The sequence below is a fragment of the Agrobacterium sp. 22-209-1 genome (assembly GCF_053522485.1).
Genome location: NZ_JBNWCH010000006.1, coordinates 57672 through 173014 on the forward strand (window position 1 = coordinate 57672; position 115343 = coordinate 173014).

Here is a 115343-nt window from a genome sequence, read left to right on the forward strand (position 1 = left end):
GCATTTCCGCCTGACCATGAACGGTGCCGACAATCGCAAGACCTTCGCCGGCAAATTTCTGGCCGAGGGCTTCGGCACCAGCATCCAGCACATCGCATTTGCCACCGACGATATCTTCGCCACAGCAAAAGCACTGCAGGCGCGCGGGTTCCACGCCCTGCCGATCTCGCGCAATTATTACGACGATCTGGAAGCCCGTTTCGGGCTGGAACCGGAATTTTCCGATGCGCTCAGGGCGGCAAGCATTCTTTATGACCGCGACGACAATGGCGAATATTTCCAGATATACAGCCGCACCTTCGGGGAAGGTTTCTTCTTCGAAATCATCGAAAGGCGCGGAGCCTATGGCGGTTATGGCGCGATGAACGCCCCCTTCCGCATCGCCGCGCAAAGACGGCTTGCGCCACCGGTCGGTATGCCGAAGGAATAAATCCCGGCACCGAAATACGATCGGGGAAATCCGGACAGGTCGCGGACAGCAGGAATGCCGCTGCGGCCTGTTTTCATTCACGCCAATGTCGTTATCTCATAGTCGCGCGGAATGGCGGAGGTCGCCCTGAACCACTCGGACGCCCGCGTCCGCTCCTGAGGAAAATCGAAGGCAGCACGGTCGGCAAAAAGCTCCTCCACCTGCCAGATCAGGGGATCGTCCGTCTCGGACACTTCGAAGGAAAGACAGCCGGGTTCCTCTCTGGTCAGGCGAAGATGTTCGGGAAGACGGCGCCGGACCAGTTCGACATCGTCCTTCGACAAGCACCGTAAAAATCCGCTCAGCCTGACTGCGCCCGCCTGGTCGTTCATGGCCGGGACTCCATTCCTCATCATTCGTCTCAAAGGTTCTATCGACGATCATTTCGAAATACGCGCATCATTGCGAAGCATTCTTCCAGAACCCGCGCTCAAAATCGGTGCAGCTGCGTATTTGTAGAGCAGTACATAAAAATTGTTCAACACTCTGGACATGATTGTTCGGTTTTGTTAGCTTTTTCGGCAAAACAAGGGTGGGGAATTAGAGTTACATGCGCATCGTCGAATCTGCGTCCTACGCAAATCGTCCGGCCAGCGCCGCTGAGGTTGCCTGCGGCGCTTTGGGGGCATCGAATGTGCCGTTTCAGCGGGCGGCGGCCAACCGGCATTTTGCCGGCAAAACGGCCTGAAACATGCGACTTTTCGTTGCCTTCTCTGCCTTCAGTGCGGTGTCGCCCAGCAGGCGTGCCCGAGACATTTCCCCTTGCTCATTTTCATATGGCCACGCCAGCCTTGCCGCGTGCGCCACGCCGGAGACGCTGACATGACTGCCGCACACGCAAACGCCCTCCTCTCGGTCGAAGGCCTGAGCGTCGAATTTGGCAACAGCCGCGTCGTGGACGATATCTCCTTCCGCGTCGAGCCCGGCCGCACGGTCGCGGTCGTCGGCGAATCCGGATCAGGAAAATCGGTCACCTCGCTTTCCACCATGCGACTTGCGGACATGATGGGCGCGACCTACCCCACCGGCAAAATCCTGTTTGAAGGCAAGGACTTGCTGAAGGCGTCGCAGAAAGAAATGCGCTCGATCCGCGGCAAGGAGATCGCCATGATCTTCCAGGAGCCGATGACCTCGCTCAACCCTGTCTTCACCATCGGCGACCAGATATGCGAAGTGCTTGTGCTGCATGAGAAAATGGGCAAGCAGGCGGCGATGGCGCGGGCGCAGGAGCTTCTCGAAATGGTGCGCCTGCCCGATGCGGCAGAACTTCTGAAACGGTATCCACACCAGCTTTCCGGCGGCATGCGCCAGCGCGTGATGATCGCCATGGCGCTCGCCTGCCGGCCGAAGCTTTTGATCGCCGACGAGCCGACGACAGCGCTTGACGTCACCATTCAGGCGCAGATCCTCAACATCATGCGCGACCTGCAAAAGAAGCTCGGCATGGGCATGGTCTTCATCACCCACGATATGGGCGTGGTGGCGGAAATGGCCGATGACGTGGTCGTCATGTGGAAGGGCAAGAAGGTGGAGGAAGGTCCGGTCAAGGATATATTCGCCAATCCGCAGCACCCTTACACGCGCGCCCTGCTTTCCGCCGTTCCGCGTCTCGGCAGCATGGAAGGCGAAGAGTTTCCCAAGCGCCTGCCCCTCACGGTGTTGCAAGATGGCCAGCCGGTCGTGGTTGGTGAAGAGCGCGTGCAAAACACTGCGAAATATGACGCGAAGCCGCTGCTGTCGGTGAAGGACCTGTTCGTGCGTTTCGATATCCGCAAGAACCTGTTCGGCAAGGCGACCCATCGCCTCAGCGCCGTGCAGAAGGTCAGCTTCGATATTCACGCCGGCGAAACGCTGGCACTGGTGGGCGAATCCGGTTCCGGCAAATCCACCATCGGCCGCACCATCCAGCAGCTGCAGACGGCGGTATCGGGCGAAATTGCCTTCAATGGCCGCAGCTATTCTGAAATGTCGGCGGCGGAGCGCTTTCGCATGCGCCAGGAAGTGCAATATATCTTCCAGGATCCCTTCGCCTCGCTCGATCCGCGCAAGACGGTCGGTTTCTCGATTGCCGAACCGATCAACACCCATGGCTTGATCAACGATCAGAAGGCCGTAAAGCGGCGGGTGGATGAATTGCTGGAGCGTGTGGGCCTCTCCTCCGAACATGCCGCGCGTTATCCGCACGAGTTTTCCGGCGGCCAGCGCCAGCGCGTCTGCATTGCCCGCGCACTGGCTTCCGATCCCAAGCTCATCATTGCAGACGAAGCGCTGTCGGCGCTCGACGTCTCCATTCAGGCGCAGATCATCAATTTGTTCATGGATTTGCAGGCCGAGCGTGGTCTCGCCTATCTCTTCATCAGCCATGACATGGCTGTCGTGGAAAAGATGAGCCACCGCGTCGCGGTGCTTTATCTCGGCCAGATCATGGAAATGGGCAGCCGCCGTCAGGTGTTCGAAACGCCGACGCATGATTATACGCGCCGCCTGCTTTCGGCCGTGCCGGTCGCCGATCCGACCATCGAGCGCCGCATCGCCATGATCGAGGGCGAAATCCCCAATCCCGTGCGCCGTGTCGGCGATGAGCCGGCCATTCTCGCCCATGAGGAAATCAATCCGGGCCACTTCATCGCGAAGAGCGCCTGAATAACAACCAGAACCGCAACCATCTGAAGAGGAACAGGTAGATGACAATAATCAAGAAGGGGATGACGACAACGTTCGTCGCGCTTGCCATGGCCGCATCGGCCTTGACCGCCGCACCGGCTCTTGCCGCCGGCAAGATGACCATTTCCAGCCCGCAGGACCCGGGCAGCTGGGATCCGATCGACACTTTCCTCGTGCAATGGGCTGCCGTCGCCACCAACATCTTCGACGGCCTGACCTATCGCGGCCCGGACCTGAAACTCGTGCCCGGCCTTGCCGAATCCTGGGAAGAGCTGGATGAGGGCAAGCGCATCCGCTTCAAGCTGCGCCAGAACGTCAAGTTCCACAATGGCGAGCCCTTCAACGCCGCCGCGGTCAAGTTCACCTTCGAGCGCCTTCTCGGCGAACAGGGTGCCAAGGGCCCGCAGCGCTCCAACTATGTCGCCATCGAAAGCGTCGATGTCATCGATGACTACACGGTGGACATGAAGCTGAAGGCGCCGGATCCGGTGCTGCTGACCAAGCTTGCCGGTTATGGCGGCATGATCGTTCCGCCGAAGTACATTCAGGAAAAGGGCGAGGACAACTTCAACCTCAACCCGGTTGGCACCGGCGCGTTCAAATTCGTTTCCTACGCACCGAAGACCAACATCAAGCTGGAGGCCAACGCCGACTACTGGGGCGGTGCGCCAAAACTTTCCGAACTGGAATATCGCTTCATTTCCGAGCCGGCGACCGCCGTTGCCGAATTGCAGGCCGGCCGCGTCGATCTCGTCATTCCGCCCACCATCCCGATCGGCATGATCCCGGTTATCCAGGGCGATTCCAAGCTGGAGATTGTCAGCGTGCCCGGCCCGACGGTCGATGCGCTGCGTTTCAACACCCGTGATGGCATCACCGCCGATCCGAAGGTGCGCAAGGCCATCATCATGGCCGTCGACCGTGGCACCATCGTCAAGTCGATCCTCGCCGGTCAGGCCTCCGAGATTGCAAGCTTCCAGAGCGCGCTGTCCTTCGGTTACGATCCGGAGCTGAAGCCGCTGCCCTACGATCCGGAAGGTGCAAAGAAGCTTCTTGCGGAAGCCGGCGTCAAGCCCGGTGCGGCGCTCCAGATCGATATCCGTGGCAATGACGCGACGATGAACGAGGTGGCGCAGGTCATTTCCAGCTATCTGTCCATGGTCGGCATCACCGCCACCATCAAGCCCTATGAGACCAACGTTCTCCTGAACGACATCATCCCGCAGGGCAAGACCGGCGCGATGTTCCAGCAGAAATGGGGCGGCTGGACCTTCGATTACGACAACACGGCCTATTCCATGTATCACTCCGGTGAAAAGTGGAACCCTTACGACAAGGACGAGAAGCTGGACAAAATGCTGGAATCCCAGCGTCCGCTGACCGACCGTGCCGAGCGCGAAAAAATCCTCAAGGAAATCGGCAGCTACACCGCCGAACGCGCGCTCGAAATCCCGCTTTACAACACCAATGCCATTTACGGCATCAACAAGCGGGTCAAGGGTTTCGTGGCACCGCCGGATAACCGCCTGAAGCTGACCGACGTCACCGTCGAATAATCAGGCTGGTTTTTCTGATCAACACACCTTGCCCGCCGCAATGCGGGCAAGGTCGGGTCTCTCTTCAAGGTAAAAAACGTGGCCGGTTTCCTCATCAAGCGATTGCTGCAGGCGATTTTTGTCGTCATCGCCATCACCCTTCTCGTTTCCTTCGCCATCCGCCTCACCGGTGACCCCGCCGTCACCATGTTCCAGGGCGGTGGCAGCATGACGGAAGACGATCTGGCGCGCATCCGCGCAGCGCTCGGCACCGACCGGCCATTCTTCGTGCAATATTTCAGCTTCCTGAAGGGTCTCGTGACGCTCGATTTCGGCCGCAGCTTCACCGGCAGCACGCCCGTCTCGCGCCTGATCGCGGATGCCCTACCCGCAACGCTTCTCCTCGCCTTCATCTCCATGGCGGTCTCGATTGCGCTGTCGATCCCGCTCGGCATCAAGGCCGCAACCTCGCGCGGCAAGACGGCCGATCAGGTGATCCGCATCTTCTCGCTCGTCGGCCTTTCCTTCCCGAATTTCTGGCTGGCCACCATGCTGGTGCTCTTGTTCTCCATCACGCTCGGCTGGCTGCCGCCAAGCGGTATGGGCGGTTTTGCCAGCTACATCATGCCCGCCGTCACCATGGGCGTCATCCTGACGGCTACCAATGTGCGGCTGGTGCGCACGGCCATGCTGGATACGCTGCGCTCGCAATATGTCATGGTGGCGCGCGCAAAGGGGCTGAGCGAAAATAAGGTTCTCTACAAGCACGCGCTGCGCAATTGCGCCATTCCGCTCATCACCTATTTTGGCCTGCAATTCGGCGGGCTGCTCGGCGGCATCGTCGTCATTGAGCGCGTCTTCAACTGGCCGGGCCTCGGCACGCTGGCCTTCGACGCCGTCGGCGCGCGTGATTATCCCGTGCTTCAGGCCGTCATCACCGTGCTGTCGCTGATGATCGTCGGCATCAACCTTCTGGTCGATATCGCCTATGGCCTTGTCGATCCGCGCATCCGCACGGAGTAAGTGACGATGGCTGCCAAAACCTCGCGTCTTTCGCGCTTCACCAATCTCGAATTCGTCCTCGGCGCGTCGCTGACGACAATCATCTGCCTTGCCGTCATCTTTTCCGACGTGCTGTTTCCGGGCGGGGCCGACAAGATCGACCTCATGGCGCGCCTTGCCAAGCCGTTTGCCAATGCCGCCCATCCGCTCGGCACCGATCCGCTGGGGCGTGACGTGCTCGCGCGCGTCGTCGCCGGCGGCAAGATCTCGCTGCTGGTCGGCTTCACCTCCGTCATCGGCGCTGTCATCTTCGGCGTCGCGGTCGGACTGGTGGCCGGTTATTATCGCGGCTTCTGGGACATGCTGGTCATGCGCTTTGCCGATATCCAGCTCGCCATGCCCTTCATCCTGCTCGCCATCACCTTCATCGCCATTGTCGGCGGCAGCCTCACCAACACCATCATCCTCCTGATCGTCTCGCAATGGGTGCAATATGCCCGCCTCGTGCGCGGCTCGGTGCTGACGCTTCGGGAGCGGGAATTTATCCTTTCCGCCCGCGCTATCGGCGTGAAGGACTGGCGCATCATTCTCCAGCACCTGCTGCCGAACCTCATCGGCCCTGTCATCGTGCTGATGACGCTCAATGTCGCCAACAACATCCTGCTCGAAAGCAGCCTCACCTTCCTCGGTCTCGGCGTCGATCCGACCATTCCGAGCTGGGGCGGCATGCTGGCGGATGGACGGACCTATCTGCAAACCGCATGGTGGGTCAGCGTCTTCCCGGGTCTTGCTATCCTTCTGACGGTGCTTGGCCTCAACCTTCTCGGTGACTGGCTGCGCGACAGTCTCGACCCCACCGGCAGAACCTCGAGGTAACAGCGATGAGCCAGATTTTCGACCAGACTTTCGAACGCACGCTGGATACGCTTCTTGCCAATGCCGAACCCGGCCAGTCCTTCGAGGCATGGAGCTTCGATGACGCCAAAAGCCGTCGCGAAGCCGAAAACCGGCTGAAGAAAAAAGGGGTCAGCGCCCGCATCCGCAGCGCCTACAAGCCGCTTCTCTTCACCTTTCTGGAAGAGATCAGCCTCGATGGCGTCGACACCATCGAGGTGCGTTACCCGGTGCACGCCAGCGCGCCGGCCAACCGTTTCCGGTTGGAGGCCTATCCCCTGGCGGCGCTGGTGGGCGATACGAAGATCGACTTCATCGCCCGAAAAGACGACGAGTTCCATTATGATGTTACCCTGAGCCGCAACGGCAAGACGGAAACCCTGAAGGTTCTGGCGCCGAACCGGGTTCACACCGATATCGTCGGCGAAACCAACGTCTCTCCCACCGGCTGGTTCCGGCCTGCCGGCAACGCTTCAGGTGAGCGGCTGGAGACGGATTTCGAACGGCTTTTCGAAGCGGCGATCCAAGCCGTCGCCGACCATGGCTGGGGTGACAACGAGCCCTATTTCGAAGAACTGAACATTCGCGTCACGCATCCAGCCGAAGATCTGCCGCTGGCGGTTGGCGACGAAGTCGTCAGCCTGCGCGAAGCCCTGCATGAAGATTTCTATTTCTCGCTCTTGGAGTTCTTCCAGAAAAAATCCGGCCGCCCGCTTGGCGACCGGGGACTGAAGCCCGGCCAGATCGTACCGGAAATCGTCAAAAGCGAGGGCGAAGTCTCCGTCCGCATCGAGGCTCGCAGGCTCACCACCGTCTTTCTCGATGGTCGCGAACAGGAGATCGATACAGCCAGCGAACCGGTTGCGGCAGGCCAGCTCACGAAGCTGCTTGAAGAAATCGGCGGCGAGGGATTCGAGGCGCGCTCTCGTTCCGGCCGTATTCTTGCCGCCCGGTATGTCACCGGCAGCGATGCCGCCGTGATGATCAGCGGCGGTCAGCACCCTAACGAGACCACAGGCATCGTCGGCGCCATCCGGGCCGCCCGCAGGCTCGCCGGACGCAAGGGCGCGCATTTCACCATTTCGCCGCTGGAAAATCCGGATGGTTACGCCCTGCATCAACGGCTGAGAGCCGACAATCCGCGCCACATGCATCACGCAGCGCGTTACACGGCGCTCGGCGACGATCTCGAATACCGCACGCTGGAAAATTCAGGCAGCCATATCAACGAGAAGGAAATCCGCTTCAAGGCGCAGGACATCAGCGGTGCCAGCCTGCATGTGAACCTGCACGGTTATCCATCTCACGAATGGACCCGACCGCTTTCCGGTTATGTACCGCGCAATTTCGCCATGTGGACGCTACCGAAGGGTTTCTTCCTCATCATCCGCCACCATGCGGACTGGGAAAGGCAGGCCGAGGCCCTGCTCGACCGGGTGACCCGCCATCTTGGCGCCATTCCCGGCCTGCTCGACTACAACAACCGACAGATCGCACTTTATGAAATCCACGCCGGTGAAACCGGTTTTCGCATCATCAACGGCTTCCCGTGCCTGTCGTCCGTCGATGACCGCCACACCGTACCGATGACGCTGATCACCGAATATCCAGACGAGACAATCTACGGCAATGATTTCATCACCGGCCATACCGCGCAAATGGAAACGGTTCTCTCGGCCTATGACGCCTGGCAGGAAATCCTGTCACCACAGGTCGCCTGATAGAGCCAGTCGGAGGCGGCGGGAGCAAAAGCGGCGGGAAAAGACGATAACAAGTCAAACCCGATCAAGCAGGAAGCGGAGCGGTTTTGCATGGTAAGGGCGTGAACCACAGGAGACCCCATGCCCGCTCTCGACAAGCTCATCTGGCAGATCGAAACCGATCTGCACAAGGACCTGACATTGACGGTCCTGTCCGATCGCTGCGCAATCAGTACACATCACATGTGCCGGTTGTTCCAGCTTTCCACCGGCCTGTCGATCATGTCCTACGTCCGGGCACGCCGCCTTTCCAGGGCAGCGGAAACCATCGCGCTGTGCGATGGCGACATCCTCACCGCAGCACTTGATGCGGGATACGGGTCCCATGAGGCGTTCACGCGAGCCTTTGCGAATTATTTCAATGCATTACCGAGCACTGTTCGCAAGGCCCGATCAACCTCGTCCCTTGATCTCATGGAGCCATTAAAAATGAAAACCGACATGTTCGTCGAAGTCCAGCCGCCGGAAATGCGCCGTGCCGACGCCTTTATGGTTGTGGGTCTCAGTACCCCGTGCTCACTGGAGAATAACAGCACCATTCCCGCCCTCTGGCAGCGCTTCAATCTGCGCGAAAGCGAGGTCGAGGAGGTGGTATCCGGGGCCGCCTACGGAGTGTGCAGCGCCGCCGATGAAGCCGGCAACTGCACCTATCTCGCCGGCGTCCAGGCGCTGAAAACAACACCGGGCATGGATCATATAGAGTTGCCCGCACAATCCTACGCGGTCTTCACCCATAACGGACACATCTCGGATCTTCCACGAACGGTCTACACGATCTGGAACAAGGCGTTGCCCGATGCCGGACTGAAAACCGCCGACTCTCCCGATTTCGAACGTTATGACCGGCGCTTCAATCCTGAGACCGGGCGGGGAAGCGTGGAAATCTGGATACCCGTCATCGCCTGAAACAATGGCCTGTAAAGACCATATGCTCCAGCCAGCGTTGGGGCATATGCGCATGGGCCGCCGCCCAACCGGAGACGGTCCGCCTATTTTGCCGACGCGGCGGTGGCGAGCTTCTGGTCCCGCTGCTTCTGCAGCAGCTTCTTGCCCTTGCTGAGAATATGCAAGTTGGCGGCATCCAGCTTGTTATAGGCAGCCTGGATGATATCGAGATCGGAGACATGCCCGACCGCTGCGAGTTTGTACATGACGTCTCCGACGGCGACGTCGATGGTCGGCGCAGGCATGGTGGCGGCGTCCCGCGCGGCGGCCTGAACACCCTCCGCCGTTCCGCCCATGCCGAGATAGAGCGTGAGCGCCTTGCGAAGAAACGCCTCGCGGCGTTCGATCTTGTTGTTGAGTATACTTTCGCCGACGCGATTACGCATCAGCTCAACGGCTCTGTTTTGATATTCGCTCATCAGACACCAAATAAAGTTCAGAAATATTCTTCGCGAGGCTACGAACAATCCCCTTAAAACTGGTTAAGGCGTGGCGTTCGCCTTCGCGTGAACACCATTGCGCACCGAGTTTACCCGAAGCTGTTTTCCCGCGTCTGAAACGACCGGCGACAGAACCGGTTTGAAAATCGTTCAGGCGGCGTTATTGTCCTTTCCGGTTTGGGGCGGGGCGCAACAAAGCCGTTATTGATAACCGTCAGGTTATTTATAACCCCCCTTATTTCATTTTACTTTGGCCGCCGCACTCATCAATCTGACAGCCTGGATCGGTGGACGGGAGCCACGGATCAATTGGGAGGAAGTCATGAAAATGCGGATCACCGCCGCCATCGCGGCCATTTGTTTTAGTTCCGTTGCCTATGCCGATACGATCAAGGTGGGTGTAGTCGGTCCGTTCTCCGGCCCCTTCGCGTTGCAGGGCAAGAACTTCAAGGCCGGCATCGACGCCTGGTTCGCCCTTCACGGCAACAAGGTCGGCGACGATACGGTTGAAATCGTCTATCGCGATGTTCCGCAGGCCGATCCGGCGCAGTCCAAGGCGCTGGCGCAGGAGCTGGTGGTCAAGGAAGGCGTGCAATATCTCGCCGGCTTTTATTTCACCCCCGACGCCATGGCGGTTACGCCGCTTCTGAAGCAGGGCAATGTGCCGATGGTCATCATGAATGCCGCCACTTCGGCCATCGTGACCAAGAGCCCCTATGTGGTGCGCACCTCGTTCACCACCTGGCAGACCTCCACCCCCATCGCCAAGGTGGCCTTTGACGGCGGCGTGACGAAGGTCATTTCGCTGGTCAGCGATTACGGCCCGGGCGTCGACGCCGAAAACGCCTTCAAGGCAGCCTTCACCGCCGCCGGCGGCGAAGTGGTGGAAACCATCCGCATGCCGCTTTCCACCAATGATTTCAGCCCGATCATGCAGCGCGTGAAGGATTCCGGCGCTCAAGGCGTCTTCGCCTTCCTGCCGTCGGGCCCGACCACGCTCGGCTTCGTCAAGGCCTTCAACGATAACGGCCTGAAATCTTCAGGCGTCAAACTTTTCGCACCGGGTGATCTGACACAGGAATCCGATCTGCCGGCGCTCGGCGAGGCAGCACTCGGCATGCAGACGACCTTCCATTACGCTGTCTCGCATGATTCCGCTGAGAACAAGACCTTCGTGGAAGCCGCCACCAAGGCGATCGGCAATCCGAAGGAACTGTCCTTCCCTTCCGTTGGCGCCTTTGACGGCATGTACGTCATCAGCAAGATGATCGAGGCCACCGGCGGCAAGCAGGATGCGGAAAAGGCGGTGGACGCGGTAAAGGGTCTTTCCTGGACAAGCCCGCGTGGCCCGGTCAGCATCGATCCGGAAAGCCGCCACATCACGCAGAACATCTATCTGCGCGAAGTGGCCAAGGGCGATGACGGCAATTATTACAACAAGGAAGTCCAGACCTTCGAAAAACAGGGTGATCCGGGCCTCGCCGCCGCGAAGTAAAGAGCAGTTTTGACGACGTTGTCGGGTCGCCAATAGCGGCCCGTCTCCGGCCCGGATGGGCATTGCAGCACCGGGAGGAGCTTTTCAGCATGCAGACGGTCTTCAGCATCCTTGTCGATGCGCTTGCCTATGGCATGGTCCTGTTCATCATCTCCATCGGCCTTTCGGTTACGATGGGGCTGATGCGGGTGGTCAATCTGGCGCATGGCGCTTTCGCCATGATCGGCGGTTACCTCGCCTCCTATGCCGCCCACGGCCTCGGTCTCGGTTACGCCGTGGCGATCCTCGTCGCCATCGTCGGCACCATCGTCATCGCCATTCCGCTCGAACGTTTCCTCTATCGCCGCATCTATGGCGCGCCGGAGCTGACGCAGGTGCTAATGACCATCGGCATCACGTTTTGCATCATCGGCATCGCCAATTTCGTCTTTGGCCCAACGCTGAAGACCATTCCCTTGCCGCAGCAACTAGCCGGCCCCACCGATCTCGGCTTCCGCACCATTGCCACGCACCGCATCTTCGCCATTGCCTGTGGGCTGGCCGTGGCCGGCGCATTGTGGTTCACCTTCGAAAAGACGGCCTTCGGCATCAAGCTGCGCGCAGCCGTCGATAATGCCGCCATGGCGGCCGCACTCGGCGTGCGCACCGAAATCATCTACGCCGTCAGCTTTGCCATCGCCGTCGGCCTTGCCGCCATGGGCGGCGTCATCGGCGCGGAACTTTTGCCGGTCGAACCCTATTATGCGCTGCGCTACATGGTGACCTTCCTGGTGGTGGTCTCGGTTGGTGGCGCAGGCTCCATTCCCGGCGCGCTGATCGCCTGTCTTCTGCTCGGCGCGATCGACACGACCGGGCGGTATCTTGCTCCTGAATATGGCGAATTCTTCTTTTACCTGGCGGTCATCGTGATCATCACGCTGTTCCCGCGCGGCCTTCTTGGAAGGGCGAAATGAGATGGCGGTGCTCATGAACGACGTGACTGAAACGGCAGAGATCCCGAAGGCGCGCTCACCGCTGCGCACGCTTGCGGGACCGCTCCTCATCATTATGGCCGCGATTGCCGGTTATTATCTGTTTCCGGATAATCTGGCGCTTCTGACCCGCATCATCGCCATCGCGCTGCTGGTGCTGTCGATTGATCTTGTTACCGGCTATTGCGGCGTCGCGACACTTGGCCATGCCGCGCTCTTCGGCGCGGGCGCCTATGCCGCCGGCATTGCCGCGGCCCATTTCGAGATCACCGATCCGCTACTGATGACCTTGATCGGCGCAGGCGCGGGCGGCGTGGCCGGGTTGGTCTCCGGTACCGTTCTCTTGCGCGCCCACGGCCTGCCGCAGCTCGTTCTTTCCATCGCCGTCATTCACCTGTTCCACGAGGCCGCCAACAAAGCCTCTGGCTGGACCGGCGGCAGCGACGGGCTATCGGGCGTCTCTCCCGACGCCCTGTTCGGTACTTTCGAATTCGATCTTTTCGGCCGCACCGCCTATATCTATGGCGTCTGTCTGCTGCTCCTCGTGTTCCTCGCCCTCAAGGTTGTGGTCAATTCGCCCTTCGGCATGTTGTGCCGCGGCGTCAAGCAGGACAGCATCCGCATCCAGGCCATGGGCGGTTCGGTCAATGGCACTATTTTGAAGATGTTCGTCATATCGGGCATCGTCGCCGGCATTGGCGGCGCGCTGAACGCCATCTCCACCCAGGTCGTCGGTCTCGACAGCCTCAGCTTCACGCTTTCAGCCGAAGGGCTGGTCATGCTGGTGCTCGGTGGCGCAGGTTCGCTTTACGGGGCGCTGATCGGCACCGTCACATTCATGTGGTTCGAGGATGTGGTTTCCGCCGCCAACCCGTTCCACTGGCTCACCATTGTCGGCCTGCTGCTGATTGCCGTCGTGCTGTTTGCGCCGCGCGGGCTTTATGGCGCGGGTGAAGACATCATTGCGCGCATTCGTGGAGGTCGCAAATGAGCGCCATTTTCGAAGTCTCCGGCCTCAAGAAAAATTTCGGCGGCCTCGTCGTTACCAATAATGTGTCGATGTCGCTTTCGCCGGGAGACCGCACGGTGCTGATCGGCCCCAATGGCGCCGGCAAGACCACCTTCGTCAATCTTGTCACCGGCAATATCAAGCCCTCGGCCGGAACGGTGCGCATCGCCGGCGAGGATGTGACCGGCCTCAGCGCCAGCCAGCGGGTGAAGCGCGGCCTCGTCCGTTCGTTCCAGGTCACAAGGTTGTTTCAGGACATGACGCCGGAGGAACATGTGGCGCTTGCCATTCTCCAGCGCGAAGGCAAGACGGGCCGGATTTTCGGCCGATACCGCGCCATGCCCTCGGTCATGAGCGAAGCCCGCGACATTCTCGGCACGCTCGGCCTTCTGGCGCTTGCCGAAACTCGGGTGCGCGAAATCGCCTATGGCCAGCAGCGTCTGATCGAGATCGCGCTGGCCATGGCGCTTCGCCCGAAAATCCTGCTGCTCGACGAACCCGCCGCCGGCGTGCCTTCCACGGAAACGGCGCGCATCGAACAGGCGCTCGACCGGCTGCCGGCTGATCTCGCCATATTGATGATCGAACACGACATGGATCTGGTTTTCCGGTTTGCCAAACGTGTGGTGGTGCTCGCCGCAGGCGCCGTCATCTTCGACGGCTCGCCGGAAGACGTCACCAGCAATGCGGAAGTCCGCCAAGCCTATCTGGGAAGTTACGCCGATGCCCGCAGCGCCGCTTGAAATCACCAACCTCACCGCCGGTTACGGCCCGACAAGGGTCATCGAGGGCCTGTCGCTTTCCGTGCCGTCGGGCTCGCGTTTTGCCGTGCTCGGCCGCAATGGCGTCGGCAAGACCAGCCTCTTCGCCACACTGGCCGGCCAGACGAAACGCTTCGCCGGCGATATCCGCATCGGTGGGCAGGACATCGCCGCTTTGCCGAGTGCCGCCCGCGCCAAAGCCGGCCTCGGTTACGTGCCGCAGACGCGGGATGTATTCCCGACGCTTACCGTCGAGGAGAACCTGTTTGTCGGCCTCAAGGCTCGGCCAAAATCGGCCATCGAGGAAGCCTACACGCTGTTTCCGCGCCTCAAAGAGCGCCGCCGCAATCTCGGCTCGCAGCTCTCCGGCGGCGAACAGCAGATGCTTTCCACGGCCCGCAGCATTCTTGGCCAGCCGCGCGTGCTGCTGCTCGACGAACCGCTCGAAGGTCTCGCTCCCGTCATCTGCGAGGAGCTGATGGCAGCCTTCTCCAAGCTCGCCCAATCCGGCGAAATGACCATCCTCCTCGTCGAACAGCGCATCCAGATGGCCATCGACTTCGCCGACCACGCCATCATCATGGAACGCGGCCGCATCGTCTGGGAAGGGCCATCCAGCGATCTTGCGGAAAACCCTGATATTATCGATACGCATCTCGGAGTTGGCGGGCTGCACTAATTTGAAACGCAATTCACCCTCAGCCCGTCATTCCGGCTTTGCGTCGGAATGACGGAAGCAATGCCACGCGAGCACCACCCGGCCTCATTTACCGTTTCCTAAAAAACCCAATGGAATAAAAATTCCACTGCAGTTAAAGTGCACACGATTTCAGTCCGCACGAAGGAACGACAATGACGGCAATCGAGGCGCCAGAATCCGTAAAGGCTTTTGAGGAGCGGCTGCTCCAGGTCGCGGAGGGTTTGCCGAAACGATTGCGGCAATGCGCCGATTATGTCGCCTCCAATCAGGATCGCATCGCCGTTTCCACCGTCGCCGAAATGGCGGAAGGGGCGGGCGTACAGCCTTCTGCCTTCATGCGTTTTTGCCAGATCATGGGCTTTTCCGGCTTTTCTGAAATGCAACGGCTGTTCCGTGATTCCTATGTCGGCGGTTGGCCGGATTACGCCACGCGGCTCGACCATCTGCGTGAAAAGGGCGATGAAAGCGCTTCCGGCCTGCTTGCGGAATTCGTGGAGGCCGGCCGTTCCTCGCTGGAAATGCTGCTCAAATCGGTCGACACGAAGCAGCTTGATGAGGCGGTTTCAGCGCTCTCCCAGGCGCGCACCGTGCATATCATCGGTTTGCGCCGCTCCTTCCCCATCGCCAGCTATCTGGCCTATGCGTTCGAGAAGATGAAGGTGCCGGCGGTTCTGCACAGTGCGGTTGGCGGGCTCGGCAACATCAGCGCCATTTCCCGCGACGACGCGCTGATCGCCATCACCTTCTCGCCCTATTCCACTGAGACGCTGGAGCTTGCGGAAAACGCCCGCGCCAACGGTATTCCGGTCGTGGCGCTTTCCGATTCCGCGGTCAATCCGCTCCGGAAATCCGGTGCAACACTTCTGACGGTGACGGAAATCGATTTCGGCGCATTCCGATCGCTTTCGGCCACGCTCTGTCTCGCCATCACGCTGGCGGTTGCTGTGGGAACACGCAGGACCGCCTGAATATTTTTATTGAAAATGGAAAAAATAGAATTTATGATCCAAATCCATGAAACGGGCATTCCACGACTGTCCGTCTCGTGACGGGACAAGTGAGCGGAGGAGGCTCACCCGAGCGGGATGGCGACAACTGGCGGCATGGTTGCCTGATCCGCTCGACACATATGAGGCAGACCGCGCCAGCGTGCGGTGCTAAGGAGGAACCTTTTGAAAAAACTTGATCTTATCACGATCGGGCGCTCGTCTGTCGACCTTTACGGTTCGCAGGTCGGCGGCCGTCTGGAGGACATGGCCTCCTTTGCCAAATATATCGGCGGCTCTCCCACCAACATCGCCGCCGGTGCTGCACGCCTTGGATTGAACAGCGCGGTCATTACGCGTGTGGGTGACGAACATATGGGCCGTTTCATCCGCGAACAGCTGGTGCGCGAAGGCGTCGATGTGCGCGGCGTGAAGACGGACCCGGAGCGGCTGACGGCGCTCGTGCTGCTCGGCATTCGCGACCAGAACCAGTTTCCGCTGATTTTCTATCGTGAGAACTGTGCCGACATGGCGCTCAGCGAAGACGACATCGATCCCGCCTTCATTGCCGAGGCTGGCTGCATCTGCGCCACCGGCACGCATCTGTCGCATCCGAAGACGGAAGCAGCCGTGCTGAAGGCGCTGAAACTCGCCCGCGAAAATGGCGCGAAGACCGCGCTCGATATCGATTACCGGCCCAACCTCTGGGGTGTCGCCGGCCATGGCGATGGCGAAAGCCGCTTTGTGGAATCGCAGAAGGTCACCGCCAAGCTGCAATCCACCCTGCATCTCTTCGATCTGATCGTCGGCACCGAGGAAGAATTCCACATTGCCGGCGGTTCCACCGATACGCTGACCGCACTGAACGCCGTGCGCAAGGTTTCGAATGCGACGCTGGTGTGCAAGCGCGGCCCGATGGGCGCCGTGGTCTTCACCGGCGATATTCCCGCAAGCCTGGACGATGGCGAGACGGGCGAAGGTTTTCCGATCGAGGTCTTTAACGTTCTCGGCGCGGGCGATGGTTTCATGGCCGGGCTGTTCCGCGGCTGGCTGCGCGGCGAGGATTGGCCGACGACGCTGAAATACGCCAATGCCTGCGGCGCCTTTGCCGTTTCCCGCCACGGCTGCACGCCCGCCTATCCGAGCTGGGAAGAGCTGCAATATTTCTTCAAGGCCGGCATTCGCAACAAGGCGCTGCGCAAGGACGAGGCGCTGGAGCAGGTGCACTGGTCGACCAACCGCAAGGGCGACTGGGACACGATGCGCGTCTTCGCCTTCGATCACCGCATGCAACTGGAAGCCATCGCCGACGAGCTTGGCGTGAAGCACGAGCAGATCGGCGCTTTCAAGAAGCTATGCCTTCAGTCCGCGCAGCAGGTTGCCGGCGACAGGCCGGGTTACGGCATTCTCTGCGACGGACGTCTTGGCCGCGACGCCCTGTTTGCCGCCAGCGGCTCCGGCCTGTGGATCGGTCGCCCGGTGGAATGGCCGGGTTCGCGCCCGCTGACGCTGGAACCCGAACTCGGCAAGGATTTCGGCGGTCTTTCCGAATGGCCGCTGGAAAATGTCGTCAAGGTTCTGTGCTTCTATCATCCGGATGATACCGACGAGATGCGTGCCGCGCAGGAGGAGACGGTAATGCGTCTGTTCCAGGCGACCCGCCGCAACCGGTTGGAAATGCTGCTCGAGGTCATTCCCTCCAAGGTCGGCCAGACAGATGATCTGACCGCCGCGCGCATCATCGAACGCTTCTACGAGATCGGCGTTTATCCCGACTGGTGGAAACTGGAGCCAATGAAAACCAGAGCCGCCTGGAAAAATGCCTGCGACGCCGTGCACAGCAACGATCCTTACGTGCGGGGCATCGTCGTTCTCGGCCTTGACGCACCGCAAAGCGAGTTGGAGGAGAGCTTCCGCCTTGCCGCCGGTTTCGATCTGGTCAAGGGTTTCGCCGTTGGCCGCACGATTTTCGCCGACGCCGCGCGGGGTTGGCTCGGTGGCAAGATCACCGATGAGGAAGCGGTGAAGGACATGGCGCAGCGCTATACCAGCCTGTGCCGTATATGGGATGAGGCGCGCGCCAAAAAGGGAGAGGCAGCGTGAAGACAATCAGATTGACGGCTGCGCAGGCTATGGTTCGTTACCTCGCCGCGCAGATGAATGAGCATGGCGAGACCTATATTGCCGGTGTCTGGGCCATCTTCGGCCATGGCAATGTCGCCGGCATCGGCGAGGCACTTTATGGCATCCGCGAGGAACTGCCGACCTATCGCGGCCAGAACGAGCAATCGATGGCCCATGCGGCCATCGCCTATTCCAAGCAGCTGCGCCGCCGGCGCGCCATGGCGGTCACCTCCTCCATCGGCCCCGGCGCTGCCAACATGGTAACGGCAGCAGCGCTTGCGCATGTCAACCGCCTGCCGGTTCTGCTGATCCCCGGCGATGTCTTCGCCAATCGTGGTCCCGACCCCGTTCTGCAGCAGCTGGAAGATTTCGGCGACGGCACGATGACGGTGAATGACTGCTTCCGCCCGGTCAGCCGTTATTTCGACCGTATCATGCGGCCGGAACAATTGCTGACAGCCCTGCCCCGCGCCATGCGCACCATGACGGACCCGGCCGATTGCGGCCCCGTCACGCTCGCGTTCTGCCAAGATGTGCAGGCGGAAGCCTATGATTACCCTGTCAGCTTCTTCGAAAAGCGAGTCTGGCGTCAGCGCCGCCCCGAGCCGGATATGGTGGAATTCGAAGAGGCCGTCGCCGCACTGAGGGCCGCGAAGAACCCTGTCATCGTTGCCGGCGGTGGCGTGCATTTTGCCGGTGCGACCGAAACGCTGAAACGTTTTGCCGAAACCCATTCCATCCCCGTCGTGGAAACACAGGCCGGCAAGTCGGCGCTTGCCTGGGATCACGATCTGAATTTCGGCCCGGTCGGTGTTACCGGCGCGGAAAGCGCCAATATCGTCAGCGAGAAGGCCGATCTGGTCTTTGGCGTCGGCACCCGCTTTCAGGATTTCACGACAGGTTCCTGGGCGCTGTTCAAGAACCCGAACCGCAAGATTCTCGCGCTCAACGTTCAGCCCTATGACAGCGCAAAGCATGACGCCATCAGCCTGACGGCGGATGCGAAGATCGGGCTTGAAAAGCTCTCCGCCGCTCTCGGCAGCCACCGTTACGCGGCGCCGGATGCCGGCCTCAAGGCAGCATGGTTCGCAAAGGCCGATGCCGATACCGCCGCACCGGGCGAGGAGCATGTGAACAGCCTGCCCACCGACATGCAGGTCATCGGCGCCGTGCAGCGCCAGTCGCGCGACAATACCGTCGTCATGTGCGCCGCGGGCACCATGCCGGGCGAGCTGCACCAACTGTGGAAATCCAAGCTGCCGCTTTCCTATCACATGGAATACGGCTTCTCCTGCATGGGTTACGAGGTGGCCGGCGGCCTCGGCATCAAGATGGCGGAACCGGACCGCGATGTGATCGTCATGGTCGGCGATGGCTCCTATATGATGATGAATTCCGAGCTTGCGACATCGGTTGCCATGGGCGTGAAGATCACGCTCGTCATCACCGACAACAGGGGCTACGGCTGCATCAACCGGCTACAGATGGAAACCGGGGGCGCGGAGTTCAACAACCTCTACGCCCACACCAACGTCAATCCCATCGCCATCGATTTTGCCGCCCATGCCGGCTCGATGGGAGCGGATGCGCGCAAGGTTTCCACCATCGCGGAGCTGGAAGACGCGCTCGCAGCCGCGCGCGCCTCCACCCGCACGACTGTCATCGTCATCGATACCGACCCCTATCCGACCCCGCAGGCCGGCGGTCACTGGTGGGATGTCGCGGTGCCCGAAGTCTCCGACCGCGCCGAAATCGGACCGGCGCGCGCGCGCTACGAAAACCATATCAAGGAAAGACAGTAAGATGATCCGTTACGGAACCAACCCGATTGCCTGGTCCAATGACGACGACCGGACGCTGGGTGCGCATATCAGCCTGGAGCAATGCCTCGATGAAACCGCCAAGATCGGTTTCGACGGTATCGAGAAGGGGCACAAATTCCCGACCGACCCGGAAGGCCTGAAGGGCGTGCTTTCGCCGCGCGGCCTCTCCTTCGTCTCCGGCTGGCATTCGCTGAACCTCCTGACCGACGACATCGACTCCGAAAAGAAGGCCATGCAGCCGGCGCTCGATCTCCTGAAGGCCATGGGCTCGAAGGTCATCATCGTCTGCGAAACCTCCAACGCCATCCACGGCGCCGATGACACGGCGCTGGTCGACCGTCCGCGCCTTGCGGCCGAGGACTGGGCAAAGTTCGGCGCAGGTGTCGAGGCGCTGGCCACCTTTGCCGCGGAACAGGGCATCACCCTCGTCTATCATCACCACATGGGCACGGTGGTCGAGAGCGAAGAGGAGATCGATCTCCTGATGAAGCATACCGGTCCGAAGACCCATCTGCTGCTCGATACCGGCCATTGCCTGTTCGGCGGCGGCGACCCCGTCCGCGTCGCGCAGAAATACATGGGCCGCGTCGGCCATATCCACGCCAAGAACGTGCGCCCAGTCATTGCCGAGCAGGTTCGGAACGAGCGGCTTTCCTTCCTCGAAGGCGTTCGCCGCGGCGTATTCACCGTGCCAGGTGACAGCGAGGGCGGCGTGAACTTCTCAGCCGTGCTGAAAATTGCCGCCGAGCACAATTACAGCGGCTGGCTGGTGATCGAGGCCGAACAGGACCCTGATGTGCGCAACCCGTTTGAATATCAGAGCCTTGGGCTGAAATCGCTGAAGGCTTTTGCGCGCGAAGCGGGGCTGGACAAGGCTGAGGCTGCTTGAAGCCTTTTCTCCCTCGTTCCTGTGCTCGTCACCGGGATGAGGGAAACGCGGGAATAGCCGCCCGATGAATTGAACGACTGACCAAAAAAGGAAACACCACCATGACCTCACTTCTGCGCAAGCCGGTCGCGACCAGCGGCAAGGTGCACGATATCACGCCCCAAAGCGCGGATTGGGGTTATGTCGGTTTCGGCCTTTACCGCCTGAAGCCGGGCGAAACGGCGGCGGAAAACACCGGCGATACGGAAGTCATCCTCGTGCTGGTCGAAGGCAAGGCGATGATTTCCGCAGGCGGTAAGGACTTCGGTGAACTCGGCGACCGCATGAATGTATTCGAGCGCAAGCCGCCGCACTGCGTTTATGTTCCCGCCGGCTCCGAATGGTCGCTGACCGCCACGACGGACTGCACAATCGGTGTCTGCACCGCGCCCGGCGAAAAAGGCAACCGCGAGGCGCAGCAGATTGGCCCCAATGGCGTGCAGCTGACCGAGCGCGGCAAGGGCGCCAACACGCGTTACATCTTCCCCATCGCCATGGAAGAGCGCGATGTGGCCGACAGCCTGCTGGTGACGGAAGTTTTCACCCCGTCGGGCAACTGGTCGTCCTATCCGCCGCACCGGCACGATGAGGATAACTACCCCGACATGACCTATCTGGAAGAGACCTATTATCATCGCCTCAATCCGGCCCAGGGTTTCGGCTTCCAGCGCGTCTTCACCGAAGACGGCTCGCTGGACGAGACCATGGCGGTATCGGACGGGGATGTCGTGCTGGTGCCGAAGGGTCACCACCCCTGCGGCGCGCCCTATGGGTACGAGATGTATTATCTGAACGTGATGGCGGGGCCGATGCGCAAATGGCGGTTCAAGAACCATCCCGATCATGACTGGATTTTCAAGCGCGATAATCCCTGACCGCTATTTTCACTTTAAATTTTGGGAGGAATGACCATGGCCGCTCTTGGCGTGGGCCTTATCGGCACCGGTTACATGGGCAAATGCCACGCGCTTGCGTGGAACAACGTCACCAGCGTCTTCGGCGATGTGGAACGCCCCCGCCTCGTGACGCTCGCGGAAGTCAACCCGGAGCTTGCTGCCAAAAAAGCGGCGGAGTTCGGTTTTGTCCGTTCTACGGGCAACTGGCGCGACCTGCTGTCCGATCCTGAAATCGACGTCATCTCTGTCACCACACCGAACGCCTTCCACCCGGAAATGGCGATTGCCGCACTTGAGGCCGGCAAGCACGTCTGGTGCGAAAAGCCGATGGCGCCTGCCTTTACTGACGCGGTGAAGATGCGCGATGCGGCCCGCCGATCCGGCAAGGCAGCGGCGATGGGTTACAACTACATCCAGAACCCCGTCATCCGCCATATCCGCCGCCTGATCGACGAAGGCGCCATCGGCAAGGTCTATCACGTCCGGGCCGAAATGGACGAGGACTTCATGGCCGATGCCACCCAGCCCTTCTACTGGAAGAGCGAGGCATCCTCCGGTTACGGCGCACTGGATGATTTCGCCGTGCATCCGTTGTCACTGCTCTTCGCCCTGTTCGGCCATGCGCAAAGCGCCATCACCGACATGGTCAAACCTTACGAAACCCGCCCGCTTGCCGGCGGTGGCGAACGTGCGGTCGAGACGCATGATCTTGCCAGCGTTATCCTGAAGCTGGAAGGCGGCATTTCAGCCGTGCTCATCGCCAACCGCTCCGCCTGGGGCCGCAAGGGCCGCATCGCCATCCAGATATATGGCTCCGCCGGCTCCATCCTGTTCGATCAGGAGCGAATGAACGAATTCCAGCTCTACACCACGGACGGACGCCCGGAAGAGCAGGGCTTTAGAACCATTCTCACCGCCCCCCACCACAAGCCCTACGACCGCTTCATCCCAGCCCCCGGCCACGGCCTCGGCTTCAACGATCTGAAAGTGATCGAATGCCGGGAACTGATAGCGTCCATAGAAGGCAAGAAGGCCCATATCATCGATTTCGACGAAGGGCTGAAGATCGAGCGCAGCATTCACGCCATGGCCCGGTCATTTGCAGAAGGGCGCTGGGTGGCGACGGAGGAAATTGCGGAATAGGGACAGATAGGGGGTGAGCGCCACGCTCACCTCCTTTGTCATGCTCGGGCCTGTCCCACTGCTGTCCGGTTTAAATTTTCTGTCGAGGTTCATGGTATTGATTTTTTTGGATTTTATCAAGATCGCGAGGGAATTGACACGAAATGAAGCGTAGCGTGGACTGTGGGGTGACAGATCGTGTCAAACCCTCCAACGTCATCCTCGGGCTTGTCCCGAGGATCTGCAACCGATTGATTTTCTTCGACGTGATTAGATCCTCGGCACAGGGCCGAGGATGACGCCGAGGGGGTGTCACCCGTCCCAACCGGCTTAGGCCTCAATCAAAATTTAAACCGGACGGCAGTGGGCCTGTCCCGAGCATCTGCAATCGATCGATCTAACGCGACGTGGTTAGATTTCGGGACAAGCCCGAGGATGACGGAGGAAAGGCCTCAGCCCTTGACCGGCGTCTCCGGCACCGGCGTCAGCACCTTGCGGTCCCTGAACCAGCCGAGAATATTGTCGGCCACCAGATCGGCCATGGCGTTGCGGGTGGGAACCGAGGCGGAGGCGACATGCGGCAGCAGGGAGACATTCGGCAGCGACAGGAAAGCTTCCGGCACCTTCGGCTCGGCATAGAACACGTCGAGACCGGCAGCCCCCAAAGCGCCACTTTTAAGCGCCTCAAGCAGTGCGTCCTCATCGACGCTGGAGCCGCGGCCTACATTGATGAACACGCCCTCAGGCCCGAGCGCGGTCAGCACGTCGGCATTGATCGCCTTGTGTGTCTCTGGTGTGCCCGGCACGATACAGATCAGCGTATCGACGGTCTCTGCCATTTCCTTCAGCGAGCCATAATAGGTGTAGGAGAGTTCGTCGCGCTTGCTGCGGGTGTGATAGCCGATCTCCACCTTGAAGGGTTCAAGCCGCTTGGCGATTTCCTGGCCGATGCGGCCCATGCCGAACAGGCCGACCTTGCGGCCGCGCAGCGAAAACGGCGACAGTGCGAACGGGCCTTCGCCAACCCATTTGCCATCCCGCAGCCAGGTCTCGGCCTGATAAAGACGGCGCACGGTGTTAATCAACAGCGCAATCGTCGTATCGGCCACTTCGTCATTCAGCACATCAGGCGTATTCGTCACCACGACGCCACGGGTGGCGGCGTGTTTGGCGTCGACACCATCATAACCCACGCCGAAATTGGCGATGATCTCGAGCTTCGGCAGCGCATCGATCCACTTTGCGTTGACGGCGCCAGAAACAGCAATCGCATTGACGCGTCCGGCCGCGCCCTCCGGCAAAACCGGCTCGGCACCGGCAGGCACTGCCACAATCTCGACCTTGCCTTCGAGGCGTTCGAGAACGCGAGGGTTTATCTTGCCGGGAACGAGAACGACGGCCTTTTTGTCAGACATGAGCGGATATTCCTCCAGATAACATTCCGATATCAGGAGTGGTCGTCAAGCGAACCGCTTGCCATCCCACTCCTCATGGCGGCGATCTTTTCAAACAACGACCGCCGTGAAAAGGCCAATAAGGGGATGTTGTGGGGGCAGAGGGAGGTTTCATGCCGATTTTTTGGCGGCGCCTCGCACCGTCGTGCCGGGCTGTTTCATCGCTGCAGGGTGTGACCTTCTAAAAAGAGCACACATCACGGCATTGAGCGCGATGGATACAGCTTTTCGCAACGTCACCCTTGGGCTTGTCCAAGGGTCTAACCATACCAACAAAATCAATAGGTTGCGGATCCTCGGGACAGGCCCGAGGATTGACCTCGGCGCGGCTGGCATCGCCAAGACCACTTCCTGCCGTTGGGTCAAGCTCACACCCGCGGCCGCACCGGCCCAGTCGATTGCCGGATGCGCATTTCCGGTTTGATGAGGTGAATACCATCAGGTTCATGGCTGCCCGCCAGCCTGTCCAGCAGCGCGCGGGCCGCCAAGCGCCCCACCTCGGCCTGGCCGTTGGAAACGGTGGTCAGCGCCGGGGTGGCGATGGCAGCTTCCTCCAGATCGTCGTAGCCCGTTACTGAAATATCGACACCCGGCACCAGACCGGCGCGGGAAATGCCGTTCATGAGACCGATGGCGACGAGATCGTTCCAACACACGGCGGCGGTCGGCTTCTGCGGCAGCGAGAGGAAATGCACCGCCGCCTCGAAGCCGCCCTGTTTGGAGCGCGGGCCGGGAATGCGCAGGTTCGGATCGACCTCGATGCCCGCCTTGCGCAGCGCATTGACATAACCCTGATAACGGTCACGCCCCGTCGAGGTCTGGTCGGTACCGCCAACCATGGCGATGGTGCGGTGGCCGAGACTGATGAGGTGGTTGGTGGCGAGCGAAATGCCGTAGCTGTCATCGCCGCGATAGGTTGGCATGTCAACGCCGTCCATGGAGCGGGCCACCAGAATGGCGGGCATGCCGTTTTCTTCGGCGAGCGTCATATCCTCGACCGGCGTGCCGATCGCCGGAGACATGATGATGCCGTCAGAGCCGAGCTGCAGCAGCGTTTCAATGAAGGTGCGCTGTTTTTCCACCGAATCGTAGTGGTTGGACAGGATGAACGTCTGTCGGCTGCGGTCCAGCTCGCTTTCAATGGCTTTCAGGATTTCGCCATAGAAGGGGTTCATCACATCGTGGAACACCACGCCGACAATACCGGAGCGGGAGGTGCGCAGGCTGGCGGCGCGGCGGTTATAGATATAACCCAGCGCCCGCGCCTGTTCCTTGATCTTTTCCCGCGTATCGGCGGCGACCAGCGGGCTATCGCGCAATGCAAGAGAGATGGTGGCGGTCGAAAGTCCGAGGCTTTCGGCAATCGTGGACAATTTGACCTTTTGGGCCACGGCATTCCTCCCCAAACGCACGTCGATGACGGATAGCTCCGTTTAAATTGCAATTAAACAATTTAAACAAAATCCGCAACCCGTTTAAGGAATACCCACAAAACAGATGGCTCTTTTAAAAATTTCAGCAAAAATTATTGAAGATTGGCGTCTATCGCCTTCAAGAGTTTAACGATGTTACGTACATCCTTGGCCGAAAGCCCCTCGACGGCTCTTGCGCCGCAATTGGCGATGGAAACATTGATGTGTTCGACGCTTTTCAGACCCGCTTCCGTCAGCTTCACCAGCGTCACACGGCCATCCTCGTCGTCACCGCTGCGCTCCACGAAGCCTTGGGCTTCCATGCGGCCGATCGTGCGCGTCATGGTGGGCGCCTTGACGCCGAGTTTCTGGGCGATCTGCCCGGGTGTCAGGCTGCCTTCCTGCGCCAGCGCCAGGATAACGCCGTCCTGTCCGGCATAAAGGCCGCTTTCGGCAAGACTGTGGCTCAGCGCCGTGCGCATGGAGCGGGCGGCCTGAGTGATGGATTGCGCCAGTTCCTCGGGGTTGAAATTCTCATCCCTTTTTTTGGCGTCCTTGGCCTTCTTGCCGCCCTTTTCCTTCTTGGCGGTTTTGTCCTTGTTCCCGGATTTGTCCTTGCTCATATGCGAGTGCCTTTTACCCTGTGGCGGAACCGATATATGTTGCTGGAAATCCTTATCGAATGCACGCGCGGACTGCCAGATGCCAAACTCATACACGCATTATCACGACGAAAACGTAACAGAGCCTCATCTTCGCGCAACAGGAGCAATCTCCGTCCTGCCGCTCGGTGCGCACGAGCAGCATGGGCCGCACCTGCCCTTCGAGACCGATACGCTGATTGCCGAAGGCATCGTCACCCGCCTTGCCGCCGCCCTGCCCGCCCACCTGCCCGTCTCCTTCCTGCCCGCGGAACCGGTCGGTTATTCCATCGAACACATGGACGTGCCGGGCACGAAGACACTGCGTTACGATGAAGCCATCGAGCGCTGGCTCGGCATCGCCGAGGCGGAATATAAAAAGGGCGTGCGCAAATTCGTGATGCTGAACGCTCATGGCGGCAATTCACCGCTGATGACCGTCGTCGCCACCGAGGCCCGCGTCCGTTTCGGTATGCTGGCGGTCGCCACAAGCTGGACCCGTTTCGGCGTGCCTGCCGATATCGTGAAGCCGCAGGACAAGGCGGTCGACATCCACGGCGGCGATATCGAGACATCCGTCATGCTCGCGCTTCACCCCGAACGTGTGGCGATGGAAAAAGCCGAGAATTTCCCCTCGCGCCAAAGCGACTTCGCACAGCGCTTCAGACATCTGCGCGCCTATGGCCCCCACGCCTTCGGCTGGCTGATGAGCGACCTGAATCCCGATGGCGTTGCCGGAAACGCGGCAGTCGCCTCGGCCGAAAAGGGCGAAAGGCTGATTTCCCATGCTGTATCGGGCCTCGTCGAACTGCTTGAAGATGTCCACGCTTTTGACATAACGTTATTTCATAACAAAATTTGAAAAACTCAGCCGAAACCGGCCAGAATCCCTTTGAACTGCCGGAACGTCGCGCCTATATGGACGACGACACTTATTCCTTAAGGCCGCGACCGGCCTTGCTCCACACGAGGTTTCCATGACCGAAACAGCACCAGCCAAGCCCATTCCAGTCACCGTCCTGACGGGATATCTCGGCGCCGGCAAAACGACGCTTCTCAACCGCATTCTCTCCGAGAACCACGGCAAGAAATACGCTGTCATCGTCAATGAATTCGGCGAGATCGGCATCGACAACGATCTGATCGTCGAATCCGACGAGGAAATCTACGAAATGAACAATGGTTGCGTGTGCTGCACGGTGCGTGGCGACCTTATCCGCGTCGTGGAAGGCCTGATGCGCCGTCCGGGCCGTTTCGACGGTATCATCGTCGAGACCACAGGTCTTGCCGACCCCGTTCCTGTCGCCCAGACCTTCTTCATGGATGACGACGTGCGCGCCAAGACCGAGCTAGATGCTGTCGTTGCCCTCGTTGACGCCAAGCATCTGCCGCTGCGCCTGAAGGACAGCCGCGAGGCCGAAGACCAGATCGCCTTTGCCGACGTCGTTGTCGTCAACAAGACCGATCTCGTTTCGCCGGAGGAAGTCGCCCGCATCGAAGATATCGTGCGCGCCATCAATCCTTCCGCCCGTATCTACAAGACCACCCGTTCCGGCGTCGATCTCGCCCGGGTTCTCGATCAGGGCGCCTTCAACCTGGAACGCGCGCTGGAAAACGACCCGCATTTCCTCGAGCACGGCCATGACGACCACGTTTGCGGCCCCGATTGCGATCATCATCATCACGACCACGGCCATGATCACCATCATCATGACCACGATCACGATCACGATCATGACCATGCGCACGACCATGGCCACGATCACCACCATGGCGCGGTCTCCCCGATCCATGACGTGACGGTGCAGTCGGTATCGCTGCGCGGCGGCGAGATGAATCCGGAGCGGTTCTTCCCGTGGATCCAGAAAGTAACCCAGACAGACGGCCCGAACATCCTGCGCCTCAAGGGCATCATCGCCTTCAAGGGCGATGCGGAACGTTACGTGGTGCAGGGCGTGCACATGATCATCGAGGGCGATCACCAGCGCCCGTGGAAGGAAGACGAAAAGCGCGAAAGCCGCCTCGTCTTCATCGGCCGCGAACTGGACCGCGAGAAGCTGGAAAAGAGTTTTAACGCCTGCCTCGCGACGGCCTGAGGTTTTCAAGGGAAGGCACCGAGACGCTCATGCTCGGTGCCTCCCCACGCTCGACGTCATCCTCGGGCTTGACCCGAGGACCCATTGCCGCCAGCATGTGGATGGCCGGGTCAAGCCCGACCATGACGCAACGGGTTGAAACCGCACCAACGGGTCTTCCCGACCTTTGTCAGCGACCGAAATCCACCAAACAAAAAACACTGATACGAAAGACCGATGCCCCATGCCGACTGTTGCCCCGCTTGATATCGAAGGCCACGTGGTCTCGACCCATTTTCTCGGCGACATTCCCCTGTTTGCCACCGCCGCCGGCACCATTCACCGGCTGGATGGCGGCGAGAAGGTGACCGAGGCGCATGACGGGCTTTTGACCTGCATTCGTGACCCCTATAGCGCCACGCTGCTTTCCGGCGGCGAAGACGGGCGCGTGCTGCGCATCGGCCATGATGGCAGCATCAGCGAGATCGCCAATGTACCGCGCAAATGGGTGGGCGTCGTTGCCGGCGGCCCGCAGAAGGCGGTCGCTTATGGCGTCGGCAAATCCAGCTTCGTGCGACTGTCCGACGGCACGGTCAAGGAATTCAAGGAAGAACGCACGGTGGAGGCGATCGCCTTTGCACCGAAAGGCCTGCGCATTGCCGTTGCCCGTTACAACGGCGTGACGCTGCACTGGGTGGCGACGGCAGGCGATCCCGTCGATCTGGAATGGAAGGGTGCGCATACCGGCGTCACGTTCTCGCCCGATGGCAAGTTCCTTGTGACCACCATGCAGGAAAACGCCCTGCACGGCTGGAAGATGGAAGCCACCAAGGGCGGCATGGAAGCCCGCCACATGCGCATGACGGGTTATCCCGCCAAGGTCAAATCCGTGTCATGGTCGGCAAAGGGCAAGTGGCTCGCCTCATCGGGCGCCCCCGCCGCGATCGTCTGGCCCTTCTCCGGCAAGGATGGCCCGATGGGCAAGGCCCCGGAAGAACTCGGTAGCCGCGCTAATATCATGGCCACCAATGTCGCCTTCCATCCGGTGGAAGATGTACTCGCCATCGGCTTCATCGACGGCATGATCCTCGGCGTGCGCCTCGCCGACGGCAAGGAAGCCCTGCTGCGCCGCCCCGGCAAGGGCGCTATTACGTCCATGGACTGGAGCGCTACCGGCAAACTGCTCGCCTTTGCGTCCGAAGCGGGCGATTGCGGGATCATCGATATTTCGGCTTGATGGATGGCGTAATGGGTTGCTCCGCACTTTCGCCGGAACGCCCTATTCCGCCACCTGCCGCCGCGTCAGAAACAGTAGCAGCAGCGCCGCACCCGCCCCGACTGAAGCAAGGCGAATAGAGGTGCCGAAGCTGGCATATTGCGATACGAACCCCATTAGCGGCACCGCAAACAGCGCGGCGAGAAAAATCGAATTCATATAGAGCGCCGTCGCCCGGGCCGTGCGTCCGTGGGCAAAGCCCTGCACGAAGGTGAGGCAGGTGCCGGCAAAAAGGCCGTAATAGGCACCCTCCATCGCAGCGCCCAGCAGCATTGCGGGCAGGGTCGTGACGGAAGCGATGATGTTGAAGGCGATTATCGCCGTTATCGCCGCGCCGCTCAGCAGCAGCCGTGCGCTGATCAGGCGCATGATGCGCGGCGCAAGAAGAATGAGCAGGACTTCCATGGCGCATTTGACGCTGAGCGAAAGGCCCGGCGCATAGTCCGGCAAGCCCACCTCACGCACCAGAAACACCGGCAGGGCCGAGGCGCAAAGAGCGTGGGCGAAAGACATGCAGAAACTCGCTGCCGCCGCCATCAATAGCGGCAAGTTGCGCCCCGTATCGACCCCGCCTTCATCTCGCCGCTCCATAGGGCAGGTCTGGCCACGCGGCACGATTGTAAACGCAAGCGCCCCCCAGGTGGCCGCCATCAGCATCGCGTTCACGAAGACGGCCTTTGCACCGGCGAGATCGACGATCAGAAAGGCGGCAGCCGGCAACAACATCCATGCCAGCGATACCATCATCCTGAGGAAAGCATTATAAGAGATGGTGTCGAGCGCCTCGATCCGGCCATGATAACGGCCGTAACTGAAGACAAGTGTGGTGGCCGCGTTGGAAAGCCCCATGCCTGTCGCCGTGACCGCCACCAGCAGCGCCAGATGCCCGAAACTCGCCGCCGCCGCCGCCACGAAAGCCCCGGCGACGGAAAGCAGCAGCAACGGCCTCACCCGCACACCGGCATCCACCCGCTCGCCATAGATACGGCTGGCGATGATGGAGGCAAGCGCTGCCGTCACGCTGTAAAGGCCGAGCGTTGCCGGCGGATGGCCAAGCACCTGGATGATGTAGAAACCGATAAACGGCACAATGGCAGCATTGGTGCTGCCGGCGATGAAAACCAGCAGCGCGATCATATAGGCCTGACGATCGAAAGCGCCCGGCAAAGTGCTTTTCTGTGGCATGGGAATCGAGTGAAGGCTGGGAGGCGGCACGGGATGACGGCGACCACCATCACACCAAAATGCTCTGTGGTTCAAGCCCGTCCGAAGGAACGAATGCGGTTTCGCTTCTCGAAGAAAACAAGTCGTCTTCCCCATCCGGTACACCGGCTCGGCTTCAATGTTGTGAAGAAACCGGACAAAAAAGAGGGCCGCGAGGCCCTCTTCCAGTCATGCGATGCGCCGTTTGTTCTTGCCGGAAACGCCATGCGTCAAACACACGCAACTCGAGGATCGTTGCCGGCTTATGTGCTGCGCGCATCGTCTGCGTCGAAAATCCCTGATGATTTTCGAGCTGTTCCGTTGGAGCGGGATGGGGAAAAGCCCGATGGTTTCGCCATCCCGTTCCACGTTTCAGTTAGTGCCGGCGCTTTTTGCCGCCGCCGTTCTTGTTGTCGATGACATCGACGGACGTCTTGTTGCCGTTCAGCACACCGTTCAGAATGCCGGTCTTGTTGCCATTCAGAATCCCGTTATTGGACAGGATGCCGTTGACACCGAGATCGATGCTGGGCGAGACGACGACAAGGGCGCCGCCCTTGTTGCTGTTGCCGGACAGTATGCCTCCCAGAAGACCGCCCGCATTGGCCTGACCAACGGAAGCGACAGTAAGAATAGCGGCTACACAAGCGAACTTTGCAATCATTTCTCTCTCCTCTTTTGTTTGATCACGCCATCTGGCGTAACTGAACTGTATATTTAGAGGATTCTAATTCAAGCAAATGCTAATATTACAATGAAAAATTAACTTTAATACTGGTGATTTTAATAGAATTTTACACATCATCTTTTCGAGCCCACCATCTCTATTTCGGCATAGACGCCATGAATTTCGGCTCCGAACGTAAAATGGTGCGGGAGACTTTATTAACCATCCAAATATAAGATATTGCTTAATTAGCGACCGGAGATGCGAATGCGGCTGGGGGGATATATCGCGCTTGTTCTCGGGCTTGCCTGCGCCTGCGGCGCGCAGGCGCAGCAAAAGGCCGAGGAGCACAATGTCACCTATAAATCCGGCATTGCTTATGACAGCAATTATTTCGCCGACACCAACCAGCTGAGCGCGATATCGCTGCGCACCGGCTTCGGGCTCAATGGCAAGATAACGCTGGAGGGGGCGGAGCTGCGTTATTCGCTCGAGCAGGAAGAGGTTCGCCTACCCCGCTATCGTTTCGCCAATGAACATAACACCATCGCTACACTGGGTCTGACGAAGCGCTTTTCCGACAAGCTGGAATGGGCTGTTGAGCTGCGCGGTACCCGCAGCGATGCCGGCGATATTTTCCTGCATCTGCCGGAAGAAGACATTGGTTACCGACAGCTGGACCACAAGCTGGAGGCGTCTTCCCAGCTCGGCATCCTCGCCCTTGGCGGCAAGAACACCTTGACGGCAAGCATCGCCAGCCTGATGAAAGGCAAGGCGCGGTTCCGCCCGGCCTATTTCCTGCCCACCCGACTGGAAGCCAACGAGGCGCTTTTATCGCTGAAGGCCGAACATGCACGATCGCTCGGCGGTGGCGAGGCGGGGCTGACGCTTGTTTACGACCGTATCGCCGTGCCTGAGGGGCAGCAGGAAAAATATGAACGTTTCCCGGCCCAAACGCTGCGCGGCTCTCTGGCCTATGGTTACAGGTTCTCCGACCGTTTCGCGGTTCTGGCCGAAGCGGGTTTCACATCCATTTCCGGCGATGAGATCAGCGACAAGGTAAAGCGCACCCGCCCCTATCTGCGGGCCGAGGCCGAGGTGAAGGCCACGGATCGCATCGCCTTCGGCGTCGGCTTTTCGCAGGACTATGCGCTTTTCGATCCGGATGATCCGATTGCGGAATTCCATCGCCGCTTTCAATTCGTCATGAAAAGCAGGCTCACCGAAAAGGTGGGGCTCGATCTTGCGCTGCATCGCGTCCACAAGGACTGGATCTATTATAATTACGATACCAGCGAGCGCAGGCTGGTCGCAACGCTGTCCTTCGATACCGGCAAGAACAGCAAGCTGGAGCTGGAGTTCAACCGCCTGCTGCATGGCGAGCGCGATACCGATCTTGCCTATAGCGGCTCCAGCATCACCTCGCGCTTCAGCGGCACCTTCTGAAATTCCTTGGCGGCCCGCGCGAAGGATCAAACCCATCAGGTCGAAATTCGGTCCCAATTTCTGCTAGAGTCGGACCTTCAAGATTCGAAGGCAGGACAGACCGGATAATGAACAGACGCTTTTTGCTCCTCGCGGCCGGCCTCGCCTGCGTTCCCGTCGCGGCGGTTGCGCATCCGCATATCTTTGCCGAAGCCCGCATGGAAATCGTCGAGGGGCCGAACGGCACCGTTCAGGAAGTGCGCAACATCTGGCGTTTCGACGAGATGTTTTCCGCAAGCGTGGTGATGGATTACGACAAGAACAGCGATCTGAAGCTCGACAAGGACGAGCTGGCGGAAATCGGCAATACGGTCAAGGAATCGCTTGCCGAATATTCCTACTACACCTTCATCACCGCCAATGGAAAACCGGTGGAGTTTGGGAAGCCCGACGCCATTCACGTGGACTATAAGGACAACCAGATCCTGATGTTCTTCTCCGTGAAGCCAACCAAACCGCTCGCAGTCAAGGGCAAGCTGTCCTTCGGTGCCTGGGATCCGACCATGTACACGGCGATCGATTTCGCAAAGGACGGCGATATAGCAACGCAGGGCAAGGACCTGAATGCCTGCAAGCATCATGTCGTCCGACCCGATCCGGACGAGGTGATCTCGCAAAACCAGAGTTCGCTGACCGATGCCTTCTTCAACGATCCGACCGGAACCGACATGACCAAACTCTTCGCCACCAGGCTGGAGATATCATGCTGAGCCGCAGGGCAAGCCTCGTCGCTGTCGCCATCGGCCTCGTTGCCGTGGCCGGTGCGGCCCATGCGCAGTCGCCGCTCGGCATCGGTTCGGCCGAGCCTTCCTTTTCCGTTGGCGGGCCCTTCGCACCGCTGATGCAATGGATCAACGTGCACCAGCAGATGTTCTACCGTGCGCTGACCGGCGCGTTGAAGGCCATGCGCGAGGATGGCTGGGCGCTCAGCTCGCTGATCGGCCTCTCCTTTGCTTATGGCGTTTTTCATGCCGCCGGCCCCGGCCACGGCAAGGCGGTCATTTCGTCCTACATGATCGCCAATGAAACGCAGTTGAAACGCGGCATTCTCATTTCTTTCGTTTCGGCGCTCATTCAGGGTTTGATGGCCATCGGCCTTGTCGGTGCCGCCTGGCTGGTGCTGCGTGGCACCTCCATCACCATGACGAAGGCCACGCAGGCGATGGAAATCGCCAGCTTCGCCATGGTGGCGCTGTTCGGCGCCTGGCTGCTTGTGCGAAAGCTCTGGTCGCTGCGCATCCGGCGCGAACCCGTTCCCGTTTTCGCCACGGCAGGTGAAACCGCCATGCCGCGAACGACCGGCATGGGCACGGGCCTGCGCTTCCAGGGTAAGCCGGTTTTCGCAGATCATGAGCATAATGGCGCGGGCGACCTGTGCACCGCCTGCGGCAAATCCCACGCGCCCGACCCGATGTTGCTGAAGGGCAAGAACTTCAGCCTGCACGAGGCGTGGTCCGCCATTATCGCAGTCGGGCTCAGACCCTGCTCGGGCGCGATCATCGTCATGAGCTTTGCACTTCTGAACGGGCTTTATCTCGGCGGCGTGCTCTCCGTGCTCGCCATGTCGCTCGGCACGGCCATTACGGTATCGGCTCTCGCCATCATGGCCGTCTCGGCAAAGGGCCTCGCCGTGCGTTTCGCCGGCCCCGGCAGCCGCAGGGCGGCCGGCATCAGCCATGCGATAGAGATCGCCGGTGCGCTGTTCGTGCTGATCATGGGACTGCTGCTGCTCGGTGCGTCGCTTCAGCTCTAACCGTCACGGCGGCGCTGGTAACGGGCGCGCAGCCAAAATAGCAGGAAGAAACACAGCACAGCCACCGAACCGAAGGCAGCGGCGAGCCAGGGCGAATAATCGCCCAGCCACAGCATGATCTTCGGCATGGCGAAGAAGACCAGCCCGAAACCGACGATGATGAGGGCGGCGGCGAGGGCCGGAGACCAATCCTTCTTACCGTGGCTCGGCTTTTCAGGCGCCTGGTTTTCAGGCAATGGCATCGGCAAACTCCGCACGGATATCCTCAAGCTTGCGTTTCTGCGCGCCATCGGCCGCAAAATTCTCCGGCGAAAGCCAGGCTTCGAAGGCCTTGCCGATCAGCGGCCATTCGCCGTCGATCATGGAAAACCACGCCGTATCGCGGTTCTGGCCCTTCGAGACCATATGCTGGCGGAAAACGCCCTCGAAGGTGAAGCCATAACGCTTCGCCGTTATCTTGGAGGGCTCGTTTTCATTGTGGCATTTCCACTCGTAACGGCGATACCCCAGATCCTCGAAAACATGTTTCGCCATCAGGTAATGCGCCTCGGTGGAAAGAGGCGAGCGTTTCATCTTCGCGCCATGGGCGACGGAGCCGACCTCGACCACGCCATTGGCGGGATCGGGCCGCATATAGCTCGCCATGCCGACGATATCGCCGGTGGCGTTTTCAACGAAGACCAGCGTGACCCAGTTAAGCTTCTGGCCCGCGCCGACAAGCCAGTCGCCGAAAGCGCCGGCATCGGGAAAGGCGCTTTGCGGGAAATATTTGAGCAGCGCATTCACGCCCTCGCCGCCAAGGGCGGTCCAGAGTTTTTCCAGATGCTTTTCGCGGTCGAACGGCTCGGCGGTCACATAACGACCCTTCAACACCACCGGCTGCGGCGGCGGACATCCCTTGAAATCACTCAGATCGCGCATTCTCTTCCCCATTTGCTGGGAGAAGGATTAGGGCAAGCGAGGCAGGATGACAACAGGGGATGTGGGCGCGTTGCGGTGGTCTAGGGTGGGTGCTTACTACCCTTAGCGGGTGTGGTTCACCCCCCTCTGCCCTGCCGGGCATCTCCCCCTCAAGGGGGGAGATCGGCAGGAGGCACAAACACCACTTCATTCGCAAACGTCGTGATAGGCGAGACCTATCCGCGAGTCGATCTCCCCCCTTGAGGGGGAGATGCCCGGCAGGGCAGAGGGGGGTGAACCACAGCCGGCCGAGGCCAAACGCTTACCTCAAACCTTCGCCGCCACCACCGTCGCCTCGATATGATCCACCAGCGCATCCGGCAACCCAAGCCGCCCGGCAAGAAGATCGAGATAGCCCCGCTCCGCCCGCGTGTCGGCCTCGATGGCAAGCCGCGAGGCGGTGTAAAGCTCCACTTTCTGCTCTTCCGTGCGGGCGGCTGCCACCAGCGCGTCGATGTCGAGAGGATCGGCCAGTTCCTTTTCGAGGAACCGCTCGGCTTCGCTATCGAGGCCGGAGACCTGCACCTTGTCCATGATATTGGCGCGCTCCTTCTCATCGATATGACCGTCAGCCTTGGCGGCGGCGATCATCGCCTGGATGAGCTTCAGCGCAAAATCATTGGAAAGGGCGGGAGATTGCGGATGGAAGGCGGAATCGGCGGGCGGTGCGAGCAGCTCCGGCTCGGGTTTCGGCGCGACTTCAGGCGCCTGGCCGGACTTGTAATTCTTGTAGGCAAGGTACCCGAGACCGGCGATGGCGGCCACGCCGCCGATGGTGGCGACATTGCCGGCAAGCTTGCGGCCGGTCTTGGTGCCCAGAATGGCGGCGGCGAGCGCACCGGCTTTCAGGGGATTGTTCCTGGCGATATCGGCGGCCTGCCCGGCTCTGTCACGGACGCTTCCCGAAAGGCCTGGCACCTGCGAGCCGAGGAATTGTTCAAGAAGCTTCTTGGCGTCGAACATCAAAATCTCCTGTAGAGGTCAAATCTACAGGGGAGATAGGGAGCCGGGGCCCGAATACAAATGTCAAACCCGCTCACGCCTTCGTGAACGGGTTTGACAGATTGCAAATCAGGCGCGCAATGCGGCGGCTTCGGCCGCAAGCCTGGTGATACCCGCCCAGTCGCCGGTCGCCACCAGCTCGCGCGGGGCGACCCAAGAGCCGCCGACGCAAACCACGTTCGGCAGGGAAAGGTAATCATTGGCGTTCTTGAGCGACACGCTGCCCGTCGGGCAGAAGACGGTGCCGGCGAGCGGCGAGGACAGCGCCTTGAGATAGGGTGCGCCGCCGGCCTGTTCGGCGGGGAAGAACTTCAGCACCTTGTAACCCTCGTCACGCAGCGCCATGACTTCACTGGCGGTGGCAGCACCCGGAAGCAGCGGCACCTTTGAACCGCGCGCGGCTTCCAGCACGCTTTTGTTGATGCCGGGGCTGACGATGAAGGTGGAGCCGGCTTCCGCCGCCGCTTCGAAATCCTTGGCATTGAGAATGGTGCCGGCGCCGACATTGGCGCCTTCGACTTCCGCAGCAACGGCGCGGATGGCATCGAGAGCTGCCGGCGTGCGCATGGTGATCTCAATCGCCTTCAGGCCGCCTGCGACCAAAGCGCGCGCAAGCGGCACGGCGGAAGCGGCATCATCCACAATCAGCACCGGTACGACCGGCTGGAGCTTGAGGATGGAGAGCAGTTTTTCGGAGTCCTGGGCCAAGATGAGCCTCCCTTGCGCAATTGAAACGATTGAAATTCCGTCTACCGATTAGCCTGCCTCGGCATTTATGTCGAGGCGCGCCAGCCGCATTTTTATCCAGATACTTCAATCAATTCGCTTCATCATAGTGTCATATTGCGATACTCTGGCGCCCCAGTTCGCGGAGACAGCATGGCCAAGGAAATCGAACGGAAGTTTCTTGTTGCAGGCGGTGAATGGCGCAATGAGGTCACGCATAGCATGGCTTTCCGGCAGGCATATGTCGCCTCGATGGAAAACCGCTCGGTCCGGGTCAGGATCGTCGATGAGCGCGATGCGACCCTGACCATCAAGATCGGCGCAAGCGCGCTTGTCCGCGACGAATATGAATATTCCATACCCCTCAAGGACGCCGAAGAGCTGATGGCAAGCGCGCCGGGTGTGGTCATCGAAAAAACCCGCCACACCGTCGATCATGGCGGCTTCACCTGGGAAGTGGATGTTTTCGAAGGGAAATATCACGGGCTGGTGGTGGCGGAAGTGGAAATGAACGACGAAAATGCCGACCCCGATCTGCCGTCCTGGCTGGGTCGGGAAGTCACCGGAGACAAGCGCTTCTCCAACCAGTCACTCGCCATGGACTGTCCGAGCGGAGACCTGTCGGATGCCCTTCAGAATTGACCCGAAAAAGTCCTTCGACGATGAAATCCGCCGGGCCGGGCTGGAGCTGATCGACGATACAGTCACAATCCTTCGCGACCAGCCGTCCGGATCGCACGAGGCCGTGCACGACGCCCGCAAGCGGTTCAAGCGGTTGCGCGCCCTCTATCGCCTCATCCGCCAGGCGGTGCCGGATTTCGGCCGCGGGGAAAACGCCCGTATTCGCGATATCGCCCGCTCCCTCGCCTTTGCGCGGGATGCAACGGCACTTGTGGAGACGGCGGAATATCTCGAGGCCTTCGCCCGTTCCGATGCGCAGGGAGAAGCGCTGCGGTCGATCACCGCGATGCTGCGCGCGCGCCGCGACGACGCCATAGAACACGAGGCCGGTCTCGATGAGGCCATTGCCGCCGCCATTACCGGCTGCGGGGAAGCGCGCAGGGCGCTTGAGACCCTGTCGCTGCCGGATGCGTTGAAGGACACGGCGCGGCTGCTAAAAAGCGCCTGGGCGAAACAGAGAAAAAGGGCGCGCAAGGCGCTCGCCGATTGCCACGCGCAGGCCGACGTCGAGCATTTCCATGAATTGCGCAAGTCCGGGCAGGCCTATTGGATGCATCTTGGCCTGATGCGCCAGCTCTGGCCTTCCGCCATGCGCGCCAAGCGCGCCGATACCAAGCGGCTGGTGGATATTCTCGGCCACGAGCACGATCTATCGGTTCTCGCCGCCGTCGCCGACCGCGAGCCGGACCGTTTCGGCAATGGCGAGCGGCTGGCCCTGCTGCTCGACGCCATTATCGAAAGGCAGCAGGCGCTGCGTGCCGAAGCTCTTGCGCTGGCAAACGAGGTGTTTTCCGAATCCGCTCGAACCGAAAGCCGCATCGTCGGCCTGTTGTGGCGGCAGGCGGCGAAATAGGCTGGAGACGGCGTGAAAACGTCCCGCCGGGCTCGACGTCATCCTCGGGCCTGTCCCGAGTATCTGCAACGTTTCGATTTTGCGCGACGTGATTAGATCCTTGGGACAGGCCCAAGGATGACGGAAGAAAGGTCTTGCGCTTTCGCCAATGTCGGATTTGAGGCACGAAGCACCTCCCATTTGCCTCACTCCGTCAGATATTTGACGATTTGCAAAATACACGGAACCGCCGATAAATATTGCTTTGCGACCGCCGTCCCTGTATTTCAGCGCCCATGACCGACACGACCATTCTCCCCCGCCCGGAAGTCTCTGGTGATTTCCTTGTGGCCGCGCTTTATCATTTCGCCCGCCTGCCGCGGTTCGAGAGCCTGCGCGAGCCGTTGTTCGCGCTCTGCCAGGAAAACGGGGTCAAGGGCACGCTGCTTCTGGCCGCCGAAGGCATCAACGGCACCATTGCCGGGCCGGATGCAGGCATTCACGCCGTGCTCTCCTTCCTGCGCGCCCAGCCGGAATTTACCGCGCTGGAGCACAAAGAAAGCCGTGCCTCGCACATGCCTTTCGTACGCCTGAAGGTGAAGCTCAAGAAAGAGATCGTCACCATGGGCGTGCCGGATATCGACCCGAACCGCATCGTCGGCACCTATGTCGAGGCGCGCGACTGGAACGAGCTGATCTCCGATCCGGATACAATCGTCATCGACACCCGCAACGATTACGAGACGGCCATCGGCGTCTTCAAGGGTGCAGTCGATCCGCAGACGAAAACCTTCCGCGAATTTCCCGACTGGGTGAAGAACAATCCCGGCCTGCACAACAAGCCGAAGATCGCCATGTATTGCACCGGCGGCATTCGCTGCGAAAAGGCCACCGCCTTCATGAAGGAACAGGGTTTCGACGAGGTCTATCACCTCAAGGGCGGCATCCTGAAATATCTGGAAGAGGTCCCGGAAGAAGAGAGCCTGTGGGAAGGCGCCTGTTTCGTGTTCGATGAGCGCGTCTCCGTGGTGCACGGCCTTGCCGAAGGCGACCACCAACTCTGCCACGCCTGCCGCAACCCGATTACACCGGAAGTGCGCCTGTCTCCCAAATTCGAGGAAGGCGTGTCCTGCCCGAGCTGTTACGACGAGCGCAGCGAAGAGGACCGCCAACGGTTTCGCGACCGGCAGCAGCAGATCGAACTGGCAAAGAAGCGCGGCGAGCGGCATCTGGGGCGGTAATACCGGCCGGCTATCGGACTGCATAACGGTTGGTTTTTTTTGAGCGGGTGCCGCGTGTTTCTTCTCCCCGCCGGGGAGAAGTCCGCGGCAGCGGGATGAGGGGGCAAGGGCGGTGAGATACGGCAACGGTGCCCCCTCATCCGACCCTCCGGGCCACCTTCTCCCCGGCGGGGAGAAGAAATGGGCCGCACCTTCAGGTGATCAAGAATGGGTGGAAGTAATCAGCCTCACGCCCCTGCCCGCAACGCAAAAAGCGGCGCGTCCTGCCCGTCCAGCAGGGCGGTGATCTCTTCCGCCGCGACCGGTTTCGAGAACAGGTAACCCTGCAATTCATCGCAGCCGCACAGATGCAGGATGGCCGCCTGCTCTTCCGTTTCCACGCCTTCGGCCGTCACCGGAATATCGAGCGATTTCGCCAGCGCCACGGTGGCCTGCAGCATTTCCAGCGACCGGCCGCCCTTATCGAGCGCGATGATCAGCGAACGGTCGATCTTCATGCGGTCGAAACCGAAACGGCGCAGATACCCGACGCTGGCGAAACCGGCGCCGAAATCGTCGAGCGCTATGTGCAGGCCAAGCTGTTTCAGCTTGTCGATGGCCGCACTCGCCCGTTCCGGATGCTGGATGAAATAACCTTCCGTCATTTCCAGCCGCAGCCTTTCAGGCGGCGTCTGCGTCATCTCGAGAATATCCGCCACATAGCCGGAGAAGGCCGGGTTGCGGAACTGCACGGGTGAGATATTCACCGAGAGCTTGATGGACGGCCATTGCTGGGCCGTCTCGCAGGCCTTGTGCAGGACGAGAAGGCCTAGCCGGTCGATTAGGCCGCTGGTTTCGGCAGCCGCAATGAAGATATCCGGCGGCACAAAGCCATATCCCGGCCGCTGCCAGCGGGCCAGCGCCTCCACCCCGGTAATACATCGTGTGGCGGCGCTGACGATCGGCTGATAAACCACCTGTATCTCATCGTTCACGATGGCGGAGCGAAGATCGGCTTCGAGTTGCAGCTTTTCCTCGCGCAATTCATCCATCTTCAGTTCATAGGACACGTAACGCCCGCGTCCGTTTTCCTTGGCCTGATACATGGCCATATCGGCGCGCCGCAGGAGCTCCTCGCCACTGATGTCGCCGGCGCGGGAAACAGAAGTGCCGATGCTGCAACCGATGCTCGCCACCCTTTCACCGATGCTGAAAGGCTCGGTAAAGAGTTCCAGCAGCGCCAGACAGAGCTTGCGGCCTTCGGCCCATACGTCATTGCCCTGAATGGCGATAGCAAATTCGTCACCGCCGAGCCGCGCCAGAACAGCGCCTTCCGGCGCCAGCACCCGGAGCGCTGCTGCGACGCCCTTGATCAGCCGGTCGCCGGCGGCGTGGCCGTAGGAATCGTTGATTTCCTTGAAACCGTCGAGATCGAGATAGAGCAGCTTGATATCCGTCTTGTCATGGCGGCCTCTTTCGACCATGCGGTTCAGTCTGGCGAAGAGCCCGGCGCGGTTGCTGAGCCCGCTCAGACGGTCGCGCAGCGCCTCCTCCCGCGCGGCCGCCTCATCCGCCTTCAGGCGGTCGAGCGTGGCCGAACCGATGATGAGCAGCACCAGAAAAAACGTGCCGGCGATACCGAGCGCGGTGAAGACCACCGGCCGCGCCTCATGAAAGCTGACGTCTCCCGGCAGGTGCGAGCGCCAGACAAGCCGGGCCAGCACCTCCCCCATCGGATTGACGATATCCACATGGTTGGCCGCAGGCGTGTCGCCATATTGCAGCTCGAGACCATCGATGACGTAATTGCGGGCAAGCTTGTCAACCGTCGCCTGCTTGAGATGGCGGGCAAAAACCAGGTAACGCCGCTCCTCACCGACCGGCGGCAGTGCGCCGGATTTCATCCGCACGAGCGCGACACCCGCGGCGGCGATACCATCGGCGGTTTTGGCAAAACCGGTCACCTGCGAAGTGATGCCCGGGCGCATGGACCGCACGCGCTCGATCATTTCCCTGAGGCCGCCGGCAAAATAGGCCTCCGGCTTCCACTTTACAGGCTTGCCGTCTTGATAGGCCATGCGGACGTTGCCATCCTCATCGATGACCACGGCCGTATCGAAGAGATCGTTATTGACTGTCATCTCACCATAATTGCTTGCCACCCAGTCAAAACGATCAGGGGCATAAACATATTCGGCAGCGTCGTCCCAGGCGGCGTAGTCGTTCAGGGTCGCGCCAAGCTGTTCTCGAAAAGTGACAAGGGCGCCCGCCGTCGTCTCGCGCGAACGGGCGTTGTCGAGCAGGTTCGCCTTTTCGCGGACCTGGCTCAAGGCGGACAAAACCAGCGCGGTGACGATGACAAGCACCAGCGCGAAGGTGGACAAGACCACGCCCACGGCGGTTCTGCGCCCGACCGGCAAATAGTCCCCAATGTTGCGCGGCGCAATCCGCATAAAATCCCCTTCGAAAGCATCATCTTCCGCAGGAAACATTCAGAAGCCGTTAAGCCGCCTTGTGGCCTTACCCCAAAAAACCACGGGTATAAAACGACAGTCTGACAAAGGTCCTGAAAAATTCTTCCCGAAAACGCCTGGGGTTTTTCAGGAAAGGCGGATGCGCCCGCCTTCAAAACAAAAAACCTCCCCCGCGAGCGGGAGAGGTCGTTATTTTCGCCATATGGCGGTCTCTTACCAGGACGGGATGACCGTGCCGTTGTACTTTTCCAGAATGAAGGCCTTCACTTCCGGGCTCTGGTAGGATTCAACCAGCGTCTTTACCCACGGCTTGTCCTTGTCCTGCGTACGAACGGCAATGACGTTCGCGTAAGGGGATTTTTCGCTTTCGATGGCGATGGCGTCCTTCTTCGGGTTGAGGCCGGCAGCCGTCGCATAGTTGGTGTTGATGACAGACGCGTCGGTGTCGTCAAGCGAGCGCGGCAGCTGGGCGGCGTCGAGTTCGACGATCTGGATGTTCTTCGGGTTTTCGGTGATGTCGGCAGGAGTCACTTTGAGGCCGGCCTCTTCCTTGACCTTGATCACGCCCTTGGAAGCGAGAACCAGCAGCGCGCGGCCACCATTGGTCGGGTCGTTCGGAATGCCGACGGTTGCGCCGTCCTTCAGCTCGTCAAGGTTCTTCACCTTCTTCGAATAAACACCCATCGGGGTGGTGATGGTGGTGCCGACGCTGACGAGATCGAACTTGCGGTCAGCGATCTGGTTGTCGAGATAAGGCTGGTGCTGGAAGGAGTTGGCCTGCAGCTCGCCATCGGCCAGCGCCTGGTTCGGCACGACATAGTCGGAGAACTCGACGATATCGATATCAAGACCCTTGGCGGCCGCGATCTTCTTCACCTGCTCCATGATCTGCGCATGCTCGGCAGGGGTGACGCCGATCTTGATGGTCTCGGCCAGCGCCTGACCGGCGGTGAAGAGAGCGGCGAGCGAAGCCGCGAGAATGAGTTTCTTCATGGGTGTCTCCTTGGGTTGTTATTATAAAGGCAGTTAATTCTTGCGGGTCCGCTTGTCGAAGCTGCGGGCCAGCCTGTCGCCCGCGCTCTGCACCAGCTGCACCAGCACGATGAGCACCAGAACCACGGCCAGCATCACATCCGGCATGAAGCGCTGGTAACCGTAACGGATGCCGAGATCGCCCAACCCGCCGCCGCCGACCGCGCCGACCATGGCCGAATAACCGATGAGGCTGACCAGCGTGAGCGTGAGCGCCAGCGTGATGCCGGGCTTCGCCTCCGCCAGCAGAACTTTCGTGACGATCTGCAACGGCGTGGCGCCCATGGCGCGGGCAGCCTCGATCAGCCCCTTGTCCACTTCGCGGATCGCCGCTTCCACCAGCCTTGCGATGAAGGGAACGGTGGCGACCGTCAGCGGCACGATCGCCGCGCTGGTGCCGATGGAGGTGCCGGCGACGAGGCGGGTGAAGGGAATGATCGCCACCACCAGAATGATGAAGGGCGTGGAGCGCGCGGCGTTCACAACGAGGCCGAGAATGCGGTTGGTCATCGGCGCGGAAAACAGCTCGCCCTTGCCGCTGGTGGCAAGGAAAACGCCCATGGGCACGCCGATCAGCGAGCCGACGATACCGGCAACGGCGACCATGTGAAGGGTTTGCAGCAAGCCCTTCAGCAGAAGGTTGAAGATCATATCAGGCGACATAACCGAGCACCTCCGTGTGAAGACCGGTCTCAGCATAAAAGCGATTGGCGCGGGCGGTGACATCCGCAGACGCCGGATAGGAGACGACCAGCGAGCCGAAGGGCTGGCCGGAGATTTCCTCGATTGTGCCGGCAAGGATGTTCACGTCCGGGCCGATTTCAGCGACGAGACGAGCCGTCAGCGGCTGGAAGGCCGTCTCGCCGAAAAACACGAGACGCACCAGGACACGGTCGCCTTCCGCCGCCTGCGGTTTCAGGCCCGAAGTGACCCAATGCGGCAGCTTCACACCAACAGAGGATGACAGCAGGCTGCGGGTCGTCTCGTGTTTCGGCGCAGTGAAGATATCGAACGTCGTGCCTTCCTCAACGATCAGTCCCCTGTCGATGACGGCCACCTGCGAGGCGATGGTCTTCACCACTTCCATCTCATGGGTGATGAGCAGCACGGTCAGGCCCAGTTCGGCATTGATGCGCTTCAACAATTCGAGAATGGATTGCGTCGTTTCCGGATCGAGCGCCGATGTCGCCTCGTCGGAAAGGAGCAGCTTCGGCTGGGTGGCGAGCGCACGGGCAATGCCGACACGCTGCTTCTGGCCGCCGGAGAGTTCCGCCGGATAACGCTTCGCCTTGTCGGAAAGGCCGACGAGATCGAGCAGCGGCGCAACGCGGCTTTCGATCTCCTTTTTGCCCATGCCTGATATTTCGAGCGGCAGAGCCACATTGTCGAAAGCGGTGCGCGACGACAAAAGATTGAAGTGCTGGAAGATCATGCCGACGGAACGGCGTAGCGTGCGCAGGCTCTTTTCATCGAGCGCCGCGACATCGACGCCGTCGACGACCACGCGGCCGGTCGAGGGCTTTTCAAGGCCGTTGGCGAGGCGGATGAGCGTGGATTTGCCGGCGCCGGAGCGGCCGATGATGCCGGTGATGGAGCCTTTCGGCACGGCGTAGTCGATACCGGCAAGGGCTGCGAAGCCGGGCTTGCCGCCCGTGCCGCCAAAGGTCTTGGTCACGCCTTCAAACGTGACCATAGGCTCCTTTGCCGACCCTTCAGGGACCGCCTGTTCTTGGCGTGCGGGGGATGCCGCACTGGATGGAAAACTCATTGTAAACTCTGGGAATGCGTGACGGATCGGGTCTCAAAAAATCCTGTTGCGGTGCTGAACCGCTCTCTTCATGCAGCCTTCGGGCACATTCGATGACAGCTGATTTTCCGGGTCATTTCGTCAGGCTTTCACTCAGAAATGCCGGGTATCGGCAATTCGATGGCGCATACTTGCCCGCACACGCCACCTTTTAACAGGGATGTTTTTTCAATTATCTGAAAAGAGAGAAAAAATCTACCGCAAAGCCGCCACGGCGGCCCTGCGGCAGTCAAGATTTCGCGACGATATGAAAATCAGACGCGGCTGACGAATTCTTCCGCCGGACGGCGCACCTTCTTCAGGTTCACCAGCCAGTCGCCTTCCGGCTGGCGATAGCCAAGCGGCAGGATGGTGACCGAGCGTAGGCCCTTCTCGCGCAGGCCGAGGATTTCATCGAGCTTTGCCGGATCGAAACCTTCCATCGGGGTGGAATCCACGCCCTCGAAAGCGGCCTGCGCCACGGCCATGCCGAAGCCGATATAGGCCTGACGGGCGGCGTGCTCAAAATTCACCTGCTGATCGCGCTGCGGATAGGTGGAAAGCAACATCTGGCGATAGGCTTCCCAGCCTTCATTCTTGATGCCGCGTTCCTCGTTGACAAGATCGAACATGTGGTTGATCCGCTCTTCGGTGTAATTGTCCCACGCCGCAAAGACCAAAAGATGCGAGCCTTCGGTCACCTGCGCCTGGTTCCAGGCGATCTCCTGAATTTTTGCACGGACTTCAGGATCGGTGACGACGATGACTTCAAAGGGCTGAAGACCGCTGGAGGTGGGGGCAAGCCGCGCCGCCTCGACAATGCGCTCGACCTTGTCTTCGGACACCGTCTTGGAAGGGTCCATTTTCTTGGTGGCGTAACGCCAGTTGAGTTTTTCGATAAGCATGTTCGTTTTCCCTGGGAGGACCAACCCGCCCTGCCCCTTGACGGCAGAATGGGCGCTACGCTTCGTAGCCCGTCTGACATAGGGGGCGGCACAGCGGGCGCAAGCAGGCACCACGGGGTAACCGACAAAAAAGTTTGGAAAACTGATAATAAGGTGGGAGAACTTTATTGTGTGACCGCCGTGCATCCTCTCAACGTCATCCTCGGCCCTGTGCCGAGGATCTAATCACGTCGAATAAAATCAATCGGTTGCAGATCCTCGGGACAAGCCCGAGGATGACGGTGGAGAGGTATCACCCCTTCACCACACCGTGATTCCCTTTCGGAAAGCCCGACGCCAGCGCGCTGTACCATTTGCCGCTGTTCTTCAGCGTACGCACCTGCGTATCATAATCCACATGCACAAGACCGAAGCGCATGCGATAGCCCTCGGCCCATTCGAAATTATCCATCAGGCTCCAGGCGAAATAACCGCGCATCGGATAACCGTCGCGGATGAGATCGGCGACGATGCAGAGATGTTCGGCGTAATAATCGAGACGCGGCTGGTCATCCACCTCGCCGTTTTCGACGCCCATATTATAGCAGGCACCGTTTTCGGTGATGTAGCATTCCGGCAGGTCGTAACGTTTATAGAGCGTTTCCACCAGCGACTGGAGCGCCGGGGCATAGACCTCCCAGCCGATATCGGTCTTCACATCGCTGACGGCCGGGGCGGGTGCAGTGGCGGGGAATTCTGCGCCCGGTGACGCATCGTCGGCGACGCGCATCGGCGTGTAATAATTCAGGCCCCACCAGTCCAGCTTCTGGCTGATGATGGAAAGGTCTTCCGCCTCCACGACGGGCATACGATCACCCAGAGCTTCCATCATCTCGACCGGATATTCACCCTTGAAGACCGGATCGAAAAACGCGCCATTGTGGAACTGGAAGGCCCGTTCGGCGGCCTTGAGATCGGCCTTGCTGTCGGTAGCCGGGATGACGGAATGGGCATTCAGCACCAGCCCCACCGGCACCTTCGGCGCGACATGGCGGGAGGCTTCCACGCCGAAACCATGAGCGAGATTGATGTGATGCATGGCGGCAAGGGCCGCCTCCATGTTGCGCTCACCCGGCGCATGAATGCCATAGAGATGGCTGAGCCACACCGCGCACCAGGGTTCGTTGAAGGTCGCCACCGCATCCAGCCGGTCGCCGAGGCGGGCCATGACGGTCTTGGCATATCGCTGGAAGGCGTGCGCGGTGGAGCGCGAGGCCCAGCCGCCATCGCCCATCAGCGTCAGCGGCAAATCCCAGTGGTAAAGCGTCGCATAGGTCTTGATGCCGCGCGCCTTGCAGCCATCCACGAGGCGGTCGTAGAAATCCAGCCCCTTCTCGTTGATCGGCCCGAAACCATCGGGGATGATGCGCGGCCAGGCGATGGAGAAACGATAGGCTTCGACACCCATTTCCTTGATGAGATCGAGGTCCTCTTCCCAGCGATTATAGTGGTCGCAGGCAATATCGCCATTGTGCCGCCCGAAGACGTGACCCGGCATGTTGCAGAAGGCATCCCAGATGGATGGCTTGCGGCCGTCCGCCCGGGTGGCGCCTTCGATCTGGAACGAGGCGGTCGCGACGCCGAACAGGAAATCGCCGGGGAAACGGGCGGCTAACGTTTTGGGATCGGTCATCTGCGAGGCCCTTCTCTGTCCGTCGAGCTTGAAAAGATCAGCAGCGGTTTAGACCATGTCGGCCGGCAGGTATAGTCGTGGGCGGCAGGAATCTACAACGTTTCAGGACAGGCAACTTACAAGTTCAAAGCGCTTTGCATGGGGGATTGCCGCCGCAGCGGTTTGCCGGCGGCGCAAGGCATCGACCCGGCGAATGCGGGTGGGAGATTGGAGATGGCGGAGGTTGTTGCATTCACCGGGCCGTATCGTCAGGGCAGCCAGAGCAGCCCATAGGTTACAGCCTTTTCACGGCACCTATCTGATCGGTCCTTCCCGCCTCTGGCCCGGCGGAACGCCTTTCAAAAACACGGTCTGCCAGAACCATGCTTGTCGATGCCGGCCTCCGGTTCGCGAAAGGCGCCGCGCGTATCGCCCTTCCGTTCCGGTTGCGGGAGGAATGATGCGACCAAAATGCGGTGATGGGGATGAGAGAGGAAGGATTTTTTCGGAAGTGACTGAAAAAGAAGGCGGGGCGGTGCCGAATTGTCCTCGCCATTCAGGCAGATCGCGAGCAGCCCCCCTCACCCGACCCTTCGGGCCGCCTTTTCCCCGAAGGGTAGAAGACAACAAGGGGCAACCGCTCGCTCCGCATCAGCCTGAAGCCGACATTGCTCGATCAAGCCGCTTCCTGCACCAGATGCCCCGCCGAAACCTCGCGGTAACGCCGCTCAGGCGGGACATAGTCCACCGGCCGGATCGGGCTTTTGATCTCGTCCGTCGACATGTTGCGCCGGATCTGCCGGCGCGCCGGATCCGGCACCGGAACGGCGGACATGAGCTTTTTCGTATAGGGATGCTGCGGATTGTCGAAAACCGCCGCACGCGGCCCGATCTCCACGATCTCCCCGAGATACATCACCGCCACACGATGGCTGACGCGCTCCACCACCGCCATGTCATGGCTGATGAACAGGAAAGCGAGGTTGAGGCTCTGTTGCAGGTCGAGCAGCAGATTGCAGACCTGCGCCTTGATCGAAACATCGAGCGCCGAGACCGCCTCGTCGGCGACGATGACCTTGGGGTCGAGCATCAGCGAGCGGGCAATAGCGATGCGCTGGCGCTGGCCGCCGGAAAATTCATGCGGGAAGCGCCGCATCATATCCGGGCTCAAGCCCACCTTTTCCAGAAGATCGGCCGCCTTTTCACGGGCCTGCTGCTTGCTTCCAAGGCGATGCTCGATAAAGGGCTCCATGATCGCCGTGCCGATACTCATGCGCGGATCGAGCGAGGCGAAAGGGTCCTGGAAGATCATCTGCACGCTGCGGCGCATGGTGCGCAACGTTGTCTTGTCTAGCTTCAGCACCTCGTAGCCGTCGAGCATGACATTGCCGGATGTCGGCTCGATCAGCCGGGTGATGGAGCGGCCCGTGGTGGACTTGCCGCACCCCGATTCGCCCACGAGAGAAAGAGTTTCGCCCTCGGCGAGATCGAAGGATACCTTTTCCACCGCATGCACGGCGCCGGATTTGCGGCCGAAAAGGCCGGATCGAATATCGAAACGGGTGGTGAGGTCCTTTACCGAAAGAATGGGCGTGCGGCCTCCGGAGACCGTGTCCTTCACCTCGGCGACAGGCTGGCTTTCGCCGGTCTTGATATCGATGATCGGGAACCGGGCCGGCAGCACGCGCTCCTTCATCGAGCCGAGCTTCGGCACCGCCGAAAGCAGCGCCCGCGTATAAGGGTGGCGGCCGCGATGGAAGATGTCGTCGGTGGCGCCGGTTTCCACCACATCGCCGCGGAACATGACGATGGTGCGGTCCGAAACTTCCGCCACAACACCCATATCATGGGTGATGAAGAGGACGGACATGCCCTCCTCTTCCTGCAATTGCTTGATCAGGTCGAGAATCTGGCCCTGAATTGTCACATCGAGCGCCGTTGTCGGCTCGTCGGCGATCAGCAGCTTCGGTTTGGAGGCGAGCGCCATGGCGATCATCACGCGTTGCCGCATGCCGCCGGAAAACTGGTGCGGATAATCGTCGAAACGGTTCTTCGCATTGGGAATACGGACCTTCTCCAGCAGGCGGATGACCTCTGCCTTCGCAGCGGATGAGGAAATATCCTGATGCACGGTCAGCGCCTCGGCGATCTGCTTGCCGATCGGGAAGATCGGGTTGAGGCTGGTCATCGGCTCCTGGAAGATCATTGAGATGTCCTTGCCGCGAACCTTGCGCATCTCCTCTTCCGGCAGCGCCAGCAGGTCGCGCCCGCCGAGCATGACCTTGCCTTCGATACGGCTCGTCTTTTTATCGAGGAGCCGCATGATGGAGAGCGAAGTGACGCTTTTGCCCGACCCGCTCTCGCCGACGATCGCCACCGTTTCGCGCGGCGCGATCTCGAAACTCATGTTGCGAACCACCGATTTCCAGCCGCCATCGACGCGGAAGGATGTGGTGAGATTTTGAACCGATAAAACCGGGCTTACCGAACCGCCGGTCTGTTCCATGGACGTCGCCGCCAAAAGCATGCCAATCTCCTGAAAAGCAGAAGGCGGCCATGAAGGCCGCCGGGTGTCTTACGCAGCAAGCGCGGTTTCGGCCATCGAAACCCAGTAGCTGATGCCGTAAGGCAGCGCATCGTCGTTGAAATCATAGGCCGCATTGTGCAGCCCGGCGGTATCGCCGTTGCCGATGAAGATGAAGGCGCCAGGACGCGCTTCCAGCATGTAGGAAAAATCCTCCGCCCCCATATGCGGGTTGGGGTTGGTGTTGACGGCGTTCGCACCGGCCACGCCCATCGCCACGCCGGTCGCGAATTCGGTTTCGTCACTGTGATTGAAGGTGACGGGATAACCGCGATGATATTTCACTTCGACGGTCGCGCCATGTGCCATGGCGGTGGCGGTCGCCACTTCCTTCAGGCGCTTTTCGGCGAAATCGCGGGTTTCCGGCAACAGCGTGCGCACCGTACCCGTCAACGTAACGGCGCCTGGAATGACATTGACGGCCGTGCCGCCATGGGTGGTGGCGACGGTGACGACCAGCGATTTCAAAGGGTCCGTCTCCCGCGAAACGATGGATTGCAGGGCGATGATGACATGCGCCGAGGTCAAAACCGGATCGATGGAAAGATGCGGCGCGGCCGCATGGCTGCCCTTGCCGGTGATGACGATTTCGAAACTATCCGCCGCCGCCATGGTCGACCCCTTGCGGATGGCGAATTGCCCGACCGGAATGCCCGGCTCGTTATGCATGCCATAGACCTGCGAAATGCCGAATTTCTCCATCATTCCGTCGTTCAGCATGGCGAGCGCGCCCGCGCCGCCCTCTTCCGCCGGTTGGAAGATCACCGCCACGGAGCCCTTGAAATTGCGGGTCTCTGCCAGATATTGCGCCGCACCCAAAAGCATGGCGGTATGCCCGTCATGACCGCAGGAATGGGCCTTGCCGGGCGTCTTCGAAGCCCAGGGCTTGCCGCTCGTCTCGAGGATCGGCAGTGCGTCCATGTCGGAGCGGAAACCGATGGTCGGGCCATCCCCGTGCCGGCCCTTGATGATGCCGACCACGCCGGTCTGGCCGATGCCGGTCTCGACCACGTCGCAGCCGAAGGATTTCAGCTTTTCCGCCACGAATTTCGATGTTTCGAAGACATCGTAGAGGAGTTCCGGGTGTTCATGCAGATGGCGCCTCCAGCCGGCAACTTCTTCCTGCATTTCAGCCACACGGTTCAATATCGGCATTCTCTTTTTCCCTTTTTTTGTTCCCCGCCGGGTTGTCGGACGCCATATTGCGTTTGGAATTTCTCGTTTTGCAAGCATGAAATTTGCTGCATGAGCGAAAAATAGGCCCAAAACTGAATGGCTCAAAATTTGTTCACCAAAGAGACATTGGGACTTGCATTTCAAAAAAACTGACAATAGCATCGTCGGGAATGGAGGAATATTCCTTAGCAAAGTCAAATAGTTAGAAAAACAGACCTTGCGTGCGACGACGGGAAAAGCGTCAAACATTCAAACAGATAAAATCCAAAAAGGGGAAAACCACAATGAAGAAGCGCAGCGTTCTCTTTGCCAGCACGGTGGCGGCCATGGCCTTTGCAGGCTCTGTCGCCCATGCCGAGCGCGGCAGTGACGGCGAACTGAAAATCCTGTTCTGGCAGGCCGTATCGACACTTAACCCTTATCTTTCCGGTGGCACGAAGGAAGTCTACAGCTCGTCCATGGTGATTGAGCCGCTGGCGCGCTACGACGAAAAGGGCGAGCTGGTACCGATGCTGGTCACCGAAATTCCGACGATCGAAAATGGCGGCGTCGCGAAGGATCTGCTCAGCATGACCTGGAAGCTGAAGAGCGATGTGAAATGGTCGGATGGCACGCCGTTCACCGCCGAGGACGTCATTTTCACCTGGAAATATTGCACCGCACCGGATGGCGGCTGCGCGCAGGCGGCGCAATATGAGGGCGTGAAGAATGTCGAGGCCATCGACGACCACACCGTCAAGGTCAGCTTCACCGAACCGAAACCTTATCCCTACTCCGCATTCGTGGGCGCACAGTCGCCGGTCATCCAGAAAAAGCAGTTCGAAAACTGCGTCGGCGCCGCAGCCCCCGGCTGCACATCCGCCAATTTCGGCCCCATCGGCACCGGACCCTTCGTGGTCAAGGATTTCAAGCCGAATGACGTGATCAGCTTCGTCGCCAACACCAATTACCGCGACCCCGCCAAGCCCGCCTTCGCCACAGCGACCCTGAAGGGCGGCGGTGACGCCGCTTCCGCCGCACGCGCCGTGCTTGAAACCGGCGAATTCGATTATGCCTGGAACATGCAGGTGGAGCCGGAAATCCTCGCCACCATGGTTGCCGCCGGCAAGGGTAAACTGGAGACCGCCTTCGGCACCCAGGTCGAGCGTATCAATCTCAACTGGTACAATGCCGATCCTTCGCTGGGCGACAAGCGCTCCACCAAGCAGGCCGGCCCGCACCCAGCCCTTTCCGATCCCGCCGTGCGCCGTGCGCTTTCGCTCGCCATCGACCGCGATATCATCGACGAAGCGGGTTATGGCGAAGCGGGCAAGCCGACCTGCAACATCGTACCGGCTCCGGAAGCCGTCGCTTCCACCAAGAATGACAGCTGGTGCCTGAAGCAGGATGTGGAAGGCGCAAACAAGCTGCTCGACGACGCCGGCTGGGTAAAGGGCGCAGACGGCATCCGCGCCAAGGATGGCGTGAAGCTTTCTTTCCTCTACCAGACCTCCACCAACTCGGTTCGCCAGGCCACGCAGGAACTGGTGAAGGATATGTGGTCGCAGATCGGCGTCGCTGCGGAACTGCGCAATGTCAGCGCCTCGGTCTTCTTCGGCGGTGACCCGGCAAGCCCGGACACCTTCCAAAAATTTTATGCCGATGTCGAAATGTACACCAACAATTTCGACGGCACGGACCCGGAAAAATATCTGGCGGAATGGCTGTGCGACAAGATCCCGGCCCCGGAAAACGGCTGGCAGGGCCAGAATATTCCGCGTTATTGCAACCCGGAATTCGACAAGCTGGTGGGCGAACTCTCCAAGACCGCCGAGCTTGACAAGCGCGCCGAGCTTTCCAAGCAGCTGAACGACATGCTGACGGAAGAAGGCGCGCATATTCCGCTCATTCACCGCGGCAGCGTTTCCTCGCATTCTCTGACGCTGGAAGGCGTTCGCATGAATGCCTGGGACTCGGAACTCTGGAACGTCGCGGACTGGTCCCGCAAGAAGTAACACGCGGATGCGCCGGCTTCTCCCCCGGGAGAGGCCGGCCTTCTGCATGCCCCAGGACCATGATCTGAAGACACATTTGCCGCGTTCATGGCGAAAACGATCCCGGTTTTCGTCGCGCCGCGCTCTGGGTCTGGAGAGTTTCAGATGTTTACCTTTACGCTCCGGCGGCTGGCCTTTGCCGTCCCGACGCTGCTTGTCATCAGCTTCGTCATCTTCGCGCTACTCGATCTTGCGCCGAACGATCCGACCGGCGACCTGCCGCTCACCATCCCGCCGGAAGTGCGCGAACAGATCCGCGCCTCGCTCGGCCTCGATCAGCCCTTCTTCATCCGCTATCTGATGTGGCTGCAGCAATTCTTCATCAACGAACCGCTGAACCTCCTGGAAAAGCTGACCGGCTGGCAGATCGGCGATGGCAGCCGCATGCGGGTGCTCTCCTGGGCGACACGCAGCCCGGTGGTCGATCTCGTCATTCAGCGCATGCCGCAGACGCTGTGGGTGGTGGGCCTCGCCTATCTTTTCGGTGCGCTGCTGGCGATCCCGATCGGCGTCGTCTCCGCCTACAAGCAATATTCGATCTTCGACCAGATCGGCACCTTCGTTTCCATGGTCGGTTATTCGGTGCCGACCTTCTTTACCGGCGTGCTGCTGGTCGTCATCTTCAGCTCCTACCTGCAATGGTTCCCGTCGGTCTACGACACCAATCTGCAAGTCAGGGACTGGGCGAGCTTCGTGGCACAGGTGAAGCAGATGTTCCTGCCGGTGCTGGTGCTGACGCTCTATAATGTCTCGCAGATCAGCCGCTTCGTGCGCGCCTCCATGCTCGACAATCTGCATCAGGATTATGTGCGCACCGCACGCGCCAAGGGCGTGAAGGAAAAATCCGTGCTGCTCATCCACGTGCTGCGCAACAGCCTGATTCCGGTTGTGACGGTGATTGCGCTCGGTGTGCCGACCATCTTTTCGGGCGCCATCATCACCGAGCAGATATTTCGCGTGAACGGGCTTGGCCAGTTGCTGATCACCGCGGTTCAGGGCGCAGATATTCCGCTGGTGCAAACGCTGACCTTCATTTTCGCGGTGCTGATCGTGCTCTTCAACCTGATTGCCGACGTGCTGTACGGCATTCTCGACCCGAGGATCCGCTATGACTGACGCCACTATAGAAGGGCCGACGGTTGCGGCCACCCCCACACAATCCGCCCTTGCCGACATGTGGAAACAGTTCCGCGTTCACAAGGGCGGGGTGGCGGGCCTCTTCGTCTTCATCTTCATCCTGCTGGCGGTCTATGTCGGCCCCTATATCCACACCGTTGCGCCCAACGCCATCAATGTGAAGGCGCGCAACCAGTGGCCGTCGCTCGCACATCCTTTCGGCACCGATAATCTCGGCAAGGACATGCTGGCGCAGGTTCTGGCCGGCGGGCGTATCTCGCTTGCCGTCGGCATCACCGCCATGCTGCTGGCGCTATTCCTCGGCACGCTAGTGGGTGTTCTATCGGGTTACTTCCGCAGGTTGGACGGCCCCTTGATGCGGCTGACCGACCTGTTCCTGGCCCTGCCGCTTTTGCCGCTGCTGCTTGTCATCCTGATGCTGTTTCGCGATACGCTGCGCGCGGCCTTCGGGCCGGAAACAGGCATCTTCATCCTGATCGTCTTCGTGATCGGGATAACCAGCTGGATGCATACGGCCCGTATCGTGCGCGGCGATGTGCTGACGATAAAAAGCCAGGAGTTCATCATCGCGGCGAAATCGAGCGGCATGCGCGAATACCGCATCATTCTCAGGCATATATTGCCGAATGTGCTGAGTTCGATCATGGTCTCGGCCACGCTCGGCATTGCCGCCGCCATCATCACGGAATCGGCGCTGTCCTTCCTCGGCCTCGGCTTCCCCTCCGATTTCCCGACCTGGGGACGGCTGCTATTCGATGGCGCGAACTTCCTGCAATTGACGCCCTCGCGCGTGCTGTGGCCGGGCCTGGCGATTTCGCTGACTGTTCTGAGTGTCAACTATATCGGTGATGCGGTGCGCGATGCGCTCGACCCGCGCTCGCTGAAGAGCTGAGGGGAATCGTCTAACCATTACCACGTCATCCTCGGGCTTGTCCCGAGGATCTAATCACGTCGAAAAAAACGATACGTCGGCAGATCCTCGGGACAAGCCCGAGGATGACGTCGAGTGTACTGTGACCAACTAGTGATAATTCACCTGCTCCGCCTCAAGGATGCTGTCGGCATCCAGTGCCGCAATCGGAACATCTGTCCGTGCCGGAATATCGCCGGAAAGCTGAAGCGCCAGATAACGCCCGCAGCAGACCCGCAGGAACGAGGTGAAGTTGCCGAGATCGTGCCCGGCATCGATCGATTCATTATAAAGCTTGGCGATGAGCTGCACGCTGTTCATGTCGTCACGCCGCGCGATCTCGTCCAGCGTCGCCCAGAAGAAATTCTCGAGCCGCACGCTGGTGACCATGCCATCGATCCTGAGCGACCGCGTATGGCTCTCCCAAAGCGCCGGGTCTGCCTTGATGAAAAGCTTACACATGGTTTCCTCCCTCGCAACGCTTGAAAGATAGGCGGAAAACGGGACCGGAAAAAGCCCCGCCTCCCCGTTCTCATTTGCCAAGCACGGCCATGAATTGCGAAAGCCAGGCCGGATGCGCCGGCCATGCGGGCGCCGTCACCAGTTTGCCGTCGGTAACGGCCGCATCGATGGCGATATCGGCATAGGTGCCGCCCGCCAGTTCCACTTCGGGGCGGCAGGCGGGATAGGCCGAACAGGTGCGGCCCTTCAGGACGCCGGCGGCCGCGAGCAATTGCGCGCCATGGCAGACGGCGGCCACCGGCTTGTCGGCCTCGAAGAAATGTTTCACCGCCGAAAGCACATCCGCATTGAGCCGCAGATATTCCGGCGCACGGCCGCCCGGAATGACCAGCGCATCGTAATCCGCAACCTTGATATCGGCGAAGGTGGCGTTGAGCGCAAAATTATGGCCGCGTTTTTCCGAATAGGTCTGGTCGCCCTCGAAATCATGGATGGCCGTGGCGATGGTCTGGCCCGCCTTCTTGCCGGGGCAGACGGCGTGCACCGTGTGGCCGACCGCCAGCAGCGTCTGGAACGGAACCATCGTCTCATAATCCTCGGCGAAATCGCCGGCGATCATCAAAATCTTCTTCGGCATGTCTTTTCCTCCCGTTTTCGAATGCCTTTGAGCACCCTAACAGGCGGGATCGAGATGTGGGTATTATGGCAATACTACAGGACCGATAAAGCTGGGATCAGCGGACCTGCGGCGGCTGTGGCCAGCGCCGCACGCCGCCGCCCCAATTCTCGAAGGCTTTTGAAAGCTTCAGCACGAACAAATCCTCGTAACGCGGCCCGACGATCTGCAAGCCGATGGGCATGCCCGATCTGGAGAAGCCGCAATTGATCGAGGATGCCGGCTGTTCCGACATGTTCCACGGGACCGTGAAGGCGATATGTTCGAAGGGCCGTTGGGGATCGTTGGTGGGCGAGGCCCAGTCGGCCGGATAGGACACAATAGGATTGACCGGTGAAATCACCGCATCCACCTGCTGCATCAACCGCCCGCACGCCTTACGCATTTCCATGGTCTGGTTGAAACCGAAAACGGCGCGCGCGCCGGAGACATCCGCGCCCTTCTGCGCCCATTCATGAATATAGGGAAGGATAGCGGCGCGACGGTCGGCGCTCAGCGCCGCCATGTCGCCCCAGAACTTCGCCCGCCAGAAATCGTCCAGCCCGTCCAGCATCTCGCGTGTCAGCACCGGCTCGACCGGGATGACGATGGCGCCCGCCGCCTCGAACAGTTTCGCGGCGGAAAGCACGGCGTCGCGCACCTCATTTTCCAGCGGTAGGCCGCAGCCGGCATCCAGCATCAGGCCGATTTTCCGGCCCTTCACATTAATATCGAGGTTCATCCAGTCGATATCGTTGGGCGGCAGCGCCGTGCCGTCGCGCCAGTCGGGCCGCGAAAGCGTCGCCATGGCGTAGGCGGCGTCGGCAACGCTGCGGGTCATCGGCCCGGCGCAGCGGCCGGTATAAAAGGGATCGACCGGGATACGGCCCTGGCTCGGCTTGAAACCGAAGAGGCCGGTCCACCCCGCCGGCAGCCGCACCGAGCCGCCAATATCCGTGCCGATATGCAGCGTGCCGTACCCCGCAGCCCCGGCCGAGGCCGCACCGGCGCTGGAACCGCCGGGGTTCTGGGTGGGGTCCCACGGATTGCGGCTGAGCTTGTGGAAACTGGAAAGGCCGGAGGAAAGCATGCCGTAATCCGGGCAGGTCGTCTTGGCGTAAATAATCGCGCCATCCTCACGGCAGCGGGCGGCCACCGGCGCGTCCTCAACCGCCGGCACCAGTTCCACCGCTTTGGTGCCAAGCGGCACGGGATGGCCTTTCGTGGCGATCAATTCCTTGAGCGAGACCGGAATGCCATCGAGGGCCCCGAGCGTTTCGCCCTTTTGCCAGCGCTCCGTCGAGGCCAGCGCCTGCCTTCGTGCATCCTCTGGATCATAGGCGTAAAGCGCGTTCACCACCGGTTCGAAAGCATCGATACGCGCTTCCACCGCCTGCCAATATTCGGATGGCGAAAGCTTCTTATCCGAGTAAAGCGCCAGGATTTCGAGCGTGTTGAGGTCTATGAGATCGGTCATGGCATCGTCTCGTCAGAAAACAGGAAATAGGGGCGATATCGGCTTGAAACGGTCAGCTTGTATCGCGCGGGTCCAGCAGGTCGCGCAGGCCATCGCCGAGAAGATTGAGGCCGAAGACGGCGAGCGCAATCGCAAGGCCGGGCATGATGGCAAGCCAGGGTGCTGTTCCGAGATAGGTCTGGGCATCGGCCAGCATCCGCCCCCAGGTAGCGGCGGGCGGCGGCATGCCGAGACCGAGGAAAGAAAGGCCGGCTTCCGTCAATATCGCAAGACCGAGCTGGATCGTCACCTGCACGATGATCTGGTTGGAAATATTCGGCACGATATGGAAAAGCGTGATCTTGGCGCGGTTCTGGCCGATGCTGGTGGCGGCGGTGACATATTCCCGCGACCATATCTGCAACGCCGCCCCCAGCGTCAGCCGGGCAAACACAGGCACCATGAAGGTGGCGATGGCGATGATGGCGGTGAAACGGCCCGTGCCGATGAAAGCGCCGAGCATCATCGCCGACAGGATGGGCGGCACGGCGAAGATGATGTCGCAGATGCGCATGACCACGGTTTCGGTGAAACCGCGCAGCGCCGCAACCGCAACGCCGATGGTCGTGCCGATAAATGCGCCGATGGCGACGGCGGCGATGGAGGTGGACAGCGAGTTCCACGCACCGGCCATCAGCATCGACAACACGTCGCGGCCGAAATGATCCGTGCCGAGACCCCCATAAACGAAGGGCGATTTCAGCTTCTGAACGATCTGCATCTTTGTGGGGGACACCGGCGTCCAGACCAGCGACAGCAGGGCGACTGCGACCAGAAAGACCGTGACGGCGATGCCGACCGCAAAGGCGGGGCGGCGGCGGATCAATCGCATCATCGCGCACCTGCCCGCAGTCTCGGATCGATGAAGAGATAGGCGATATCGACCACGAAATTCATGACGATCACCAACGCCGAGAAGAACAGCACGACGGATTGCATGACGACGATGTCGCGCTGGGTAAGCGCCTGATAGGCAAGCCGCCCGAGGCCCGGCAGGTTGAAGACATTCTCCACCAGCACCGCGCCGGCAATGAGGAAGGTGAATTGCAGGCCGATCATGGTGACGACAGGGATCATTGCATTCGGCACCGCATGCCGCCACAGCGCCACCCGCTCGCTCAGGCCCTTGGCGCGTGCGGTGCGCACGAAATCCTCATTCATCACTTCCAGCACGGCGGAGCGGCACACGCGCGTGAGAACTCCGGCCTGCGACAGCGCCAGCGCGACCGCGGGAAGGATGAGCGCCGTCAGACCCGCTGAAAAATTCGGCGTCCAGCCGGGAAATCCGCCGGCCGGCATCCAGCCGAGCGTGGTGGAAAAGACGATGATGAGCAGCAGCCCGACCCAGAAACCGGGCACGGCAATGCCCACATGCGAAAATAGCCCGGCCGCGAAATCCAGCGCCCCGTTGCGGCTCCTCGCCGCCGCCACGCCGAGCGGAATGGCGATGGCCACCGAAAGGCAGACGGCCAGCAGCGCAAGCGGCAGGGTAACGGCCAGTCGCTCCAGGATCAGCCCCGCAACCGGCACGCCATAGGTATAGGATTGCCCGAGATCGCCATGAAACACGCCGGCCAACCAGTGGAGATAACGCAGCGGCAGCGGCTGATCGAGGCCCATCTGCTTCTGCAGCGCCGCGAGCGTATCGGGGCTCGCCGAGGTTCCGAGCATGATGGCCGCCGGATCGCCCGGCAGCAGGCCCATGACGATATAGATGATGAGGGAAACGGCAAACAGCGTGATGCCGAGGCTTAAAAGACGCCGGATGAGGACGGCTAACATCTGGCATCTTCTCCTTGCGTGGTTTTGTAGTCGGATATCGTGGAGAGATTTGCTGTCATCTCGCGCATTCCTCCCTCATCCCTGTTCCCCGGAACATGCCCGAGGATGTCACAAGGATCCAGTCGACGCGCGTCCGTGCGGCGGAAAAACTCCCCTCAGCCCAAGGACTTGGGCTGGCTGGATTCCTGTGACGAGCACAGGAGTGAGGTGGATGGGGAAACTGCGCCCTACCCCTCACAACAAACCCTATTCTTCCCAATGCACATCCGTCAGCACATTCGAGGGAATCGGCTCGTTTTCCCAAAGCCCCTTCACCTTCTTGTCCCAGACACCGAGTTTCGGCATGACGAAAAGAAAAAGAGCGGGTACATCTTCCGCGAGGATTTTCTGGGCTTCGCCATAGAGCTTCTCCTGCTCGCCGGCATCCGCCGTCTTTTCGACATTCGCCACGACCTCATTGAAGGCCGGGTTCTTGTAATTGAAGTAGTACGGGTCGCGCGCGTAGATATCGATATCCATCGGCTCCGCATGGGCAACAATGGTCATGTCGTAATCCGCGCCTTTGAGAACATCCGCAACCCATTTCGCCGGAAATTCGGTGGTCTCGATGGTCATGGTCACGCCGATTTCGGCAAACATAGCCTGCAGGATCTGCGAGGTGCGCTGGGCATAAGCCATTTGCGGCGCCTTGATGGTGAAGTTGAAGCCATCCGGATAACCGGCTTCGGCAAGCAACGCCCTGGCCTTGTCGATATCGTAGGGATGTACCCCGGTCGTATCGATATAGCCGCGATCATTCGGCGTGTAATGGCTGCCGATGGCAGTGCCGAAGCCGGACCAGGCGCCTTCGATCACAGTGCCGCGATCCACCGCCATCATCAGCGCCTGACGCACGCGCTTGTCGTCGAACGGCTTGCGGGCATTGTTCATGCCCGCCACGACCTTGAGTTCGGTATTGCCGACGAAGGTGCCAAGGCGCGCATCGCCATCGAAGGAGGTCATCAGTTCCGGTGCGCCGAATTCCGGGAAGGCATCGATATCGCCGGACTTCAGTGCCGCGGCCTGCGCCTGCGGGTCGGAAACGAAACGGAAGGTCGCTTTCTCCAGCTTCACCGCCACGGCCTTGTCCCAATAGGCGTCGTTCTTCTGCAACTCGACCTTGTCGCCCTTGGCCCAGTTCACGAATTTGAACGGGCCGGTGCCGACCGGCGTGGTGCGGTTATTCTCGGCGCTTTTCGGCGCCACCATCACGGAGGCCGGCCAGCCGAGCCAGTAGAGAAGGCTGCCGGCCGGCTGCTTCAGCTTAAGCACCAGCGTTGCGGCATCCGGCGTCTCGATACTGTCAATGGCAGCGAAGAAGCGTTTCTGCGGATTGACCGAGCTTTCGCCACGCGCCCGATCCAGTGAAAATTTCGCGACAGAGGAATCGAAAGCCTCGCCATCATGGAAGGTAACGCCCTTGCGCAGCTTGAACGTATAGGTCTTGCCATCAGGGGAAATTTCCCAGCTTTCGGCAAGCTGAGGCCTCACCTTGCCTTCGCGGTCGATCTTCACCAGACCTTCAAAGACATTCTGCCAGGTGACCTGGCCGATGGCCACGGGCGCGGCGATGGTCGGATCGAGGCCGGCCGGCTCGACGGCCATGCCAAGCGTCAGCGTGGTTTTTGGCGCGGCTTCGGCCACCGTTACCGAAAGCGGCAGCCAGAGCGCCGTGCCTAATGCGAGGGTCAGCGCGGCGCGGCGCGAAAGCGTTGCCGCCTGCGAAAGATAAGTGCGTGGCATCATTGTCCCCTGTCTGGCGGCCGGGGCATTTTTGCCCTTCCGAAGACCGCCCGTTGCAAAAAGAGTGTCATGTTGCAGGCGCACACACAATCTCGATTTTTGTGTGCTCCGTGTAGCTGAAATGGCTACACGCAAATGCGGATGGAAATCAACCTTGGTGGGCAATTCTCCATGCTGGCTAATTCCTCTCCCCGGCGGGGAGAAGAAACTACCCTGCCGTCGCCTCGCGCATGAAGCGCTCAATGAAGTCCGCAAGCTTGGAGGCGGCGAAGGACAATTGCCGGTCCGGCGCAACGCAGAGATCGATCTGGGTGTGGATACCTTTCTTGCCGGAGAGCGGAACGGCGACCATCTGTCCGCTGCGGATTTCACGCGCCACCGAAAGCGCCGGCAAAAGCGTGGCGGCGGCGTGGCCCAGCACCAGTTCCTTCAGCATTTCCAAAGAGCTGGTGATGAAGACGGGATCAAGCTCGATGCCGGCATCGGCAAACATCGTGTCGAAGGCCTGACGCGCAGCGAAACTCTTGTCCGGCAGGGCGAGCGGCAGCCCGACCAGCTCTTTGAGCGAAACTTCCGCCTGCCCGGCAAGCGCATGACCGGCGGGAAAGATCGCGTCATAGCTGATACGGGTGCGCGAGCGCACTTTCACACCGGAGACTTTCGGCGCGAACAGGCTGACGACCAGGTCCGCTTCCGCCGCCCCCAGCGCCTCCATTGCCTGGCGGGCGCTGGTAATATGCACCTCGAAACGCAGCTTCGGATATTTCAGGCTGAACTGCGCCAGCACCGGCGCCAGAAGGTTCGCCACCGTCGCACCATTGGCATAGACCGTGACCCGGCCGCGTTGCAGGCCTTTCAGATCGTCTATCAGTTGGTGCACATGGTCGAGTTCCCGCAGCGTCTTGCCGGCGCGGGCGGCGAGCAGCTCCCCCGCAGCGGTCAGCTTCACGCCACGGCTGGAACGCTCCACCAGAGGCGAGCCGAAATAATATTCGAGGTTCTCTATCTGCCGGCTCACCGCTGTCGGCGCCACATTCAGGTTTTCCGCCGCGGCGCGCATGGAATTGGTGCGGACCAGTTCGTCGAAATACATCAGTGCGCGCAATTGCATGGGGTGGGTACCTTTTTCGGGTGGGTCGGCGTTGGCGGCCAGCATACCACCGCGGCGGGGAGAGAGAATACATCGGCCGGGACGTTGACGGCGCATAAGAAGCGAGAGGTTGCAGGTCGTTTCTTCTCCCCGCCGGGGAGAAGGTGGCGCGTAGCGCCGGATGAGGGGGCGACGGCAGAGAGATGCGGAGAGCTGGCCCCCTCATCTGCCCCTTCGGGGCATCTTCTCCCCGGGCGGGGAGAAGAAAGGGAGGCAACGCCTCGCCAATCAAACGCGCTTGAAACCCTCGCTCGCCACAAGCAGCTGGCGGGTATAATCCGCGCTGAATTCCCGGCTTTCCAGCGCCTCAGCCTCCAGCATTTCCACCACCTTGCCACTTTTCATCACAGCAAGGCGATCGCACATGTGGCTGATGACGCCGAGATCGTGGCTGACCATGACGAAGGTGAGATTGCGGTCCTTGCGGGCCTGTTCCAACAGGTTAAGAATTTCCGCCTGAATGGAGGCGTCGAGCGCCGAAGTCGGCTCGTCCAAAAGCAGGATTTTCGGCTCGACGATCAGCGCACGCGCAATGGCGATGCGCTGGCGCTGGCCGCCGGAAAGCTGGTGCGAATACCGAAAGCGGAAGCCGGAACCGAGCCCCACCTCGTCCAGTGCGCGGGCAATGCGCTGTTCGCGATTGTCGAGACCGTGGATGACCAGCGGTTCGAGCAGCAGCGCATCCACCGTCTGGCGCGGGTGCAGCGAACCATAGGGGTCCTGGAATACCATCTGCACATCGCTATAAAAGCTCTTGTCGCGGTGCTTGCCGGCATAGGAGCGCCCTGCCACCATCAGCGAGCCTTCGTCGAAATGGTTTAGGCCGGCAATGGCGCGCAGCAGGGTCGACTTGCCGGAGCCGGACTCGCCGACGATGCCGAAGGATTCACCCTCGGCCACATCGATGCTGACGCTGTCGAGCGCGATGTAACCGTCGAAATCGACCACCATGTCTCTGATAGAAAGAACCGTGCTCATGCGCGCCACTCCGGCTTACGTTCCAGAACCGGCAGCGGATGCCGGTGACCGCCAATTTCCGGCAGGCAGTTCAGCAGGCCCTGCGTATAGGGATGTTTCGCTTCCTTCAGATTGGCGGAGGACAGTTCTTCCACAACCTTGCCGGCATACATGACGAGAACACGGTCGCAGAACGAAGAGACGAGGCGCAGATCGTGGCTGACGAAAATCAGTCCCATGCCGCGACCCCGCACCAGTTTGTCAAGGATATCGAGCACTTCCAGCTGCACCGTTACGTCCAGCGCCGACGTGGGTTCGTCGGCGATCAGAAGCTCCGGGCCGCAGACCAGCATCATGGCGATCATGACACGCTGGCCCATGCCGCCGGAAACCTCGTGCGGGTAAAGATCGAAGACGCGCTCGGGATCGCGTATCTGCACCGCTTCGAGCATGGCAAGCGTGCGCTGGCGCGCCTCGCTGCCGCCGATCTTTTCGTGGGTGCGCAGCGTTTCCATGATCTGGCGACCGATGGTCATGACCGGGTTCAGCGAATATTTCGGGTCTTGCAGGATCATGGCCATGCGCTTGCCGCGCATGATCCTTCGCTCTTTTGCAGAGGCCTTGAGCAGATCGATATCGCCGAAGCGAAGGGCGTCCGCCTCGATACGCGCGTTTTTCGGGGTCAAGCCCATGATGGCGCGGCCGGTCTGCGATTTGCCCGAGCCGGATTCGCCGACGATGCCGAGACGCTCGCGGCCGAGCGTGAAGGAAACCCCGCGCACAGCCTCCACCAGCCCGGTGCGGGTGGGGAAGGATACGCGCAGGTTCTCAACGGTCAGAAGCGGCGCGCTCATTGGCCCGCCTCCTTCGGATCCAGCGCATCGCGCAGGCCGTCGCCCAGAAGGTTGAAACCGAGGCTGACGATGAGGATCGCGATACCCGGCATGGCAGCAACCCACCATTGATCGAGAATGAACCGGCGGCCGGATGCGATCATCGCGCCCCATTCCGGCAACGGCGGCTGGGCACCGAGGCCAAGGAAGCCGAGACCGGCTGCGGTGAGGATGATGCCGGCCATATCCAGTGTCACGCGCACGATCAGCGACGACATGCACAGCGGCATGACATGTTTTAGCACGATACGGAACGGCGACGCGCCCATGAGTTTGACCGCCGCGATGAAATCGGAATTGCGGAAGGTCATGGTTTCGGCGCGCGCGATGCGCGCATAGGGCGGCCATGAGGTGACCGCGATGGCGAGCACCGCATTTTCAATGCCCGGCCCGAGGGCCGCGACCAGCGCCAGTGCCAGAACGAGCTTCGGGAAGGCGAGGAAAATATCGGTGATGCGCATCAGAACCGCATCCACCCACCCCCCGGCATAACCCGAAACGGTGCCGACGATCAGTCCGATAGGAGCGGCGATGATGGCAACCAAGAGCACAACGAACAGGGTCAGCCGCGAACCGTGGATGAGGCGCGAAAGAATATCACGCCCCTGATCATCGGTGCCAAGCAGATAACCGGCCGTGCCGGGTGGCAGAAGCCGGGCATTACGCAGGTCCCCCTGCACCGGGTTATGCGGGGCCAGAACATCGGCAAACAGCGCCACGAATAGCAGCGCGATGATGATGCCGAGCCCGAGCAGCGCCAGCCGGTTTTCTGAAAAGCGCCGCCAGATGACATAGGCGCGCCCAAGCCGCGCCTGCCTGCGCGAGGCCGGCCGGTCAGAGAGCAGCCATTCGCGGCTATAGGGTTTGATCGTATCGGTCGAAAGGGTCATCGGCTGCGCGTCCTTGGATCGAGCGTCCGGTAAAGCAGATCGGAGAAGAGATTGATGCCGACGAAGATGGCGCCGATCACGATCGTGCCGCCGAGAACAGCATTCATATCCGCATTCTGCAGAGAATTGGTGATGTAGAGGCCGAGCCCCGGCCAGGCGAAGATGGTTTCGGTCAGCACCGAACCTTCCAGCAGACCGGCATAGGAGAGCGCAATCACCGTCACCAGCGGAACGGCGGCATTGCGCAGCGCGTGGAACCAGATGATGCGCGTTTCCGAAAGCCCCTTGGCGCGGGCCGCGACGATATATTCCTGGGCAAGCTCGTTCAGCATGAAGGAACGCGTCATGCGGCTTATGTAGGCCAGCGAGAAATAACCGAGCAGAGAGGCCGGCAGGATGATGTGGCGGAAGAGATCCCACAACACGTCCCATTGCCGCTGCCAGATGGCGTCGATCAGGAAGAAGCCCGTGACCGGCGTGAAGGTGAATTCATAGACAATGTCCATTCGCCCGGGATAAGCCACCCATTGCAGCCGGGCGTAAAACACCAACAGCGCCAGAAGGCCAAGCCAGAAGATCGGCACGGAATAACCGATAAGGCCGATGACGCGCACCAACTGATCGGCAAAGCTGCCGCGTTTCACGGCGGCGAGAACGCCAAGCGGTATGCCGAAGACGGCGCCGATGATCGTGCCGATGGTGGCAAGCTCTATCGTCGCCGGGAACACCCGCTTGATGTCCTCCATGACAGGATTGGTGGTTAAGACAGAGGTGCCGAAATCACCGGACAACGCCTGCTTCAGATAAAGGAAGAACTGCTGCCAGAGCGGCAGGTTGAGGCCGAGCTGCTCACGCACGCGCTCGACCACATGCGCGGGAGCACGGTCGCCGACGATCGCCAGCGCGGGATCGATCGGCACCACACGGCCAATGAAAAATGTGACCGCCATCAACCCCAGGAAGGTGGTGATGACGGTGACGGCGAAGCCGAGAACGGCTTTCACGCGGGCGTTGGCACGGCGTTTGCCCTGCCTCGCCCGGCTGTTTGCTTCAACGATGCTCAAGAGCCCGATCCTTCCGGATCATTCCTTGGAGATGTTGTAGACATAGTTGGTGTCGAAGCTCGGACCGAGCTTCAGGCCTTTGAGCTTTGCGGAATAACCGGCAACTTCCGTCTGCTGGAAGATGATGACGAAGGGACCCTTCGCCAGGACTTCTTTCTGCAGGTTCTGGTAGATCGCCGCGCGTTTGGCACTGTCCTTCTCCAAAAGCGCCGATTGCGTTTCCTTGGTCAGCTCCGGAACGTCCCATGCATTACGCCAGGCAAGCGTCTTGTTCTTGCCTTCATCCGAATTGTCGTAGTTGATGGTGAAGGTTTCAGCATTCGAGTTCGGGTCGAAATAGTCCGAACCCCACTGACCGATATAGATATCATGCGTGCGGGCGCGGTATTTGGTCAGCGTCTGCTTGCCGTCGCCGGGAATGATTTCGAGCTTGATGCCGGCCTGCGCCAGCGTCTGCTGCACGCTTTCGGCAATGCCCGTCACCGGCTGGGTGTTGCGCACATCCATGGTCACGGTGAAACCATCCTTCAGGCCGGCCTTGGCGAGAAGCTCCTTTGCCTTGGCGACGTCGAGCTTGTAGGGGTTCTCGTCAAGCGCACCCAACTGCCCCTTCGGCAGGAAGGTCTGATGAATTTCGCCGATGCCCTTGATGATCGTCGCGCCGATGGCGTCGTAATCGACCAGATATTTGAAGGCTTCGATGACCTCGGGTTTCTTCAGGTTTTCGTTTTTCTGGTTGAGGCTGAAATAATAGACGGTGCCTTTGGGTGCGGAGGTGACGGCAAGCCCTTCCTTCTTGGAGACGGCTTCCATGTCGCCTGGCTCAAGGTTGCGGGCCACATCGATATCGCCGTTTTCAAGCGCCAGACGCTGGCCGGAGCTTTCCTTCATATGGCGGTAGACGACACGCTTGAGCTTCGGCTTTTCACCGTAATAATTCGGATTGGCTTCCATGATCACGGCCTCATTGGCCTTCCAGCCGAGGATCTTGTAGGGGCCGGAACCGGCATAACCGGTCTTCAGGTAGTCGTTGCCAAAATCCGTATCATATTTGTAATCGGCGCTCGGGGTTACGGATTTCGCCTTCTCCATGACCAGTTTCTTATCGACCACCGAAGCGACGGTCGCGGTCAGCACGTTCAGCACGAAGCTCGGCGCATAGGGCTTGTCGACCGTCAGAACGAAGGTATTCGCATCTGCAGCCTTCGCCTTCTCGGTGACGTTGTCACCGCTGAGGCCGAACTGCGTCAGCAGGAATGCCGGCGACTTGTCGAGCTTCACGGCGCGTTCGAAAGAGAAAGCCACATCATCGGCCGTGACCGGATTGCCGGAGGCGAATTTCAGGCCGGATTTCAGCTTGAACGTATAGGTCAGACCATCGTCGGATGTCGTCCAGCTTTCGGCCAGATCGCCGACAACCTTGGATGTGTCGTTGATATCGATGGAAACCAGCTTGCTGTAGGTATTGCCGGTGACTTCGGCGGCGGAGAGTTCGAAAGCCTCACCCGGATCGAGCGTGATGATGTCGTCGATGGCAAAACCTTCAACCAGCGTATCGGCCGGCGTGGCGGCAAAGGCATGCGGTGCAGACAGCATCATCAGCGACAAGGCGGCGCTGGTGCTGAGAATACGCATGGATTTGTTGAGCGATTTGATCATAGGATCTCCCCTTTTGTTATAAGATTGATTTGGTTCGCTTAAAACTGTTCTCAGGCCGCCTCGCGCCAGGCCTCAGACAAAACACGCAGCCAGTTTTCCCGGCATATTTTAGCAAGTTCTCCATCACCGTAGCCCGCCGATTTCAGCGCCGCAACCAGATTGTGGTTGCCGCTGGCATCCGCAATACCAACGGGTACAGTCGCGCCGTCGAAGTCCGATCCCAGCGCCACGCAGTCGATGCCCATGCGCTCCACCATGTAATCGATATGGCGCACCATGTCGGAGAGCGGCGTATCGGCAATGTCACGCCCATCGGGCCTGAGCATTGTCACGGCATAGTTGAGGCCGACCAGACCGCCGCTTTCCCTGATAGCGTCCATCTGCCTGTCGGTGAGATTGCGGGCGACGGGAGTGAGCGCATGTGCGTTGGAGTGGCTGGCGATCAAAGGCTGGTTGGTGGTCTTCGCCACATCCCAGAAGCCTTTTTCGGTGATATGCGCGAGATCGATGAGAATGCCGAGCCTGTTACATTCCTTCACCAGCGCGAAACCGGCATCGGTGAGACCGGGCGCGGTATCGGGCGACATGGGATAAGAGAAAGGAACACCGTGGCCGAATATATTGTGCCGGCTCCAGACCGGGCCGAGCGAACGCAGGCCGGCGGCGTAAAAAACCTCCAGCGCGTCGAGATCGGCCCCGATAGCCTCGCAGCCCTCCATATGCAGCACGGCAGCGAAAATATCGTCGGCAAAGGCCTTGCGGATATCAGCCGTGGAGCGACAAAGCCGCCAGGCGCCGGCGCGGTCCAGCCTCAGCGCAATCGCCGCCTTTTCCATGGCGATATCGAGTGAGGGCTGGCGCTCCAGCGGTGAAGCGAGCGGCGTGTTGTAATGGCCGCTGTCGTCCGGTTCCTGAAGAATGAGATCGCCGGAGGGAATATAGATGGCGCAGATGCCGCCGCCAAGACCGCCTGCCCTTGCACGCGGACCGTCTATATGGCCTTCGCGTGTTCCGTTCTTGAATTCGGCCACCGGATCGGCGCCGGCCTTGCTGTTGCGCCACAACCGAAGCAGCACATCATTATGACCGTCGAACACTGCATGCATGGGAAGAAATTCCAGTAACCGGCAAGAACAAAGGGAGCGGGCAGACGCCGGGATGACACCGAGCGAAAGCAAACCGACGCACCATTCGCCGACCGCTATTGTCTGTCGGCGGTAATCTTAGGCCGATCTCACAAAGCTTCGCAAGACACAAATTAGGCAGCGGTGAAATTATCACCACTTGCCTTTTGGCGGAATTTGCGTTTCGTCAGGCGCGCCAGCCGCCTTCCGCTTTGGTGAGCAGCGGCGTTGAAAAAACACCCCTCACCCGCTCCGGCCACTCCGGCCGGAAAGCGGCGATTTTTTCCCGCCAGCGATCCGATTGCAGCATGGCTGCGCCAATGACGGCAGGCCGAATGCCGGAGGCGGCGAGAAGCGAAAGACCCGATATGATGGAACTGCCGCTGGAGATCACGTCATCCACCAGCGCCACGCGCCGGTTCTCGATGAGCGGCAGCATGCGCGGATCGATATAGAGCCGTTTTTCCTGCCTTGTGGTGATGGAGGACATGGGCACCGACAGTTCCTCCAGATACCAGAATTTGCGCGAGGTGCCGAGCGGCACGTAACGGGAATGGCCAAGATGCCTGGCGACAGCGGCGGCAAGCGTCAGCCCCAGCGTCGGCAGGCCGATGACGACATCGGGCTTGAAGGGAAGAAGTTTTGCAGCCAGATCGGCCGCCAGCACCTCCAGCACCTCAAAAGAAGCCTGATTGACGATGAGCGAGGCAAGCGCATGCTCGCCATCCGCCAGCGGCCTTATCGGCAGGCAGATCTGCCGGCCGTCATCCAGCTCCGCCGGAAAGAAGGTGGAATGCGGACCGGCCGTATCGACGGTGGCGGGCGGAAGTATATCCTGCCAGAACTCATGAGGCGCGGCGGGGGATGGGACGACGGGCGATGCGGATGACGGCATCGTTCTTTTCCTTTCAGGAGCGGGGCGGCGAAAAGCGCTCACATTTTTCAGCCACGCCAACCCGGTTCTTCACATCAGGCATTTTAACAACCGCAACATGCTGCGGGTTCATTTCATTGGCTTTTTCAGCTAGAAGGAAACAAAGCAACAGGCATTCGGACGAACCCACCTATGACGCGGGTTTTTCCCATATTCAAGGACAAGCCGCCCATGAGACTGCTGGACCGCATCGGCGAGGACCTGCCATTCCTGACGGAGCTTCGCCACGACCTGCACGCGCACCCGGAACTGGGCTTCGAAGAGGAAAGAACCAGCGCCATCGTCGCCGATCTTCTCGAAAGGGCCGGGTTGAAGGTGCATCGCGGTCTTGGCGGTACCGGCGTGGTCGGCACATTGCAGGTGGGCAACGGCACCCGCAGCATCGGCCTGCGCGCCGACATGGATGCCCTTGCCATGCCGGAAGTTCCCGACCGGCCCTACAAATCGAAATTTCCCGGCAAGATGCACGCCTGCGGGCATGACGGCCACACCGCCATGCTGCTGGGTGCGGCGCGTTACCTCGCAAAGACCCGTGATTTTTCCGGCGCCGTGCATTTCATTTTCCAGCCCGCCGAAGAAGGCCGCGGCGGCGCGAAGAAGATGGTGGAGGACGGGCTTTTCACCCTGTTTCCCTGCGATGCGGTCTATGGCCTGCACAACATGCCGGGGCTGGGCGTTGACGAAATGGCCGTGGTGGAAGGCCCGCAGCTCGCCTCTTCCGATAGCTGGCGCGTCACCTTCAAGGGCATCGGCACCCACGGCGCCAAGCCGCATCTCGGCCGCGACCCGGTAACGGCGGCCGGCGCCTTCCTCGCCTCGCTGCAAACCATCGTCGGCCGCGTCGTCGATCCGCTGCAGCCGGCCGTCGTCAGCGCCTGTTCGGTGCAGGCGGGTGACCCGAAGGCGCTCAACGTCATTCCCGATCTCGTCGAAATCGGCGGCACCGCGCGTGCTTATGCGGCTGATGTGCGCGACCAGCTCGAAGCGGAAATCGGCCGGCTGGCAAAGGGCACGGCGGCAATGTTCGGCATCGAGGCGCATTACGAATTCATCCGCCGTATTCCACCCGTCATCAACGAGGCGGACGCGACGAAACGGGCGCTGCGCGCCGCAAAAACCGTCTTCGGCAACAAGACCCGCACCGCCTTCCCGCCTTCGACCGCCGGCGACGACTTCGCCTTTTTCGCGGGCGAAGCCCCTGGCTGCTACGTCTGGCTCGGCAATGGCCCGGCCGTGGACGGCGCGCTGCACCACAACACTTCCTACGACTTCAACGATGCGGCAATCGTGCCGGGCGTGGCGTTCTGGGCGACGCTGGTGGAGCAGGAACTGGCGGCGGAGTGAATAACACCGTTCCGGTCCAAACCCGGAACGGTTTGAGATGTGAGGTCTCCACACGACAAGCCTTCCCCTCACGCGCTGGGCAGCAGCAACGCCCTGTCATCGCTTATATTCAGGTGAATATACACGTGTGCGCAGTAGACTCATCGAGGCTTTCAGTATATATTCAAAAATAATCGCATTTATTACTTTACTTCCGCTCAACAATTTTTAAGCAGGCAAGCATCATGGTGAGACTTGTTGTGCCACAAAGTGCGATAACGGGGCGGCTTGCCTCGGCCAAATCGTTGAAAAACCTGCCACCTGACGATTATCGCGACCGTCTTATCAAATATATCCCGGCGGAATCGGTCGCCCTTTATGTCGCAGTCGATAAAATGGTCAATTCCCATTATGGGCTGAGCTTGCTGACGGCGGATAGTGTCGTTCCCATGCAGGCCGTGATTGTCAGCTGGCTCATTCTGGGCCTCGGCATCATCGGCACACCGATCTATCTTCACCGCCGCAAACTGCCGGGCCAGCCTTGGCTTTTGAACGCCAGCATCTCCACCATCGCCTTCGTGCTCTGGGCCTATACGCTGAGCGGTTCGGTGTTTCTCGTGCACGGCTGGTACAGCGTTTTCGCGGCCGGGCTGCTAGCGCCGATCTTCACCTTCGTTGCCGGATTTTTCGAGCCCAGACCGGAGTAAGTGGACATGCCAACCTATGAGGATTTACGCGCCTATTTCGACGCTTCTGAAGCCATGACGCAATTGGCGCGCGAAGCCTCGGAAATACCGATCGTGCACGGCTTCACCCTCGCCATTGATCCACTGTGGATGCTGCTTTACGACATGGAAGACGGTGTAGTGCCGCAAAGCGAACGCTACCTGTACGATTATTTTCTTGAGCACAGCGCCTGGCACGAGTGGTGGAGACTGCCTGCCAATTTCCCGGACTCGGCGATCCACCCCCCGTATCAGGGATACAGGCGTCGCGACCTCAAGCGCAAGATTTCGCGATGGAACAAGATACCGAGTTCCGTAAGAAGCGGCCCGGTCATAATGACTATTGTTTATGGCCCGTTGAAAACACCGATAAAAGGCGCCTTGGATCCAGGAGAGGATGGCGGCGATATCGTTTCACTTCGCCAATTGACAGCTCTCATCGACAAAAGCCACGCTCCTGCCCGAATAGAAGAACGTCCAAGGGCTAGGCTGGCCTTTGCCGCAGGCGACGAAATAACCACCAGCGCAGGCGTATCCGGCACCTATGGCGGGACGCTGACGGACCCATACAACAACGAATACGGCATGACCTGCGCTCACGTCGCAACCACCGGCGACTATATTTTCGATGCAATGGGTTACCAGATCGGCACAGTCAAACATCATACACAGCTTTGCGTATTGCCGGCACAGACAGTCTGCGATCCGGTTATATTGCCGATGCCTAAACCCTATCCCGGCAATAGCGGTTCGGTGAATATGTTCGATTTTTCACTGATCGAGCTAACCGCAACCCCGTTAACATCTTCTTTGGGCGGCGTTGCCGCCAAACTGACACCGGGGCAGAATGTTACGCTCAGGGGCAAAAGCGGCACCTATAAATGCAAACTCGGTTCGCTGGCCATCAGCTATGCCTTTACGGACGGGCATTCAACCTATTGTTTTCGCGACCAGATCGAACTCAAGCCGCAGCCGGTCATCCCGATCGGCGGCGCCCTCGGACATCTGGTTACCCCCATGCCAACGCAGGGTGATTCCGGCGGCTGGGTCCTGACGGACGATACAACGCCCCTCTGGGCCGGCGTGTTTTTCGGCGAGGATGGCAGTCGGGGTTATTGCTCACGCGCCAGCTGGGCGCATGACTGGGCCGAAAACGAGGTAGGCAACAAGCTCTCGGTATAGACCACCCAGACCTATACCTGTCTTCATTGACGGAGATAAAAGAAAAGCACGCCGAAAATACCCGGTGTTCACTCCACCACCGCAATCACCGGACTCTCCATCACCCTGCCCGTCAACACATCGGCAATGCCCATATCCGTCTGGTGCGGGCCGATATTGCAGGCGAGCGTGGCGCCGAAGCAGGCCTTGAAGACAAGATAGGGTGGCTGCCATTCCACGACCCTGCCGACGGCTTCGCGCAATAGTTCGAAAGCCTTTGCCACGTCTTCAAGCGGGGCGTCGGAAACGAGGCCTGAAAGCGGCAACGGGAGAACTGCGGTGACCTTGCCTTCGGAAGCGACAGCCATGCCGCCGCCTGCCGTTATCACCGCATTGGCGGCGAGCGCCATGTCATCGGCATTGCCGCCGAAAACGGTGAGGTTGTGGCTGTCATGCGAGACGGTGGTGGCGAAGGCACCGTTCCAGTTTCCCCAGCCGGTGAGGAAGCCGGTTCTGGTGATCGGCTCGGCCATGCCGTGGCGATGGGTGACGGAAATCATCGTCGCGCCTTCGGGCGGAACGATGAAACCGTCCTTCACTTCGGCATCCGCCTCGCCCCACTGCGTAAAGCGCGGGCGGTCGATGGTGGCGAGGCGCACCTTTGCCCCTTCCGAGGCGACCCGGAAATCATCGGCCTTGCGCAGCAGCAGCTTCATCGAACCTTTGAGGGCTGTCGCATCGCAGGCCTGGACATCGGCGAGCATGTGGCCACCTGCCGCAACTGCTTGGCCATTGGCGAGAATATGACGGGCTGAAAAGCCGCTCAAATCCTCAAAGACGGCGATATCGGCACGGCGACCGGCGGCGATGAGGCCGAGATCGGGGCGGCCGAGCCGTTGGGCGGCATTGAGGCTGGCGGCACGCAGCGCCCATTCGGGCCTCAGCCCGTAACCGACAAGGCGGCGCACCACATCATCAAGCCCGCCGCCCTTCAGCAGATCGTCAGGGAAAACATCGTCGGTGCAGAGCGTCACCGTCTGCGGAAGATGGCCGAGCGCATTCAACGCTTCCACGAATTCCGGAAGCAGGTGATCGTGCGAGCCACGCAGCTCGATGGTCAGCCCTGCCCGCAGCTTCGCCAGAAGGTCTTCAGCGGAGACAAGCTCGTGATCGGAGGAGACGCCCGCCGCCATGAAGGCGTTGAGATCCGCATCTTTCAGGCCACGCGCATGGCCGCAGAGCAGCTTTTGCGAGACAAGCCCGGCCTGCACGATGCCGCTCATGCGCGGATCGCGCTCGATGACACCGCGCATGTTCATGATTTCCGCGACACCGCCGACCTGCGGCCATGTCAGGATATCGGCAAGAATGGCAGCATCGAAATCCGCCCCGCTACATTCCAGACCGGGCGCAGACGGCACTGAAGACGGGGCAAGCAGAATGGCGCGCAGCGGCAGGTTCTCGATTGATTTCACCGCCCAGCGCACGCCATCGACACCATGCACATTGCCAAATTCATGTGGGTCCCAGACGATGGTGGTAACGCCGCGGGCGACAACCGCCGCCGCATAGGCGGTCGGCGTGATCATCGAGCTTTCGATGTGCATATGTGTGTCGATGAGGCCGGGCGAGACATAGGCGCCTGCCGCATCGATGATCCGTGCGGCGTCGCTTCGGCTTGCCCGCTCGTGCACGCTGGCAATCAGCGGGCCGACGATGCCGATATCGGCGGCGCGAAGCTCTCCCGTCACCACATCCACCAGAGTTCCACCGGTGACGAGAATGTCGAAAGGCGCATCACCGCGTGCGGCGGCGACCGCACGGGCGCGCAGCGTGTCGTCGTTGAGATCGGCAGGCTCGGTTGTCAAAGAGTTCGCACTCATCGGGCGGCCTCCCGGCGCAGCGCCTCGAGAACCGCCGTCTTCGTACCTTCGGCATCCACCGTCTCGGCGAAATGCGCGTTGAAGGCCTGAGCTTTCTGAGCGCGCGTCTCGACCACGGTTCGCCCGCGCGTCAGCGTCGCCTGAAGCTCGACATCAATCCGCGCATGACGCCAACCGATGAGACCGGAGGTAAAGCCGACGGCGGCCACGGGATCGTAAAGCGCCATGGCGGCTCTGCCACGGCTGGCGGCGATGCCGATGAAACCTTCCAGCAAATCGGCGATCAGCCCGGCATTCTTGCCGCCGGCGTTACGGATCGGCGCTACATCGGCCGCTCCCGCGGTGACTTTGCGACAGGCGTCCAGATCGACCATGCGCAACGGCAGGCCGTGCGAAAGAACGATGGCCAGCGCTTCCGGATCGGCAAAGGCGTTGAATTCGGCCGAGGCCGTGTGGTTGCCGCTCGTCACGCCGCCGCCCATCCAGGTGAGTTCGGAAATTCTGGCGGCAAGATCCGGCCGGGCAAGGCACAGGGCGGCGATATTGGTGAGCGGGCCAAGCGCGAGAATACGCTTCTCGCCTGTCCCCTCCAGCCAGCCGCAGAGCGCTGCAAAGGCATCGCTTTTCGGCAGAGCCGGCGCCTCCGGCAGGCTTTGCCCGACGGTCGGAATGCCGCTTTCGCCCAGGATCGATTGCGCTGTTTCCAGCGCACCCAGAACCGGCATGGCGCGGCCCTGATGGATCGGCATCGACCAGCCGAAGGCCGCAACCGCACCCGCGGCATTGCCGGAGACCGCTTCCAGCGTGGCATTGCCGAAGACCAGCGAGATGCCGTCGATGGCAAGACCTGCCGACTGCACCACCATGATGGCAGCGATGTCGTCAAAGCCCATATCGGTATCGATCCACACACCCATGGTCAGCTGAACACCTTGAGGCTCGCCGCCTTGTCAACCGGCAGGTCGAAGGCGAGCGTATCGCCGATGGCGTGGGCGGCCAAGGCGGCGTCCGTTTCCGCCTTGATGGGGCCGAGCGGCGTATCGAGCAGATATTCGCGGCTGTTGCCGGCAAAGGAGGTGCCGCGCACGGTTCCCTGGAAAGGACCTGAACCGAGGGTGACCATGCGCGGCCGCCAGGCCAGTCCAGATGCTGAAGGGACTGGTCCGGTAAGCGGTGTTGTGCCGTTTGCGGTTTTCAACGCGCCGCCATCAAGCGCGAAGATGTTTTCAAAGCCGACGAAATCCGCCACGAAGGACGAAACCGGCGCGTTATAAATCTCTTCCGGCGTGCCGATCTGCTCAATCTTGCCGCCCTTCATGACGACAATACGGTCGGCAAGCGCGAGCGCCTCGATCTGGTCATGGGTGACGAAGATCATCGTCACACCGGTTTCCTTCTGCACGCGCTGCAATTCGGTGCGCATTTCAAGGCGCAGGCGGGCATCGAGGTTGGAGAGCGGCTCATCGAGCAGAAGCACCTTTGGTTCCATGACCATGGAGCGCGCCAGCGCCACGCGCTGCTGCTGGCCACCGGAAAGCTCCGCCGGCTTGCGCGACGCGAAGCTGGACAAGCCCACCGATTTCAGGCCGGAGGCGACCTTGTCTTCCAGCGCCTTGCCGCTCATGCCCTTGAGTTTCAGGCCGAAGGCGACGTTTTCGTAAACCGTCAGATGCGGGAAGAGCGCATAGGACTGAAACACCAGCCCGACGGCGCGCTTATTTGCGGCAACGCGAGTGATATCGGCGCCATCGAGATCGATGCGTCCGCTTGCCACCGGCATCAGCCCGGCAATGGCGCGCATCGTCGTGGTCTTGCCGCAGCCGGAAGGTCCCAGAAGCGCGAGCAGCTCGCCCTTGCGGATATCGAGATCGAGGTCCTTGACGGCGACATTGCCGCCATAGGCGAGCGAGACTTTTTGGAGCGAAAGATAATTTGCGTCAGACATAACGGGAGAACCCCAGAAAACGTTCGGCCATGAAGACGATGCCGATGGAAAGGAAGGCGAGCAGCGAGGAGAGTGCGGCCACGGAAGGATCGAAGACGATTTCCATGTAACCCAGCATGTCGATGGGCAGCGTGCGCACACCGGGACCCGACAGGAACAGCGACACCGGCACCTGATTGAAACTCGTTACGAAACCGAGAATAAAGGCTGAGAGAATGCCGCCGCGAATATTCGGCAGCACGACGCGGAAAAACGCCCCCACCCGCGACGAGCCGAGCAGCACCGCCGCCTCTTCGATATCGGAGCGCAGATTGTTGAGGCTGGCCGATACCACCCGCACCGCATAAGGCAGGATGAGCGCTGTGTGGGCGAGAAACAGGGCAAGCGTGATGCCGATGCCGAAGGGCACGACGAAATAACGCAGCAGGGCCAGACCCACGATGATGCCGGGCACGATGATCGGCGCGGAAACGATGGTGCGCACTGTCTCGGCAAAAGGCAGCTTGTAGCGCGACATGGCGTAGGACGCCGGAATGCCGAGGATGAGCGCCGCAAAGGTGCCGCCGATGGCAAGGAACATCGACATGGCGAAACTTTCGCGGAAGCTTTCGACGGTGAAGACCTTGGCGATCCATTTCAGCGAAAAGCCCTGCGGCGGAAAGGCGAGCGTATCGCCGGCCGAAAACGAGGCCGCAACGATGATGAGAAACGGCCCGATCAGGAAACCGACGACAAGAAGGAGCGTGAGCGGAATGAAGAGCTGCCGGGTCATTTCTTGTTCCTCGCGGTGGCGATGCGCTTCAAGAGGATATTGGCGGCAAAGCTCATGACGATCAGGATGAAGGCGATGACGCTGGCGGCAACGAAATTGTTGGAGACCGTCACCTGCTGGTAAAGCAGGGTCTCCAGCATCAGCACCTTGGAGCCGCCGAGAATGGCGGGCGTGATATAGGCCGTCAGCGAACCGGTAAAGACCAGCGTACCGCCAACGACCAGCCCTTCCTTGGTGAGGGGCAGGATAACCTTCCAGAACACCTGAAACCAGTTCGCGCCGAGAACGCGGGCGGCCGCGATCGTATCCTTCGGCATATTCTCCAGCGCGCTGATGAGCGAGATGATCATCAACGGCAGGAAGAGTTGCAGAAGGCCGATGAAGACAGCCGTTTCGGAAAACAGGATGCGAATCGGCGCATCGCTCAGCCCCACCGCCTGCAGCGCCTGATTGACGATGCCGGTTCTGCCGAGAATGACGATCCAGGCATAGGTGCGGGCGACCGGCGAGATCATCAGCGGCAGCACGACGAGATTGACCACATGGCCCTTCTTGCCCGACGACAGGTTGACGATGGCAAAAGCCGCCGCATAACCCACCACCGCCGACACGACGGTGACAAGCGCGCCGAGCTTCAGCGTGCGCAGGAAAACCGTCTGGTTCAGCGGATCGGAAAAGAAGGCGGCATAGGCCGACAATGTCCAGCCGTCAGTGGTGCGAAACCCCTCCGACAGCAGGATGAAGACCGGCACGAGAAAGACCGCCGCCGCGAAAATTGCGGCGGGCAAGGCAAGCGCCAGCGCTTCGGCCCGGTTCTGAAACATTGGTTTATTCCCTGAACGGCCTCAAAGCCGGTTGTTACGGCAGCCGGACGCACCGGCCTGAGAAATTGGAAGGTGGAAAAGCGGTCAGGGGACGACCGAACCGCTTTTCCGGGAATGGAGCCGCCCTTCCGGACGATGCCCCATTCCAAACGGTGAAGGCCTTACTGACCGACCTTCGCGTTCCACTCCGACAGCCACTTGTCGCGGTTATCGAGCGTTACGTCGGAAGGAATGAGCTGCAGGCTTTTCGCGGTTTCGTCGCCATAGGTGATGTTGTTCGCCACCTCTTCGGAAACCTTGACTTCCCTGTTGGTCGGGCTGTCCACCAGCTTTTCGGCCAGCGCCTTCTGAATATCGGTCGAGAGCCAGAAATCCATGAACTGCAACGCTAAATCTTCGTTCTTCGTGCCCTTCGGCACCACGAGCACATTCATGCCGCCGGTCTGGCCTTCCTTGGGTGTTGCCCAGGCAAGCGGCAGGTCAAGCTTGGTGAAAGGCGCCCAGGAGAAGCGGCCGATGGGGGCTGCCCAGATTTCTTCCTGCTGCATCAGCTGCACGAGCTGCGACGACTTGACGTAGAAGGTGACGATATCGTCCTTCTTTTCACCCACGGCCTCGATAGCGCCGGAAAGATCGGCCGTATCCTTGCCGATGGCCTTGCCGAGCATATAGAGCGCCGGCGGGCCCTGGTTGGTGGTGACATTCGGGAAAGCGACGTGGTCGACGATACCGTCCTTCAAAAGATCGGCCCAGCTGTCGATCTTCATCTTGTCGGTGCGGTAAACGATTGACGTGGCGTAGAAATTGACGCCGACGCTCATGCCGTCGCCATTCGGATCCTTGGCGATGTCATAGAGCTTTTCGATATTCGGAACCTTGGACGCGTCGATCTTCTGGATCAGGTCCTTGCGGGCGGCCGACAGCGCATCCGCCATGGAAACGATGGCGAGATCGACCACCGGATTGGCCTTGTTGGCCTCCATCTTGGCCAGACGCTCAACGCTGTTGCCGGTCTCGACGACCAGCTTGCAGCCGCATTGCTTTTCGAACGGCGTATAGACCAGTTCCTTGAATTCGTCCTGCGCGAAGGCGTAGACGGAAATCGTCAGCGTCTTGTCCTGCGCCTGCGCGGCGCCCATCGTAAACATCAGGGCGGCGCCCGATGCAAAAATGATCTTTTTCATGGTGTGAGTTCTCCTGCTGTCGTTTTTTTGGCTTCAATCGCATCATGCTTTGCCTTGCCGGTGGAGCCGCGCATGATCAGCGCCATCGGTACTTTCGAGATGTCCGCCGCCACATCGACGGCGACGCCGTTTTCGCCCGCGCCGTCGATCGCGCGCAGCAGCGCGCCGACAGCGAGATCGGCGATGCGGCCCATATCCATGCGCATGGTCGTGAGCGGCGGGGTGACAACGGCGGAAAAGATGAGATCGTCGAAGCCGGTGACACTGGCTTCTTCCGGCACCTCGATGCCCTCGCGCTGCAATTCGGTGAGCACGCGCAGCGCATGCAGATCTGAGACGGCGGCAAAGGCCGTGAACCCTTCGGCAACCTTCTCTGCAAGACCAAGCCGGCAACCCGCACCGTCAGCCTGTTCAATAGCGTCCACCCAGAGCGTCTGCGTCACGCAAGCCTTGCCAAGACCATCGCGAATGCCGCCGAGACGGTCGTTCTGCACGTTGGAATCGCGGTTCTTGCCCACCAGCACCACCTTGCGATGGCCAAGCCCGGCCAGATAGTCGCCGACCTGCCGGCCGCCATCCCAATGGTCGGCGGCGACCGTGTTGCCGGGCGTCGAGGGGCTGTCGATCACCGCGACGGGGCAATCGACATCGGCAATGCGGGTGCCGCGGCGGGGAACGATAACCATGCCATCCACACCGCGTTCGACCAGCCGGTTGATCGCATCCGTCTGCATGGCGATTTCACCGCGCGAGTCGGCGATCAGCACACCGTAACCGGCAGTGACGGCCGCCTTTTCGATGGCCTGCGCGATCTGCGGAAAGAGAGGATTGGCAATATCCGGCAGCACCAGCCCCAGAACACCGCTTTTGCCGGTGCGAAGCGCCCTGCCCGCTGAACTCGGCACGTAGCCCAGCTCGCTTGCCGTCTTGCGAATGCGCTCCACCAACTCCGGCGAAACGCGGCCCTTGCCCGACAGCGCATTGGACACGGTTGCCGCCGACACGCCGAGTGCCGCTGCTATCGCGCTCAGATTGGTGGCAGGCCGTGACGACGCCATAATGTTCCGGAAAGGCTGATTAAACGTTTAATCAAGATAATTGAGCAAGGCCGCCCTGTCGAGTCCGGTGGAGGACGAAATCGGCGAAAACCCGGGCATAAAGTCTAACTGCCCGAAAAAAGTGCGATTATTTTTGTGGGTCGTCGCTATTCGCTGTGCGGTAAGCTTCCACCTGCCGCACCAGCCAGTCACGAAACAGCACGACCGGAACGTGATTGGCGCGCGAAAGCGGCGCCACCGCATAATAGGAGCTGGGGCTTCTGGCCTGATGATCGAAGGCTTTCACCAGTTGTTTCGATTTCAGCTCGTTATCGATCAGGAAAAGCGGCATCAGCGCCACGCCCAGTCCGGCGATACAGGCCTGCGCCACGCTGGAAAACTGTTCGAACCGCATGCCCTGCGGCAAGGCGAGTGACAGGCCGAGGCTTTCGAACCAGTGGCCCCATGCGCCCGGCCGCGAGGCCATGTGCAAAAGCGGCAGGGCGGCGATATCCTCTCCCTTTTCCACGGGATGGGCGCTGAGGAATTGAGGGCTGCACACCGGCGCGACCATTTCATGCATCAGAAAGGTGCTTTCCGCCCCCGGCCAGTCGGCCTGACCGATATGGATCGCCATATCCAGCTGCTCGCGCTCGAAGTCGAACTGGCCGATGCGTGTGGCGAAATTAATGGTGATTTCGGGGTGGCTCGTCACGAAATCCGGGATACGCGGCAAAAGCCAGCGGGTGCCGAAGGTGGGCAGCATGGCAAGATTCAGCGTATTGCCATGCGTTTTGGTCATGATGTGCAACGATGCGGAGCGTATCTCGCCAAGGGCTGCGGCAATCGATTTTGCGTAGGCGCGGCCCTCGGTCGTCAGTGCAACCCCGCGTGCGCCGCGTTCGAACAGGCGCACGCCAAGCTGTTCTTCCAGTGACATAACCTGCCGGCTGATCGCCCCTTGCGTCAGGGCAAGCTCATCGGCGGCGGCGGAAAAGCTGCCGAGGCGGGCCACGGAATCGAAGGCGGCGAGCGCGCTGGTGGAGGGCAGGAGTTTACGGCTGAGAGACGTCATGAGCCATTACTATATGTAATGCAAAAATGAGTAAACATGGCTTGTGCCGACTGGCTCGAATACCAATAATCCGGCCAGCAAATCCGGAGGCATCACGTGAGCGAACACGCAGCATTCAATTGGCAGGACCCTTTTCTGCTCGAAGACCAACTGAACGACGACGAGCGGATGATCCGCGACGCCGCGGCCGCCTTCGGCAAATCAGAACTCTTGCCGCGTGTCTCCGAAGCCTATCTTTCCGAGACCACCGAACCGGAACTGTTCCGCCTGATGGGCCGCACCGGCCTTCTCGGCGTCACCCTGCCGGAAGAATACGGCGCGGCCAATGCAAGTTACGTGGCCTATGGTCTCGTCGCCCGCGAAGTTGAGCGGATCGACAGCGGATACCGCTCTATGATGAGCGTGCAGTCCTCGCTCGTCATCCATCCGATCTTCGCCTATGGCTCGGACGAGCAGAAGAAGAAATATCTGCCCGGCCTCGTCTCCGGCGAGCTGATCGGCTGTTTCGGCCTCACCGAGCCGGATGCCGGCTCCGATCCTGGCGGCATGAAGACCCGCGCTGAAAAGATTGCCGGTGGCTATCGCCTGCGCGGTTCGAAAATGTGGATTTCCAACGCGCCAATCGCCGATGTCTTCGTCGTCTGGGCGAAATCGGAAGCCCATGACAATCAGATCAGGGGCTTCGTGCTCGAAAAGGGCATGAAGGGCCTCTCGGCGCCCAAGATCGGCGGCAAGCTGTCGCTGCGCGCCTCCATCACCGGCGAGATCGTTCTGGACGGTGTGGAAGTGGGCGAAGACGCGCTGCTGCCCAATGTTTCTGGCCTGAAAGGCCCGTTCGGCTGCCTCAACCGTGCGCGTTACGGCATTTCCTGGGGTGTCATGGGTGCGGCGGAAGATTGCTGGTTCCGCGCCCGGCAATATGGTCTCGACCGCAAGCAGTTCGGCAAGCCGCTCGCCGGCATGCAGCTTTACCAGAAGAAGCTCGCCGACATGCAGACCGAGATTGCGCTCGGCCTTCAGGCGTCGCTGCGCGTCGGCCAACTGATGGACGAACACAAGATGGCGCCGGAAATGATCTCCATCGTCAAGCGCAACAATTGCGGCAAGGCGCTGGATATCGCACGCCAGGCGCGCGACATGCATGGCGGCAACGGCATCCAGATCGAATATCACGTCATGCGCCACGCCCAGAACCTAGAGACGGTCAACACCTATGAGGGGACCCATGACGTCCACGCGCTGATCCTCGGCAGGGCGCAGACGGGCATTCAGGCGTTTTTCTAAGGCTTTCTCCGCGTCGTTCATCAAAAAAAGGCCTTCGAAGATCACTTCGAAGGCCTTTTGCTTTCAAATCCGGCAATCGCTCAGAACGTGCCGCGAATACCGACGCCGAACATGCGCGGTTCGGTCATGCTGGCCTCGATGCCGCCAATGCCGCGGTTCTGCTGCATATAGGTGGGCGCACGCTCGTCGAAGATGTTCTTGACATAGGCATAAACCTCCATCTCTTCCTGGAACCTGTAGCTCGCGCGCACATCGGCGATCGTATAGGGATCGATGGCATAGGCAGCCGTATTGGCCGTGTCGGAATAATAGCCGTCAATATGGCGCACCTGTCCAGAGACGGTGAACTTGTCTGTCACATCCCAACTCGCGCCGACGCTGAACATGAAGCCGGGCGATTTCGCGAATTCATTTCCGGCATAGCTGTTATTGCTGGAAATCTCATCAATCTCGGTCTTCAGCACGCCCGCGCTCGCCTTCAGCGTCAGATTGTCGAGAACCTGATAGTCGGCGCCGAGTTCCAGACCATAAGCATGCGCCTTCTGCGCATTGATGGTGTAGGACTGGGTGATGCCGGATGAGATGACGACCGGAATATTGTACTGGGCGTTCTTGTAGTCCATGTAGAACAGGTTGCCGTTAAGCGTCAGCCGGTCATCCAGTATTTTCGCACGTGTATAAAGCTCGTAATTCCATATGGTTTCCTTCTCGAACGGCAACCATTGTCCCGACGAGATGTTCAGCGAAATACCGCCGGGATTATAACCACGGCTGATCATGCCGCCGACGGTCCAGTCGTCATTGATCGCATAAGCGAGAGATGCCTTGGGCAGCAGTTCGGAAAAGGTCTCGTCAAAATCCACCGCACGGGCTGAATAAACCGAGCGACCCGAACGCTGGATGCGGTCGGTCTGGTAACGCAGGCCGCCGGTCAGCGTCCACTGGTCCGTAAGACGATAGCTCAGCTCGCTGAAGATGCCGAGATTGTCCTTGGTGTCGTCGAACGTCGAAAGACTATTGTTAAATCGCCCTGTAAGTCGAAGAAGCTCGTCAGCCTGACTATGCGCGTAATAAATACCCGCGACACCACTCAGCACGTCTTCCTGGTCACCGAAGGTCACGCGTGTTTCGTGAGAAGCGTTCGTCTGGTCGATATCCGCATCGCCGTTGTTCACGACACCAACCCGGCGTCTGGCGTCCGAAGCGGAGAACTGCGTCTGGTTGAAGAGTTTCACGCCGTTCTCGAAATCATAATTGATGTCGAGAATACCGGTGTGGGTGTTCTGGCTCCAGCTTGGCATGGTGGTGGTGACGTGATTGAGATCCTCGAAAGGACGCGACGCCGCTTCCTGGCTCGGTCGGTTGGCGGCATTATAGGAATAGGTAAGCTTGGTCGTCAGCCCGGGAATCTCCGGCGGTTCCCACAGAAGCTTGAAACGCGCGTTGAACTCCTTGAAGTCCTGATCCGTGCCCGCATGCGCGAATCCCGAATTGATATAGTCGATGAAAGTGTCGCGGCCGGAATAATCAACCGCCAGACGCGCCGCCAGCTGATCCTCGACTAGCGGACCCGAAAGCGCAAATGAGGCCCGCTTCTGGTGGTAATTCCCGATTTCCGCCTGATAGGAGGCTTCCGGCGTGAATGTCGGATCCTTCGTGTTGACGACGATCGCGCCGGCAATGGCGTTGGCGCCCTGCGAGGTGGTTTGTGGACCACGGAAAACTTCGATGCTTTCAACGTCCCAGATGGAAGTCGCGCCATAGATGAATTCGTTATAACCGAGATAGTGGCCGTCCACATTGATGGTGGCGCGTGGCACGGTGCCGGCGAAAAATGCCGTCGCGCCCGTATTCGGGCCCTGCGTATCCAGACCGCGAATGATCGGGGCGCTGACATTGTCGGTGTAGACGACGTTCGGAATATCCTTGATCGCTTCCGATACGGTCGGGTCGCCGGTCTTTTCTTTTCTGATTTCCTCGGCGGATTTGACAGAGACGGACGACGCCGTGTTCTTCATGTCGCGCGCCACTTTTTCACCGGTCACCACGATCGGCTTCAAGACGGTGGTGCCCGCCGCATCAGCCTGCTGATCCTGACCGAGAACCGGCGTCACAAATAATGTCGCCAGCGTCAGAGCGCTGACCCCGCTCATCAAACGACCGTTAGAGCTAAACCCCATCACAAACCCCTAATAAACATGAGTATTAAAGTCATCTTCAAGTAACGGAAGCGTTATCCGTTTCGCAATAGAGAATGCGTTCTGTATTGCGGACAAAAAGGCTTCCGTAACGGGATGTGCCATATTTACAACAAAGTTTACCCGCCGCCGCTTGTGCACCCGCAGCGTTTCGAAAGGGAACAGCATAATTCCGTCCGCAGAAATCGATTCCGATTTCCGGCCCGATGCGTTAGGCATGCTCAACAAAACGGGGGAACGGGCTTGAACGCCATGGATGACGATACGGACAACCTGCCGGAAAACGAGGGCGAAAAGCGCTCGGCCCTCATTCAGTCAGTGTCGATCGCGGCGCGTTTTCTCAATCTGCTTGCCAGATCGGATACGGCGCTTGCCCTGGGCGAACTGGCCAAACGCGCCGGCACCGGCCGCTCCACCGCGCATCGCTATATGCAGAGCCTCGTGCGGGAAGGACTAGTGATACAGGATCCCGCAAGCGGTAGTTACGATCTCGGACCCGCGGCGCTCGGAATAGGCATCAGCGCGCTCAGGCGAATCAATCCGGTCGAAACCGCCGGCCGCCAGATGAATGCGCTTGCCTCCAGGATCGGCGCCAGCTGCGGCGTGGCGATCTGGACCGAACGCGGCCCGACCGTGGTGCGATGGGCGAGAAGCGCTAGCTTTTCCATCAGCACCGTGGCGCTCGGCGATGTTCTGCCGCTCGACAACAGCGCCTGCGGGCTGGTTTTCCAGGCCTACCTGCCGCCGGACAGGATCGCCGCCGTGCGCAGGTTGCAACCGGCCGCTTTTCGCGGCTCCCGTCCCGATGCCGGCATTCTGGAAACCATCCGCGAAGCGGGTGGCGCGGAACTCAATGAACATCTGTTCTCCGCCCTGACGGGCAAGGCCGCGCCGGTTTTCGACGCACAGGGCGAACTCTGTTGTGTCGTCACCACCGTATCCTTTGTCGCAACCGCTGAGACCGAACGGCATTTTTCCCGGCTGATCGAAGCCGCCGGACAGGCGACGGCCGAATCCGGCGGCGCGTAAGCCTATTCGGCCAGATGTTCCGCAAAGGTGCGGCCGGAATAGACCGTGCGGAAAAGCCCGGCATCGGCGAGCTTCGGCAACAGCCGCTCCAGCACCAGCCGCATGGACGCCACCGAACCGCCGGGCACCGCCACGAAACCGTCGATCGCCCCGGCAGCCGCCCATTCACGGATGGCCTCAAAGGCATCTTCAACGGTGCCGATGATCTGCCAATGGCCCGACCCCATCACTTCCGGACGCCGCAATAATTCCGCAACACTCAGCGTCTCCCGCTCGATCAGCCGGCGCAGCAGGCCGGCATGGGTGCGGCTTCGCGGTGTCTCGGGCGGCGGCGGCAGGTCGGAGGCGGTAACGATCCGCGTGAGCGGCCAGTCCGTGAGATCAAGACCCGTCATATCGCGAATGGAGGCAAAGGCGCGGGAGCGGTTGGCGCGGGCGTGGGTCTCCGTAAAGAGTTCCAGCGCCTCCCTGCCGGTCTCCGCCAGATAGAGGCTGAGGCCCGGCATCATCTTCACCCCGTCGGGGTTGCGGCCGTGGCCCTCGGCACGCCGCCGCAAATCCGCCCTGAGTTCGATGGCCGCCTGCATGTCCGGTGTGGAGGCAAAGACAGCATCGGCCACCGACGAAGCGAAATCGCGGCCCTCGGGAGAGGCGCCCGCCTGCACGAGCGGAATACGGCTGGCATGGGCCGGCAGGTTGAGCGGGCCTTTGACGCTGAAATGCCTGCCCTCATGCGCCACCGGATGCACCAGCGAAGAATCGGCGAACCGCCCGCTTTCCCGGTCGAGTTTGAGAGCTTCGTTCGGAAAACTCGCCCATAGCGCTTTCACCACCTGCGTGAATTCGGCGGCGCGCTCGTAACGCTCCTGCGGCGAAGGCATCTCTGTCAGACCGAAATTTTCGTGCCCGTCAAGCGCCGTGACGATATTCCACCCCGCCCTGCCATTGCTCAGCCAGTTCAGCGACTGGATCTGGCGGGCGACCACATAGGGCGGCAGAAATGTGGTCGAAACGGTGGACAACAACCCGACATGGCTGGTTTCCCGTGCAATGGCCGCAAGAAGCATGGTCGGGTCCATGCTGGCAAATCCTCCGCCGGTCTCCAGCCCCTCGGTGCGCAGAAAAAGCGTATCTGGCCGAAACACGAAATCCACATGCGCGGCTTCAGCGCGCTGCGCCAGATCGACGAAATAATCGCTGGAAAACACCCCGCTTATATCACTGTCCGCGCGCCGCCAGGCTTCGCCGCTGAGCCATGTTGGGGCCAGCGACATGCCGACATGAAGCTTGGCTGTGACTGACATGATGCACCTCGACTGAAATAACCGGCAGGAAATCCGCGCGTTGAATCGGCAAATTTCGATTTGTGGAGAGTTTTACTATAGTTTAGTGTCGCTTCAAGACCACACCGTCGCGCCCGCTGGAAAGAAATGCTTTTTCCACGGGTTCGATATTGAAATTCAAATACTTATAACGACCGTGCGGCGTCTCGACGCATGGGCGCATGAATAACAGGAGTTGTATCCGGTGCTTGACGCCACGGACCTTCACGCCAGCTATGGACATGTTTCCGTCCTGCGGGGGCTTTCCGCCCGTTTCAGAGCAGGCCGCGTCACCGCGCTGGTCGGCCCCAATGGCTGCGGCAAGTCGACGCTGTTGAAGACCATCATGGGTTTCGTGCCTTTGTCGTCGGGGGCAATAAGACTTGGCGAGCGCTCGATCGGCGAGATCGGACGCCGGAAACTGGCGCGGCGCGTCGCCTATCTGCCGCAGGAGTGCCATTGCCCTGACTATATGACGCTCGGCGAACTGATCGAGCTTGCCGGTTACGCCCGTTACGGGCTTGCGGGCGGACCGACCGAACGCGACCGCGCGCTTTTTGCCGAGGCGCTGAAGACCGTCGGGCTGGAAGACAAGGCGAAAGCGCAGGTCAACACGCTGTCCGGCGGCCAGCGCCAGCGCGCCTTCATCGCCATGGTGCTGGCGCAGGATACGGACGTGATCCTGATGGACGAGCCGGTCAATCATCTCGACATGAAATATCAATATGCCGTTCTCGGCCTCGTGCGCGAACTTTCGGACAGGCATGGCAAGACCGTCATCGTCGTGCTGCACGATCTCAACCTCGCCGCCACTTTCGCCGACGATGTCATCATGCTGAAAGCCGGGCGGGTTGTGGCGTCGGGGCCGGTGGAAAGAACGGTCACGCCCGAAAATGTCGCCGAGGTCTTCGATCTCGAAGCCGATATCTTCTCCCGGCAGGGGCGGCTCATCTGCGTGCCCCGGCTGGAGCGGCAGGAACAGGCCATTCCGGCATGACCCCGAAAATAACGCTGATTTTCGCCGCCGCGCTGCTGCTGGCCGCCATCCTCGCCATCAATCTGCTGGTCATGTCTGGCGACATGCCGCCGGCCGAAATCGTGGCGACGCTCTGGCGCGGCGAGGCCGATACCTATGAGCAGTCGGTGCTTCTCTATCAGCAGATCCCACGCTCGTTGATTGCGATCTATGTGGGGGCGACGACGGCCGTCAGCGGCTGTGTGCTGCAGGGGCTTGCACGCAATCCCCTCGCCTCGCCCTCTACCTTGGGACTGAATGCCGGCGCGACGCTCTTTGTGATTGCCGGCGCGCTGGTGTTCGATGTCTCTCCGGAAATACAGGGCCTTGCGGCGCTCGTTGGCGCCGGCTTCGGTTTTGCCGCCTGCTTCGTCGTCGCGCGTCTCGCCGGGCGGGCAAACGATCCGCGCGGCTTGTCGCTCATACTTTCCGGCGCGCTGGTTTCCATACTGCTGATCGGCGTGACCAACGCCCTTCTTCTTTCCAACCCCACACGCCGTGCCGAATTCCTGAGCTGGGTAGGCGGCAATATCAACCACGTCTATGCCGAGCGGCTCACTGATTTCTGGTGGATCGGTGCGATTGCGCTCGTCATGTTGTGGGCGATCGCCCGGCCGCTGACGCTGGTTCTGCTGGGCACTGAAAAGGCCGCTTCCGCCGGTGTGAATGTCACGCGCATTTCCCGGGTCGCGCTCTTCGCCACCATGCTGGCCTCGGGTTCGGCGGTGGCGATCTGCGGCCCCATCGGTTTCGTCGGCCTCATCGTGCCGCATATGATCCGGCCGCTTGTCGGCGTGAATTTCACGCTTGCCCTGCCGGCCTCCGCGCTTGTCGGCGCGGGCCTCTGCGTGCTGGCCGATCTTGGCGCGCAAACCCTTTTTGCACCCTATGTGGTCAATACCGGGCTGTTCATGGACCTGCTCGGCGGCCTCGTCTTCATCGTCATCGTCAAGCGCTTCTATCTGTCGCCTTCGGCAAGGGGGCTGTCATGAAACGGCATTTCGCCACCGACGGCAAAGCCGTGCTGCGGCTGCCGAGTGGCCTGCAGATCGGCATCGGCAATCTGAAAGCCGGCCTTGCGCTGATGGTGCTGGCACTGGCGCTGGCCGCCCTGTCCGTCAGCCTCGGCAATACCGAAACGGGCCTCGCCGATCTCCTGCGCGGATTGGTGGGCGGGCATCTCGGCGACGATCAGGCCTATGCGCTGTGGACGGTGCGGCTGCCGCGGATCCTCATCGGTTTCATGGCCGGCTGGAGCGTGGCGCTGGCGGGCGCGATGCTGCAATCCGTCGCTCGCAATCCGCTCGCCGATCCCGGCCTGTTCGGTCTGAGCCAGGGGGCGATGACCACCATCATGCTGCTTCTGGTGCTGGTGCCGACGGCCCCCAAGACGCTGGTGGCGCTTGCGGCGGTCGGTGGCGGTCTGGCTGTCGCCTTCCTTCTCATCGCCCTCGTCGGGCGGGAACGCTCGAGCGGCCTTGCCATATTGCTGATGGGCATTGCAATTGAATCGGCGCTTTCCTCCGTTTCCTCCGTGCTTCTGCTCTACACGCCGGTGGAAACCTCGCTGTCGCTGGCCGACTGGATGGCGGGTTCGCTGTTTCAGGCAAGCTGGCCGACCATCACCGTTTTCGCTCCGCTCTTTGCCGCAAGCCTTGCCGGCATTTTCCTCATCGGGCGCGCACTTGCCGTCTTCGATCTCGGAAATGAAATGGCCATGGCACTCGGGGAAACGGTCAGGCATTCGCGCCCGCTCGTCATTGTTTTTGCGGTCATCCTCAGCGCTTCCTCGGTTACCGCCGTCGGCCCGCTCACTTTCCTCGGCGTTATCGCCCCACATCTCGCCACCTTCGTTTCGCCTGCCGTCGGCCGCGCCAGGCTTTTCCTGTCGGGGCTGACCGGCGGCATTCTGGTCGTCACCGCCGATACGCTGTCGCGCGGGCTTGTCGCCGATACACCGATGCCGATCGGCCTTGCGCTGACGCTGATCGGCGTGCCGCTTTTCATCCTCACGCTGCGCCTACAGGCGCTGCGCAGAACCGATAGCCACTGAAGACATCGAATAAAGGGAATGCCATGCGAATTGCCATCCTCATCGCCGCACTTCTGGCCGCCGGAACGAGTCTCGCCGCCGAGCGCAGCGTGACCGATGCCGCCGGACGCACCGTCTCCGTTCCGGAAAAGCCGCAGCGTATCGTCGTCATGCACGAGCCGCTGCTCGGCGTGCCGCTGATGGATCTCGGCGCCAATGTGGTTGGCGCCTATGGCCGCAACAGCGACGGCAAATTCGCCACCGCCGTCGATTTCGTCGACACCGTTCTCGGTGAAGGCCGCACGAAACCGAAGGGTTTCGGCGCTGTCGGCCAGATCGATCTCGAGAAGCTGCGGGCGCTGCAACCGGACCTGATCGTCGCCACGGAAATGGATGGCGGCAAGGCCGAACAGCTTTCCACCGTCGCACCCGTCTATCTGCAAAAGGCAAGCGCCGGCAAAGCCTATGGCTTCAGCGTGGAGGAGGATCTTGCGGGTCTGGTCGGGCGAAGCGATGTCTTTGCAGAGCGCCGGAAGACCTATGACACGAAGCTTGCCACGGTCAAAAAGACGCTGGGCGACGATATCAAGGGCAAGACCTATCTCGCGATCCTGCTGACCGACCAGATCAATGCGGTGGGTGACATGTCCGGCGCGGTGCAGGCGCTGGAGGATCTGGGATATACCCGCCTGAAGATCGACAACGCCGCCTCTTCGGGCGGAATGGGCTCGACCCTGATGATGCCGCTCAGCGCCGATGCCTTCGGCAAGCTCAATCCCGACCTGCTGGTGGTGATGAACAGCTATACCAGCCCCGCCCGCGGTGAGGCCGGAACGCGCGCCGCCCTCGAAAGGATCATTCCCGGCTGGGAGCGTTTCGTAAAACCCGCGCGCGAGAAAAGGATCGTTTTCCTCGATTCCACCAGGGTCACGACGCCTTCCATTCCGAGCGCCCTGCACACATTGGATGAAGTGGAAAACTGGGCCAGCCGCCGCTGAACGGCGTTATCCAAAGCCAATCCCGGCACGATTTATGTGCCGGGTATAAACTTGAGTTTTTGGAGAAAGTTATATTGCCGGGGCCGAAACCGCCTGTTATGGTTCGCGCATCTTGACGCAACGACGCCGGAATATCGCGCCGGACGAGACTCCCCAATGCGCGATCGTCCGGCACGCCGACCCGGGACAGCGATACCGCCGAACCCGTCGGCGATATCCCAGGAAAGACAACAGCATGAGCATGCCAGAAACGATAGGTTCCGCAGCACCGGACCGCACGCCAAAACGCCATCGCCACGCCGTCGCGCTGCGCGCACTCAATGTCGCGCGCGTCGAAAAGCTCAGCCGGTCCATGGTCCGCATCGTCCTGATCGGGCCGGAACTGGAGGGCTTTGTGAGCCTCGGTTTTGACGACCACGTCAAGATGTTCTTCCCCCAGCCCGGTGAAACCGAACCGAGCCTGCCGGTGATCGGCCCGAACGGCATTGAGTTCCCGCAAGGCGCGCCGCGCCCGCTGGCGCGTGACTACACGCCGCGCAGCTTCGATGCCGAAAAAGGCGAACTCGCCATCGATTTCGCCACCCATCACGACGGCCCCGCCAGCAATTGGGCGAAAGCCGCCAAAGCGGGTGACAAAGCGTGGATCGCCGGTCCGCGCGGCTCTTTCACCGTTCCCTTCACCTACGACTGGCACCTGCTGATCGCCGACGATACCGGCCTTCCGGCGCTGGCGCGGCGGCTGGAGGAAATGCCTGAAGGCACCCGCGTCGTGGCGCTGATCGAGGTCGAGACGGATGCCGCCCGGCTGGAGCTCGCGACGAAGGCGGATGCGTCTATCGTCTGGGTGACACAGAAGACGGAGAACGGAACCGACCACGACGCGCTGGTGGGCGCCCTGCGCAAGCTCGACCTGCCGAAGGGCGATTTCTTCAGCTGGGTCGCCTGCGAATCGAAGGTTGCAAAGGAGATTCGCGCCCTTCTGGTTGAAGAATTCGGCGCCAACCCAAAATGGACCCGCGCTTCCGGTTACTGGCGGCGCGGCGCCAGCGGCGTTCACGATCATTTCGATGAATGAACCGGTAATCGCGGCGGACGCCATGCCGGAGGCGGAAACGATGATGACGGAACTCAAGGCCCTTATCGCCAGCGTTCTCGACGATGAGGTGCGCGACATCGAACCGGAGGACAACCTGTTCGGTCGCGGGCTTCATTCGCTTGCCCTCATGCGGCTGATGTCGCCGCTTTCACAGCTTGCCGGAACACGGCTCGATTATGAGGATCTGACCCGGCGGCCCACGCTTGCCGCATGGCAGGCGCTCATCGAACGGTCGCGCGCGGGACGTTGATCCCACGACACAGCACGTTTCGCGCCGGAGCGCGATTCCCGTATATTCCAAGGAGAGGACCATGGCAGCAGACAATACGCGTATGCTCGCACGTCGCATCGAAGAGAGTTTCGACAGGGGGGATGCAGCCCCGCCGAGCCAATACGAAGAACGGGTCTGGTTCGAGCAGTTTCAGGATCCCGATCAGGTCTTCCGCGCCCTTCTCGCCTATCGCATCGGTGAAGAGTGCGATCTGCTGCGTCTGACCTCGGCGCTGAAGACGGTTTGCGAGGTCTGGCCCGAGCTTCGTGCACGCTTTGCCTTCGGCGAGGACGGCACTCTGGCGAAGAGCATCGAAGCCCCGTCCGCATCCATCGTGCAACTGCTGCATGTTCCATCGGCGGGCGAGGCCCTGACCTTGCTGCACGACCTGCAGGCAAGGCCCTTCGATGCCGAAACCGATCCGCCGTTTCAGGCCGTCGTGCTTTTAAGCGAGGGAGAAATCCTGCTGGCTTTTCTGGTCCACGGCCTGCTCGGCGAAGTCCTCTCGCCGCAAATCCTGCTGGAAGGTATTTCCGCCGCCTACGCCGGGGAAGCGCCTAAGCCGCTTTCGCCGCGCGCGGTCGAAAGTGACAGCGTCGACCCGCTTCCGCTCCACTGGCTGCAACGTCCGGCCTCCGGCTCGACCGTCGTGGCGCTGCGGCAAAACGGGATCGACAGGCCGGCGAGCCACAGCCACGGCGTCGATCTTCCCGCCACCCTGCTCGGCCTCAACAGCTCCACGGCGACGAACGCGCTTCTGGCCCGCGCCGGATCGCGTTTTGCCCTTTTCCTGGCAAAAACCGGCGGTCCCGAGACAGTGACCCTGCGCCTGCAGCCCGGCGTCGGCACTTCAATGCCGATGTCAGCCGAGGCTGCGGCACGGGTAGCTGTCTCGCGCGACCAAACGCCCGAACGGGCTGAAAAAGCCGTGCTGTCCGGTCTGGAGCAGCGAAACGACAATGAAGGCGGAACTGCCACCTTCACGCTGCACGCGCTTGCGACACCCGTTCAGGCCACATCGGAGCATGGGCTCCAGTTTGAGCACCTGCCCCTGCCCTCCCTGCAATCCGGTCTCGGCCTGACGCTTGCCGCCGGTCCGACAGCCGCCGGCGATATCCGCCTCGAATTGACAGGCGGCAGGGAGACGTCGCCGCATGCGACGGCCTTCCTGCTGGAGCGTTTCGTCAGCCATCTCGAAGGTGGGGCGGATTTTTCCGGCATCGTCCCTCAAAACGCCGCGGCGACACCGCAGCAGGCGACCCTTTCGCCCGCTGCTTCCGGTGAGAACGACGACGACACCGTCGCAACGATCCTTGCGGAATTCCGTGAAGCGCTCGTCTCGCCCGAGATGGGGCCGGATGACGATTTCTTCGATTTCGGCGGCCATTCGCTGATTGCGACGCGCATCATCGGACGTCTTCTGAGCAATCACGGCATCGAACTGCGCTTCAACGACCTGTTCAGCTACCCGACCGCCGCCTCTCTCGCAAGACAGGCGACCCGGCTCGAAACCGCAGCACCCGCGCAGGCGCAGGCAACGGCGAGTGGCTCGCTCACCGCACCGCTTTCGCTGGCGCAGATGTCGCTCTGGAAGGCCTATGCCGCCTTCGGTTTCGGCGAAATCTTCAACATTCCCTTCGCGCTCGATTTCCTCGATCCCGTGGATGAGAATGCCTTCGAATGCGCCTTCCTCGACATTATCGAGCGCCATCCCGGCCTGCGGACCCATTTCTACGTCGAAGAAGATACAGTTCTGCAGAAGATCGTGCCGATGCACGACCTGCCCGGTTACAAATGGTTCTGGACCAGCGAAGAAAGCCAAGGTGTGGACCGGCACGCGGAAGCCGGCTGGCGCTTCGATCTTGCGCGCGAACTGCCGATGCGGCTGCGTTTCCTGCGCGATGCGCAGACCGGCCGCCAGGTGCTTTCCTTCCTCTTCCATCACATCGTGCTCGACGAATGGTCTGTGAACCTGATGATGGACGAGCTGACCGAGGCCTACCGGGCAAGGGCGGCGGGCAAGGCTCCGGTCTTTGCCACCAAGCCGGCACCTTTCCATGAATTTGCGAGAAAACAGGTCGCGTCAGGCGTCAATGCTGGCCACCTTGCCTATTGGACCGATATGCTGCGGGATGCGCCAAAAGGCCTTACCCTCAAGGAACAGGGCGGCACGCCGCACGCGGCAACGCAGGACGAAGCACCGGCAGGCGGCTGGATCGAGTTCAAGCTGGAAAAACATGTTAGCGACGGGCTTTACGCCATTGCCAAGCAGAACAGCGCCTCGCTGTTCAACGTGGTCTATGCCGCCATCGCCGCATCGCTGCGCCATCTCGGCGGGCTGAGCGATCTCGTGGTCGGCACCTCGGCTTCGGGCCGCACCGATAGCGGCTATTTCGATACGATCGGCTATTTCACCACGGTTGTCGCCCATCGCGTGCGTTTCGGCGAGACCATGACCGTCGGCGACCTGATTTCTTCGGTGAAGAACACCATCAACGGCTCGCTGGAACATAGCGAAATCCCGATCGATCTCGTCGAGGAGGCACTGGGCATGACACCCGGCCGCGACCATCTGTTCGAGGTCTTCATCCAGATTCACGCCAAGAACAAGCTGAACGGCACCCTTGCCGGGCCGGATGGCAAGCCGGTGGAGTTCCGCCAGATCGACCCCGACAAGCATGAATCCATGCTGGGGCTGCAATTCGAGGTGATGGAAGAGACGATCGGCGGCGAGCGTTCCATTCGCGTCTTGATGAGCTACCGTTCGGACCGCTACGGCCCTGACGATGTCGAGCGGCTGCGCCACACCACCAGCCGCATCTTTGGCCGTTTCGCTGAAAACGGCGCTTCGAACCGTGTGTTGACGACACTCGCCTGAGCTGGACTTGGGGCAACGAAAACCCGGCTTTGCGTCGCAGAGCCGGGTTCAGCTTGTTGACAAAGTCCGTTGTCTGCCCTCAAACCGCCAGACGCAATGCCGTGGACACCTGAGCCGCCGCAAGCGTCAGCGCCTCCTCGCGCAGCATGGCATCGAGGAACAATGGCAACTCCTCGCGGTAGCGGGCGAAATCCTCCGCTTGCGTCAGCGCTGAATCCGCATCGATATGCAGGTTCAACTCGCTGCCGTCATCCTCGCCACGGAAGGTCAGGTTGAACCCGTCGCCGGGACCATTGGCAAGGATGTGCCTGATAACGGTAAGCCCGGCAAAGACCGGCGCACTGAAGGGCAGGACATTGATGAGCGGCGAGAAGAAGAAGCGCCGACCCTTCGGGATTTCGCGGTCGGCGGCGATCTGCTCGATGCGGTAGCGGCCATGCAGGCGCTGCTTTCGCAGATTGGCGGCGTTGCGCGTCAAAAATGCGCCGAGGCTCTCCCCCGGTTCGATGGTGAGATGGAAGGGCAAAATATTGACGAGCATGGCCGGCATATGCGCGCCGACGCTGCCCCAGCGACTCATGAAAGGCAACCACAAGGTCAGCACATCGCAGTCCGGCCGCGGCAGAACACGGTGGAGATAAAGTCCGGAAAGCAGCACCAGAAGGTCCGGCCAGCCGATCTCCATTGCGCCCGCCACCTGTTGCAACCGTGTGCTGAAACCCTGCGGCAAGGCCGCATCCGTATGCAGGCCGCCGCCGCCATAGTCCTCGCAATCCTTGTCCAGCACCGGCAGATCGGCGGGTGCGGCAAGATAGGCCGCCCAGAAATCGCGGTCCTTTTCAAAACGCCGGCTTTGCTTATAAGCTTCCTCTTCGGCAAGGAAATCGCCGAAGGGGTGGAAATCCGGACCCGCTTCGCCCTTGCCACAATAGTGCCCGTAAAGCTGGCCGCAACGCTGTTCGACCAACGTCAGGCCATAACCATCAACAACAATATGATGGGCGCGGATGTACCAGAGATAGCGGTCATCGGCGATACGGTAGAGTAGCTGCGCCGAAAGCCTGTCGGTTCTGAGATCGAGCCTTGCTTCCACATCCGCGTTCATGCGCCGCAGCGCCTCTTCCAGAGGAGCGGAATCGCCACGGAGATCGACGAGTTCCACCACCGGGGCATGGCTTGGATCGCAGCGTTGCTGTGGCGTCTCGCCATCGTCGCCGATGCGGAAACGGATCGACAGGACTTCGGATTCGCGCACGGTGCGTTTGATCGCCTGGAGGAGCGCGCTTTCATTCACCGCACCGGAAAGATCGATGTAATGGGCGACGGTGGAAACCGGCTCGTCGGGATGGAAGGAAAACTCCTCCCAGAAATCGAGTTGCGGCTGCGTCAGTGGAAGCCAGCCGCCGGCAGGATCGATATGCGCCATCTGTTTTTCCTTGCACAATTTCCGTTATCGGGCGCGAAGTGCCACCCGAAATGATTGGGTTCACACCGCCCGGGCGGCCAGGAGCGAAGTCACCTGTCTGGCGTTGCGGCACCGCAAAAGCTGCTGCGGTGTCAAGTCCACGCCGAAGGCAGTGCGGATTTCAGCCGAGACGATTTTCAGATGCGAAGGCAGAAGACCGAGCGCCAACAGGTCGCTGTTCGCATCCACATTCGCCGGTTTTTTACCCAGCACGCCGAGATAGATATCCAGCACCCGGCGGTCGCCTTGATCGACGGCAGGAGCCGCAGGGGCGGAGATTTTTGCCGGCTCCATAGCACCGTTCAGCAATTCACGGGCGAGACGGCGATCCGGCTTGCCATTGGCCGAAAGCGGCAGATCGTCGACCTTGAGAAACCGGCCGGGCACATGCGATTCCGGCAGATGGCTCCGGGCAAAATTGCGCAGATCGGCGGTCGGGAGTTCAAGGCCCGGTGCAACGACGTAAAGCACGCCGATGGCCGCCTCGCCCTTTTGTTCGACGCCGTAATCCACCACCAGAACCCGCTGGATGGAAGGATGGCGGATAAGCTCGTTTTCCACATCCGGCAACGAAACGCGCACGCCGCGCACCTTGACGTAACCATTGACGCGGCTGGCAAACATGATCTTGCCATCCGGCCGGTAACGGCCCCGGTCTCCGGTGCGGAAGGCCCGCACGGGGTTTCCTTCCGGATCGGCAACCGTCACGAAATCCGTCTGGGAAATCGCGCCATCTTCGAGATAGCCGATTGCCACATTCACGCCGGCCGTATGGATGCGGCCGACGACACCGACCGGGCAATGGCCGCCCTGATCGTTGAGGACGAAATATCGATTGGCGGGCAACGGGTGGCCATAGGGCACAGCCGCCACATCTTCCGCAACGATCTCGTGCCAGATGCTCCAGATCGTCGTTTCCGTCGGTCCACCGAGCGATATCAGCCGCAGGTCGGGCTTCAGCCCGCGGAGCTCTTCGATGATCATCGGCTTGATGTAATCGCCACCCTGCGCCACGAGCCGCAACGATGAGAGCTGGTCACCACGGCGGCAGGAGAGAAGCATTTCGAGGATGGCCGGCACCGAGCACCAGAGCGTGACGCCATGTTCGGCCACCAGCTCGTTCCAGCGCACCGCATCCTTTTCCTCGCCCGGTTCCGGCAACACCAGCGTCGCCCCTGCGACGAGCGCGCCGAAAACATCGAAGACGGACATGTCGTGATGCAGCGGCGTGACGGAGATGAACACATCGCTATCCGTCACCGCCCATTCCGCAAGCGTGCTGCCGATGACATTTGCCGTTGCGCGGTTGGAAAGCACGACGCATTTCGGTTTGCCAGTCGTGCCCGACGTGTAGAGATAATAGGCGGGCTCCTCGCTTTGGGAAAGCGCCGCCACCTCCGCCATGGTAACGGGTGCGCCAGCCGGTGCGGGCGCGGACATAAGCTCTGCCGGATCGACGGCGTCGAAACCCTGCGGAACGCTGCGGGCGACGATGATCGCCGGGCGGCAATTGGTCAGCAGATAGCGCAGGCGATCTTCCGGCGAGCCGGCATCGACAGGCACCCAGACCGCACCCATCAGCGCTGCGGCGAGCGTGATGGCCGTATGGTCCGGGCTGCGTGGCAGGCACACGGCAACGACATCGCCACGCCCGATGCCGCGCGCCTTAAGGCCCGCCATCGCCCCTGCCACCATCTGACCGAGTTCGCCATAAGCGATGCGCCGCCTGCCGCTGACGAGCGCCGTGCGCGACGGGTCACCCTCGAAAAGATGGCCGGCGAGCCGTTCCAGAAATGGCGGGCAGACGAAGTTTTCTTCGTCGCCGTTCAGCCGATAGTGAGACAGCTCGACAATGTCGCGTGCATTGACGGAGAAAGCGCCGCTATTGGCGATCCCGGCAATCGCGCGTTCGATTGCCGCGAGAATATCCGCCACCGTCGCCGCATCGATCGCCTGCTCGGCATAGTCGATATCGAGCACGAGATCGCCCTGCGGATTCTGCGAAAAGCGGAAATCCAGCGCCACCTGCGGCGTCTGCGTAAGCCCGCCGGTCCATTGCATCGTCGAACCGGATGAAAGCGTCGGCCAGGTCAGACCGTTGGTAATCACCACCGGCAAGGCGAGCCCGCCCGGATTGGCATTGAGAAGCACACGATTGAGATCGATACCCGAAAAGGCGAGATGGTTCAGCCCTTCCAGCACATCCGTCTGGAGACCCGCCGCCCGCTCCGCAAACCTGTTCCTGGCCGCATCCCATTGGACGGCGATAAAGCTGGAGCGGTTGGCGAAGGCGCCCTCCACCTGCGGTGCGACGGGAATGCCGACGACGAGCGCACCTTCGTTGAGCCAGAGCGAGAGCACATCGAGGATGACAGCCGTCAGCGCCGAATTCTTGAACAGCCGCTCTTTCGCACCGATGCGTGAAAAGGCGGTGAAGTGCTGTTTTTCCACGATCACGCTCTGGCGGCTGTAACGCGAGGTGGGAATGGTTTCGAGCGGTGCTTTCCACGGCAGTTGCGAGGGCACCTCGGCATCTTTCAACTTTTCAACCCAATAGGCGGCATCCCTGACGCGGGCCGCCGAGATATCCTCCTTCGGCGTTCCGATCGTAGCGGCGGATTCCGGCGGCACGACACCATCGAAGAGTTCCGCCGCGAGGCTCGCAATGGCCCGCCCGTCAAGGATAAGCGCGTCGAAACGCAGAAAGACCACGATCTTATGCCCCGTCGGCCCTGCATCCGGCATAAGAAACACAGTGACCTGCCATGGAGAGGCGGCGAGATCAAAATGCGCATGGGAAAAATCCCGTCGCACCGCGTCGATCCTTGCCTCGGCTTGCGGAAGAGACAGGGCCGAAAGATCGACGAGATCGAGATTGATCTTCGCTTCGTCGGAGACCACCTGCACCAGCCGTCGCTCATCAATGCGGGTGCGCAGGCTTTCATGTCTGCCGACCATTGCGGCAAGCCGCGACCGCAGCAGTTCCGGGTCGATATCGCCGCGATATTCGCGAAACTCCTGCATCGCAACGCCGCTCAGCGGCAGATGGGTGCCGCGCCCGAGCAGATAGGCCTGTTTCAGCGGAGAGAGAGGACGTTCTATGGGTTTTCCTTTTGCCTTGGCCATCGCTTCCGACTGCCGTGCGACAAATCGCTCCACGCTTTCACAAGCGAGATCGGGGGTTTCGGCGAGCCGGCGGAGAAGAGCGACATAGGTTTCGAACAAAGCGTGCAGCCAGCTTTCCGGCAACGCATCGAGCCGCACATCCCAGTTGATCAGCAAGCCGTCATCTACCGCCGCCACCTGCGCATCCAGCGCCACCCCCGGCCCCTGCGAGACGGTGTGGACCATCGGACCGAACACCCGCCCGACCCGTTCCGAAAAGAGCTCTCCCCCCGGAAGATCGACCCCCGCGGTGAAAACCACCGGCGAGGTCTGCAAACCACCGCGCTGACGGGAGAGATCGCGCATGACGCTGACGCCCGGATAGGACTGATGTGCGAGAAGCCCGTTCATCTCATCGAACAGTCTGCCAAGCAGCGCCTCGAGCGTTTCTTCAGGCTTGATATTGACGCCGAGCAAGAGCACGTTGGAAAATTCGCCGACGATCTCATCGACCCTTTCCACCAGCGGCGCGCGCCAGAAACCCGGCACGGAAAGCCGGAATTTTTCCGCCCCCGCCGCCTGCGACAGCGCCAGTGCGAAAACACCGAGCAGAAGGGTCGATGTCGTCAAGGAAAAACGCCGCGCTGTCCGCTCCAGGCTGCTACGCTCGGCCGCTGAAAGCAGCGTGGCGAGCCGGTCCGTGTGAATGGCGCGCGGGGGATCATCGGACAGAAACGGCAGCGGCGGCGCGTCCGGAACATCGGCAAGCCGTTGCCGCCACCACAGGCGGTCCCTTTCGCGCAAGCCCCTCAAGTCCGGATCGGACATGAGACGTTCCGCCCAGTCGAAAAACGACGGCCTCACTGATTCGAAAGTCCGGGTGTCGTATGCGCCTGACGCGGTCTCGTAAAAGCGGGCAAGGTCTTCCATCACGATCCGCATGCTGGCCGGATCGATGGCCAGCATGTCCGTGTCCACATGCAGACGGCAACGGCCTTCCGGCAACAGGCTGAGCGAGATCGCCGCCGGTGCGGCAACGCGAAGATCGGCCCGGCGATGGCTCCAGTCCTCGCGCTTCGCCTCAAGACGGCGTGCCAGCGCCTCCGAATCGAGCGCGGCCATGTCCTCCACATCGAGACGGAGCGGCCGGGCGGCAGGATCGACGGACTGATGGCCTTCAGCATCGATCCTGAGGCTCAGCATGGGATGACGCCGGCAGAGCCTTTCCACGGCAACGGCCAGTTTTTCCACATCCACCGCCTGCCCGTCGAATTCGAGGTAGAGATGCGGCGTAACTTTCCCGAGTATTCCATCCGCCTCGCGGCCGACCCAATAGGCCACCTGCATGGGGGTTAAATTTAGCATGTGAATTTGAACCGGTTGACAAAACATGATTAGCATACTCAAGTATAAGCCATCGTCAACCACTCGCACAGGAGGCATCCCATGAAAACGGGAGCACTCAGGACGAATGACGTCGAATCCGACGAAATTACTGAATTTAATAGAGAATTTCTGTTTACTTCCGGCAGCGGGCAATTGCGCGCCAAGGGCATTCGCGAAAAGATAGCGATTCCCGCCCGCGGCGGCGAAGACATTGCCAGCCCACTGCAGCAGGCACTGGCCGGCGCCTTTGAGCGTGCGCAGCGGGAGGGCGAGCAGAACCCCATCGCCATCGGCGCGATCCCCTTCGATGTCAGCGAACCTTCATGCCTGTATATTCCATACAACTATGAATGGAACTCCAAGGATGCGGAACCGATCGTCGCCGATTCGGCCATGCCTGCCCTTGTCGGCCAGAACAGCTTGCCGGACGAGAGCGGTTTCAAGCGCGCCGTCGAACATGCCATCGTCAATTTCCGCCATTCCGAAGTCCGCAAAGCGGTGCTTTCCGTCATGCGTGAACTGACTTTCGCCTCCGAGGTCAATGTCGAAAGATTGCTGGCGAGTCTGGCCAAACAGAACCGCGAAGGTTACCAGTTCCGCATCCCGCTGCCCGATGGCGGCGACCTGATCGGCGTCAGCCCGGAACTCCTGATCCGCAAGCAGGGCGAGAACATCATCTCGAACCCGCTGGCGGGATCGGCAAAACGCATGGTCGATCCGGCAGCGGACAAGGCCAATGCGGATCGGCTGTCGGCTTCTGAAAAGGATCATTACGAACATAGCCTCGTCATTGAGGATATCCGCTCGCTGCTTTCGCCGGTCTGCGCCGAACTCGATGTTCCAGAGAAACCCTCCCTCATCAGCACGGCGGCGCTCTGGCATCTTTCGACCCGCATCGAAGGCCGTCTCGCCGATCCGGTAACCAATGCGCTGCAGCTGGCCTGCCTGCTGCACCCGACGCCAGCCGTCTGCGGTTTCCCCACCGAGCGCGCCCATCGCCTCATCCGCTTCGTCGAGCCTTTCGAGCGCGGCCTCTTCACCGGCATGGTCGGCTGGACGGATTCTGAAGGCAATGGCGAATGGGTGGTGACCATCCGTTGCGGCACCGTGCAGCGAGAAACCGTGCGGCTCTTCGCCGGCGCCGGCATCGTGGAGGCCTCCGAGCCCGAATCAGAATGGGCCGAGGTGCAGACCAAGCTCAAGACCATGCTGAACGCCTGCGGTCTTTCTGCCTAATTTTTCCAGGGACAAACCATGACAATCGAATTTGAACGCTGGCCCGAGGATTTCGTTCGCCGATACCGCGAACGCGGCTACTGGATCGACCGGCCGCTGAGCGGCATTCTCGCTGAACAGGTGCAGCGCCGGCCGGATGCGACGGCGCTGATCTGCGGCGACCGTCGCTTCAGCTATGCCGATCTCGACAGGCAATCCTCCAATCTGGCTGGACATCTCTCCGCCGCAGGCATCGGCAGGGGGGATACGGCGCTGGTGCAATTGCCGAACATAGCCGAGTTCTATCTCGTCTTTTTCGCGCTCATCAAAATCGGCGCTGCCCCCGTCAATGCGCTTTTCAGCCATCGCCGGCTGGAAATGACCTCCTATGCGGAGCAGATCGCGCCGAAGCTGATGATCGCCTCGCGCGGCCACGAGCTTTTCGTCGATGACACATTTGTGGAGGCGCTGAAGGCGGTCTCTCCAAAGCTTGCCGTGACCCTGCTGCTCGGCGAAACCGATCCGCAGCGCAGCCTGGAGCAGAAGCTGGCCGCCCCGGCGGAAAATCCTCCGGCTTACGCCCCTTCCGCCGCCGATGAGGTGGCGCTGTTCCAGCTTTCCGGCGGCAGCACCGGAACGCCGAAACTGATCCCCCGGACGCATAACGACTATGACTACAGCGTCCGGGCCAGCGCGGAGATTTGCGAACTTTCACCGCAGACCCGTTTCCTCTGCGCCATTCCGGTGGCGCATAATTACCCGATGAGCTCGCCCGGCGCGCTCGGCGTGTTCCACGCCGGCGGTGCCGTGGTCATGGCCGCCAATCCCGAGCCGCTTGCCTGCTTCGACCTCATCGAAAAACACGGCGTCGATATCGTGCCGCTTGTGCCGCCGGCGGTGGCCCTGTGGCTGCAGGCAGCTCCCGCCCATCGCGAAAAGCTGAAGTCGCTCAAGCTTCTACAGGTCGGCGGCGCAAGCTTCGCCGAAGCGCTCGCCCGCCAGGTGCCTGAGGTCTTGGGCTGCGACCTGCAGCAGGTGTTCGGCATGGCGGAAGGTCTGGTGAACTACACTCGCTTCGGTGATCCCGACCATATCGTCTTCACCACGCAAGGCAGGCCGATCAGCCCGGACGACGAGATCCGCATCGTCGACGAGGACGGCAACGACGTGCCGGAAGGTGAAGCCGGCATGCTGGCGACCCGTGGTCCCTATACGTTCCGGGGCTATTACCGCGCGCCCGACCACAGCGCCCGGGTCTTCGATAAGGATGGCTTCTATTATTCCGGCGACGTCGTGCAGCGCACGCCCGAAGGTTATCTCAGGGTCGTTGGCCGGGTGAAGGATCAGATCAATCGCGGCGGCGAAAAAGTCGCTTCGGAGGAGGTGGAAAACCTGATCCTGCGGCATCCCGACATCACCCACGCCGCGCTGGTGGCGATGCAGGACGAGCTTCTCGGAGAAAAGAGTTGCGTCTTCGTCGTGTCGCGTAATCCCGCGCTCAAGGCGCCAGCTATCCGCCAGCATCTCGCCGGTCTCGGCGTTGCGGATTACAAACTGCCGGACCGGGTGCGCTTCATCGAGGCCATGCCGCTCACCGCCGTCGGCAAAATCGACAAGAAGCGCCTGCGCGACCTGCTGACAGCCCCCGTCGCCATCAGCGCCTGACAAGCAGCACCAATCGAAAGGGGCGTTCAAAAGAGCGTCCCCATTCCAAAGATTACGCGCCGCCCGAGCCGGCGCAGCAAGAAACCGAGGTCATCATGACGATCCCCACCATTTCCGACTATCCGATGCCGGTCGCCGCAAGCTTTCCGGCCAACAAGACAAAATGGCAGCCCGATGCGAAACGTGCCGTGCTTCTCATCCACGACATGCAGCGTTATTTCCTGCGGTTCTACGAAGCCAACGGCAAGTTGATGACCACCCTCATCGACAATCTCGCCAAGGTGAAGGCATGGGCCGTTCAGAACGGCGTGCCTGTCATCTATACCGCCCAGCCGCATAACCAGCCGCCCGGCGACCGTGCGCTGCTGAATGACATGTGGGGACCGGGACTTACGGTCGTCGATCCCGAATTGCAGAAGGTGGTGGACAAACTTGCGCCGACACCTGACGACGTGGTGCTGACCAAATGGCGTTACAGCGCCTTCCAACGTTCCGACCTTGCGGAGCGGATGAAAGGCTGGGGCCGCGACCAGCTCATCGTCGGCGGCGTTTACGCCCATATCGGCTGCATGATGACGGCGGTGGAAGCCTTCATGAAGGATATTCAACCCTTCATGATCGGTGACGGCGTCGCCGATTTTTCCGAGGCCGAGCACCGCATGGCATTGCAATATGTGGCGACGCGCTGCGGCGTGGTGATCGACACCGCAAGCCTTGTCGGCGCGGGCGAAGCCACCGGCACCCGCGAGTGGCTGAAAGCCCGTGTCCTGCAAATGGTGGAGGATGAAAGCGATATCGACCCCGACGAGAACCTCATTTTCTACGGCCTCGATTCCCTGCAGGTGATGAAGCTCGCCGGCGAGCTGAAGGAACGCGGTGTCACGGTCGGCTTCGATGAGCTTGCGCGTGTACCGACACTCTCCGCCTGGTGGGCGCTGATCGACCAGAAGCGGCTCGCAGCCTGAGCGGACGGACAAGATGACGCAACAGAGATTTACCGGGCGGCGTGCGCTGGTGACGGGCGCGGCCCGGGGCATCGGCCGCCGTATCGCCGAACGCTTCATCGAGGAAGGGGCCGAGGTCATAGGCCTCGACCTTCTGGCCGACACAGTGGAGTCCCCCTTCCGCCAGATCGCACTCGACATCACCCAAGCGGAAGCAGTGGAGACGACCTGCAAGGCAATCGAAAGCGAATGGGGCGGGCTCGATATTCTGGTCAATGCCGCCGGCATATTGCGGCTCGGTGACAGCGAAAGCCTGACGCCAGCGGACTGGAAAACCTGCATGGACGTCAACGCGGCCGGGCCGTTCTATATGCTGCGGCAATGGAGCGGCACCTTCAAACGGCAGCGGCGCGGCGCGATCGTCAACATCGGCTCCAATGCCGCCGTCGTGCCGCGCATCGGCATGATGGCCTATTGCGCTTCCAAGGCGGCGCTGGTCAGCCTCAGCCATTGCGCCGCCCTTGAGCTTGCGCCCTATGGCGTGCGCTGCAATGTCGTTTCACCGGGCTCCACCGATACGCCGATGCTTGCCGGCATGCTGAGCGACCCCGCCGGCAAGGACCGGCTGGTCGCCGGCCTGCCCGAACAGTTCAAGCTCGGCATCCCGCTCGGCAAGATCGCAAGGCCGGACGATATCGCCGATACGGTGCTGTTCCTCGCCTCCGATCAGGCCGGTCATGTGACGATGCAGCAGATCGTCGTCGATGGCGGCGCAACGCTCGCGGCTTAAATTCGAGCCGTTGGATTGAAGGTGAAAAATATGGCCGTCGCAACGACGTTTCATCGCAAAGCCTTCTCCGGCGATCCACCGGAGGCCATCTGGCCTTGGCCGGACGACAGCTGCGATTGCCATTGCCTCACCCTTCGTTACAACGCCGATGAAGGCTGCGGCGGAAAGGTCCCTCCCTTGCCGCCGCAGCTTTTGCGCGCAACGCCAAAACGCAAGGCGGAGTTCATCGCCGGGCGCAGATGCGCGGCAGAAGCCATCCGCCACCTCACCGGCCGTTCCACCTTTCCCGGTATGGGTAAGGACCGCGCGCCCCTCTGGCCCGAAAGCGTGATCGGCGCGATTTCCCACAGCCATGAACGCGCGATTGCGATTGCCGGCTCTTGCGAGCGGTTCTGCGGCATCGGCATCGATATTGAAAAGCTCCTGAGCGAGGAGGAAGCCCGCGATATCGCCACACAGGCCCTAACCGCTCGTGAACGCCACAGCCTCGGCAACACCATCGACCCCTTCATGACCGGCCTGATTTTCTCGGCAAAGGAGAGCCTGTTCAAGGCGCTTTATCCGACAGTGAAACGGTTTTTCTTTTTCGAGGCGGCGGAATTATCCGGCTTCGACGACAACGGCTCGGCCTCGCTGCGGCTGACCGCAGACATTGGCGGCAAATGGCGCAGGGGAACGGAGATTCCCTTCCGTTTCTGCCGCTTCGACGGCTTTCTCGTCACCCGCATCCTGATCGGGCGCTGACGAAAAAGCCGCCCTGGCGCAGGGAATATGACCGCCGATACTGCCCTTTCCGTCATCCGCATGAAATATTGGGACGGTAGGCACCTTGCTGGAATGATTCCAAACAAGCAACGGTGGAGACAGACTATGACCGACATCGATACGAGCAAATTGTCCTGGGACGAATGGGACGAACTGCAGAACCCGCCGCCGGCCGAAACCGATTTCGACCGCGTGGTCGAAACCGCGATTTCCCGCCGCGGCTTTCTCGGCGGCGTGCTTGCCTTCGGTTCGGCCGCGGCCGCCATGGGCACGCTCGGCAACCTGATGAGCAGCACCTCGGCCGAGGCACAGGAAGCCGCCGTCGGCCGTTTCCCCTTCAAGCCGGTTGCCGCCGCCACCGACCACACCATCCATGTCCCGGAAGGTTATAACTGGAAGCCGCTGGCGAAATGGGGCCAGCCGCTGTTCTCCAACGTTCCCGATCTCGACCCCACCAAGGGCGTCAGCGTTGAAAACTCCGACAAGGTCTTCGGCGAAAACACCGACGGCATGGAACTCTTCGTCGTCGGCAGCCACCAGCTGATCGCCGTCAACCATGAATATGTGAACCCGGAAACCAACCTGCCGCACACTGACAAGGGCAACCCGAAGACGGCCGACGATGTGAAAATCCTGCAGAACATGCAGGGCGTCACCGTCATGGAAGTCGCGGAAGATGAGGACGGCTGGAAGATCGTTCTCGACAGCCCCTTCAACCGCCGTATCCACCACAATACGCCGATGAAGCTTTCCGGCCCGGCCGCAGGCTCCGATCTCGTCAAGACCGCCGCCGACCCTGATGGTGTCGACTGTCTCGGAACCTTCAACAATTGCGGCGCCGGCCGCACGCCCTGGGGCACCTACCTCACCTGCGAAGAAAACTTCAACGGCTATTTCGGCACCACCGACGCCGCCTTCAAGCTGCCTGACGACTACAAGCGTTACGGCATCGTCGCCGAGACGCGCTATGCCTATGAGAAGTTCGACGAGCGTTTCGACGTTGCGAAGAACCCCAACGAACCGCGCCGCGCCGGTTACGTGGTCGAGATCGATCCTTCGGACGCCTCCTCCACCCCGATCAAGCGCACCGCGCTTGGCCGCGTCAAGCACGAAAACGCCGCCGTGGTCATCGCCCGCGACGGTCGTGTCGTCGTTTACATGGGTGACGACGAGCGTGGCGAGTTCCTCTACAAATTTGTCTCCAACGGCATCTATGTGCCGGGCGGCGACACCTCCAAGCTGCTTGACGAAGGCACGCTTTACGTCGCCAAGTTCTCTGACGACGGCGCCGGCGAATGGCTCGCCCTGACGCCTGAAACCACCGGCATGAAGATCGACGAAATCTGCGTCTTCACCCGGCAGGCCGCTTCCAAGGTGGGCGCGACGACCATGGACCGCCCGGAATGGGTCGCCATCAACCCGGTCGCCATCGAAGCCTATTGCGCGCTGACCAACAACAGCCGCCGCGGCGAAATGAAGGACGGCAAGCTGCGCGCAAACGCCGGCGGCGACGCCATGGCGATCAACGCCGCCAACCCGCGTGAAAAGAACGAATACGGCCAGATCGTGCGCTGGTATCCGGAAAATGACGACCATGCGGACGGCAAGTTCAAGTGGGACCTGTTCTGCATGGCCGGCAACCCCACCGTCCACAAGGACGCCTATGCGGGTTCTTCGAATATCAACGAAGGCAATATGTTCAATTCGCCTGACGGCATGATGTTCGATAGCACCGGCCTGCTCTGGATCCAGACCGACGGAGAGGACAGCAACGAAGGCGCCTTCGCCGGCCAAGGCAACAACCAGATGCTGGCGGGCGACCCGGCCACCGGCCGCATCGAGCGCTTCCTCACCGCCCCGAAGGGTTCCGAAGTCACCGGCCAGACATGGTCCGGCGATAAGCGCACCCACTTCGTCGGCATCCAGCATCCCGACGCCCCCTTCCCGGATGGCGAAGGCAAGCTGCCGCGTTCGACGATCATCGCCATCAAGCGCGATGACAATGTGAAGATCGGCTGATCTCCCGTAAAGACTCCGGGCCGCGGAAAGTCGCGGTCCGGTTCGATAAAGAAAATGCCGTGCGTGAAGACGCACGGCATTTTCTTTTGCGGTAATCGACGCGGCGTTTTTCAGGCAGTTCCGGCCCGCCGCAACAGCTGTTTCGGCCCGCCCTGAAACACAGGGCGGGCCTTGGCAACCGGCAGGCCGGAATATGAAAATCTCAAACAGCGCGGAAGGAGCGGCTGGCCTGATCCATCAGCGGTTTGAGGAAATAGGAAAGGACGCTTCGTTCTCCTGTCGTGATGAAGGCTTCCACCGGCATGCCCGGCATCAGGTGGAATTCACCCAGCCGCTTTATCTGCTCCTGCGAGGTGGCGACACGCACGAGGTAATAGCTGGCGCCCGTGCGCTGATCCACCGTCACGTCAGCCGAAATGCGCTCCACCGTGCCGGTGATTTCCGGTGTCGTTTTCTGATTGAAGGCGGAAAAACGCAGGTTTGTCGCCTGACCATAATAGATCTGGTCGATATCCTGCGGCGCGACCTTGGCCTCCACCACCAGCTTGTCCACCTCCGGCACGATCATCATGATCTGTTCGCCCGGTGCGATGACACCGCCAACAGTGTGCACGGCAAGTTGATGCACCACGCCATCCTGTGGCGCGAGAATATCGACACGTTTCAGCTGGTCTTCTGCCGCCACCCGCCGTTCGACATATTCGCCGATGCGGGCGTCCATCTCACGCAGATCGGAACCGACCTCCTCCGACCATTGTTCATCGATCTGAAGGATTTGCAGCGCGGTTTCGCTGATCTTCGCCTCGACCCCGGCAATACCCGCCATCAGCCGGCCGATATCGCCATCAATATCCGTGGCCTGACGCTCCAGCGTGCTAAGGCGGCTTTTTTCCATCAGGCCCCTTTCGTGCAGGGATCGAAAACGGATCAACTCCTCATCGACCATGCCCTGTTCGCGAAAATTCGCCGCACGCTCGGCTTCCATGCCGGCGATCTCGTCGCGAAGCTGGCGCACGCGCTGTTCGAGCTGACGCTTCTTACTTTCACGAACGGCACTGCGGGTTTCGAAAAGACGCTGTTCGGCATCCAGCATCGCGACGATATCGGTGTCGCTGCTCCGGTCGAGCAAAGCCTTCGGAAACACAACCTTGCCCGCCCGGTCACGCTCGCTCTCCAGCCGCGCCTTGCGGGCGGTGAATTGATCGAGGCTTTTGACGATGATGGCGAGGTTGGCCCGCGTCATCGTCGCATCGATGCGCATGACGATGTCGCCGGCCTTCACCCGGTCGCCATCGCGCACCATCAATTCGCTGACAACGCCGCCGACCGGATGCTGGACCTTTTTCAGGCTGGTTTCCACCACCAGCGAGCCCTGAGCGATCACCGCGCCAACGATCTCGGTGCCCACCGCCCAGCCGCCAAGCAGGCCCGTCAGCGTGAGAAAGCCGAGCCCGCCAACGAGAAGGTGGCTGCGGATCGAGCGTTTGAGTGTCTGCCATTCGTCCATCTTCATGCCTTTCCTGTTTCCACGGCCTGCACGACCTTGAGGGCGCCCGCCGCGCCGCCGACCGGCCGCAGCACCTTGGCGAGAACCTCTTCCTTCGGACCGAAAGCCTGCTGGCGGCCATCGGCGAGCATCAGCACCTTGTCCACGGCCAGAAGCGCGCTCGGGCGGTGGGCGATGATGACGGCCACCCCGCCGCGTTCGCGAACGCCGAGAATCGCCGCCGTCAGCGCATCCTCACCTTCGGAATCGAGGTTGGAATTCGGCTCGTCGAGCACGACGAGGAAGGGGTCGCCATAAAGTGCCCGCGCAAGGGCGATCCTCTGTTTTTGCCCCGCCGATAATTGCCGCCCCGTCTCGCCGACTTCGGTGGAATAACCATCCGGCAGGCTGACGACGAGATCGTGAATGCGCGCCGCGCGCGCCGCCGCGATGATCTTGTCCGAACTCGCCTGCCGGTCGAAGGAAGCGATGTTTTCGGCAATGGTGCCGTCCAGCAATTCGATCGCCTGCGGCATATAACCGATGTGGCGCGCCAGCGCCTCGGCAGGCCATTGCTCCAGCGTCGCGCCGTCCAGCCGGATGGAGCCTTTGAGCGGCCGCCACAGGCCAACAAGCAAGCGCGCCAGCGAACTCTTGCCGGAACCGCTCGCCCCGATCACGCCAAGGCCGCTGCCGGCCGAAAGCGTGAAGGCGATATCCTGCAGCACCGGCTCCGCCATCTCCGGCGGAATGGCGCTGACGCGCTCGACCGACAGGAGCGCCTGCGGCGCGGGCAGGTCCATGCGCATTCCTGTCTCGGGCAGCAGCGCCAAAGTTTTTTCAAGCCGGCGGCGGCTTTGCCGGGCCGCGATGAAACCTTTCCAGTTGGCGATGGCGAGATCGACCGGCGCAAGCGCCCGCGCTGACAAGATGGAGCCGGCGATGATGATGCCGGGCGTCGCCTGCTCGTTGATGACCAGCCAGGCCCCGACAGCCAGAATGCCGGATTGCAGAACCATGCGCAGCACCTTGCTCGCTACGCCGAAGCCGGAAGCGATATCGCTTGCGGAGCGCTGCTCGCGCACATAAGCGCGATTATCCGCCTGCCAGCGATCCCGCAGCGGCGCCCCCATGCCCATGACGGCGATGATATCGGCGTTGCGCCGGGTGGCTTCGATCAGTCTGTTGCGCCTGGAAACATGTTGCGCAGCCTCTTCGACGGGACGCTTGGAGACCAGCTCCGTCATCAGCGTGAACACGGTGAGAATGACAGCGCCGGTAAGCGCCGTGACGCCGAGCCAGAAATGAAAAGCGAAACAGATGGCAATGTAGAAAGGCAGCCAGGGCAGGTCGAACAGCGCGGTTGGCCCGCTTCCCGACAGGAAAGAACGGATCGTGTCGAGATCGCGAAGCGGCTGCGCCTGGCGACCGCTCACCGGCATGCGCAATTGCAGGCCGATCACCGCATCGTAAACCCGTGAGGACAAAAGCTGATCGAGCCGATCGGCGATGCGCACCAGCAGACGCCCGCGCACCGCATCGAACAGGCCCTGAAACGCATAAAGCACCACAACGATTGCGAACAGCGCCACAAGCGTCGGCAGGCTGCGGCTCGGCAGAACGCGGTCATAGACCTCCATCATGAACAGCGAGCCGGTGAGATATAGAATATTGACCAGAGCGCTCATCAGGCCGATGCCGATGAAAGCGCCGGCGCAGCCGGCGAAAACGCCCTTGATCTGGCGAACATTATTATTGGCGGAACGATGACGCATTTTACTATCCGTTGAGATCGTGGCGACAGCTCCCGGCGATGACATGCCGGTGACAACCGCCCGCGAACGAGAAAAGGGCGCATCCCGGAGAATGCGCCCTTTGCGGGTCAGGCGAAGCGGAAGTCGTCGATGACGAACTGCTCGGTCTTGACGCCGTCGAAGGTGATGGTCGAGCCGTCCTTGAAGGCGATCTCGGCGCCGTTCACACCGTCGGTAAAGGCGCCGGAGGCGATCAGCGTCTGGTAATCGGCAAAGACATCCTTCGAGAGCTGGACGACATCCTTGCCGTCAACGCCGGCCTGGAAATCCGTCACCACGTCCTGACCGCTGCCGGCCGCGAAGACGAAGGTATCCGCACCGCTGCCGCCGGTCAGGACATCGTTGCCTGCCCCGCCGCTCAGCGTGTCGTCACCGGAACCGCCGCTGATCTCGTCGTTACCGTCGCCGCCATAAAGCACGTCATTGCCGGCACCGCCCATCAACACGTCATTGCCGGGGCCACCGTCGACCACGTCGTTGCCCTCGCCGGCAATCACACGGTCGTTGCCGGAGCCGGCATCCGCCATGTCGTTGCCGGAGCCAGCCGACAGCCGGTCATCACCAGCGCCGCCTTCGATCATGTCCTTGTGGCTTGTCCCGATCAGCACATCGGCGCCATCGCTGCCTTCTACGATGTTGTATTCTGTATAACCATCGACAGTGACGGTGGTCGTGCCCGTCGATTCACCGCCATTGGCGTCGCGCACGGTATAGGTGAGTGTGACAGTCGCCTGCTGATCGTCTTCCAGCCTTGCAAAGGCGGAGGAGGGATCGACCACCAGCTTGCCATCGACCACCGCGAAGGCGGCAGCAGCCTGCTCGTTCGTCAGGGAGAGACCGGCAACCGCCGTCACCGCAAAACCGACCAGCGCCAGACGGTCACCCTCGATATCCGTATCGTTGGCAACGAGATCAAAGACGCCCTTGTCCTTTTCCCCGATGGCAATCAAGTCGGCAACCGCGACCGGAGCGTCGTTGACCGCCTTGATGGCGACGGTAACAGTACTCTCGGTCGCGGCTCCCTTACCGTCGGAGACGACGACGGTAAAACTGCCGGTTCCGTTGACGTTTGCATTCGGCGTATAGGTCCAGGCGCCGGTTTCCGCGTCGATCCGGGCGACGCCGTTAGTGGCATCGGCCTTCAGCGCGAAGGAGAGCGTGTCACCGTCGGCATCGGTCGCAACGATCCTGCCGCTGACGGCCGTGTCTTCGTCCGTTTCGACATTGACCGACGAGGCCACCGGCGCATCGTTGACCGGCTTGACGGTGAAGGAAGCTGTCGCTGCGCTTACGCCGCCGCGACCATCGGCAATGGTGTAGCGGAAAGCCGCCTCGCCATTAAAATCGGCCGAGAGCGTGAAGCGAATGCCGGTTTCCTCCAGCACCGCCGTGCCGCCGACCGGGGCCGAGACGCCAGTGACCTTCAGGTCGTCGAGATCGGCGTCGCGATCATTGCCAAGCAGCGTGGCGAAGGAGATGACGAAGGACGGCGCGTCTTCGTTTACCGCCGCAAGCCCGTCATCCGCCGCGACCGGGCCACGATTGACGAGACCGCTGACGATGCCGCTCCGGTTCAGCACAACGCCATCGGCAAAGGACAACCTCTCGATGCCGCCGTCAGCGAGCTGGTTGCTCAGCGTCAGCGTCTCACCGTCGGCAAGTTCGATGACGACGGACTGGCCGTATTTGCGCAGAACCGCTTCGCTGCGGGCGATGTCATGGAGAGACAGGCGGTCAACCGAACCGGTTGCCGAGGCCGTCTCCACAATGACATCCGAACCGTCGCCGCGTCCATACCGATAGCGGTCCGATCCGCCCCCGCCGATCAACAGGTCATTGCCCCGGCCGCCTTCGATGAAATCGTCGCCGAGACCGCCGACGATCATGTCGTCGCCATCATCGCCCCACAGCTCGTCATTGCCGGCGCCGCCGGAAAGGGCGTCATTGCCCTCACCGCCCGAAAGCGCATCGTCACCCGCGCCGCCATCCAGCCGGTCATCGCCGCCAAAACCCTGCAGCTCATCATTACCGTCGAGGCCAAGGATGGTGTCCGCGGCTGCAGTACCCACGAGCAAGTCCGCACCGCTGGTTCCGACGATCCGGTGCGCGTCGAGACCGGATTTGAGATCGACCACGGTCAAATTGTCGAAGGTCAGGCCGGCATTACCCC

General features: G+C 60.9%; 97 protein-coding genes (2 of these 97 cut by a window edge). 49 read left to right on the forward strand and 48 right to left on the reverse strand.

Annotation, left to right across the window (positions count from 1 at the left end):
- Nucleotides 1-430, forward strand: the end of a protein-coding gene (locus tag ACQZ48_RS14940; RefSeq protein ID WP_448729029.1) for a bifunctional sugar phosphate isomerase/epimerase/4-hydroxyphenylpyruvate dioxygenase family protein. 1472 nt of this gene lie to the left of the window's left edge; 430 of the gene's 1902 nt are visible here — the last part of the coding sequence; the start codon falls outside the window, past its left edge; its stop codon occupies nucleotides 428-430.
- 77 nt (nucleotides 431-507) lie between these two features.
- Here ACQZ48_RS14940 and ACQZ48_RS14945 read toward each other — a convergent pair whose 3' ends face one another.
- The gene (locus ACQZ48_RS14945; protein WP_448728946.1) at nucleotides 508-801 is read right to left on the reverse strand and encodes a putative quinol monooxygenase; all 294 of its coding nucleotides are present in this window, start codon (nucleotides 799-801) and stop codon (nucleotides 508-510) included.
- 490 nt (nucleotides 802-1291) lie between these two features.
- Between ACQZ48_RS14945 and ACQZ48_RS14950 the strand changes: the two genes are divergently transcribed.
- From ACQZ48_RS14950 to ACQZ48_RS14975, 6 genes are all read left to right on the forward strand, one after another.
- Nucleotides 1292-3112 (forward strand): ABC transporter ATP-binding protein, encoded by a 1821-nt coding sequence (locus tag ACQZ48_RS14950; RefSeq protein ID WP_077984136.1) that lies wholly within the window; start codon nucleotides 1292-1294, stop codon nucleotides 3110-3112.
- Between the two features lie 41 nt (nucleotides 3113-3153).
- Nucleotides 3154-4689, forward strand: coding sequence for an ABC transporter substrate-binding protein (locus ACQZ48_RS14955; protein ID WP_077984037.1), 1536 nt, complete (start codon nucleotides 3154-3156; stop codon nucleotides 4687-4689).
- Nucleotides 4690-4767: 78 nt separating this feature from the next.
- On the forward strand, nucleotides 4768-5691 hold the full coding sequence (locus ACQZ48_RS14960; RefSeq protein WP_003519820.1) for an ABC transporter permease: 924 nt from the start codon (nucleotides 4768-4770) through the stop codon (nucleotides 5689-5691).
- A 6-nt stretch (nucleotides 5692-5697) separates the two neighbouring features.
- Entirely contained in the window at nucleotides 5698-6546 is an 849-nt protein-coding gene (locus ACQZ48_RS14965; protein WP_077984038.1) for an ABC transporter permease, read from the forward strand.
- A gap of 5 nt (nucleotides 6547-6551) precedes the next feature.
- On the forward strand, nucleotides 6552-8285 hold the full coding sequence (locus tag ACQZ48_RS14970) for a M14 family metallopeptidase (RefSeq protein WP_077984039.1): 1734 nt from the start codon (nucleotides 6552-6554) through the stop codon (nucleotides 8283-8285).
- Nucleotides 8286-8405: 120 nt separating this feature from the next.
- Nucleotides 8406-9230, forward strand: a complete 825-nt coding sequence (locus ACQZ48_RS14975; RefSeq protein WP_448728947.1) for an AraC family transcriptional regulator — start codon at nucleotides 8406-8408, stop codon at nucleotides 9228-9230.
- Nucleotides 9231-9313: 83 nt separating this feature from the next.
- On the opposite strand, the gene ACQZ48_RS14980 is transcribed toward ACQZ48_RS14975, so the two are convergent.
- The gene (locus tag ACQZ48_RS14980; RefSeq protein ID WP_448728948.1) at nucleotides 9314-9688 is read right to left on the reverse strand and encodes a hypothetical protein; all 375 of its coding nucleotides are present in this window, start codon (nucleotides 9686-9688) and stop codon (nucleotides 9314-9316) included.
- Between the two features lie 343 nt (nucleotides 9689-10031).
- Here ACQZ48_RS14980 and ACQZ48_RS14985 point away from each other — a divergent pair, with 343 nt between their 5' ends.
- The 11 genes from ACQZ48_RS14985 to ACQZ48_RS15035 all read left to right on the forward strand — a co-directional run bounded on the left by ACQZ48_RS14985 (nucleotide 10032) and on the right by ACQZ48_RS15035 (nucleotide 22545).
- Nucleotides 10032-11204: an ABC transporter substrate-binding protein gene (locus ACQZ48_RS14985; RefSeq protein WP_448728949.1), complete on the forward strand. Its 1173-nt coding sequence runs from the start codon at nucleotides 10032-10034 to the stop codon at nucleotides 11202-11204.
- Nucleotides 11205-11293: 89 nt separating this feature from the next.
- A complete protein-coding gene (locus ACQZ48_RS14990) occupies nucleotides 11294-12157 on the forward strand; it encodes a branched-chain amino acid ABC transporter permease (protein ID WP_077984042.1) in 864 nt (287 codons plus the stop codon).
- Between the two features lies 1 nt (nucleotide 12158).
- Nucleotides 12159-13166 carry a branched-chain amino acid ABC transporter permease gene (locus ACQZ48_RS14995; RefSeq protein WP_142913125.1) on the forward strand — a complete coding sequence of 336 codons (1008 nt, stop codon included), beginning with the start codon at nucleotides 12159-12161 and terminating at the stop codon, nucleotides 13164-13166.
- Nucleotides 13163-13927 (forward strand): ABC transporter ATP-binding protein, encoded by a 765-nt coding sequence (locus tag ACQZ48_RS15000; RefSeq protein ID WP_077984044.1) that lies wholly within the window; start codon nucleotides 13163-13165, stop codon nucleotides 13925-13927. Before ACQZ48_RS14995 ends, ACQZ48_RS15000 begins: the two co-directional genes overlap by 4 nt.
- Entirely contained in the window at nucleotides 13908-14624 is a 717-nt protein-coding gene (locus tag ACQZ48_RS15005) for an ABC transporter ATP-binding protein (protein WP_077984045.1), read from the forward strand. Before ACQZ48_RS15000 ends, ACQZ48_RS15005 begins: the two co-directional genes overlap by 20 nt.
- Before the next feature lie 173 nt (nucleotides 14625-14797).
- Nucleotides 14798-15613 (forward strand): MurR/RpiR family transcriptional regulator, encoded by an 816-nt coding sequence (locus ACQZ48_RS15010; protein WP_077984046.1) that lies wholly within the window; start codon nucleotides 14798-14800, stop codon nucleotides 15611-15613.
- A 204-nt stretch (nucleotides 15614-15817) separates the two neighbouring features.
- Nucleotides 15818-17734: a bifunctional 5-dehydro-2-deoxygluconokinase/5-dehydro-2-deoxyphosphogluconate aldolase gene (locus ACQZ48_RS15015; protein WP_448728950.1), complete on the forward strand. Its 1917-nt coding sequence runs from the start codon at nucleotides 15818-15820 to the stop codon at nucleotides 17732-17734.
- On the forward strand, nucleotides 17731-19557 hold the full coding sequence (iolD, locus tag ACQZ48_RS15020; protein ID WP_448728951.1) for a 3D-(3,5/4)-trihydroxycyclohexane-1,2-dione acylhydrolase (decyclizing): 1827 nt from the start codon (nucleotides 17731-17733) through the stop codon (nucleotides 19555-19557). The genes ACQZ48_RS15015 and iolD overlap by 4 nt, the downstream gene beginning before the upstream one ends.
- Nucleotide 19558: 1 nt before the next feature.
- A complete protein-coding gene (gene iolE / locus ACQZ48_RS15025; RefSeq protein ID WP_448728952.1) occupies nucleotides 19559-20467 on the forward strand; it encodes a myo-inosose-2 dehydratase in 909 nt (302 codons plus the stop codon).
- A gap of 101 nt (nucleotides 20468-20568) precedes the next feature.
- Nucleotides 20569-21381, forward strand: a complete 813-nt coding sequence (gene iolB, locus ACQZ48_RS15030) for a 5-deoxy-glucuronate isomerase (protein WP_448728953.1) — start codon at nucleotides 20569-20571, stop codon at nucleotides 21379-21381.
- Nucleotides 21382-21417: 36 nt separating this feature from the next.
- The gene (locus tag ACQZ48_RS15035) at nucleotides 21418-22545 is read left to right on the forward strand and encodes a Gfo/Idh/MocA family protein (protein WP_448728954.1); all 1128 of its coding nucleotides are present in this window, start codon (nucleotides 21418-21420) and stop codon (nucleotides 22543-22545) included.
- A 431-nt stretch (nucleotides 22546-22976) separates the two neighbouring features.
- Here ACQZ48_RS15035 and ACQZ48_RS15040 read toward each other — a convergent pair whose 3' ends face one another.
- The 3 genes from ACQZ48_RS15040 to ACQZ48_RS15050 form a co-directional block, all read right to left on the reverse strand.
- Nucleotides 22977-23939, reverse strand: a complete 963-nt coding sequence (locus ACQZ48_RS15040; protein WP_137411971.1) for a 2-hydroxyacid dehydrogenase — start codon at nucleotides 23937-23939, stop codon at nucleotides 22977-22979.
- Nucleotides 23940-24346: 407 nt separating this feature from the next.
- Entirely contained in the window at nucleotides 24347-25369 is a 1023-nt protein-coding gene (locus ACQZ48_RS15045) for a LacI family DNA-binding transcriptional regulator (protein WP_142913140.1), read from the reverse strand.
- A gap of 134 nt (nucleotides 25370-25503) precedes the next feature.
- Nucleotides 25504-26013, reverse strand: coding sequence for a MarR family winged helix-turn-helix transcriptional regulator (locus ACQZ48_RS15050; protein ID WP_142913142.1), 510 nt, complete (start codon nucleotides 26011-26013; stop codon nucleotides 25504-25506).
- Between the two features lie 79 nt (nucleotides 26014-26092).
- Here ACQZ48_RS15050 and ACQZ48_RS15055 point away from each other — a divergent pair, with 79 nt between their 5' ends.
- From ACQZ48_RS15055 to ACQZ48_RS15065, 3 genes are all read left to right on the forward strand, one after another.
- A complete protein-coding gene (locus tag ACQZ48_RS15055) occupies nucleotides 26093-26893 on the forward strand; it encodes a creatininase family protein (RefSeq protein WP_448728955.1) in 801 nt (266 codons plus the stop codon).
- Nucleotides 26894-27008: 115 nt separating this feature from the next.
- Nucleotides 27009-28127, forward strand: coding sequence for a CobW family GTP-binding protein (locus tag ACQZ48_RS15060; protein WP_269826610.1), 1119 nt, complete (start codon nucleotides 27009-27011; stop codon nucleotides 28125-28127).
- A 223-nt stretch (nucleotides 28128-28350) separates the two neighbouring features.
- On the forward strand, nucleotides 28351-29343 hold the full coding sequence (locus tag ACQZ48_RS15065; RefSeq protein WP_080793901.1) for a WD40 repeat domain-containing protein: 993 nt from the start codon (nucleotides 28351-28353) through the stop codon (nucleotides 29341-29343).
- 42 nt (nucleotides 29344-29385) lie between these two features.
- Here ACQZ48_RS15065 and ACQZ48_RS15070 read toward each other — a convergent pair whose 3' ends face one another.
- Nucleotides 29386-30567 (reverse strand): MFS transporter, encoded by a 1182-nt coding sequence (locus ACQZ48_RS15070; RefSeq protein WP_448728956.1) that lies wholly within the window; start codon nucleotides 30565-30567, stop codon nucleotides 29386-29388.
- 33 nt (nucleotides 30568-30600) lie between these two features.
- Here ACQZ48_RS15070 and ACQZ48_RS15075 point away from each other — a divergent pair, with 33 nt between their 5' ends.
- Complete coding sequence (locus ACQZ48_RS15075; RefSeq protein WP_131829425.1) at nucleotides 30601-31005, forward strand: hypothetical protein; 405 nt, start codon at nucleotides 30601-30603, stop codon at nucleotides 31003-31005.
- Here ACQZ48_RS15075 and ACQZ48_RS15080 read toward each other — a convergent pair.
- Nucleotides 30962-31249 carry a hypothetical protein gene (locus ACQZ48_RS15080; protein WP_077984058.1) on the reverse strand — a complete coding sequence of 96 codons (288 nt, stop codon included), beginning with the start codon at nucleotides 31247-31249 and terminating at the stop codon, nucleotides 30962-30964. The two genes, ACQZ48_RS15075 and ACQZ48_RS15080, sit on opposite strands and share 44 nt — an antisense overlap.
- Nucleotides 31250-31519: 270 nt before the next feature.
- Between ACQZ48_RS15080 and ACQZ48_RS15085 the strand changes: the two genes are divergently transcribed.
- The 3 genes from ACQZ48_RS15085 to ACQZ48_RS15095 all read left to right on the forward strand — a co-directional run bounded on the left by ACQZ48_RS15085 (nucleotide 31520) and on the right by ACQZ48_RS15095 (nucleotide 34490).
- A complete protein-coding gene (locus ACQZ48_RS15085; RefSeq protein ID WP_448728957.1) occupies nucleotides 31520-32698 on the forward strand; it encodes a hypothetical protein in 1179 nt (392 codons plus the stop codon).
- Nucleotides 32699-32805: 107 nt separating this feature from the next.
- Complete coding sequence (locus ACQZ48_RS15090) at nucleotides 32806-33447, forward strand: DUF1007 family protein (RefSeq protein ID WP_173991521.1); 642 nt, start codon at nucleotides 32806-32808, stop codon at nucleotides 33445-33447.
- Entirely contained in the window at nucleotides 33441-34490 is a 1050-nt protein-coding gene (locus ACQZ48_RS15095) for a nickel/cobalt transporter (protein WP_077984061.1), read from the forward strand. Before ACQZ48_RS15090 ends, ACQZ48_RS15095 begins: the two co-directional genes overlap by 7 nt.
- Here ACQZ48_RS15095 and ACQZ48_RS15100 read toward each other — a convergent pair.
- From ACQZ48_RS15100 to ACQZ48_RS15115, 4 genes are all read right to left on the reverse strand, one after another.
- Nucleotides 34487-34732: a hypothetical protein gene (locus ACQZ48_RS15100; RefSeq protein ID WP_448728958.1), complete on the reverse strand. Its 246-nt coding sequence runs from the start codon at nucleotides 34730-34732 to the stop codon at nucleotides 34487-34489. The two genes, ACQZ48_RS15095 and ACQZ48_RS15100, sit on opposite strands and share 4 nt — an antisense overlap.
- Nucleotides 34719-35411, reverse strand: coding sequence for a GNAT family N-acetyltransferase (locus tag ACQZ48_RS15105; RefSeq protein ID WP_448728959.1), 693 nt, complete (start codon nucleotides 35409-35411; stop codon nucleotides 34719-34721). The genes ACQZ48_RS15100 and ACQZ48_RS15105 overlap by 14 nt, the downstream gene beginning before the upstream one ends.
- Nucleotides 35412-35717: 306 nt before the next feature.
- Nucleotides 35718-36413 (reverse strand): tellurite resistance TerB family protein, encoded by a 696-nt coding sequence (locus ACQZ48_RS15110; RefSeq protein ID WP_077984064.1) that lies wholly within the window; start codon nucleotides 36411-36413, stop codon nucleotides 35718-35720.
- Nucleotides 36414-36521: 108 nt separating this feature from the next.
- Nucleotides 36522-37160, reverse strand: coding sequence for a 2-dehydro-3-deoxy-phosphogluconate aldolase (locus ACQZ48_RS15115; protein ID WP_077984065.1), 639 nt, complete (start codon nucleotides 37158-37160; stop codon nucleotides 36522-36524).
- 171 nt (nucleotides 37161-37331) lie between these two features.
- On the opposite strand from ACQZ48_RS15115, the gene ACQZ48_RS15120 reads away from it, so the two are divergent.
- The 3 genes from ACQZ48_RS15120 to trhO all read left to right on the forward strand — a co-directional run bounded on the left by ACQZ48_RS15120 (nucleotide 37332) and on the right by trhO (nucleotide 39932).
- Nucleotides 37332-37820, forward strand: coding sequence for a CYTH domain-containing protein (locus ACQZ48_RS15120; protein ID WP_077984066.1), 489 nt, complete (start codon nucleotides 37332-37334; stop codon nucleotides 37818-37820).
- Complete coding sequence (locus ACQZ48_RS15125; protein WP_443387843.1) at nucleotides 37804-38712, forward strand: CHAD domain-containing protein; 909 nt, start codon at nucleotides 37804-37806, stop codon at nucleotides 38710-38712. Before ACQZ48_RS15120 ends, ACQZ48_RS15125 begins: the two co-directional genes overlap by 17 nt.
- A gap of 275 nt (nucleotides 38713-38987) precedes the next feature.
- The gene (trhO, locus tag ACQZ48_RS15130) at nucleotides 38988-39932 is read left to right on the forward strand and encodes an oxygen-dependent tRNA uridine(34) hydroxylase TrhO (RefSeq protein WP_077984068.1); all 945 of its coding nucleotides are present in this window, start codon (nucleotides 38988-38990) and stop codon (nucleotides 39930-39932) included.
- Nucleotides 39933-40159: 227 nt separating this feature from the next.
- Here trhO and ACQZ48_RS15135 read toward each other — a convergent pair whose 3' ends face one another.
- From ACQZ48_RS15135 to ACQZ48_RS15170, 8 genes are all read right to left on the reverse strand, one after another.
- The gene (locus ACQZ48_RS15135; protein ID WP_448728960.1) at nucleotides 40160-42403 is read right to left on the reverse strand and encodes a bifunctional diguanylate cyclase/phosphodiesterase; all 2244 of its coding nucleotides are present in this window, start codon (nucleotides 42401-42403) and stop codon (nucleotides 40160-40162) included.
- A gap of 195 nt (nucleotides 42404-42598) precedes the next feature.
- Nucleotides 42599-43378 carry a MetQ/NlpA family ABC transporter substrate-binding protein gene (locus ACQZ48_RS15140; protein WP_077984069.1) on the reverse strand — a complete coding sequence of 260 codons (780 nt, stop codon included), beginning with the start codon at nucleotides 43376-43378 and terminating at the stop codon, nucleotides 42599-42601.
- A 33-nt stretch (nucleotides 43379-43411) separates the two neighbouring features.
- Complete coding sequence (locus ACQZ48_RS15145; RefSeq protein WP_077984070.1) at nucleotides 43412-44080, reverse strand: methionine ABC transporter permease; 669 nt, start codon at nucleotides 44078-44080, stop codon at nucleotides 43412-43414.
- Nucleotides 44070-45110, reverse strand: coding sequence for a methionine ABC transporter ATP-binding protein (locus ACQZ48_RS15150; RefSeq protein WP_077984071.1), 1041 nt, complete (start codon nucleotides 45108-45110; stop codon nucleotides 44070-44072). The genes ACQZ48_RS15145 and ACQZ48_RS15150 overlap by 11 nt, the downstream gene beginning before the upstream one ends.
- Nucleotides 45111-45478: 368 nt before the next feature.
- Nucleotides 45479-46108 carry an NAD(P)H-dependent oxidoreductase gene (locus ACQZ48_RS15155; protein WP_077984072.1) on the reverse strand — a complete coding sequence of 210 codons (630 nt, stop codon included), beginning with the start codon at nucleotides 46106-46108 and terminating at the stop codon, nucleotides 45479-45481.
- Nucleotides 46109-46400: 292 nt separating this feature from the next.
- A complete protein-coding gene (locus tag ACQZ48_RS15160) occupies nucleotides 46401-47780 on the reverse strand; it encodes a GH1 family beta-glucosidase (protein ID WP_448728961.1) in 1380 nt (459 codons plus the stop codon).
- Between the two features lie 655 nt (nucleotides 47781-48435).
- Nucleotides 48436-50286, reverse strand: a complete 1851-nt coding sequence (locus tag ACQZ48_RS15165; protein WP_142913167.1) for an ABC transporter ATP-binding protein — start codon at nucleotides 50284-50286, stop codon at nucleotides 48436-48438.
- A 48-nt stretch (nucleotides 50287-50334) separates the two neighbouring features.
- Nucleotides 50335-51498: a M20 aminoacylase family protein gene (locus ACQZ48_RS15170; RefSeq protein ID WP_077984141.1), complete on the reverse strand. Its 1164-nt coding sequence runs from the start codon at nucleotides 51496-51498 to the stop codon at nucleotides 50335-50337.
- 305 nt (nucleotides 51499-51803) lie between these two features.
- Here ACQZ48_RS15170 and ACQZ48_RS15175 point away from each other — a divergent pair, with 305 nt between their 5' ends.
- From ACQZ48_RS15175 to ACQZ48_RS15185, 3 genes are all read left to right on the forward strand, one after another.
- A complete protein-coding gene (locus ACQZ48_RS15175; RefSeq protein ID WP_077984076.1) occupies nucleotides 51804-53513 on the forward strand; it encodes a peptide ABC transporter substrate-binding protein in 1710 nt (569 codons plus the stop codon).
- A gap of 144 nt (nucleotides 53514-53657) precedes the next feature.
- The gene (locus tag ACQZ48_RS15180) at nucleotides 53658-54668 is read left to right on the forward strand and encodes an ABC transporter permease (RefSeq protein ID WP_077984077.1); all 1011 of its coding nucleotides are present in this window, start codon (nucleotides 53658-53660) and stop codon (nucleotides 54666-54668) included.
- Nucleotides 54661-55581 carry an ABC transporter permease gene (locus ACQZ48_RS15185; protein ID WP_077984078.1) on the forward strand — a complete coding sequence of 307 codons (921 nt, stop codon included), beginning with the start codon at nucleotides 54661-54663 and terminating at the stop codon, nucleotides 55579-55581. Before ACQZ48_RS15180 ends, ACQZ48_RS15185 begins: the two co-directional genes overlap by 8 nt.
- 129 nt (nucleotides 55582-55710) lie before the next feature.
- Here the strand turns inward: ACQZ48_RS15185 and ACQZ48_RS15190 are convergent, their stop codons facing one another.
- From ACQZ48_RS15190 to ACQZ48_RS15255, 14 genes are all read right to left on the reverse strand, one after another.
- A complete protein-coding gene (locus ACQZ48_RS15190; protein ID WP_077984142.1) occupies nucleotides 55711-56061 on the reverse strand; it encodes a ribbon-helix-helix domain-containing protein in 351 nt (116 codons plus the stop codon).
- Between the two features lie 70 nt (nucleotides 56062-56131).
- Nucleotides 56132-56698 (reverse strand): DJ-1/PfpI family protein, encoded by a 567-nt coding sequence (locus ACQZ48_RS15195; RefSeq protein WP_003523156.1) that lies wholly within the window; start codon nucleotides 56696-56698, stop codon nucleotides 56132-56134.
- Nucleotides 56699-56795: 97 nt separating this feature from the next.
- Nucleotides 56796-58193 (reverse strand): amidase, encoded by a 1398-nt coding sequence (locus tag ACQZ48_RS15200; RefSeq protein ID WP_142913173.1) that lies wholly within the window; start codon nucleotides 58191-58193, stop codon nucleotides 56796-56798.
- Between the two features lie 52 nt (nucleotides 58194-58245).
- On the reverse strand, nucleotides 58246-59067 hold the full coding sequence (locus ACQZ48_RS15205) for an ABC transporter permease (RefSeq protein WP_003499034.1): 822 nt from the start codon (nucleotides 59065-59067) through the stop codon (nucleotides 58246-58248).
- Nucleotides 59064-60014 carry an ABC transporter permease gene (locus ACQZ48_RS15210; protein ID WP_443387855.1) on the reverse strand — a complete coding sequence of 317 codons (951 nt, stop codon included), beginning with the start codon at nucleotides 60012-60014 and terminating at the stop codon, nucleotides 59064-59066. Before ACQZ48_RS15210 ends, ACQZ48_RS15205 begins: the two co-directional genes overlap by 4 nt.
- Before the next feature lie 246 nt (nucleotides 60015-60260).
- The gene (locus ACQZ48_RS15215) at nucleotides 60261-61796 is read right to left on the reverse strand and encodes an ABC transporter substrate-binding protein (RefSeq protein ID WP_448728962.1); all 1536 of its coding nucleotides are present in this window, start codon (nucleotides 61794-61796) and stop codon (nucleotides 60261-60263) included.
- A gap of 208 nt (nucleotides 61797-62004) precedes the next feature.
- Nucleotides 62005-62907 carry a LysR family transcriptional regulator gene (locus ACQZ48_RS15220; RefSeq protein WP_077984146.1) on the reverse strand — a complete coding sequence of 301 codons (903 nt, stop codon included), beginning with the start codon at nucleotides 62905-62907 and terminating at the stop codon, nucleotides 62005-62007.
- Nucleotides 62908-63174: 267 nt separating this feature from the next.
- Nucleotides 63175-63924, reverse strand: coding sequence for an ABC transporter ATP-binding protein (locus tag ACQZ48_RS15225; RefSeq protein ID WP_077984147.1), 750 nt, complete (start codon nucleotides 63922-63924; stop codon nucleotides 63175-63177).
- Nucleotides 63921-64757 (reverse strand): ABC transporter ATP-binding protein, encoded by an 837-nt coding sequence (locus ACQZ48_RS15230; RefSeq protein WP_448728963.1) that lies wholly within the window; start codon nucleotides 64755-64757, stop codon nucleotides 63921-63923. Before ACQZ48_RS15230 ends, ACQZ48_RS15225 begins: the two co-directional genes overlap by 4 nt.
- A complete protein-coding gene (locus ACQZ48_RS15235; protein ID WP_142913180.1) occupies nucleotides 64754-65686 on the reverse strand; it encodes an ABC transporter permease in 933 nt (310 codons plus the stop codon). The genes ACQZ48_RS15230 and ACQZ48_RS15235 overlap by 4 nt, the downstream gene beginning before the upstream one ends.
- Nucleotides 65683-66750 carry an ABC transporter permease gene (locus tag ACQZ48_RS15240; protein WP_448728964.1) on the reverse strand — a complete coding sequence of 356 codons (1068 nt, stop codon included), beginning with the start codon at nucleotides 66748-66750 and terminating at the stop codon, nucleotides 65683-65685. Before ACQZ48_RS15240 ends, ACQZ48_RS15235 begins: the two co-directional genes overlap by 4 nt.
- Before the next feature lie 18 nt (nucleotides 66751-66768).
- On the reverse strand, nucleotides 66769-68409 hold the full coding sequence (locus ACQZ48_RS15245) for an ABC transporter substrate-binding protein (RefSeq protein WP_077984084.1): 1641 nt from the start codon (nucleotides 68407-68409) through the stop codon (nucleotides 66769-66771).
- 50 nt (nucleotides 68410-68459) lie between these two features.
- Entirely contained in the window at nucleotides 68460-69515 is a 1056-nt protein-coding gene (locus ACQZ48_RS15250) for a dipeptidase (protein ID WP_077984085.1), read from the reverse strand.
- Between the two features lie 205 nt (nucleotides 69516-69720).
- Nucleotides 69721-70428, reverse strand: coding sequence for a phosphoribosyltransferase (locus ACQZ48_RS15255; RefSeq protein WP_448728965.1), 708 nt, complete (start codon nucleotides 70426-70428; stop codon nucleotides 69721-69723).
- Between the two features lie 210 nt (nucleotides 70429-70638).
- Here ACQZ48_RS15255 and ACQZ48_RS15260 point away from each other — a divergent pair, with 210 nt between their 5' ends.
- From ACQZ48_RS15260 to ACQZ48_RS15270, 3 genes are all read left to right on the forward strand, one after another.
- Nucleotides 70639-71811 (forward strand): M20 aminoacylase family protein, encoded by a 1173-nt coding sequence (locus ACQZ48_RS15260; RefSeq protein ID WP_162520523.1) that lies wholly within the window; start codon nucleotides 70639-70641, stop codon nucleotides 71809-71811.
- Between the two features lie 224 nt (nucleotides 71812-72035).
- Nucleotides 72036-72497: a hypothetical protein gene (locus ACQZ48_RS15265; RefSeq protein WP_443387867.1), complete on the forward strand. Its 462-nt coding sequence runs from the start codon at nucleotides 72036-72038 to the stop codon at nucleotides 72495-72497.
- Nucleotides 72498-72503: 6 nt separating this feature from the next.
- Nucleotides 72504-73697, forward strand: coding sequence for a hypothetical protein (locus ACQZ48_RS15270; protein ID WP_448728966.1), 1194 nt, complete (start codon nucleotides 72504-72506; stop codon nucleotides 73695-73697).
- A 68-nt stretch (nucleotides 73698-73765) separates the two neighbouring features.
- Here ACQZ48_RS15270 and ACQZ48_RS15275 read toward each other — a convergent pair whose 3' ends face one another.
- The 8 genes from ACQZ48_RS15275 to ACQZ48_RS15310 form a co-directional block, all read right to left on the reverse strand.
- Entirely contained in the window at nucleotides 73766-75559 is a 1794-nt protein-coding gene (locus ACQZ48_RS15275; protein WP_448728967.1) for an adenine deaminase, read from the reverse strand.
- Complete coding sequence (locus ACQZ48_RS15280; RefSeq protein WP_269827373.1) at nucleotides 75556-76476, reverse strand: nucleoside hydrolase; 921 nt, start codon at nucleotides 76474-76476, stop codon at nucleotides 75556-75558. The genes ACQZ48_RS15275 and ACQZ48_RS15280 overlap by 4 nt, the downstream gene beginning before the upstream one ends.
- Nucleotides 76477-76478: 2 nt before the next feature.
- A complete protein-coding gene (locus tag ACQZ48_RS15285) occupies nucleotides 76479-77504 on the reverse strand; it encodes an ABC transporter ATP-binding protein (protein ID WP_077984091.1) in 1026 nt (341 codons plus the stop codon).
- Complete coding sequence (locus ACQZ48_RS15290; protein WP_065655279.1) at nucleotides 77497-78276, reverse strand: ABC transporter permease; 780 nt, start codon at nucleotides 78274-78276, stop codon at nucleotides 77497-77499. Before ACQZ48_RS15290 ends, ACQZ48_RS15285 begins: the two co-directional genes overlap by 8 nt.
- Entirely contained in the window at nucleotides 78273-79100 is an 828-nt protein-coding gene (locus tag ACQZ48_RS15295; RefSeq protein WP_149148288.1) for an ABC transporter permease, read from the reverse strand. Before ACQZ48_RS15295 ends, ACQZ48_RS15290 begins: the two co-directional genes overlap by 4 nt.
- A 161-nt stretch (nucleotides 79101-79261) precedes the next feature.
- A complete protein-coding gene (locus ACQZ48_RS15300) occupies nucleotides 79262-80284 on the reverse strand; it encodes an ABC transporter substrate-binding protein (protein ID WP_137411938.1) in 1023 nt (340 codons plus the stop codon).
- Complete coding sequence (locus ACQZ48_RS15305) at nucleotides 80281-81342, reverse strand: LacI family DNA-binding transcriptional regulator (RefSeq protein WP_448728968.1); 1062 nt, start codon at nucleotides 81340-81342, stop codon at nucleotides 80281-80283. Before ACQZ48_RS15305 ends, ACQZ48_RS15300 begins: the two co-directional genes overlap by 4 nt.
- 127 nt (nucleotides 81343-81469) lie before the next feature.
- Entirely contained in the window at nucleotides 81470-82396 is a 927-nt protein-coding gene (locus ACQZ48_RS15310) for a LysR family transcriptional regulator (RefSeq protein WP_269827371.1), read from the reverse strand.
- 168 nt (nucleotides 82397-82564) lie between these two features.
- On the opposite strand from ACQZ48_RS15310, the gene ACQZ48_RS15315 reads away from it, so the two are divergent.
- Nucleotides 82565-83680, forward strand: coding sequence for an acyl-CoA dehydrogenase (locus tag ACQZ48_RS15315; protein WP_236760909.1), 1116 nt, complete (start codon nucleotides 82565-82567; stop codon nucleotides 83678-83680).
- 80 nt (nucleotides 83681-83760) lie between these two features.
- Here the strand turns inward: ACQZ48_RS15315 and ACQZ48_RS15320 are convergent, their stop codons facing one another.
- A complete protein-coding gene (locus tag ACQZ48_RS15320) occupies nucleotides 83761-85860 on the reverse strand; it encodes a TonB-dependent receptor (RefSeq protein WP_448728969.1) in 2100 nt (699 codons plus the stop codon).
- A gap of 270 nt (nucleotides 85861-86130) precedes the next feature.
- Here ACQZ48_RS15320 and ACQZ48_RS15325 point away from each other — a divergent pair, with 270 nt between their 5' ends.
- A complete protein-coding gene (locus ACQZ48_RS15325; RefSeq protein ID WP_077984098.1) occupies nucleotides 86131-86907 on the forward strand; it encodes an IclR family transcriptional regulator in 777 nt (258 codons plus the stop codon).
- A 2-nt stretch (nucleotides 86908-86909) separates the two neighbouring features.
- Here the strand turns inward: ACQZ48_RS15325 and ACQZ48_RS15330 are convergent, their stop codons facing one another.
- Nucleotides 86910-88211: an NtaA/DmoA family FMN-dependent monooxygenase gene (locus ACQZ48_RS15330; protein ID WP_448728970.1), complete on the reverse strand. Its 1302-nt coding sequence runs from the start codon at nucleotides 88209-88211 to the stop codon at nucleotides 86910-86912.
- Nucleotides 88212-88425: 214 nt separating this feature from the next.
- Between ACQZ48_RS15330 and ACQZ48_RS15335 the strand changes: the two genes are divergently transcribed.
- The 7 genes from ACQZ48_RS15335 to ACQZ48_RS15365 all read left to right on the forward strand — a co-directional run bounded on the left by ACQZ48_RS15335 (nucleotide 88426) and on the right by ACQZ48_RS15365 (nucleotide 96519).
- The gene (locus ACQZ48_RS15335; RefSeq protein WP_077984100.1) at nucleotides 88426-89226 is read left to right on the forward strand and encodes an ABC transporter ATP-binding protein; all 801 of its coding nucleotides are present in this window, start codon (nucleotides 88426-88428) and stop codon (nucleotides 89224-89226) included.
- The gene (locus tag ACQZ48_RS15340; protein ID WP_448728971.1) at nucleotides 89223-90236 is read left to right on the forward strand and encodes a FecCD family ABC transporter permease; all 1014 of its coding nucleotides are present in this window, start codon (nucleotides 89223-89225) and stop codon (nucleotides 90234-90236) included. The genes ACQZ48_RS15335 and ACQZ48_RS15340 overlap by 4 nt, the downstream gene beginning before the upstream one ends.
- On the forward strand, nucleotides 90233-91297 hold the full coding sequence (locus ACQZ48_RS15345; protein WP_448728972.1) for a FecCD family ABC transporter permease: 1065 nt from the start codon (nucleotides 90233-90235) through the stop codon (nucleotides 91295-91297). Before ACQZ48_RS15340 ends, ACQZ48_RS15345 begins: the two co-directional genes overlap by 4 nt.
- A 23-nt stretch (nucleotides 91298-91320) precedes the next feature.
- On the forward strand, nucleotides 91321-92274 hold the full coding sequence (locus ACQZ48_RS15350) for an ABC transporter substrate-binding protein (RefSeq protein WP_173991497.1): 954 nt from the start codon (nucleotides 91321-91323) through the stop codon (nucleotides 92272-92274).
- Between the two features lie 235 nt (nucleotides 92275-92509).
- A complete protein-coding gene (locus ACQZ48_RS15355) occupies nucleotides 92510-93349 on the forward strand; it encodes a siderophore-interacting protein (protein ID WP_448728973.1) in 840 nt (279 codons plus the stop codon).
- Nucleotides 93342-93620: a phosphopantetheine-binding protein gene (locus tag ACQZ48_RS15360; protein WP_137411929.1), complete on the forward strand. Its 279-nt coding sequence runs from the start codon at nucleotides 93342-93344 to the stop codon at nucleotides 93618-93620. Before ACQZ48_RS15355 ends, ACQZ48_RS15360 begins: the two co-directional genes overlap by 8 nt.
- A 61-nt stretch (nucleotides 93621-93681) precedes the next feature.
- Nucleotides 93682-96519 carry a condensation domain-containing protein gene (locus tag ACQZ48_RS15365; protein ID WP_448728974.1) on the forward strand — a complete coding sequence of 946 codons (2838 nt, stop codon included), beginning with the start codon at nucleotides 93682-93684 and terminating at the stop codon, nucleotides 96517-96519.
- A 79-nt stretch (nucleotides 96520-96598) separates the two neighbouring features.
- On the opposite strand, the gene ACQZ48_RS15370 is transcribed toward ACQZ48_RS15365, so the two are convergent.
- Nucleotides 96599-97945, reverse strand: coding sequence for a condensation domain-containing protein (locus ACQZ48_RS15370; protein ID WP_077984107.1), 1347 nt, complete (start codon nucleotides 97943-97945; stop codon nucleotides 96599-96601).
- 60 nt (nucleotides 97946-98005) lie between these two features.
- On the reverse strand, nucleotides 98006-102454 hold the full coding sequence (locus ACQZ48_RS15375) for an amino acid adenylation domain-containing protein (protein WP_448728975.1): 4449 nt from the start codon (nucleotides 102452-102454) through the stop codon (nucleotides 98006-98008).
- Nucleotides 102455-102535: 81 nt separating this feature from the next.
- Between ACQZ48_RS15375 and ACQZ48_RS15380 the strand changes: the two genes are divergently transcribed.
- The 6 genes from ACQZ48_RS15380 (at nucleotide 102536) to ACQZ48_RS15405 (ending at nucleotide 109873) form a co-directional block, all read left to right on the forward strand.
- Complete coding sequence (locus tag ACQZ48_RS15380) at nucleotides 102536-103711, forward strand: isochorismate synthase (protein WP_443387891.1); 1176 nt, start codon at nucleotides 102536-102538, stop codon at nucleotides 103709-103711.
- An 18-nt stretch (nucleotides 103712-103729) separates the two neighbouring features.
- On the forward strand, nucleotides 103730-105355 hold the full coding sequence (locus tag ACQZ48_RS15385) for a (2,3-dihydroxybenzoyl)adenylate synthase (RefSeq protein WP_448728976.1): 1626 nt from the start codon (nucleotides 103730-103732) through the stop codon (nucleotides 105353-105355).
- Nucleotides 105356-105450: 95 nt separating this feature from the next.
- Nucleotides 105451-106320, forward strand: coding sequence for an isochorismatase family protein (locus ACQZ48_RS15390; RefSeq protein ID WP_448728977.1), 870 nt, complete (start codon nucleotides 105451-105453; stop codon nucleotides 106318-106320).
- A 13-nt stretch (nucleotides 106321-106333) separates the two neighbouring features.
- Nucleotides 106334-107089 carry a 2,3-dihydro-2,3-dihydroxybenzoate dehydrogenase gene (gene dhbA / locus ACQZ48_RS15395; RefSeq protein ID WP_142913227.1) on the forward strand — a complete coding sequence of 252 codons (756 nt, stop codon included), beginning with the start codon at nucleotides 106334-106336 and terminating at the stop codon, nucleotides 107087-107089.
- Between the two features lie 30 nt (nucleotides 107090-107119).
- Nucleotides 107120-107833 carry a 4'-phosphopantetheinyl transferase family protein gene (locus tag ACQZ48_RS15400; protein WP_448728978.1) on the forward strand — a complete coding sequence of 238 codons (714 nt, stop codon included), beginning with the start codon at nucleotides 107120-107122 and terminating at the stop codon, nucleotides 107831-107833.
- Between the two features lie 126 nt (nucleotides 107834-107959).
- The gene (locus ACQZ48_RS15405; RefSeq protein ID WP_077984113.1) at nucleotides 107960-109873 is read left to right on the forward strand and encodes a PhoX family protein; all 1914 of its coding nucleotides are present in this window, start codon (nucleotides 107960-107962) and stop codon (nucleotides 109871-109873) included.
- Nucleotides 109874-110075: 202 nt separating this feature from the next.
- Here the strand turns inward: ACQZ48_RS15405 and ACQZ48_RS15410 are convergent, their stop codons facing one another.
- The 3 genes from ACQZ48_RS15410 to ACQZ48_RS15420 form a co-directional block, all read right to left on the reverse strand.
- The gene (locus tag ACQZ48_RS15410) at nucleotides 110076-111380 is read right to left on the reverse strand and encodes an HlyD family type I secretion periplasmic adaptor subunit (protein ID WP_448729030.1); all 1305 of its coding nucleotides are present in this window, start codon (nucleotides 111378-111380) and stop codon (nucleotides 110076-110078) included.
- A gap of 2 nt (nucleotides 111381-111382) precedes the next feature.
- Nucleotides 111383-113134, reverse strand: coding sequence for a type I secretion system permease/ATPase (locus ACQZ48_RS15415; RefSeq protein ID WP_077984115.1), 1752 nt, complete (start codon nucleotides 113132-113134; stop codon nucleotides 111383-111385).
- 107 nt (nucleotides 113135-113241) lie between these two features.
- Nucleotides 113242-115343 carry the 3' portion of an Ig-like domain-containing protein gene (locus ACQZ48_RS15420; RefSeq protein WP_448728979.1) on the reverse strand. 3820 nt of this gene lie beyond the right edge of the window, so only the last 2102 of its 5922 coding nucleotides appear in the window; its start codon lies beyond the right edge, outside the window; the stop codon is at nucleotides 113242-113244.

Bases quoted from the DNA above. Each gene is read 5' to 3' on its own strand.
- ACQZ48_RS15185 (WP_077984078.1), top strand. From the start codon at position 54,661: ATGACTGACGCCACTATAGAAGGGCCGACGGTTGCGGCCACCCCCACA.
- ACQZ48_RS15325 (WP_077984098.1), top strand. From the start codon at position 86,131: ATGGATGACGATACGGACAACCTGCCGGAAAACGAGGGCGAAAAGCGC.
- ACQZ48_RS15245 (WP_077984084.1), bottom strand. From the start codon at position 68,409: ATGATCAAATCGCTCAACAAATCCATGCGTATTCTCAGCACCAGCGCC.
- ACQZ48_RS15065 (WP_080793901.1), top strand. From the start codon at position 28,351: ATGCCGACTGTTGCCCCGCTTGATATCGAAGGCCACGTGGTCTCGACC.
- ACQZ48_RS15005 (WP_077984045.1), top strand. From the start codon at position 13,908: ATGCCCGCAGCGCCGCTTGAAATCACCAACCTCACCGCCGGTTACGGC.
- ACQZ48_RS15150 (WP_077984071.1), bottom strand. From the start codon at position 45,110: ATGGTCACGTTTGAAGGCGTGACCAAGACCTTTGGCGGCACGGGCGGC.
- ACQZ48_RS15260 (WP_162520523.1), top strand. From the start codon at position 70,639: ATGAGACTGCTGGACCGCATCGGCGAGGACCTGCCATTCCTGACGGAG.
- ACQZ48_RS15105 (WP_448728959.1), bottom strand. From the start codon at position 35,411: ATGCGCGATCTGAGTGATTTCAAGGGATGTCCGCCGCCGCAGCCGGTG.
- ACQZ48_RS15120 (WP_077984066.1), top strand. From the start codon at position 37,332: ATGGCCAAGGAAATCGAACGGAAGTTTCTTGTTGCAGGCGGTGAATGG.
- ACQZ48_RS15095 (WP_077984061.1), top strand. From the start codon at position 33,441: ATGCTGAGCCGCAGGGCAAGCCTCGTCGCTGTCGCCATCGGCCTCGTT.
- ACQZ48_RS14965 (WP_077984038.1), top strand. From the start codon at position 5,698: ATGGCTGCCAAAACCTCGCGTCTTTCGCGCTTCACCAATCTCGAATTC.
- ACQZ48_RS15330 (WP_448728970.1), bottom strand. From the start codon at position 88,211: ATGTCAGTCACAGCCAAGCTTCATGTCGGCATGTCGCTGGCCCCAACA.
- ACQZ48_RS15365 (WP_448728974.1), top strand. From the start codon at position 93,682: ATGGCAGCAGACAATACGCGTATGCTCGCACGTCGCATCGAAGAGAGT.
- ACQZ48_RS15135 (WP_448728960.1), bottom strand. From the start codon at position 42,403: ATGTTTCCTGCGGAAGATGATGCTTTCGAAGGGGATTTTATGCGGATT.
- ACQZ48_RS15040 (WP_137411971.1), bottom strand. From the start codon at position 23,939: ATGTCTGACAAAAAGGCCGTCGTTCTCGTTCCCGGCAAGATAAACCCT.
- ACQZ48_RS15315 (WP_236760909.1), top strand. From the start codon at position 82,565: ATGATCCGCGACGCCGCGGCCGCCTTCGGCAAATCAGAACTCTTGCCG.
- ACQZ48_RS15200 (WP_142913173.1), bottom strand. From the start codon at position 58,193: ATGACCGATCTCATAGACCTCAACACGCTCGAAATCCTGGCGCTTTAC.
- ACQZ48_RS15210 (WP_443387855.1), bottom strand. From the start codon at position 60,014: ATGTTAGCCGTCCTCATCCGGCGTCTTTTAAGCCTCGGCATCACGCTG.
- ACQZ48_RS15230 (WP_448728963.1), bottom strand. From the start codon at position 64,757: ATGAGCGCGCCGCTTCTGACCGTTGAGAACCTGCGCGTATCCTTCCCC.
- ACQZ48_RS15100 (WP_448728958.1), bottom strand. From the start codon at position 34,732: ATGCCATTGCCTGAAAACCAGGCGCCTGAAAAGCCGAGCCACGGTAAG.
- ACQZ48_RS15340 (WP_448728971.1), top strand. From the start codon at position 89,223: ATGACCCCGAAAATAACGCTGATTTTCGCCGCCGCGCTGCTGCTGGCC.
- ACQZ48_RS15090 (WP_173991521.1), top strand. From the start codon at position 32,806: ATGAACAGACGCTTTTTGCTCCTCGCGGCCGGCCTCGCCTGCGTTCCC.
- ACQZ48_RS15305 (WP_448728968.1), bottom strand. From the start codon at position 81,342: ATGGCGTCGTCACGGCCTGCCACCAATCTGAGCGCGATAGCAGCGGCA.
- iolB (WP_448728953.1), top strand. From the start codon at position 20,569: ATGACCTCACTTCTGCGCAAGCCGGTCGCGACCAGCGGCAAGGTGCAC.
- ACQZ48_RS15275 (WP_448728967.1), bottom strand. From the start codon at position 75,559: ATGAGTGCGAACTCTTTGACAACCGAGCCTGCCGATCTCAACGACGAC.
- ACQZ48_RS15075 (WP_131829425.1), top strand. From the start codon at position 30,601: ATGACGGCGACCACCATCACACCAAAATGCTCTGTGGTTCAAGCCCGT.
- ACQZ48_RS15225 (WP_077984147.1), bottom strand. From the start codon at position 63,924: ATGAGCACGGTTCTTTCTATCAGAGACATGGTGGTCGATTTCGACGGT.
- iolE (WP_448728952.1), top strand. From the start codon at position 19,559: ATGATCCGTTACGGAACCAACCCGATTGCCTGGTCCAATGACGACGAC.
- ACQZ48_RS15190 (WP_077984142.1), bottom strand. From the start codon at position 56,061: ATGTGTAAGCTTTTCATCAAGGCAGACCCGGCGCTTTGGGAGAGCCAT.
- ACQZ48_RS15010 (WP_077984046.1), top strand. From the start codon at position 14,798: ATGACGGCAATCGAGGCGCCAGAATCCGTAAAGGCTTTTGAGGAGCGG.
- ACQZ48_RS15255 (WP_448728965.1), bottom strand. From the start codon at position 70,428: ATGCCGTCATCCGCATCGCCCGTCGTCCCATCCCCCGCCGCGCCTCAT.
- ACQZ48_RS15080 (WP_077984058.1), bottom strand. From the start codon at position 31,249: ATGATTGCAAAGTTCGCTTGTGTAGCCGCTATTCTTACTGTCGCTTCC.
- ACQZ48_RS15345 (WP_448728972.1), top strand. From the start codon at position 90,233: ATGAAACGGCATTTCGCCACCGACGGCAAAGCCGTGCTGCGGCTGCCG.
- ACQZ48_RS15405 (WP_077984113.1), top strand. From the start codon at position 107,960: ATGACCGACATCGATACGAGCAAATTGTCCTGGGACGAATGGGACGAA.
- dhbA (WP_142913227.1), top strand. From the start codon at position 106,334: ATGACGCAACAGAGATTTACCGGGCGGCGTGCGCTGGTGACGGGCGCG.
- ACQZ48_RS15175 (WP_077984076.1), top strand. From the start codon at position 51,804: ATGAAGAAGCGCAGCGTTCTCTTTGCCAGCACGGTGGCGGCCATGGCC.
- ACQZ48_RS15055 (WP_448728955.1), top strand. From the start codon at position 26,093: ATGCCAAACTCATACACGCATTATCACGACGAAAACGTAACAGAGCCT.
- ACQZ48_RS15125 (WP_443387843.1), top strand. From the start codon at position 37,804: ATGCCCTTCAGAATTGACCCGAAAAAGTCCTTCGACGATGAAATCCGC.
- ACQZ48_RS15195 (WP_003523156.1), bottom strand. From the start codon at position 56,698: ATGCCGAAGAAGATTTTGATGATCGCCGGCGATTTCGCCGAGGATTAT.
- ACQZ48_RS15320 (WP_448728969.1), bottom strand. From the start codon at position 85,860: ATGGGGTTTAGCTCTAACGGTCGTTTGATGAGCGGGGTCAGCGCTCTG.
- ACQZ48_RS14970 (WP_077984039.1), top strand. From the start codon at position 6,552: ATGAGCCAGATTTTCGACCAGACTTTCGAACGCACGCTGGATACGCTT.
- ACQZ48_RS15140 (WP_077984069.1), bottom strand. From the start codon at position 43,378: ATGAAGAAACTCATTCTCGCGGCTTCGCTCGCCGCTCTCTTCACCGCC.
- ACQZ48_RS15400 (WP_448728978.1), top strand. From the start codon at position 107,120: ATGGCCGTCGCAACGACGTTTCATCGCAAAGCCTTCTCCGGCGATCCA.
- ACQZ48_RS15350 (WP_173991497.1), top strand. From the start codon at position 91,321: ATGCGAATTGCCATCCTCATCGCCGCACTTCTGGCCGCCGGAACGAGT.
- ACQZ48_RS14990 (WP_077984042.1), top strand. From the start codon at position 11,294: ATGCAGACGGTCTTCAGCATCCTTGTCGATGCGCTTGCCTATGGCATG.
- ACQZ48_RS15300 (WP_137411938.1), bottom strand. From the start codon at position 80,284: ATGAAAAAGATCATTTTTGCATCGGGCGCCGCCCTGATGTTTACGATG.
- ACQZ48_RS15215 (WP_448728962.1), bottom strand. From the start codon at position 61,796: ATGCCACGCACTTATCTTTCGCAGGCGGCAACGCTTTCGCGCCGCGCC.
- ACQZ48_RS15390 (WP_448728977.1), top strand. From the start codon at position 105,451: ATGACGATCCCCACCATTTCCGACTATCCGATGCCGGTCGCCGCAAGC.
- ACQZ48_RS14955 (WP_077984037.1), top strand. From the start codon at position 3,154: ATGACAATAATCAAGAAGGGGATGACGACAACGTTCGTCGCGCTTGCC.
- ACQZ48_RS15380 (WP_443387891.1), top strand. From the start codon at position 102,536: ATGAAAACGGGAGCACTCAGGACGAATGACGTCGAATCCGACGAAATT.
- ACQZ48_RS15265 (WP_443387867.1), top strand. From the start codon at position 72,036: ATGGTGAGACTTGTTGTGCCACAAAGTGCGATAACGGGGCGGCTTGCC.
- ACQZ48_RS15180 (WP_077984077.1), top strand. From the start codon at position 53,658: ATGTTTACCTTTACGCTCCGGCGGCTGGCCTTTGCCGTCCCGACGCTG.
- ACQZ48_RS15375 (WP_448728975.1), bottom strand. From the start codon at position 102,454: ATGCTAAATTTAACCCCCATGCAGGTGGCCTATTGGGTCGGCCGCGAG.
- ACQZ48_RS15385 (WP_448728976.1), top strand. From the start codon at position 103,730: ATGACAATCGAATTTGAACGCTGGCCCGAGGATTTCGTTCGCCGATAC.
- ACQZ48_RS15220 (WP_077984146.1), bottom strand. From the start codon at position 62,907: ATGCAATTGCGCGCACTGATGTATTTCGACGAACTGGTCCGCACCAAT.
- ACQZ48_RS14980 (WP_448728948.1), bottom strand. From the start codon at position 9,688: ATGAGCGAATATCAAAACAGAGCCGTTGAGCTGATGCGTAATCGCGTC.
- ACQZ48_RS15060 (WP_269826610.1), top strand. From the start codon at position 27,009: ATGACCGAAACAGCACCAGCCAAGCCCATTCCAGTCACCGTCCTGACG.
- ACQZ48_RS15110 (WP_077984064.1), bottom strand. From the start codon at position 36,413: ATGTTCGACGCCAAGAAGCTTCTTGAACAATTCCTCGGCTCGCAGGTG.
- ACQZ48_RS15235 (WP_142913180.1), bottom strand. From the start codon at position 65,686: ATGACCCTTTCGACCGATACGATCAAACCCTATAGCCGCGAATGGCTG.
- ACQZ48_RS14995 (WP_142913125.1), top strand. From the start codon at position 12,159: ATGGCGGTGCTCATGAACGACGTGACTGAAACGGCAGAGATCCCGAAG.
- ACQZ48_RS15145 (WP_077984070.1), bottom strand. From the start codon at position 44,080: ATGTCGCCTGATATGATCTTCAACCTTCTGCTGAAGGGCTTGCTGCAA.
- ACQZ48_RS15170 (WP_077984141.1), bottom strand. From the start codon at position 51,498: ATGCCGATATTGAACCGTGTGGCTGAAATGCAGGAAGAAGTTGCCGGC.
- ACQZ48_RS14975 (WP_448728947.1), top strand. From the start codon at position 8,406: ATGCCCGCTCTCGACAAGCTCATCTGGCAGATCGAAACCGATCTGCAC.
- ACQZ48_RS15415 (WP_077984115.1), bottom strand. From the start codon at position 113,134: ATGCGTCATCGTTCCGCCAATAATAATGTTCGCCAGATCAAGGGCGTT.
- ACQZ48_RS15035 (WP_448728954.1), top strand. From the start codon at position 21,418: ATGGCCGCTCTTGGCGTGGGCCTTATCGGCACCGGTTACATGGGCAAA.
- ACQZ48_RS15205 (WP_003499034.1), bottom strand. From the start codon at position 59,067: ATGATGCGATTGATCCGCCGCCGCCCCGCCTTTGCGGTCGGCATCGCC.
- ACQZ48_RS15050 (WP_142913142.1), bottom strand. From the start codon at position 26,013: ATGAGCAAGGACAAATCCGGGAACAAGGACAAAACCGCCAAGAAGGAA.
- ACQZ48_RS15155 (WP_077984072.1), bottom strand. From the start codon at position 46,108: ATGCTTATCGAAAAACTCAACTGGCGTTACGCCACCAAGAAAATGGAC.
- ACQZ48_RS15270 (WP_448728966.1), top strand. From the start codon at position 72,504: ATGCCAACCTATGAGGATTTACGCGCCTATTTCGACGCTTCTGAAGCC.
- ACQZ48_RS14945 (WP_448728946.1), bottom strand. From the start codon at position 801: ATGAACGACCAGGCGGGCGCAGTCAGGCTGAGCGGATTTTTACGGTGC.
- ACQZ48_RS15370 (WP_077984107.1), bottom strand. From the start codon at position 97,945: ATGGCGCATATCGATCCTGCCGGCGGCTGGCTTCCACTGACGCAGCCG.
- ACQZ48_RS15295 (WP_149148288.1), bottom strand. From the start codon at position 79,100: ATGTTTCAGAACCGGGCCGAAGCGCTGGCGCTTGCCTTGCCCGCCGCA.
- trhO (WP_077984068.1), top strand. From the start codon at position 38,988: ATGACCGACACGACCATTCTCCCCCGCCCGGAAGTCTCTGGTGATTTC.
- ACQZ48_RS15085 (WP_448728957.1), top strand. From the start codon at position 31,520: ATGCGGCTGGGGGGATATATCGCGCTTGTTCTCGGGCTTGCCTGCGCC.
- ACQZ48_RS15165 (WP_142913167.1), bottom strand. From the start codon at position 50,286: ATGCTTTTGGCGGCGACGTCCATGGAACAGACCGGCGGTTCGGTAAGC.
- ACQZ48_RS14950 (WP_077984136.1), top strand. From the start codon at position 1,292: ATGACTGCCGCACACGCAAACGCCCTCCTCTCGGTCGAAGGCCTGAGC.
- ACQZ48_RS15070 (WP_448728956.1), bottom strand. From the start codon at position 30,567: ATGCCACAGAAAAGCACTTTGCCGGGCGCTTTCGATCGTCAGGCCTAT.
- ACQZ48_RS15250 (WP_077984085.1), bottom strand. From the start codon at position 69,515: ATGCATGCAGTGTTCGACGGTCATAATGATGTGCTGCTTCGGTTGTGG.
- ACQZ48_RS15360 (WP_137411929.1), top strand. From the start codon at position 93,342: ATGAATGAACCGGTAATCGCGGCGGACGCCATGCCGGAGGCGGAAACG.
- ACQZ48_RS15310 (WP_269827371.1), bottom strand. From the start codon at position 82,396: ATGACGTCTCTCAGCCGTAAACTCCTGCCCTCCACCAGCGCGCTCGCC.
- ACQZ48_RS15160 (WP_448728961.1), bottom strand. From the start codon at position 47,780: ATGACCGATCCCAAAACGTTAGCCGCCCGTTTCCCCGGCGATTTCCTG.
- ACQZ48_RS14985 (WP_448728949.1), top strand. From the start codon at position 10,032: ATGAAAATGCGGATCACCGCCGCCATCGCGGCCATTTGTTTTAGTTCC.
- ACQZ48_RS15280 (WP_269827373.1), bottom strand. From the start codon at position 76,476: ATGGGTGTGTGGATCGATACCGATATGGGCTTTGACGACATCGCTGCC.
- ACQZ48_RS15290 (WP_065655279.1), bottom strand. From the start codon at position 78,276: ATGACCCGGCAGCTCTTCATTCCGCTCACGCTCCTTCTTGTCGTCGGT.
- ACQZ48_RS15410 (WP_448729030.1), bottom strand. From the start codon at position 111,380: ATGGACGAATGGCAGACACTCAAACGCTCGATCCGCAGCCACCTTCTC.
- ACQZ48_RS15285 (WP_077984091.1), bottom strand. From the start codon at position 77,504: ATGTCTGACGCAAATTATCTTTCGCTCCAAAAAGTCTCGCTCGCCTAT.
- ACQZ48_RS15355 (WP_448728973.1), top strand. From the start codon at position 92,510: ATGAGCATGCCAGAAACGATAGGTTCCGCAGCACCGGACCGCACGCCA.
- ACQZ48_RS15000 (WP_077984044.1), top strand. From the start codon at position 13,163: ATGAGCGCCATTTTCGAAGTCTCCGGCCTCAAGAAAAATTTCGGCGGC.